Here is a 115,343-nt window from a genome sequence, read left to right on the forward strand (position 1 = left end):
GTGCCCGCCGGTACCGCGTAGCCACGTCGTCACGCGTCGCCGACGCACCAGGGAGCCACCCGGGTCCGGCGCCGCAGACCACATGAGACTTTCGTCGGCCCCCGCACGGGCGGCCGACGAGCGACACAGCAGCTCCCGTGCGGCGCCCGCGCCCCGGAGGGCGGCGCCGCGATCCAAGCGGCATGCCGCACCCGATCCGGCGCGGCGCCCGGGAGCATGACGGGAGCACTGCCCGAATGCCCGACCAGACTGACAACGACGCCCAGAACACCCCCGAGACCGCCGTCGACGCCCCCGCGGCGCCGCGCCGCCGCCGCGCCGCCTCCCGCCCGGCGGGACCGCCCGCCGGCGCCGAAGACGCGAACGGCGGTACGGACGAGGCCGCCGCCGAGCCCGCGCCGGCCAGGCGCCGCACCCGCAAGACCGCTGCCGCGCAGCCCGCGGCGGCCGAGACCGACGCCGCCGGCGACGCTTCGTCCGCCGGGTCCGGTGAGTCCGCCGATGCCGACGCGCCGGCCAAGCCGCGCCGCCGGGCGACCCGCAAGGCCGCCGCGCCGGCCGCCGAGGCCGCGCCCGCCGCGGACACCGCTGACCAGCCCGCCGCGCCCGTGGAGGAGGAGGCAGCGCCCGCGCGCACCCGCCGCCGCGCCACGCGCAAGGCCGCGTCCGCCGAGGCCCCGGCCACGGAAGAGGCCGCGCCTGCCGCGGAGGAAGCCGCGCCCACGCGCCGCCGGGCGACCCGCAAGACCGCAGCCGCCGAGGCCCCCGCCGCCGAGGAGGCCGCGCCTGCTGGGGAGGATGCCGCCCCGGCCCGTACGCGCCGCCGGGCGACGCGTAAGGTCGCGAGCCCTGCCGCTGCGGAGGCCACCGAGGCCACCGAAGCGCCGGAGGCCGTGGTGACGCCGGCCACGGAGGCCCAGGCGCCTGCCGCCGAGGCCGCGCCCGAGTCCGCGCCCGCCGCGGAGGACGCCGTCCCGGCTCGTACCCGTCGCCGGGCGACGCGTAAGGTCGCGAGCCCCGCCGAGGCCCCCGCCCCGGAAGCCGCGCCCGCCGCCGAGGCCCCGGTCGCGGAAGCTCAGGCGCCTGCCGCCGAGGCCGCGCCCGCCGCGGAGGACGCCGCCCCGGCCCGTACCCGTCGCCGCGCGACGCGCAAGGTCGCGAGCCCCGCCGAGGCCCCCGCCCCGGAAGCCGCGCCCGCCGCCGAAGCGCCCGCCGCCGAGGCCCCGCCCGCCGCGCAGCAGCAGCCGCAAGCGCCGGACCAGCAGCCGCAAGCCCAAGCACAAGCGCCCGAGCGCGAGCAGCCCCGCCGCTCCCGTAAGAAGTCCGCCCCCGCCGTCCCCACCTTCTCCGCCGGCGAAGGCTCCCGGCGGCTGAAGCCCGGCGCGCTCGCCCCCCGCGAGGAGGACGGCGCCGCGCCCCACGCGTACACCGGCAAGGTGCTGCGGGACGGCGACGGCTGGGCCGTCGAGGTCGATGAGGCGTACGAGATCCGCGGCTACGGCGACACGCCCGAGACGGCCACCGCCCAGGCGCTGGCCGCGCTCGCCGACGCCTTCGGCATCCCCGTGGAGCAGCTGACGCTCGCCGTGCGCACCGAGGACGAGGCGCCCGCGCCCGCCTCCCGTGGCCGCCGCCGGGTCGTGCAGCCGCCGACCGCGGTCTTCCAGCCCCCCGTCTTCGTCGCCGGCGCCACGCCCGCCGCACCCGCCGTGCCCGCGGACGGCGCCGAGACCGAGCCGGCCGAGCCCGAGCCGGACGAGTACGAGGGCGGCGGCTCGCGCCGCCGCCGGCGCCGCCGTGGCGGAGCCCCCGCGGAGGCCGCGCCCGAGGCCGTGGCGGCCGTCGAGTCGGCCGAGGCCGAGGCCGACACCGACGCGGAGCCCGAGGACGCCGAGGCCGAGGACGGCGACGAGGGCCGCTCGACCTCCCGGCGCCGCCGCCGCGGTGGCCGCCGCCGGCGTCGCGGTGAGGCCGCCGAGCACGCCGAGGACACCGACGACACCTCCGAGGAGGAGGACGAGGAGCACGACGCCGAGGAGCCCGAGGGCGACGAGGCCGAGGACGACCAGGCGCACGGCGTCGGCACCGGCGGGAGCAGCAGCAGCCGGCGCAGGCGCCGCCGGCGCCGTCGCGGCGGTGACGCGGGCGGGGACGAGGCGCACGCCGACTCCGACGACCCGGAGCGCACCGTCGTCAAGGTGCGCGAGCCGCGCCCGCAGGAGCCGGCCGGCACCGGCGCCGACCAGGTGCAGTCCATCAAGGGCTCGACCCGCCTTGAGGCGAAGAAGCAGCGCCGCCGCGAGGGCCGCGAGCAGGGCCGCCGCCGGGTGCCGATCATCACCGAGGCGGAGTTCCTGGCCCGCCGCGAGGCCGTCGAGCGCGTCATGGTGGTGCGGCAGAACGGCGAGCGCACCCAGATCGGCGTGCTGGAGGACAACGTCCTCGTCGAGCACTACGTCAACAAGGAGCAGGCGACCTCGTACGTCGGCAACGTCTACCTGGGCAAGGTGCAGAACGTCCTGCCGTCCATGGAGGCCGCGTTCGTCGACATCGGCAAGGGCCGCAACGCCGTGCTCTACGCCGGTGAGGTCAACTTCGAGGCGCTGGGCCTGTCCGGCGGCCCGCGCCGCATCGAGTCGGCGCTGAAGTCCGGCCAGCCGGTGCTGGTGCAGGTCACCAAGGACCCGATCGGCCACAAGGGCGCCCGCCTGACCAGCCAGGTCAGCCTGCCCGGCCGCTACCTGGTCTACGTGCCCGAGGGCTCGATGACCGGCATCAGCCGCAAGCTGCCCGACACCGAGCGGGCCCGGCTGAAGTCCATCCTGAAGAAGATCGTCCCCGAGGACGCGGGCGTCATCGTGCGCACCGCCGCCGAGGGCGCGAGCGAGGACGAGCTGCGCCGCGACGTCGAGCGGCTCCAGTCGCAGTGGGACGACATCCAGCGCAAGGCCAAGCAGGGCGGCGGCTCCAGCGCCCCGACGCTGCTCTACGGCGAGCCGGACATGACCGTCCGGGTGGTCCGCGACATCTTCAACGAGGACTTCTCGAAGGTCGTCGTCAGCGGCGACGAGGCGTGGAGCACCATCCACGACTACGTCACGCACGTCGCGCCCGACCTCGCCGACCGGCTCAGCCGGTGGACGTCGGAGGTGGACGTCTTCGCCGCCAACCGCATCGACGAGCAGCTGCTCAAGGCGCTCGACCGCAAGGTGTGGCTGCCCTCGGGCGGGTCGCTGGTGATCGACAAGACCGAGGCGATGGTCGTCATCGACGTCAACACGGGCAAGTTCACCGGGCAGGGCGGCAACCTGGAGGAGACCGTCACCCGCAACAACCTGGAGGCGGCCGAGGAGATCGTCCGCCAGCTGCGGCTGCGCGACCTCGGCGGCATCGTCGTCATCGACTTCATCGACATGGTCCTGGAGTCCAACCGGGACCTGGTCATGCGGCGGCTGCTGGAGTGCCTGGGCCGGGACCGCACCAAGCACCAGGTGGCCGAGGTCACCTCGCTGGGCCTGGTGCAGATGACCCGCAAGCGGGTCGGGCAGGGGCTGCTGGAGTCCTTCTCCGAGACGTGCGTGCACTGCAACGGGCGCGGCGTCATCGTCCACATGGACCAGGCGACGACCACCGGCGGTGGCGGCGGCAAGCGCAAGCGCCGCGGCGGCCGGGCCGGCGCGGACGTCCACGAGCACGACCACGAGCACGAGCCCGTGGCGGCCGAGGCGGAGACCGCGGTGCTCGACGAGGCCGAGGCGCTGCCGGAGCTGGAGCCGATCGAGGTCGGCGAGTCCGACCTGGTGCCGGCCGTCGGCGACCCGGAGGAGGAGTGGTTCGGCAGCGCCGCGGAGGCCGAGGCCGCAGCGCAGCCCCGTGGCCGCGCCCGCCGCCGCGGCTCGCGCAAGGCGACCGCCCCCGCGGGCGCCCCGGCCGCGGCCGAGCCTGAGCCGGCCGTGGTGGTCGTCCCGGTCAGCGAGCCGGACGTCGAGCCGCCGGCCGCGCTGCCCGAGCCCGAGGTCTCGACCGAGCCTCCGGTACGCAGCCGGCGCCGTGCGACGCGTAAGGCGACGGCCCCGGCGGGCGCTCCCGCGGCGGCCGAGGAGGCCGCGGTCGTCGTCGTGGCGTCCGAGCCCGCCGCCCCGGTGGCCGCGCTGCCCGAGCCCGAGGTCTCCACCGAGCCTCCGGTACGCAGCCGGCGCCGTGCGACGCGTAAGGCGACGGCCCCGGCGGGCGCCCCCGCGGCGGCCGAGGAGGCGGCGGTCGTGGTCGTCCCGGCGACGGCGCACGAGCCGGCCGCGCAGGGCGAGCCCGCCGCGGAGGGCGAGCCGGAGCCGAAGAAGCGGGCGGCCCGCAAGGCCCCGGCGAAGAAGGCGGCGAAGAAGACCGCCGCCAAGAAGACGGCCAAGAAGGCGGCGACCAAGACCGCCGCGAAGACCGCCGCGAAGAAGACGGCCAAGAAGACCGCCGCCCCGGCGGAGTGAGCCCGGCCCGGGCGGGCGCCACCCCCACCGCGGGGCGGCGCCCGCCCGGCGCGCAGGCGATTTGACCGGCGCGAACGCCCTCCGTAGAGTTGAGCTTCGGCGTTTCGCGCCCTCTCCTGAGCACATCCCTCCCGGCCCGACTGGGAGAGGCCTCCCGTAAGCAGCGTGGGACGGCTGGCATCAGGGGTTCCGTATCGAGCAGGCAGAGAGTGAGTTCAGCGTGTACGCGATCGTGCGTAGCGGTGGCCGCCAGCACAAGGTGGCCATCGGCGACATCGTCGAGGTCGACAAGATTCCCACGGGCAAGGTCGGCGACGCCGTCGAGCTCTCCACCCTGCTCGTGGTCGACGGCGAGGCCGTCACCAGCGACCCGTGGGTGCTGGCCGGGATCAAGGTGCAGGCCGAGATCGTCGACCACCACAAGGGCCAGAAGATCGACATTCTGCGCTACAAGAACAAGACCGGTTACCGCCGGCGCCAGGGTCACCGCCAGCAGTACACGGCGCTGAAGATCACTGGCATCCCCGCTGCGGCTGCGAAGTAAGGGACTGAGGAGAGATGGCACACAAGAAGGGCGCATCGTCCACTCGGAACGGTCGCGACTCCAACGCTCAGCGGCTCGGCGTCAAGCGCTTCGGCGGCCAGGTCGTCAACGCCGGTGAGATCATCGTCCGCCAGCGCGGCACGCACTTCCACCCCGGCTCGGGCGTGGGCATCGGCAAGGACGACACGCTGTTCGCGCTGTCGGCCGGTGCGGTCGAGTTCGGCACGAAGCGAGGCCGCCGCGTCGTGAACATCGTTCCGGCTGCCTGAACGGCTGCCTGGGCTTTTCCGAGGGCGGACCTTGCTTCCCGCAGGTTGCGGGAAGCGGGGCCGCCCTCGGTGTGTTTGTGTGTACGTCACCCGGTGTTTTCAGGAGGAAATGCGATGACCACCTTCGTGGACCGCGTCGAGCTGCATGTCGCCGCGGGTAACGGGGGCCATGGCTGCGCCTCCGTGCACCGTGAGAAGTTCAAGCCGCTCGGCGGCCCGGACGGCGGGAACGGCGGGCGCGGCGGCGATGTGGTCCTGGTCGTCGACCAGGACGTCACGACGCTGCTGGAGTACCACCACAGCCCGCACCGCAAGGCCACCAACGGCAAGCCCGGCGAGGGCGGCAACCGCGCCGGCAAGGACGGCACCGACCTGGTGCTGCCGGTGCCGGACGGCACGGTGGTGCTGGACAAGCAGGGCAACGTGCTGGCCGACCTGGTCGGCCAGGGCACGTCCTTCGTCGCCGGCCAGGGGGGCCGCGGCGGCCTCGGCAACGCCGCGCTCGCCTCCGCCCGCCGCAAGGCGCCCGGCTTCGCGCTGCTGGGCGAGCCGGGGACGGCGCGCGATGTGGTGCTGGAGCTCAAGACCGTCGCGGACGTGGCGCTCGTGGGGTACCCGAGCGCGGGGAAGTCCTCGCTGATCTCGGTGCTGTCGGCGGCCAAGCCGAAGATCGCGGACTACCCCTTCACCACGCTGGTGCCCAACCTCGGCGTGGTCACCGCGGGCGAGACCGTCTACACCATCGCGGACGTGCCGGGCCTCATCCCGGGCGCGAGCGAGGGCCGCGGGCTCGGCCTTGAGTTCCTGCGGCACGTCGAGCGCTGCTCGGTGCTCGTGCACGTGCTGGACACCGCGACGCTGGAGTCCGACCGCGACCCGGCCACCGACCTCGACGTCATCGAGGCGGAGCTGCGCGCGTACGGGGCGGGGCTCGCCGACCGGCCGCGCATCGTGGCGCTCAACAAGGTCGACGTGCCCGACGGCCGCGAGCTCGCCGCGATGGTCCGCCCCGACCTGGAGGCCCGCGGCTACCGGGTCTTCGAGGTGTCCGCCGTCGCGCACGAGGGCCTGCGCGAGTTGTCGTTCGCGCTGGCCGGGATCGTCGCCGAGACCCGCGCGGCCCGCCCGGTCCAGGAGTCCACCCGGGTCGTCATCCGCCCGCAGGCCGTCGACGACTCCGGCTTCACCGTCACCGTCGAGGACGACCTCTACCGCGTCCGCGGCGAGAAGCCCGAACGGTGGGTCCGCCAGACCGACTTCGCCAACGACGAGGCCGTCGGCTACCTCGCCGACCGCCTCAACCGCCTCGGCGTCGAGGACGCCCTCCGCGACGCCGGCGCCAAGCCCGGCGACGGCGTCGCCATCGGCCCCGACGACGACGCGGTCGTCTTCGACTGGGAACCCACCATCGCCGCCGGCGCCGAAATGCTCGGCCGCCGCGGCGAAGACCACCGTTTCGACGCCCCCCGCCCGGCAGCCTCCCGCCGCCGCGACCGCCAGGCGGCCCACGACGAGTCGGAGTCGGAGTACCGCGACTTCGACCCCTTCGCGTAGGTCCCCTTCGCGTAGGGGGGTGTGGTGGGTCCCGGACGGAGTCCGGGCAGCCGGCCGAAGCTGCGAAGCATGCGAGGTCGGCCGTGGGAAGGTTCTGCCCACCGCTTCGACGCCCCCCGCCCGGCAGCCTCCCGCCGCCGCGACCGCCAAGCGGCCCACGACGAGTCGGAGTCTGAGTACCGCGACTTCGACCCCTTCGCGTAGGGAACGCGCGGCCCCCTCGCGCAAGGCTCCCCGTAAGGCGTCAGTACGCCGTGGCCGGCGGGGTGTCCTTGGTCAGGATGCGGCGGGAGAGGATGTACGTGAAGGGGATCGCGGCGGCTGCGGCCACCAGGGGGGCGATCTTGTCGTTCATGCCGACCCATTCGACGAAGACGTACACGCCGATGCTGGTCACGACGTAGTTCGTCACGTTCGTCAGCGGGAAGAGGAAGAACTTCTTCCACGTCGGCCGCGTGCGGTAGGTGAAGTACGTGTTCAGGAAGAACGAGCCGATCATGCTGAGCACGAACGCCACCGAATACGCCGCGAAGTACGGCATCAGCGGATGCAGCGCCAGGTAGAAGCCGTAGAACGTCGCGGTGTTGACGCCGCCGACCAGGGCGAAGCGGCCTATCTGGAGCAGCTGCGGGGAAAGCCGTGGCACCGTCGCGCTCATCCGATCTCCAGGCGGCCCGACTGCCCGGGCTGCTCCATCCGCTCCGTCCGCTCCAACCGCTCCAACCGCCCGCCCCGGTGCGCGCCGTCCGCCCGCTCGTCGAACGGCGCCCCCGCCTGGTCCCCGACCCGGAACGCCCGCGGCGCGTTGGTCTCCTTCACCAGGAAGTGCGGGCGGCGCTTGGTCTCGTAGTAGATACGGCCAATGTACTCGCCTATCAGCCCCAGCATGATCATCTGCAGACCGCCGAGCCCGACGATCGCCACGACCAGCGTGACGTAACCGGGCGCGGTCACGCCCTGGATGATCGCCTGCACGGTGATCACCGCCGCGTACACCACCGCGAGCCCGGCGAGCCCCAGCCCGGTGTAGATCGCCATCCGCAGCGGCCGGTTGTTGAACGAGATCAGCCCGTCCATGCCGTAGTTGACCAGCGACCCGAAGCGCCACTTCGTCTCGCCCGCCTCCCGCGCCGCGTTGCGGTAGTCGAAGGTGACGGTGTCGAAGCCGATCCACGAGAACAGCCCCTTGGAGAAGCGGTTGTACTCCGGCATTGACAGCAGCGCGTCCACCGCGGGCCGCGACAGCAGCCGGAAGTCCCCGACGCCGTCGGTCAGCTCGACGTCCACCCATGAGTTGATCATCCGGTAGTACAGCCGGCTCAGCGCCGTCCGCATCTTCTTGTCACCCTCGCGCGTCCGCCGCGCGATGACCTGGTCGTGCCCCAGGTGGTACAGCTCCAGCATCCGCCCGATGAGCTCCGGCGGGTGCTGGAGGTCCGCGTCCATGAGCACGACCGCGTCCCCGGTGGCCTCCCGCAGGCCCGCCAGCATGCCCGCCTCCTTGCCGAAGTTCCGGCTGAAGGAGACATAGCGGGTGCTGCCCGGATTGTTCTTCGCCAGCCCGCGCAGCCGGTCGAGGGTCGCGTCCTTGCTGCCGTCGTCGACGTAGCACAGCTCGTAGTCGACGTCCAACGTGTCCAGCGTCTCGCGGATCCGCTGGTCGAAGAGCTCGATCACGGCCTCTTCGTTGTAGCAGGGAACAACGATCGACAGTCGCATGGAGATCACTTTCAGTGCCGCATATGAGTGGGGGAGAAGTGGCGGCACCCTCCCCCGCACGCTTTTTCGCCAGCCTAGGCGGCCATTTCCCGGGCTTCGACGTTTAGCGGGCGTCGGGCAAGAGTGTTCAGTGCGGAGTCCTGCTCGGTACAGTGGGCGTTCACCCACATGACAGCTTACTCAACCGCCCCAGGTACAGAAGTGAGGAACGCCCGATGGCACGCGTCAGCGTCGTCGTGATCTCTTACAATGACGCCGGCCACGTGGTCACCGCGGTGAAATCCGCGCTCGCCCAGGGCGAGGAGATCGGCGAGGTGATCGTCGTCGACGACGCCTCCACGGACGGCACCGCACAGGCCCTCGCCGCCTTCGAGGACGACCCGCGCGTACGCGTGCTGCGCCGGACCACCAACAGCGGCGGCTGCGGCACCCCGCGCAACGACGGCATCGCCGCCGCGTCCTTCCCCTACCTGCTCTTCCTCGACAGCGACGACGTCCTGCCGCCCGGCGCCGCCGTCGCGCTGCTGGCCGCCGCCGACGAGCACGGCTGCGACGTCGTCGCCGGCCGCGCCGTCCGCCGCGAGCTGCCGGGGGGCCGTGAGACGGTCTGGGCGCCCGAGATCTACGACACCTCCGCCGGCGCGAAGCTCCCCGGCGCGCTCATCCGCGGCATATCCGAGCACCCGGAGATCCTCAAGGACACCCTCTCGGTCAACAAGCTCTACCGGACCGCCTTCCTGCACGACCGCTCCCTGCTCTTCCCGGACGGCGCCTTCCACTACGAGGACTTCGTCTTCACCGCCCGCCTCTACGCCGCCCGCCCGCGCATCGCCTACATCGACGCGCCGGTCTACGTGTGGAACGTACGGCGGAACGCGGCCACCCCGTCCATCTCCCTGCGCCGCGCCGACATCGGCAACTGGCGCCGGCGCATCGCCGCGCACCGCGAGACCGTGGACACCTTCCGCGGCGCCTCGGCGACCGATCTGGCCCTCGCCGCGCAGGCGAAGTTCCTCGACTACGACCTGCCCATGTACGTCCGCGAGCTGCCGCAGCGCTCACCGGGCTATGTGGAGGACTGGTGGCGCGCGACCCGCGACTACGTCGCCGGCTTCCCCCGCGAGGCGGTGCAGCTCGCCGCCGTGCCGTCCCGCTGGATCGCCCGCGGCCTGACCGCACCCGGCGCCGAACGGCCCGAGCCCGGCGTCGCGGGGCTGGGCCGGCTGGTCGAGCTCGCCGCCCGCCCGCCCCGGCTCGTACCGCCGTACGGCAGCACCCCGCCGCCGGAGCTGGCCGACCTGGAGCCGCGGGAGCTGCCGGCCGTGGTGGACGCCCGGGTCCGCACCGGCAGCACCACCCGGCTCGCGCTGCGCGTGCACGACCTGTACGGGCGGCTGGGCGCGCTGCACCCGGTGGCGCTGCGGGTGGAGCTGGTCGAGCGGGACGACCCCGGCAACCCGCTCACCGCCGACACCCCCGTGGTGCGCGACGGCGACGGCTGGACGGCCGCGGTACGGCTGCCCGCCGCGCCCCTCGGCCGCGCCGGGCGGCTGGCGGTCTGGCACCTCCGCGCCGAGATCTGCTACGCCGGCACCCCGCAGCGCACCCCGGTGGAGGTGCGGGCCGCCGACGGGCAGACCGCGGGCCGCGGCGTCGTGGTGCGCCGCACCGGGCAGGTGCTGCTGGTGCAGACGCACATCACCGGCGGCCGGGCGCTCATCCTGCGGGTTGCCGACGGCATGGCGGGCGCCCGCCGGGTCCTCGGCGCCCGGCTGCGCCGCCTGCGGCTCGCCCGCTGACCGGCCGGCGCCCCGGCCGTACCCCCGCCGCAACGCGAACGGTGGGGTGCCGCTGCGGCCAGCGGCACCCCACCGTTCAGCCGTACGTCGTGCCGTCAGGCCGTCGAGGACGCCAGCGGCTTGTTGTCCTGCCCCGGCAGCTCCGGCGCCGGCTGCGGGGCTGGCACCGGCCGCGGCCGGGTCGTGTCCGGGCCCATCGTCAGCCGGGTCCGCACGGTGAGCAGCGGCAGGAAGAAGAAGCCGATGAACATCGGCGCCACCATGTAGCGGAACAGCGGCGCGGGGTTCGCGGCGAGCACGCACAGCTGGAGGCCGACGGTGAAGGCCGCCATCGCCCACAGCCCGCGCTGCCGGCGCTTGCGCACCATCAGCAGCACGATCGCGTAGCTCGCGTAGCACCAGACGGCGCCGCGGTAGAACAGCCAGTCCAGCTGGCTGACCTTGGAGGCCTTGAAGGCGAGCAGCGCGGCGGTGTGCAGCTTCGCCGACACCGGGCGCATCTTCAGCACCGGCAGGTACTTGCTGTGCTTGATGTCCTGGTTCCAGTCCGCCCACCCGAACAGGTTCTTCGGGGTGACCGGGTCGGAGATCAGGGTGTAGCCGTCCTGGCTCGCCGGACCCGGCCAGATCGCCCAGGCGATGTGCGAGCGGCACAGCCGGGTGCTGATCAGGATGTTCGGGGTGCGCTTGGCGACCTCGGCCCAGATGTCGAGCAGCTGGCTGTTGAGCCGGGCCGCCTCCGGGCGGTTCATCGGCTTGGCCATCGTCGGGTCGGCGGCGTAGCAGGTGGCCGCGGCGCCGCCCCAGTGGCTGAGCGGGGCGACCTTCTTCATGATCGCCAGGTCGTGCCGGGAGAAGGTCTGCGGCGCCTTGCCGTAAGCCACGGCGATGTCCGCGTACTGCATCGCGTAGACCTGGTCCTTGGTCGGCGTCTGGATGCCGACGGCCGGGTAGACCACCGTCTGCAGCAGCGCCGAGATGACCACCGGCACGATGGTCGCGGCGAGGATCCACCGGCGTACCTTCGGCAGCGTGAAGAGCAGCACGGGCACCGCGAAGATCATCACCAGCAGGCCGTTGGTGCGGAAGACGCCCATGGCCAGGCAGCCCAGGAACAGCAGCCCCATCTCCCGGTAGAAGGCCCGGTCCCGCGCCTGCGAACGGCCGCGCAGCCGGCGGGCGACCAGCCGGCCGGTGGCGGCGAAGGCCAGCAGCGCGCCGATGGTGTACGGCACGTCCTTCCACACGAAGACCACGAAGCTGCCGGTGGACGGCAGCAGCACCACCGCGGCGGCGGCCGGCAGGCTCCAGCGCGCCCGCACCCCGAAGTCCCGCAGCATCACGCACGTGTAGGCGATCGTCGCGGACATCGCGATCGTCTGCAGCAGCGTCAGCGCCCACAGGTCGCCCGTGGTGTTCAGCGACAGCCACACCATCGAGTCGTAGACCACCGAGTGGTTCGACATCCAGTGGTCGCTGGTCACATGCCACACGTACGCGATCGAGTCGTAGCTCATGGCGCCCGGGTAGAACGCCGCCCACCACAGCAGCAGCACCACCTGGGGGATCACGAACGCCGCCAGCGGCAGCCGCCGGTGCGGCGGGATCTTCTCGATCATGGCGCGCGCCTGGGAGGCAAGGGGAAGTTTCAACGGGACTCCGCGGAGGAAGGTTGGGACGGCGCGGCCGAGGCGAGCTGGACCATACGGTCGATGACCCGGTCGGCGGCGTGCCCGTCGTCGAGGTCGCAGAAGAGGTCCTGGAACGCCCGGTAGGCGTCCGCGTACCGGTCCGCTGTGCCGTCGATGTCGCGGAGGGCGGTGACCAGGTCTTCTGAGGTGTGGATCAGCGGTCCCGGTGCCTTCTCCTCGAAGTCGAAGTAGAAGCCGCGGAGCCGATCCCGGTAGTGGTCGAGGTCATAGGTGAAGAACAGCATCGGGCGGCCGGTGTTCGCGAAGTCGAACATCAGCGACGAGTAGTCCGTGATCAGGATGTCCGAGATCAGGAACAGCTCGCCGATCTCGGGGTAGTCGGAGACGTCGAAGACGAACCCGTCGCCGGCCCCCGGGACCGAGTCCACGATGTTGGCGTGCTTGCGGACCAGCAGGACATGGTCGTCGCCGAGCCGGCGGCGGGCGTCCTCCAGGTCGATCCGCAGGTCGAACTTGTAGTGGCCCGCCTGGTAGAACTGGTCGTCGCGCCAGGTCGGCGCGTAGAGCACGACCCGCTTGCCCTCCGGCAGCCCGATCCGGTCGCGCACCGCGCGGGCCCGCTCCTCCTGGCCGGCGGCGCGCAGCAGGTCGTTGCGCGGGTAGCCGGACTCCAGGATCTCACCGTCGAAGGCGAAGGCCCGCTTCATGATGGGCGTGCTGAAGCGGTTGGGGGAGACCAGGAAGCTCCAGTGCGGGGTCTCCTGCGCGACCTTCGCCAGGTACTGCCGGTCGGCGAACTGCACGCTGTCGATGTCGTGCGCGATCCGCTTGAGCGGGGTGCCGTGCCAGGTCTGCACGATGACCTGGCCCTCGCGGCGCTCGATCCAGTGCGGCAGGTGCGAGTTCCACACGATGTAGCGGCTCTCACCGAGCGCGGCGTACCACTCCTTGCTCCAGCAGCGCAGCGCGGTCGCGCCGTCGGGCACGCTCGCCTGCCCGTCCTGCACCACCCACAGGTGCTCCAGGTCGCTGCCCCGGCGGACCAGCTCCTCGTAGACCGCGCGCGGCGAGTCGGAGAACTGCCGGCCGTTGAAGCTGGCGTACATCACCTGGTCCTTCAGCGGCGCGGTCCGCGCGCCGCCGTAGACCTCGGTGCGCAGCTGCCGCTGCCGGTAGCGGCCGGCCTCGTCCTCGCGCAGGTCGGGGGCGGAGCGTACGTACAGCCGGTCGAAGAAGCGGCTGCCGACGGTGTACTCGCGGCCGTGGGCCTCCAGGCCGAACGGCAGGGCGGGCAGCGCCGCGGCGGTCAGCCGCACCGGGTAGCTGTCGCGGGTGTCCTCCTCGCGCAGGAAGGCATACCAGTGGCCGGTGCGCAGCGGGCGCTTGCCGCTGAGCGTGCTGTGCGGCACGGGCCGGAACTCCGCGCGGAAGCGGTCGCCGGTGACGGTGACGGGGTAGACGTGCTCCTCGGCCTGCCGGCTGTGCCGCAGCACCAGGTGCAGCGGGCGCTCGGGCACGGCCGGCAGGGTGCCCTCCACCAGCAGCATGCCCGGGCCCGTCGAGGTCACCGCGTCGGCCAGCGCCTGGGCGGGCTGGGTCCGCAGCACCAGGGCGCCGGTGGGCCCACCGGTGACGTAGACCGCGCGCGCGCCCCACCCGGGCTCGCCCGCGCGGATCGGGAACTGCTCGGCGGGCGTCTGCTCGCCGCCCCGCACGGCGACCGGGATGGCCGCCCTGCCCGGGGCCACCAGGTTCAGCAGCCAGGTCTCGGTGCGGTCGGGGTTGCCCGAGTCGCGGCCGGGCACGTCCAGCGACGCGGTCTCCACGGCCGCCTCGAAGGTCCGGCTGCCGTCGCCCTGGGTGTGCGTGGTGACCGGGACCTCGAAGGTGACGCCGTTCGAGCCCTGCGTGGCGCGCAGCGTGAGGCTGTCGTCCACGTCGCGGCTGAGCGTGCCGGTGATCCGCAGCCGCCCGCCGGACACCTCGTGGCCGGTGTACGTCGCCCGTACCTTCTCCACCTTGATGTACAGGTGCTCGTCGGCGACGTACGGCACCACGCGCACGTCCGGCGCGACCCAGAACGGCGCCGGGCTCTCGGCGCTCTCCGACAGGCCGGCCTTGACCCGGCTGCGGCGGACGACGCCCTGCTGCCCGCCCGCGATGGTCAGCTGCCAGGTGCCCTCCTTCCACGCGCCGCGCTGCTTGAGCTTGTCCGGCGCCAGGGTGAAGCGGAAACCGGACCAGTCGTAGGAGTGCAGGGACTGCCAGGACGCGACGGTGGCCTCGGGCTCGCGGGTGCGGTGCATCCACAGCACCACGCTGCGCCGGCTGCCCTTCTCCCGCAGCAGCGCCCTGCGCAGCGACATCGCGCCCCGGCCGGCCTCCAGGTTGCGGACGTACGCGTAGCCGTCGACGTGCAGCTTGCCCTGCTCCCAGCGCACGGCCGTGGCGCGGGCCCGCATGGCCAGCTCGGGGCCGAGCCGCAGCACCTCGCGCGGCACCGCCAGGCCGGGCCGGTCGCGCAGCTGCGGGTAGTCGGCGTAGTGCCGCAGGCCGCTGCGGGCCACCGGGATCGCCTTGCCGAACTCCCGCTCGAACTGCACGAGTTCGATCACGTCGTCGAGCAGGCCCTGGCTGATGAAGAAGCACTTGAGCCGCACCGGCACCGGCACCTTGGCGAGCACCGCGGGATCGACCCGGTCGAGGAAGTCGCGGCTGCCGTCCAGGAACGCCCGGCGGAACTCCTCGCCGGCCTCGCTCAGCACGTTCCAGAACAGCGGCAGCTCGTCGGTGATCGCGGTCTCGTCGTACCACCGCTTGTAGCCGCGGTATTCCGCGCCCGGCTGCGCGGCCAGGAAGCGGCTGACCGAGTCGAAGGACGTGATGCGGTCCCGTACGTTCCTGGGATCGGTGCGGTTCTGGGTGATCGACGGGGCGCCCGCGGTGCGCTGGCGCCACTGGTAGATCGGCTCGGCGAGCACGTCCACGGCGGTCGCCCGGAAATGCGCCGGAATCGTGACGGGCGCGTCCTCGTAGAGAATGCCCTCGGGGAAGGCGAATGCGTGCCGGTCCCAGAACGAGCGGCGGAATACTTTGTTCCACGCCGTGCGGTCATAGAGCAGATCGCGGTCCCGGGAGATGTGGGTGCGTTCCCGCGGCTTGTTCAGGCGCTTGGCGTGCAGGGCAGAAGGCGAGGTCTCGCCGGCCACCAGGATGTCCACGTTGCCGGAGACGAAGTCGGATCCGGTCTTGTCCAGACTCGCTATGCAGCGCTGGTACGCGTCCGGTACGACGACGTCGTCGCTGTCGACGAACGCCAGGAACTCCGTGCCCGCGGCGATGTGCCGTACACCGGTGTTACGGGCGGCGCCGAGGCCGGCGTTGGGCTGCTCCACCACCCGGATCCGGGTGTCCCGGGCGGCCCACTTGCGCGCGATCTCCAGGCTGCCGTCGGTGGAACCGTCGTCCACGACGACGGCCTCCCAGTCTCTGAACGTCTGGTCGGCCAGCGACTGCAGGCATTCGTCGAGGAACAACTCCACGTTGTAGACAGGGACTACCACCGAAAGACGTGGAGTCATCAGTGCGTTGCCTTTCTTTGCATATGCCAGGGGCGGGCACATTTCACGGCCTGGGCGGCACCGGGCGATCCGCCCATGGTATGACCGGGGGCACGGCGCTTTCGCCGAGGAAGATCCTGCGCACCACCCGCTCCGCCGCGCGGCCGTCGTCGAACTCGCAGAAACGCGCCCGGAAACGCGCCCGCTCCCGGGTGTGCTCCTCGGTGTCCCATGCACCGGACCCGAACAGCGCGACCAGTTCGTCCTCGGTGCTCACCACGGGACCGGGCGGCAGGGTGTGGATGTCGAAATACGTCCCCCTTGTCGTCCGGTACATCTCCCAGTCATTGGCATAGACGACGATCGGCCGGTCGAGGTTCGCATAGTCGAACATCGCAGACGAGTAATCCGTCAGCAGGCAGTCCGCCGCCAGGTACAGCTCCTCCACCGACGGGTGGCCGCTGACGTCGACCAGCCGGGCCTTGGCGTCGGCGCCGGCCGGCGGCCGGCCCGGGTCGGTGTAGTAGTAGTGCCCGCGGACCAGCACCACATGCCCGTCCGGCAGCCGCTCGACGAACCGCTCCAGATCCACCGGGAAGTGCAGCTCGCCCAGGTAGTCGCGGTGCGTCGGCATGTAGAGGATCACCGTGGTGCCGTCGGGCAGGTCCAGCGCCCGCCGGGCCGCCGTCACCGCCGCGGCGTCCGCCGTGACCAGCACGTCGTTGCGCGGGTAGCCGTACTCCAGCGGTTCGTACGACGAGGGGTAGCTGCGGTCCCAGATCCGGGTGCTGTAGCTGTTCGCGCTGAGGCTGTAGTCCCAGCGGTCGACCCGCCGTATCAGGTCGGTGAGGTCCATCGCACCCAGCGCGGTGGGGAATTCGGCCAGGTCCACGCCCATCCGCTTGAGCGGGGTGCCGTGGTGGGTCTGCAGGTGCACCTGGCCCGGCCGCTTGACGACGCCGTTGGGGAAGTTCACGTTGTTGACGAAGAACTTCGCGCGGGCGACGGTCTTCCAGTAGGCGAACGAACCGGGGTGCACCCGGCCCGTGCCGCGCGGCAGTTGCACGCGCACCTGGTTCTTCAGCACCCACACCGTGCGCAGGCGCGGCGCCAGCTCCAGCAGCTTGCGGTGGACGGCCGCCGGGTTGCAGGTGTAGCCGCTGTTCCAGTAGGCCGCAAAGACCGCCAGGTCGTCCTGCAGCGGCAGCATGCGCTGTATTCGGTAGTACGTCCGCAGCACCGCCGTGCGCAGCGGGCGCTTGAGCGGCGCCGCGCGCTTCTTCGCCCGCCGCACCAGCCGGCGCGCCCCGGCCTTGGCCCGGCGGCCCCCGGTGGCCGGCGCGGCTGCGGGCGCCGGGGCGTGGCCGGCGGGCAGGTGCGCCGCGAGCGAGGCGGCGGTACGGGTGCGGAACTCCGCCACCGCGTCGGCCGGCAGCCGGCCCGGCGAACGCTCCACCGTGCGGTAGTGGTTGGCCATCAGGTCGTACAGCCGGGGCCGCCAGCGGTCGAACCGCGGGTGGGCGTCGACGAAGGCGAAGACCCGCTCGTACTGGTCGACCACGTCGAAGTGCTTGCGGCTGGAGCTGTGCAGGATGCTGCCCTGCCGCCGCTGCCGGTAGTGCACGCACACCCGGTCCAGCAGCGCGATGCTCTCGGCCGCGACCAGCACCGGGTACGTCCAGGGGGTGTCCTCGTAGTAGCCCGGCGGGAACTCCAGGTCCCAGCGGCCGACGAAGTCCCGGCGGTACGCCTTGTTCCACGCCACCTGGAGCAGGTCGAGCAGCTGCGGGTGCTCGTCGAGGGTGACCACGGGCTTGTCCGCGGACGTCAGGACGTCCGCGCGCTTGTTGCGGACGGTACGGCCGTCCCACGTGGTGCGCGCGTAGTCGAAGACCAGCAGCTCCGGGTCGCCGGTCTCGGCCAGCCGCCGGTCGATCGCGGCGAGCGCGCCGGGCAGCACGGTGTCGTCGCTGTCCACGAACAGCAGATACGTGCCCGAGGCCTTGGCCATGCCGGCGTTCCTGGCCCGGCCGAGGCCGACGTTCTGCGCCAGCCGCAGCGAGACCACCCGCGGATCGGCCGCCGCGTACTCGTCCATGATGTCGCCGCAGGCGTCCGGTGAGCAGTCGTCCACCGCGATGATCTCGAAGTCCCCGAAGGACTGGTCGAGCAGCGAGTCCAGGCAGTCCCGCAGGTACGCCTCGACCCCGTAGGCGGGGACGACGATGCTGAAGCGGGGCGAGCTGGGTAGAGAGGGCATTGACCGTGTTCCCTAGGTTCTTTGCGTCCGCTTCGCCGCACTCCCGCCACGGCAGCGTGTGCGGGCGGTGACATGGGTCGGAACGGCGAGCGAACGAACGGTTATCTTACACGGCGCCGCAAAGCGACAGCCATGCAGGCCACCACCACCACGGACCCGGCCGCGTACGCGATCTCGACCCTGCTGCGCAGGGCCATCGGGCTGAACGTGACGCCGATCAGCACGGCCGTGCCGATGGCCCAGGACACCAGCTGCCGACGGGCGCCGCCGCTGGTGAGCAGGGCCTGGCCGAGCACCATCGCGATCATGTACGCCGTGGTGCCGAAGGCCAGCCACCCGAAGTCCGCGGCGGTCAGGATGTCGGGCGCGCCGAACAGGGCCGGCAGCAGCATCGGGCCCAGGATCACGGCGCCCAGCCCGCCGGTCGCCCCCAGCGAGCCGGTGATCAGCACCGCCCGCAGCAGCAGCCGCGTGTAGCCGCGCCGGTCGCCCTCGGCCGCGGCCGTCGCCAGCCCGCGCAGCAGCGACACCTGGAAGGCGCCGAACACGAACAGCGGCACCCTGGCCAGCACCAGGGCGGCCAGCAGCGCGGTGACCAGTTCGGTGTCGTCGGTGGAGATCACCTTGGTGCTGATGACCGCGATGTTGACCAGCAGCTGCGCCAGCAGCGTGGAGGCCACCAGCATGCCCAGCTTCTGGCTCATCTCCCGCCACGGCGCGGCGGTGCCGGGCAGTGCCGCCTTCAGGGCCGGGCCGACGGTGGCGGCCACCGAGATCAGCGGCGCCACCGTGAGGATCAGCGCGAAGGCGAAGACCGAGTGGACCCCGCTGAGCGCCAGGGCCAGGGAGAACACGATCCGCAGCAGGCCGTCGAGACCCAGCTGCGTGCCGTAGGTCTTGAACAGGCCGAGCCCCGCCAGCACCCCCCGGGTCACATGCGCGCACGACAGCGCCGCGAAGGCGCCCGCGAGGCAGAACACCAGCGAGATGTCGCCGTCGAAGAGCAGGTCGGCGATCGGCCGGGCGAGTACGGCGAGCGGGATCACGGTGACGCACAGCAGGGAGCCGGACAGCATCGCCCCGCGCCGCATCGCCGGCCGCACCCCGTCGCCGGCCACCTTGCGGGCCGCGACGACCCGGGTGATCTCCTGCTCGACCGGGAAGAACAGCCCCAGGCCGATCGAGAAGACGACCGTCCACAGCACCGAGAAGGCGGCGGTGGCGTCGGAGTCCGCGGACATGGCGTGGTTGGCCGCCGACAGGTGCACATAGCTGGCCAGCCCGAGCACCGCGGTGCCGCCGCCGACCAGCGCGGTCCCCTGGGGCAGCGCGGTCGCGACGCGCTGGGTGATCCGGGGCTTGAGGGTGGTCGTCATCGGGCGGCCCGCGGTGCGGACAGGGCGGCGCTGAGGCCGGGTATCGCCGCGGACAGCTCCGTATGCCAGTCCGGCATGGGCCCCAGGCCCGCCGCCGCCCAGCGGTCGTGGCCGAGCACGCTGTACGACGGGCGCCGGGCCGGCCGTACGAACTTCTCGGACGTCGTCGGGCGCACCCGCTCCGGGTCCAGGCCGTGCAGCGCGAACGCGGCGCGGGCCAGGCCGTACCAGGTCGTCCGGCCGGAGGCGGTGCCGTGGTAGACGCCGGCGGGTGCGTGCCCGGCCAGCGCCGCTGCGCCCAGCTGCGTCAGCCGCAGGGCCAGCGAGCGGGTCCAGGTCGGCTGCCCGAGCTGGTCGTCGACGACGTCGAGGGTCTCGCGCTGCCCGGCCAGGGTCAGCATGGTGCTGACGAAGTTGCGGCCGTGGGCGCCGTAGAGCCAGGCGGTGCGGACGACGTAGCCGCGCTCCGGCAGCAGTTCGAGGACCGCCCGCTCGCCGGCCAGCTTGCTGCGGCCGTAGGCGTTGACCGGGGCGGTCGGGGCGTCCTCGGCGTAGGGCGCGGTGGCGTCGCCGGGGAAGACGTAGTCGGTGGACACCTGGAGCAGCGGCACGCCGTGCCGGGCGCAGGCCAGGGCGAGGCAGCGCGCGCCCTCGCCGTTCACCCGGGTGGCGGCGGCCTCGTCGGCCTCGGCGCCGTCGACGTCGGTCCAGGCCGCGGCGTTGACCACGATGTCGTGGCCGGCCACCGCCGCGTCCACCGCCGCCGGGTCCGTCACGTCGAGGTCGGCACGGGCCGCCGCGGTCGGCTCGGCGCCGGGGGCGTCGGCGAGCACGGCGATCAGGTCCCGGCCGAGCATGCCGCCCGCACCGGTGACGAGCCAGCGTGTCATGCGTGCAGTTCCGCCTTCTCCTTGAGGGGCTCCCACCACTGGCGGTTGTCCCGGTACCACGCGACGGTGTCGGCAAGGCCCTCGTCGAAACCGGTGAGGGGCTCGTACCCGAGCTCCTCGCGGATCTTGTCGATGCTCAGCGAGTAGCGCAGGTCGTGGCCCTTGCGGTCCGTGACGTGCTCCACCCGGTCCCAGCCCGCGCCGCAGGCGGCCAGCAGGCGCTCGGTCAGCTCACGGTTGGTCATCTCGGTGCCGCCGCCGATGTTGTACACCTCGCCGGCCCGGCCGCGGTGCAGTACCAGGTCGATGCCGCGGCAGTGGTCGGAGACGTGCAGCCAGTCCCGTACGTTGCCGCCGTCGCCGTACAGTGGCACCTTGCGGCCGTCCAGCAGGTTGGTGACGAACAGCGGGATCATCTTCTCGGGGAAGTGGTAGCGCCCGTAGTTGTTCGAGCACCGGGTGACCGTCACGTCCATGCCGTGGGTGCGGTGGTAGGCCAGCACCATCAGGTCGGAGGCGGCCTTGGAGGCGGAGTAGGGCGAGTTGGGGGCCAGCGGCCACTCCTCGGTCCAGCTGCCCTCGGTGATCGAGCCGTAGACCTCGTCGGTCGACACATGCGCGAACCGGCCGACCTTGTGCCGCAGCGCCGCGTCCAGCAGCACCTGGGTGCCCAGCACGTTGGTGGTCACGAACGGCGAGGCGTCGCTGATGGAGCGGTCGACGTGCGACTCGGCCGCGAAGTGCACCACCGCGTCGTGCCCGGGCATCACCTCGTCGACCGCGGCGGCGTCCCTGATGTCGGCCTGGACGAAGGTGTACCCCTCGTGGTCCGCGACGGGCGCCAGGTTGGCGCGATTGCCCGAGTACGTGAGGTTGTCCAGCACGGTGACCCGGGTACCGGGGCCGGACGGCAGCTCACCGAGGAGCGCGGCCCGTACGAACTGGGAGCCGATGAATCCGGCGCCGCCGGTGACGAGAATTCTCATGGGAGCAGCATCTTAAGTCATGGTTACACCGCGGTGGCGATGCGGTGCCGGGCGGGCGACCGGTCACGACTATCATGACCGCCATGCGTGGAATCCTGCTCGCCGGCGGCACCGGGTCGCGACTGTGGCCGATCACCAAGGCTGTCTCGAAGCAGCTCATGCCCGTCTTCGACAAGCCGATGGTGTACTACCCGCTGTCGACCCTGATCATGGCGGGTATAAGGGACATTCTCGTCATCACCACCCCGGACGACCGCGCCCAGTTCGAACGGCTGCTCGGTGACGGCTCGCGGCTGGGGCTGCGGATCGAGTTCGCGGCGCAGGAGAAGCCGGCCGGGATCGCGGAGGCGTTCATCATCGGCGCCGACTTCATCGGCGACGACCCGGTGGCGCTGATCCTGGGGGACAACATCTTCCACGGCACGGGCCTGGGCACCCAGCTGCGCGCCTACCGCGAGCCGGCCGGCGGGGTCGTCTTCGCCCACGCCGTCGCCAACCCCTCCGACTACGGCGTGGTCGCCTTCGACGAGAACGGCACGGCGCTGTCCATCGAGGAGAAGCCGGAGAAGCCGCGCTCGCGCTACGCCGTGCCGGGCCTGTACTTCTACGACCGCGAGGTGGTGGAGATAGCCCGCCGGCTCACCCCGAGCGCCCGCGGCGAGCTGGAGATCTCGCACATCAACCAGGAGTACCTGGAGCGCGGCCGGCTCAAGGTCTCGGTCCTTGACCGCGGCACCGTCTGGCTCGACACCGGCACCTTCCACTCGCTGGTCCAGGCCTCGGAGTACGTCCGGGTGGTCGAGGAGCGGCAGGGCTACAAGATCGGCTGCGTGGAGGAGGCGGCCTGGCGCGCCGGGCTGCTGGACGACGGCCAGCTGCGGGCACTGGCCGAGCCGCTGTGCAAGAGCGGCTACGGCGACTACCTGCTGGAGATTCTGGAGCACCCCCGGCACTGACCCCCGGCACCGGCCCCGGCGCCGACCGCGGCGGTCAGCGGCCGGCGGCGGCCCGGAGCTGCCGCTGGAAGTCCTCGCACGCCTCGAACGACGGCAGCAGCCCGCGGTCGGCCGCCTCGCGCAGGCCGGGCGCGTCACGGTCCTTGTCGGACAGCAGCGGTTCCACGTCGGACGGCCACGCGATACCGAGATCCGGGTCGAGCGGGTTGATGCCGTGCTCACGGGCGGGCGCGTAGCCCTCGGAGCACAGATAGACCACCGTGGCGTCGTCGGTGAGCGCCATGAAGGCGTGGCCCAGGCCCTCGGAGAGGAAGACCGCGCTGTGGTCGCGGTCGTCGAGCCGGACCCCCTCCCACTGCCCGAACGTGGGCGAGCCGGTCCTGATGTCCACGATCACGTCCAGGACCGCGCCGCGTACGCAGGCGACGTACTTGGCCTGGCTCGGCGGCACATCGGCGTAGTGCACGCCGCGCAGGGTGCCGCGGGCCGAGACCGAGCAGTTGGCCTGGGCGAGCGAGAGCGTCCGGCCGGTGGCGGCGGTGACGTCGGCCGCGCGGAACCACTCGTGGAAGCTGCCGCGACTGTCCGGGAACACCTTCGGCTCGTAGACCCAGGCGCCCGGGATGCCCAGCTGCCTCATGCGTCACTTCCTTCTGTCCGGGCGGTCCGGCTGCCGCCGCGGTGATCCTACTGGGGCGACCGGGTCCGTCCGTTCCGGGTGGTCGCGCGGCGGTACCCTTTTGTACATCCGCAGTACACGCATGCATCGGCTTCGGGGGGGAACCGCCTCTTCCGGGAGTCCGGCCGTCATCGGAGCTTCACCCGCCGGGGTGGTATGTGTCACTCGGATGCAACTCGCAGGCGGGTGGGCCCGTCAGAAAGAGTGACCGATCGCGTGGACACCGCAGAGCAGAACAGCCGGGGGCACAAGTGACAGACCGAACGAGGAGAGGCAGCGCGCTATGACGGCAATCGCTTCTGCGCGGTCCGGGATATCCCACCTTTACGACGACGTGTGGCTGATCACCCCCGTGTACAACGAGGCACAGGTGATAGGCGAGGTCGTCACCGAGGCGCTGCAGACCTTCCCGAACATCGTGTGCGTCGACGACGGCAGCCGGGACGAGTCCGCGCAGCGGATCGAGGGCACCGGCGCCCACCTGCTGCGGCACCCGGTCAACCTCGGTCAGGGCGCGGCGCTCCAGACGGGCTTCGAGTACGCCCTCGCCCAGCCCGGCGGCCAGTACTTCGTCACCTTCGACGCCGACGGCCAGCACCGCGTCGAGGACGTCGAGTCCATGCTCAAGATCGCCCGCGAGAGCGGCGCGGACGTCGTGCTCGGCTCCCGGTTCCTCACCCGCGGCGAGGACATCCCGTGGCAGAAGCGGGTGGTCCTGCGGACCGCCGCGGCCGTCAGCCCCACCGCCCGCAAGCTCGGCCTGTCCGACGCCCACAACGGACTGCGGCTGTTCAACCGCGCGGCGGCCTCCCGGCTGGACATCACCATGAACGGCATGGCGCACGCCTCGGAGATCACCGGGTTCCTCGCGCGCTCCGGGCTGCGGGTCGTCGAGGCCCCGGTCGCCGTCCGCTACACCGAATACTCCCGCGCCAAGGGCCAGTCCCTCATCAACGGCGTGAACATACTCTTCGACCTGTCACTGAACCGCAGGAGCAGCTGACCCATGCTCATCCAAACGCTGCTCATAGCGGCCGTCGTGCTGATGTTCGTCATCTTCGCGACCCGCTGGAACACCGCCGGTGTCCGGGCCTGGAAGCGGCTGGCCTTCCTCGCCTTCTGCGTCGTCAACGCCTACGCCGTCCTGCGGCCCGGCGACACCACCCGCGTGGCCCACTTCCTCGGCGTCGGCCGCGGCACCGACCTGGTGCTGTACTTCCTCGTCGTGGGCGTGACCGGGCTGGCGCTCAACACCTACCTGCGGTTCCGGTCGCTGGAGCAGCGGCTGACCGAGCTGGCCCGCGACACCGCCCTGCGCACCGCACACCGCCCGGAGGCCGACGCGCCCGCCGCCGCGGACCGCACGCCCGCGCTCGTCCCCTCCGAAGGGAACCCCACCGGTGACCACCGTTGACATCATGCTGCCCTACTACGGGGATCCGGAGCTGATGCGCGCCGCCGTACGCAGTGTGCAGGCGCAGACGGACCCGCAGTGGCGGCTGACGGTGGTCGACGACGGCCGGGAGCCGGGTGTGCCGGAGTGGTTCGCGGCGCTCGACGACCCCCGGGTGCGCTACTTCCGCAACCCCGAGAACCTCGGCATCACCGGCAACTTCCGGCGCTGCGTGGACATGGTCGAGCACGACCTCGCGGTGATGATGGGCTGCGACGACATCATGTGGCCGAACTACGTGGCCACCATGCGCGCCGCCGTGGCCGCGATGCCCGGCGCCGCCATGTACCAGCCCGGAGTGCGGGTCATCGACGGTGACGGCGCCCCGGTGCGGACCCTCGTCGACGCGGCGAAGAAGTGGATCGGCCCGCCCGCCCGTACCGAACGCGCCCGGCTGTCCGGCGAGGAACTGGCCGTGAGCCTGCTGCGCGGCAACTGGCTGTACTTCCCGGCGATGTGCTGGCGCTCGGCCGACCTGAAGGCGGTGAGCTTCCGCGAGGACCTGACGGTGGTGCAGGACCTGGCGCTGGTCATGGAGTTGCTGCTGCGCGGGGAGACCCTGGTCACCGACCCGGAGATCTGCTTCGACTACCGCCGGCACGCGATGAGCGAGTCGTCGGTGCAGGCCTTCTCCGGCAGCAGGTTCGCGGAGATCCGCCGCTACCTCTACGGTGTCGCCGACGACCTGGACGCCGCGGGCTGGCACCGCGCCGCCACCGTGGCCCGGCGCCATGTGTCCACCCGGGTGCACGCCCTGACGATGGTGCCGCGGGCGCTGCGGCACCGTGAGCTGGGCGTCGCCCGCAACCTCACGTCGCACGCCTTCGCCTCGCGCCCGGCCGGCCGGCCGGCGGAAGAGGCCGCGGCCGAACCGGCGCCGTCGTCACCGACGTCGTCCTGACCCGCGGCCGGCCGGCCGCGCGGGGCCGTCAGTCCTGCAGCTCCTTGGCGACGAACTCCCGCAGCCAGCCGCGGAACTCCGGCCCCAGGTCGTCGCGTTCGCAGGCCAGCCGGACGATCGCGCGCAGGTAGTCGGCGCGGTCGCCGGTGTCGTAGCGGCGCCCGGTGAACACCACCCCGTGCACCGGGCCGCCCTCGTCGTCCCGCTCCGCCAGCACCCGCAGCGCGTCGGTGAGCTGGATCTCGCCGCCGCGCCCCGGCCGGGTCTCGCGCAGCACACCGAAGACCGCGGGGTCGAGGACGTACCGGCCGATCACCGCGTACGACGACGGCGCCTGCCCGGTCTCGGGCTTCTCCACCAGCCCGGTCACCCGCACCACGTCCGGCTCGCCCACCGGTGCCACCGCGGCTGCGCCGTAGAGGTGGATCAGCGCGGGATCGACCTCCATCAGCGCCACGACGCTGCCGCCGCGCTGCTGCTGCACCTCGATCATCCTGGCCAGCAGCGGGTCGCGGGCGTCTATCAGGTCGTCGCCCAGCAGCACCGCGAACGGCGCGTCGCCCACGTGCGGCTCGGCGCACAGCACGGCGTGGCCGAGGCCCTGCGGCGTCCCCTGGCGCACGTAGTGGACGGTGGCCAGGTCGCTGGACTCGCGCACCCGGGCCAGCCGGGCCGCGTCGCCCTTGCGCGACAGCGCCTCCTCCAGTTCGTAGTTGCGGTCGAAGTGGTCCTCCAACGGCCGCTTGTTGCGCCCGGTGATCATCAGCACGTCCGACAGGCCGGACGTCACCGCCTCCTCGACCACGTACTGGATCGCCGGCTTGTCGACGACCGGCAGCATCTCCTTGGGCGTGGCCTTTGTCGCGGGCAGGAACCTCGTCCCCAGCCCGGCCGCGGGGATGACTGCCTTGGTGACCGGACGGCGACGGGGCGACATGTACAGACCTCACAGGAATTGCGGACGGACGGGCGGGCGGATCCCGCCGAGGCAAGGACGCTATCGCGGGCCGTCACGGGCGCGCGAATCCTGCCGTCATCGTCGCGCATCCGGGAGTTCACCGTGTGTTCGGCCGGTGTGCCCGCTCGGTAGGATCGCCGCATGACCTGGATGATTACCGGCGGGGCGGGGTACATCGGTTCCCATGTCGTCAGGGCGATGACCGCGGGCGGGCTGCCCGTCGTCGTGGTCGACGACCTGAGCACGGGTGAGGCGGACCGGCTGCCGGCCGACGTCCCGCTGGTGCGGGGCAGCACCCTGGACGGGCCGCTGCTGGAGCGGGTGCTGCGCGAGCACGACGTCGAGGGCGTCGTGCACATCGCGGCCAAGAAGCAGGTGGGCGAGTCCGTCGAGCGCCCCCTGTGGTACTACGCGCAGAACGTCGAGGGCCTGCGCACCGTCCTGGAGGCGTCCGCCGCGTGCGGTGTGCGGTCCTTCGTCTTCTCCTCCTCCGCGGCCGTCTACGGCATGCCGGACGTGGACCTGGTCACCGAGACCACGCCGTGCGAGCCGATCAACCCCTACGGCGAGACCAAGCTCGCCGGCGAGTGGCTGGTCTCCGCGGTCGGCCGGGCCCACGGCATGGCCACCGCGTCGCTGCGCTACTTCAACGTCGCGGGCGCGGCGGCCCCCGAGCTGTCCGACCCGGGCGTCTTCAACATCGTGCCGATGGTCTTCGACCGGCTCACCCGGGGGCTCGCCCCGCTGATCTTCGGCGCCGACTACCCGACGCCCGACGGCACCTGCATCCGCGACTACGTGCACGTCGCGGACATCGCCTCCGCGCACGTCGCCGCCGCCCGCCGGCTCGCCGACGACCGGCAGGCCGACCTGGTGCTCAACATCGGGCGCGGCGAGGGCGTCTCGGTGGCCGAGATGGTGACCATGCTCCAGCAGGTTTCGGGTCACACTGGGATCGCCCCCGAGGTGGTCGCACGCCGCCCCGGCGACCCGGCCAGGGTCATCGCGTCCGCCGAGCTGATCGACAAGGAACTGGGCTGGTCCGCCGCCTACGACGTACGCGAGATGGTCACCTCGGCGTGGGCGGGCTGGCAGCTGCGGCACCCGGGCTAGGGCAGGCGCCGCGGAAGGCGACACGAGGGACGGACGGCGCACGTGACGACGGCGGCACGGCAGGACGTGGTGCAGGCCCGCAGAGTCGTGGTCAAGGTGGGCTCCTCCTCGCTGACCACGGCCACCGGCGGCCTGGACGCCGACCGGGTGGACGCGCTGGTCGACGTGCTGGTCAAGGCGCGCGAGGACCGGGAGATCGTGCTGGTCTCCTCCGGCGCCATCGCCGCCGGGCTCGCGCCGCTCGGACTGCCGCGCCGGCCCCGCGACCTGGCCCGCCAGCAGGCCGCCGCCAGCGTCGGCCAGGGCCTGCTCGTCGCCCGCTACACCGCCTCCTTCGCCCGCTACGGCATCCGCGTCGGGCAGGTGCTGCTGACCTCCGACGACGTGAGCCGCCGGGCCCACTACCGCAACGCCTACCGCACCCTGGACCAGCTGCTCGCGATGGGCGCGCTGCCGATCGTCAACGAGAACGACACCGTCGCCACCGACGAGATCCGCTTCGGCGACAACGACCGGCTCGCCGCGCTCGTCGCCCACCTGGTGCGGGCCGACCTGCTCGTGCTGCTCTCCGACGTCGACGGCCTCTACGACGGCGACCCGCGCACCCCCGGCACCTCGCTCATCGCCGAGGTCCGCGGCCCCGCGGACCTCGACGGCGTGTCCATCGGCAGCGCCGGCAAGTCCGGTGTCGGCACCGGCGGCATGGTCACCAAGGTGGAGGCCGCCGCCATCGCCACCGGCGCCGGGGTGCCCGTCGTCCTCACCTCCGCCGTGCACGCCGCCGACGCGCTCGCCGGCCGCCCCACCGGCACGCACTTCCACCGCACCGGCAAGCGCTCCGCCGACCGGCTGCTGTGGCTCGCCCACGCCTCCGCGCCGCGCGGCGCGCTGCGGCTGGACGCCGGCGCGGTCCGCGCGGTCACCCAGCGGCACAGCTCGCTGCTGCCCGCCGGGCTCACCGGCGTGGAGGGCGACTTCGCCGCCGGCGACCCGGTCGACCTGGTCGACGAGGCGGGCCGGGCGGTCGCCCGCGGCCTGGTCAACTACGACGCCCGCGAGCTGCCCCGGCTGCTCGGCCGCTCCACCCGCGAGCTCGCCGCGGAACTCGGGCCCGCGTACGAGCGGGAGGTCGTGCACCGCGATGACCTGGTACTGCTGCGGGGACGGGGGCTCACCGGCTGAGCCGGCCGCGGATCTCGTCCGGGGCTTCTTGCGGAAAACGCCCCCGCCGCCTGCCGGAGCCTGGTCAACTTTGATGAGGATGCGATGCGCAGGTACGTCCCCTGCCGCGGACGGCGGGGCGGGACGCAACCCACAGGGAGGCCGCCGGTGAAACGAGGGCGCCCAGGGCCATTGACCAGGACTTCTACGGAGCGTGCGCTGGTCAGCGTCGACCGCGCCGCACCGGACGGCACGGTGGTGCCGCACCAGGCGCGGCCCCAGGACCGGCCCGCCGCCCGGCTGTGGCACGTCACGCTCAGCGTCGCGGGCCCGCGGACCCCGCTGGCGGAACTGCGCCGCGGGCTCGAACAGCTCGCCAACGACCACCCTTTCCTGCTGACCAGCCGCTACGCCGAGGACCACGCGGAGATCCGCTACTGGGAGGAGGCCCGCGACGTCCACGACGCCGCGGCGATGGCCCTCCGCCTCTGGGGCGAGCACCGCTCCTCCGCGCAACTTCCTCCCTGGGAAACGGTCGGCCTCGAAGTCATCGACCGCCCCACCTACCACCAACGCCTAGCCGCCGGCGCAGCCCCTTCCCCACCCATCCCAGCGGGCGTCCACCCCTTCTGACCCCCCTGCCGGGGCTCGCGGCTGCGCCGCAGGGTGCTTTTCCGGGCGCGCCCGGCCGGGGGCTGCGTCTGCGCCGGGCGGTGACACCCAGGGGCGCGGGGAACTGCGCGCTCAGCCAGTCACCGGCCGGTGGTCCGGATCGGACCGAACAGCCCCTTTGGGACGGTGGCGACGTGCACGCCGGTTCCTGGCTGGTCGCGCAGTTCCCCGCGCCCCTGGTGGTTGGCGTCCGGCGCAAACGCAACGCCAAACCGCGCGCCCACGCGGCGCCAGCCGCGCAGCAAACACAGCCCCGCGCCCCTGAAAAGCACCCCGCGGCGCGGATCGCGCCCATGCGGCGGCAGCCGCAGGTCAAACACAGCCCCGCGCCCCTGGGGGGCGCCGCGCGGCGCAGCCGCGAGCTCGTGGGGCGGGGTCGGTAGAGTGAGGGTATGGGAAATGGGACCTCCGCCGTGGTGGACGCGGCTCAGCGCGCGAGGGTCGCGGCAGCGGACCTCGCACCGCTGGCCCGGGCAACAAAAGACGCGGCGTTGCACGCCATCGCCGCCGCCCTGGAAAACCGCACCGCCGAGCTCGTCTCGGCGAACGCCGACGACGTCGCGCGGGCGGCCGACGCCGGCACGAGCCCGGCGATCGTCGACCGCCTCACCCTCACCGCGGAGCGCATCGCCGCGATCGCCGCCGACGTGCGCCACGTCGCCGGGCTCCCCGACCCCGTGGGAGAGGTGTTGCGCGGGTCCACCCTGCCGAACGGCCTGGATCTGCGCCAGGTCCGGGTCCCCCTCGGCGTCGTCGGCATCATCTACGAGGCCCGGCCGAACGTCACCGTGGACGCCGCCGCCCTGTGCCTGAAGTCCGGCAACGCCGTCCTGCTGCGCGGCTCCTCCTCCGCGTACTCCTCCAACACCGCCCTGGTCGCCGTGCTGCGTGACGCGATCGCCGCCGCGGGCCTGCCCGCCGACGCCGTGCAGCTCGTCCCGGGCGAGTCCCGCGACTCCGTCACCGAGCTGATGCGCGCCCGCGGCCTGGTGGACGTGCTGATCCCGCGCGGCGGCGCCTCCCTGATCCGTACCGTCGTCGAGGGCTCCACCGTGCCCGTGATCGAGACCGGCACCGGCAACTGCCACGTGTACGTGGACGCCGCCGCCGACATCGACATGGCCGTGGACATCCTGGTCAATTCCAAGGCCCAGCGCCCGAGCGTGTGCAACGCCGCCGAGACGCTGCTGGTGCACCGCGACATCGCCGCCCGCTTCCTGCCGCGCGCCCTGGACGCGCTCGCCGACGCCGGCGTCACGGTGCACGGCGACCCCGCCGTGCTGGCCGCCGCCGAGGCGTCCGGCACCAAGGCCGCCGTCATCGCGGCGACCGACGAGGACTGGGCGACGGAGTATCTGTCGTACGACCTCGCCGCCGCCGTGGTGGACTCGCTGGACGCCGCGGTCGCCCACATCCGCCGCTGGTCCTCCGGGCACACCGAGGCGATCGTGACGTCCTCGCAGCCCGCCGCCCGCCGCTTCACCCAGCTGGTCGACGCGGCGGCGGTGATGGTGAACGCCTCGACGCGCTTCACCGACGGCGGCCAGTTCGGCTTCGGCGCCGAGATCGGCATCTCCACCCAGAAGCTGCACGCCCGCGGCCCCATGGGACTGCCGGAGCTGACGTCCACCAAGTTCGTCGTCACCGGCGACGGCCACACCCGCTGACCTGCGACGGGCGCCCGCAGGCCGGGCGCTGGGCCATCCGGGTGCACAGCCGGCACACAGGCGACCGGGATTCCCCTGCCCAAAGGGCCAACTTCCGCATTACTCTGGACAGATGCCGGACGATGACGAATTCGCCTCCGTAGTCCTCGACGAAGAATTCGTACGGTCTGCCCTGTTCCACGAGCCCACGGCCCGGGAACGGATGCTCGCCGTCGCCGAAGGTCCCGCGCTGCCGCCCGGCTGGCCCGGACGGCGCAGAAACGCGCGCGCCGACATCCCCGAGACCGTCGACGCCGCGGACTTCCCCGCGCTCGACCCCCTCTACGCCGCCGGCCATCCGTACCGCGGCAGCAGCACCCGCTGGCACCGGCCGGTGGCCTGGGCGCTCGCCGTGGTGATGGGGATCGGCGTGGTCGCCCTGACCTTCGCCGCCGTCTACCGCGGCGCGGGCGCGGGTGCCCGGCAGCCCGCGGACCCGCCGCCGTCCAGCGGCAGCCAGCTCGGCCGGCAGACCCTGCCGCCGGTCGCCAGCACCCCTGTGCCCTGATCTCATGTCAACTCGGCCGGTACGGGGGCGTTTATTCCCGCCTCGGCGGACTTAACCTTGTGGTATGAGCGGGCCTGGAGACCCTCCTGAGGGCACGCCCGAGGGCGCCTCAGGAGGCGGTGAGGACGAATTCCGATCCGTCGTCTTCGACGAATCGTTTGTGAGGGCTGCCCGGATCCAGGAGTTCTCCGCCCGTGAGCGGCAGGACGACGCGGCCCGCCCGGTCCGGGTCCGGCACGCGCTGCCCGGCGGCCTCGCCCGGCAGGCCGCGGCGCTGATCCTGCTGATCGTGCTGGCCTTCGGCTTCGCCATCTACATGGGCGTACGCCACCCCTACACCGCCCACGACGGCGGCAGCGGCGAACCGCTGCGCGTCTCCGTCGTCCCGCTGGTGCCCACCGGGACCGTACGGGCGGTCTCCCCGGCCGACCCCTTCGCCGGCACCCAGGCCGCCGGCTTCGGCCGCGGCGTCGACGGCCTTGCCCTCCCCGCGGACGTGCACGGCGTCGGCGGCTACACCGCCGACGAGGTGATGGCCGGCTACGAGACCGCCCAGCAGTTCCTCGGCGACACTGGCTTGAGGAAGCAGACCGTCACCGGCGGCGACATCCGGCTCGTCCAGGACCTGCTCGAACCGCGCCAGGCCGACCTCTTCGCGGACAGCCTGAGCGCCCCGGCCGCCGACGGCGTGCACGAGGTCACCGGCTGGCTGGTGCGCTTCGACACCGACCGCCGCTCGGGGGTGAGCCTGGTCGGCGACGACATCCGCGTCCAGGGCAGCTTCGCCGCCGCCGAGTCCGCCGGCGGCCTGCTGCAGATCGTCGCCGACCACACCTACGTCTACGCCGTCCGCGCCGCCGCCGATCCGGACGGGCCGGTCTCGCTGTTCACCGTGCGGCGCAGGCTGACCTTCCACTACGACCACGACCAGCTGCGCCAGGGCCACGTCGAGGTCGTCCAGGCCGACGTGACGGCGGGCCCGCTGGCCTGCGGCGCGCAGGTGCAGAGCTCTTTCCTGCCGATACTGGCCGGCCGGAGCGCGCCCGGCGGGGTCAGCCCCGCCGACCCCTACGACCACGACCGCCCACCCGGCGCCGTGTGCGCCCCGCTCGCCGACCCCGCTACGGCTGCGGCGCCTCAGGCCGGTCCTCGTCCTGATCCGACGTCGACTCCGGGTCTTGCGTCCCCGGCGGTCGCTCCGCGGTGGCCTGAGCCGAGCCGGAGCCTGTGAAGCGGTCCCTGAGCCGCCCGCCGACGTCGCCCGCCCCGTTGGTGATGTCCCGTATCAGGCCCATCAGCGGGTCCTTGCTGCGCTTCATCGACTCCGAGTAGTGGTTCGCGGTGTCGCGGAAGGCGTCCGAGACCGACGCGTCCTTGTCGGCGGTGCGCTTGGGGTAGTGGCCGTCCATCAGCCGCTGGAAGTCCCGCGAGGCCGCCCAGCGGCGCAGCTCGGCGGCCCGCACGGTGGTGAAGGGGTGGCTGCGCGGCAGCACGTTGAGGATCTTCAGGACCGAGTCGCGCAGGTCGCCGGCCGCCTCGTACTCGTCGGCCTGCTTCAGGAACGCGTCCACGTTCATCTCGTGCAGGTGGTTGCCGCCGGCGATCTTCATCAGCCCGCGCATCGACGCCTGCACGTCCTGGCCCACCAGCAGCCCCGCCCGGTCGGCCGACAGCTCCGACTTGCGGAACCACTCGCGCAGCGCGGTGATGATGGCCAGCACCGCCAGATTCCCCAGCGGGATCCACGCCACGCGCAGCGCCAGGTTGGTCAGGAACAGCAGTATCGTGCGGTAGACGGAGTGCCCGGACAGCGCGTGGCCCACCTCGTGGCCGATGACCGCCCGCATCTCCTCCTCGTCCAGCAGCTCGACCAGGCCGGTGGTCACCACGATGATCGGCGCGTCCATGCCGATGCACATCGCGTTGGGCTGCGGGTCCATCGTCACGTACATCGACGGGACCTTCTCCAGGTCCAGGATGTAGCAGGCGTCCCGCAGCATCGCGTTGAGGTGCGCGAACTGCTCGTCGCTGACCCGCACGGAGTCCGACAGGAACAGCAGCCGCAGGCTGCGCTCGGGCAGCAGCCCGCTCAGCGACTTGAAGACGGTGTCGAACCCGCTGAGCTTGCGCAGCGCCACCAGCGCCGACCGGTCGGCGGGGTGCTCGTAGGCCCGTGACGAGATGTCAGGGAACCGCCTGCGGGTGCGGCCCGGCAGCTTCTCGGTGCTGACGCGGTCGTCCCGCGGATCGTGCGACTCGGACATACTGGCCCAACCCCCTGGTAGCCCACCGGTACATAAAGCTGGACGCGCGGAGCCTGCGCGAAGTTCCCACGGGCACGCCCGTACCATGTGCCCAGAGTCTTGCCGCCCGTCCCCGACTTCGCAAAGGGTCCCGCTGATATGTCGCCCGTCGCAGCCTCCACCCTGACCACCCTCGCCGAGGACCACGGCGGGAACCACCCGAGCCTGAGCCCGTACCTGACCGGCTTCGGCGCGCTCGGTGCCCTGCTGATCCTGCTGTGGCTGGTCACCCGCTTCAACCGGGACTGACCCGCGCCATGTCCGATGCCAAACGCCGTATCGGTGTGATGGGCGGCACCTTCGACCCCATCCACCACGGGCACCTGGTGGCCGCGAGCGAGGTGGCGAGCCTTTTCCACCTCGACGAGGTCGTCTTCGTGCCCACCGGGCAGCCGTGGCAGAAGAGCGAGCGCCATGTGTCGCCGGCCGAGGACCGGTATCTGATGACGGTGATCGCCACCGCCTCCAACCCGACGTTCTCGGTCAGCCGCAGCGACATCGACCGCGGCGGCACCACGTACACCATCGACACCCTGCGTGACCTGCGGGCCGAGCACCCGGACGCGGACCTTTTCTTCATCACCGGCGCCGACGCCCTGGCGCAGATCTTCTCCTGGCGGCATGCCGAGGAGCTGTTCTCGCTCGCACATTTCATCGGGGTCACACGTCCAGGGCATACGCTGTCGGACCCGGGCTTCCCCGAGGGCGGAGTCTCGCTCGTGGAGGTCCCGGCTCTGGCGATCTCCTCGACGGACTGCCGGGCGAGGGTGGCCAAGGGCGACCCGGTCTGGTACTTGGTTCCGGACGGTGTGGTGCGCTACATCGACAAGCGGCGGCTGTACCGGGACGCTACCGGGTAGCACGCGCCGCGAGACACAGCAGGTGAAGGGGTTCCTCGTGAACGACGCAAACCCCCGCTGGCAATATGCCGAGGGCGGACCCGACGACGAGAGGGACCCTCACCGGCAGGACCCCTACTACCAGCAGCAGCCCTACGGTTACGACGAGTACGGCCGCCCCCGGCAGCAGCCCCCCCAGGTCCCGCAGCAGCAGGCGTACCAGGACCCGTACCAGACCTACGGCGGCCAGCAGCAGGGCTGGGTCCCGCAGCAGCCCCAGCAGCCGTACTACGAGCAGCCGCCGCAGCCGCAGCCCCGGCAACCGCAGGGCTACCCGCCGGGCGGCTACCCCGCCGGTTACGGCCAGGGCTACGACACCGGTCAGCAGCCCGCGTACGACACCGGCCAGCAGCCCGTCTACGACACCGGGCAGCACGCCGTCTACGACACGGGCCGGCAGCAGATCTACGAGACGGGCCAGCAGCCCGTCTACGACACGGGCCAGCACCAGGTCTACGAGACCGGCCAGCAACCGGTCTACGACACCGGTCAGCAGCCCGTGTACGACACCGGGCAGCACGCGGTGTACGAGACCGGGCAGATGCCCGCCCAAGGCGGCGCCCCCGAGCCCGCCGGGGACGGGGCCGGGCGGCAGGGGGGCGGCGGGCCCGGCGGCCGGGGCGGCTACCAGACGGAGATGTTCGCCTTCGTCGACGAGGAGTCCGAGCAGAGCGAGGAGGTGATCGACTGGCTGAAGTTCTCCGAGTCGCGCACCGAACGCCGCGAGGAGGCCCGGCGGCGCGGGCGCAACCGAAAGGTGGGCGTGGTCGTCGTGCTGGTCCTCGCCCTGATCGGCAGCGCCGGCTACCTGTGGCAGGCGGGCAAGCTGCCGGGCCTGCACAAGGACAAGGCCGCGCAGGCCGCGGCCGGCGGCCCGCAGAAGCGCGACGCGATCGTCGTGCACATGCTCCCCGTGGACGGCGGCCCCAGCGACACCGCCGTACTCGTCGACAACAGCACCAAGGGCCGCGGCACCACCGTCCTGCTGCCCAACACGCTGTCGCTGACCGGCGACGACGGCACCGCCGTCACCCTCGACAAGTCCGTCGACGACGGCATAGGCCCGACCCGCGACGCCCTCAACACCCTGCTCGGCGCCGACATCAAGGGCAGCTGGCGACTGGACACGCCCTACCTGGAGCTGCTGGTCGACGCCCTCGGCGACATCTACGTCGACACCGACGCCACCGTGAAGGGCACCGGCAAGGACAGCGGACGCACCCTCGTCCAGCAGGGCAAGAAGCAGGAGCTGACCGGCCAGGCAGCCGTCGCCTACGCCACCTACCGCGCCGCCGGCGAACCGCAGACCAAGCAGCTCGCCCGCTTCGGGCAGGTCCTCCAGGCGGTGCTGGAGAAGATGCCGAGCGACGCGGACGGCGCCACCAAGACCGTGCAGTCGCTCGGCCAGATCCTCGACCCGTCGCTCACCGACGCCCAGCTCGGCGCGTCGCTGGCGCAGCTGGCCGACCTCGCCAAGACCGGCGCGTACGACACCTCGATGCTGGACGTGCAGAAGGACGGCACGCTCAGCGCGCAGTCGACCGACACCGTCAAGAACCTGCTCGGCGGCACCGTCAAGCAGTCCGAGGGCACCACGCAGGCGCGGGTGCTGATCAGCGACGCCAGCGGCGGCAAGGACTCCGCCCAGCTCGCGCAGGCCGCGATCGTCAACGGCGGCACGTACACCTATGTCGCCGGCCCCAAGGCGAGCGCGACCAAGGGCACCTCGCAGGTCCTCTACGCCGACCCGGCGCGGCTGGAAGCGGCCAAGGACGTCGCCGCGACCCTCGGGCTGCCGCCGACCGCGGTCGCCAAGGGCACCGTCCCCGCGAACGCGGACATCGCCGTCACTCTCGGCAAGGACTACAAGCCGCAGTCGGACTGAACGGGACACCGGTGATCGACAAACGGTCGGGGGCTGTCGGAGGGTCGTGAGACCCTGGAAGCAGTTCAGCCCCCGACCGAAAGCCGTATCCGTGACCGCGACCGACCGCTCCATCGAGCTCACCCGCGCCGCCGCCCAGGCCGCCGCCGACAAGCTCGCGCACGACATCATCGCCTACGACGTCAGCGACGTGCTGTCGATCACCGACACCTTCCTGGTGGCCTCGGCGCCCAACGACCGGCAGGTCCGGGCGATCGTCGACGCGATCGAGGAGAAGCTGCTCAAGGAGCTCGACGTCAAGCCGGTCCGCCGGGAGGGCGAGCGGGAGGGCCGCTGGGTGCTGCTCGACTACGTCGACATCGTGGTGCATGTCCAGCACGCGGAGGAGCGGGTCTTCTACGCGCTGGAGCGGCTGTGGAAGGACTGCCCCGAGGTGCCGCTGCCCGAGGACGCGGTCGCGACCCGCGGCAAGGGCCGCGAGCAGGCGGCGGCCGAGGAGGCCGCGCGGGAGAACGGAGCGCAGAGCTGAGTGCGGACGGCAGCGGCCGGGGCCGCAGGATCGTGCTGTGGCGGCACGGCCAGACCGAGTGGAACCTGGAGCGCCGCTTCCAGGGCAACACCGACATCGGCCTGACCGGGACCGGTGTGGCCCAGGCCCGCCGGGCCGCCCGGCTGCTCGCCGCCCTCCGGCCCGACGCGATCATCTCCTCGGACCTGCGCCGGGCCGCCGCGACCGCCGCGGAGCTGTCGGCGCTCACCGGCCTGCCTGTCACGCACCACAAGGCCCTCCAGGAGACGTACGCCGGCCACTGGCAGGGCCTGACGCACGACGAGATCCTGGCGGCGTACGGCGAGCAGTATGCGGCGTGGAAGCGTGGCGAGCCGGTGCGCCGGGGCGGCGGCGAGCTGGAGACCGAGGTCGCCGACCGGGCCGCCCCGGTCGTGCTGGCCGCGGCGGACGACCTCGCGGACGGCGGGGTGCTCGTCGTGGTCAGCCACGGCGGCACGATCCGCACCACCATCGGCCGCCTGCTGGGCCTGGAGCCCACGACGTGGGAGTCGCTGGGCGGGCTGTCCAACTGCTGCTGGTCCGTCCTCGGCGAGGGCGCCCGCGGCTGGCGCCTGACCGAGCACAACGCGGGGACTCTGCCCGAGCCGGTCCTGGGCGACGACACGTAGCGCCGCCGCGGGCCGGGCGGGGGTGTGGGCGCGGCTATGGGGCCGTGGGCTGGGCCGGGGGCTGGGCCGGGGGCGCGATTTCGTTTCCGGTCCACCGAGCGGCTATGCTTCTCACGTCGTCAGGGCGCACCTGGCGCACGGGGCTGTAGCTCAGTTGGTAGAGCGCTTGCATGGCATGCAAGAGGTCCGGGGTTCAATTCCCCGTAGCTCCACGCGTGAGAGAGCGAGGCATGTCCGCGGAAGACGCGGACGGGTCTCGCTCTTTGCTTTTCCGCGAGGCGTCGCCCCCCTCGCGGTCGGCGAGGATGACGGACAGCTTGCGGCCGTGCTCGGAGCAGCCCACCACCGGGTCGGTGAAGCTCCGCAGCGTCTCGATACGGCGCCGGTCCTCCTCGCTCACCGGCGTGTAGACGACGTAGCGGTGCTCGGCCATCCCGTCGATGCTCAGCGACATCGACGACAGCGTCACCACGCCCACCGCCTGGTGCTGGAAGGTCTTGATCCGCTTGCCGGGCGCGGCCACGTCACCGCTCGCCCACAGCTGCGCGAAGGTCGCGCTGGACTCGACCATCAGTTGGATGAAGGACTCCCACGCCGGCTCGCCCACATGCCGCCCGTAGCTCCTGCGCACCTGCGCGACCATCCACGGCAGCTCGTCCGCGCTGTTGACGAAGGTCTGGCAGCACGCGGGCACGGTGAAGAGCTTGTAGAGCACATTGCGCTCCCAGCGCTCCACGATCGACGTCATCGGCCACATCGCGCGGTACGTCGCGTTGGTGGCGCGTACGTCGTAGCGGGCGTTGTAGATCGCGGCGGGCAGCGGATCCAGGGCGTCCAGGATGCCTTGCGTCTCCTCGCCCACGGTGTCGGTGTCGGCCTCCGGCTCGCGCACGAAGGGGATGCCGGCCAGCCGGTACAGATGCTCGCGCTCGGTGGCGTCCAGCAGCAGCACCCGCGCCACCGCGTCCAGCACCTGCACGCTGGCGTTGATCGGCCGCCCCTGCTCCAGCCAGGTGTACCAGGTCACCCCGACACCGGCGAGCTGCGCGACCTCCTCGCGGCGCAGCCCCGGCGTGCGGCGGCGCAGGCCCGGCGGCATGCCGACGTCCTCGGGCGTCACCCTGGCCCGGCGGCTGCGCAGGAAGGCGGCCAGCTCGGTGCGCCGCGCGGCGCCCGTGCGCCCGGCGGCGGGCCGGCCGGCGTCCGGGTCGGCGGCGGGGGTACGGGGCACTGCCGGTGACTGGGGCATACCGTCATCGTCCCCGGCGCGGGCGGCGCCTGCCAGGTGCTGGCAGTACCAGGATCACGGGGCTCTCGTTACCGGTACCGCGGCGGCGTGAGGGTCGGCGTATGACACATCCCGCACCGAACGGCGCGCCCGCGACCGGCGCCGTACGCACCGCCCCCGGCAGCACCGCGCACAGCTCCACGACGAACCCGGCCCGTACCGCCACGAGCGACGGGGCGGGGCAGGCGGGCCGGGCCGGGCCGCCGCCCGGGCTGCTGCTCGGCACCATCCTGATGGGCCAGTTCATGGCCCTCCTCGACGTCTTCATCGTCAACGTCGCCGCGCCCACCATGCGCGCCGACCTGCACGCCTCGGGCGCGCAGCTGCAACTGGTCATCGCCGGCTACAGCATCAGCTACTCCGTGCTGCTGATCACCGGCGCCCGGCTCGGCGGCCTGCTCGGCAACCGGCGGCTCTTCCTCGCCGGGCTCGCGCTGTTCACCGCCGCCTCGCTCGCGTGCGGCCTGGCGCAGAACACCGGGGAGCTGATCGGCTTCCGCTTCGTGCAGGGCGCCGGCTCCGCGCTGATGATCCCGCAGGTGCTGACCCTCATCCAGCTCAACTTCCGCGGCGAGGCCAGGACCCGGGCGATGAGCGTGTACGCGGCGGTGCTGTCCTCGGGCGCCGCGCTCGGCCAGACCCTCGGCGGGGTGCTGGTCAGCGCCGACCTGTTCGGCACCGGCTGGCGGCCGGTGTTCCTGGTCAACGTGCCGATCGGGGTGGCGATGCTGATCGTCGCGCCGCGCATCCTCCCGGCCGACGCCCCGCGCGACCGCGGCTCCCAGCGCGGCCTGGACCTGCCCGGCCTGGTCGTGCTGGCCGCCGCCGTGACGCTGTTCACCGTGCCGCTGGTGCTGGGGCAGGAGGAGGGCTGGCCGGTGTGGTGCTGGGTGTGCCTGGGCCTGAGCGCGCTGCTGTTCGCGGGGTTCGCGGTGCTGGAGTCGCGGCTCGCCCGGCGCGGCGGTGCGCCGCTGGTGTCGGTACGGGTGCTGCGGGCGCCGGGCACGCTGCGGGCGGCGCTGGTCATCACGGCGACGATGGGCTCCAACGCGGGCTTCCTGTTCGCCGTCGCCCTGCACCTGCAGTCCGGGCTCGGCTTCAGCGCGCTGCGCACCGGCCTGACCTTCGCGGTGGCCGCGGTCACCTTCGGCGGCATCGGCCTGAACTGGAGCCGGCTGCCGCTGACGTGGCGGCCGTGGCTGGCCGGCGCGGGCCTCGTCGTCGCCGCGGTGTCGTTCGCGGGCCTGGGCCTGGCGCTGCACGGCGGCGGGGACGGCGGGGCGGCGCTCTACGTGTGCCTGGCGACGCTGGGCCTGGGCCTCGGGCTGGGCTTCAGCCCCACCCTGACCCTCGCGCTGTCCACGATCGCCCCGCAGGACGCGCCGGACGCGAGCGGCCTGCTGGCCACCGTCACGCAGCTGGCCCAGCTCGTCGGCGTCGCGACCATCGGCACGCTCTACCTCAACCGGCTGACCGGCGCCGGCGCGCACGCCTCGGCGCGCGCGTACGGCGTGACGTCCGTGGCGATGACCGCGGTGTGCGTGGCGGGCGCCGCGGTGGCCCTCACCCGGCCCCGCCGCCGTACCGCCCGTACCGCGGGCTGACCGGCCGTCCGCGCCGGGCGCGTCCCACGGGGGAGCGCCCGGCGCGGCGTACGCGTGCGGTGCCCGGCGGCCGGTCACGGGGGCCGGGCCGGGCGGGCTCAGGCGCCGAGCGGCGGGTAGTCGGTGTAGCCGCGGTCGCCGCCGCCGTAGTACGTCGCCCGGTCCGCGTCGTTGAAGGGGCCGCCCGCGCGCAGCCGCGCCGGCAGGTCCGGGTTGGCCAGGAAGAGCGTGCCGTACGCGACCATGTCGGCGGTGCCGTCCTCGACCAGGGCCAGCTCGCCGGGGCCCGCGTGGCCGCCGCCCGCCGAGCGCGGGTTGAGGATCAGCACACCGGGGAAGCGCTTGCGCAGCTCCAGCGTCAGGGTCCGCTCGCAGCTCTCGACCAGGTGCAGGTAGCCGGGGCCGATCGGCTCCAGCGCCCGCAGCAGCGCGGTGTAGGCCGGCTCCGGGTCGGGCTCGTCGATGTCGCCGAGCCGGTTGCCCGGCGAGATGCGCAGGCCCGTGCGCTCCGGCCCGATCGCGTCGGCGACCGCCCGGACCAGCTCCGCGGCGAACCGCGCCCGCCGCTCGGGGGTGCCGCCCCAGGCGTCGGTGCGGACGTTGGAGTTGGGCGCGAGGAACTGGTGGGCGAGATAGCCGTTGGCGGCGTGCACCTCGACCCCGTCGAAGCCGGCGGCGACCGCGTTGCGCGCGGCGGCGGCGTGCTCGTCCAGGACCCGCGCGATGCCGTCCTCGTCCAGCTCGGCCGGCTCCTCGAACTCCTGCGGGCCCGCGGCGGTGTAGATGGTGCCCTGGGGCGTGACGGCCGACGCGCTCACCGTGCGCAGTCCCTCGGGCAGCAGCGAGCGGTGGCCGATCCGCCCGGTGTGCATGAGCTGGGCGACGATCCGCCCGCCGGCCTCGTGCACCGCGTCGGTCACCCGCCGCCATCCGGCGACCTGCTCGGCGCTGTGCAGCCCCGGCGTGTCCGGATACCCCTGGCCGCCCACCGACGGCTGCGTGCCCTCGGTGACGATCAGCCCGGCGGAGGCGCGCTGCGCGTAATACGCCGCGGTGCTCGCGGTCGGGCTGAGCCCCGGGCCGTACGCCCGGCTGCGGGTCATCGGGGCCATCACGATCCGGTTGGGCAGCCGCCTGCCGCCCAGGTCGATCGGGTCGAAAGCAGTGGTCACAGCGCTCCCTCACCCCTGGAGTCCTCATCGGCCGCACCACCGTAACCCGCGGACCACCGTCCAATTGTTGACACTTCATGAACATCCCCGCGGCCCCGCGGGTGCCTGCGGCGCGGAAACGGATTTGCTCCCGCCGCCCACCCACCGTGTAAAGTAACCCCAGGTCGCCGGGGCAGCCCGGCCGGCCGCGAGGGGCTGTAGCTCAGTTGGTAGAGCGCTTGCATGGCATGCAAGAGGTCCGGGGTTCAATTCCCCGTAGCTCCACGGGCGAGAGGGCGAGATGTGTCCGCAGAAAGCGCGGACACATCTCGCCCTCTCCTTTTTGCCCGGCTGCGCCTCGCCTGAGCAGGGCTCCGCCACCCGCACCCCCCCGCGCGGCGGGCGCGGGTCGGGGGATTGTCGTACCGCCGGGCGTGGGACCGGGGCGGGTGGGGTGCGTGCTTCGCGGGGCGGGGCGTAGTAGGTCTAGGGGTCGTTACCGAAACGGAACCGGAGGGCCCCTGTGCGTACGGCCGAGGAACAGGGACTACGGCGGTTTCCCGCCAGGCAACCGGACGGACGGCCCGTCAGCTCGCTGGGTGACCTGGCATGACGGCTGGTCAGCGCCCCGCGGACAACGGCTTGATACGAACTCGATCTGACGGCACAGGGTCAGGTCCGGTTCCCGCAGGGACGTTTCCTTGACCTGCTCTTGGCGAAATCGTGGCCCTGGCATGAACTGATCAGCGACAGAGTGGCGCTTTGCGGTGCGGCGTGTACGCATAGCGGCGACACCGCAGAGTGCGACCAAACGCGACAACGCGACAACTCGCTTCGCATGGGGGTTACATGAGATTTGAGCGCAAAAGAACGCGTGTGGGACTGGTGGCCGCCGCCGCGCTGCCGCTGGTCGCCAGCGCGCTCGCGCTTTCGACCCAGTCCGCGTCGGCCGACCAGGCCTCGGGACGTCAACTCCTGACCGGCACCAAGCCGCAGTGGGCCACCGCCCAGGCGGACAAGGGTGCCACGGCCGACTCCGCCAAGGTGACCGTCCGGGTCTACCTCGCGGGCAAGGACGCCAAGGGCCTCGCCGCCTACGCGAAGTCCGTGTCGGACCCGAACTCCGCCGACTACGGCCACTACCTGACGGCGGCGCAGGCGCAGAAGGCCTACGGCGCGACCAAGGAGCAGGTGGCCGCGGTCACCGCGTGGCTGAAGTCGGCCGGCCTGAAGGTCACCGGCAGCAACCAGCACTACCTCACCGTCACCGGTGACGTGGCCGCCGCCGAGAAGGCGTTCGGCACCCAGCTGCACAACTACACCAAGTCGGGCCACGTCTACCGCGCGCCCACCGGCACCGCCTCCGCGCCCGCGTCCCTCAAGGGCGCGGTGCTCACCGTCACGGGCCTGGACACCGCTCCGAAGAAGTCCACCCACGACGACGAGCTGCCGCCCCCCGGCGAGGTCTTCAAGAACGCCGGGCCGTTCTCCACGTACTACGGCTCCAAGACCGCCTCGAAGTACCCGAGCGCGTACGGCAGCAAGGCGCCCTACGCGATCCAGGGCTACACCGGCGACCAGCTGCGGGCCGCGTACGGCGCCGGCAAGTACACCGGCAAGGGCGTCACTGTCGCGATCACCGACGCGTACGCCTCGCCGTACATCGCCCAGGACGCGGCGCGCTACGCCAAGGACACCGGCGGCCAGAAGTACAAGAAGGGCCAGCTCAGCCAGGTGCTGCCGAGCGACTACAACAGCACCGAGGACTGCGACGCCGGCGGCTGGTACGGCGAGGAGACGCTCGACGTCGAGGCCGTGCACGCGGTCGCGCCGGACGCCGACATCGTCTACGTCGGCGGTGCCTCCTGCTTCGACGACGACCTGCTCGACGCGCTCAACAAGGTCGTCGACAACCACCTCGCCGACATCGTCTCCAACTCCTGGGGCGACGTCGAGGCCAACGAGACGCCCGACATCGCGGCGGCCTACGACCAGGTCTTCCAGCAGGGCGCGGTCGAGGGCATCGGCTTCTACTTCTCCTCCGGCGACTCGGGCGACAACGTCGCCTCGACCGGTGTGAAGCAGGCCGACACCCCCGGCAACTCCCCGTGGGCCACCTCCGTGGGCGGCACCTCGCTCGCGGTCGGCAAGAACGACAAGTACCTGTTCGAGACCGGCTGGGGCACCCTGCGCGCCCCGCTGTCGGCCGACGGCAAGAGCTGGACCGGCTTCCCCGGCCCGTACACCTCGGGCGCCGGCGGCGGCACCAGCAAGCTCTACGACCAGCCGTACTACCAGCGCGGCGTGGTCCCGGACTCGCTGGCCCTCGCCAACGGCGGCGGCGTCAAGCAGCGCGTCGAGCCCGACATCTCCGCGGTCGCCGACCCGAACACCGGCTTCCTGGTCGGGCAGACCCAGTCGTACCCCGACGGGTCGCTGAAGTACAGCACGTACCGCATCGGCGGCACGTCGCTGGCCGCCCCGGTCATCGCCGGCGTCCAGGCGCTCGCCGAGCAGGCGCGGCACGGCATCGCCATCGGCTTCGCCAACCCGCTGATCTACTCCAAGTACGGCACGCCGGTCTACCACGACGTGACCGACCACCCGCTCGGCCAGGGCCAGGGCCTCGCGGTGGTCCGGGTGGACTACGCGAACTCGCTGGACGACTCCGACGGCACGATCGTGTCGCTGCGGACGCTCGGCGCCGACGCGTCGCTGCACGCCACGGTCGGCTACGACGACGTCACCGGCGTGGGCACGCCCGCGAAGGGGTACGTCACCTCGTCGCTGCCGCCCAAGCACAAGAAGTAGCCGCAAGAAGTAACAGCGGCACACCGTACGGCCCCGCACCTTCGCGAAGGTGCGGGGCCGTACCACGTCCGCCGCCCGCCGCCCGGCGGCCGTACCACGTACCGGGCACGTACCACGGCCGGTGGCCGCTGCGGTAATCTGATGCCATGCGACGAGCCGTGCGCCTCCTGCTTAGCGAGCCGCGCTGACCACGAACCACGTCAGTGCGGCACCCCTCCTGCGCGAGGGGCTTTTTTGTTTGCCCCGCGAGCACGCACCCGAGGCAGCAGATGGCCGTAGCAGCCGTCATGACATCGATGGAGTACCGAAACGATGAGCGAGACCACCCCGGCCGCCGAGACGGCTGCGCCGCACCGCTACACCGCCCAGCTGGCCGCCGAGATCGAGGGCCGCTGGCAGGACTTCTGGGACACCCACGGCACCTTCGCCGCGCCCAACCCCAGCGGTGACCTGGACGCCGACCCGGACCTGGCCGCACGGCCCAAGAAGTTCATCATGGACATGTTCCCGTACCCCTCGGGCGCGGGACTGCACGTCGGCCACCCGCTGGGCTACATCGCCACCGACGTCTACGCCCGCTACCAGCGCATGACCGGCCACAACGTCCTGCACACCCTGGGCTTCGACGCCTTCGGCCTGCCCGCCGAGCAGTACGCCGTCCAGACCGGCACCCACCCGCGGGTGTCCACCGAGGCCAACATCGTCACCATGCGCGCCCAGCTGCGCCGGCTGGGCCTGGGCCACGACAAGCGCCGCTCCTTCGCGACCATCGACCCCGACTACTACCGCTGGACGCAGTGGATCTTCCTGCAGATCTACGACTCCTGGTACGACAAGGCCGCCGACCGCGCCCGCCCCATCGCCGACCTGGTCGCCCAGTTCGCCGACGGCACCCGCGCCACCCCCGACGGCCGCCCCTGGGCCGAGCTGACCCCCGCCGAGCAGTCCGACGTGCTGGGCACCCACCGGCTGGCCTACGCCGCCGAGTCGCCGGTCAACTGGTGCCCGGGCCTGGGCACGGTGCTGGCCAACGAGGAGGTCACTGCCGAGGGCCGCTCCGAGCGCGGCAACTACCCGGTCTTCAAGGCCAACCTGCGCCAGTGGATGATGCGCATCACCGCCTACGCCGACCGGCTGCTGGCCGACCTGGACGCGCTGGACTGGCCCGAGGCGATCAAGCTGCAGCAGCGCAACTGGATCGGCCGCAGCGAGGGCGCCCGGGTCGACTTCCCCGTCCACACCGTCGACGGCGCCCCCGGCGAGCACGCCGTCACCGTCTTCACCACCCGCCAGGACACCCTGTTCGGCGCCACGTACATGGTGCTGGCGCCCGAGCACGACCTGGTCGACGCCATCGTCCCGGCCGGCTGGCCGGCCGGCATCCCGGAGGTGTGGACCGGCGGCCACGCCACGCCCGCCGCGGCCGTCGCCGCCTACCGCAAGCAGGCCGCCTCGAAGTCCGACGTCGAGCGGCAGGCCGAGGCCAAGGACAAGACCGGCGTCTTCACCGGCGCGTACGCCGTCAACCCGGTCACCGGCGAGCCCGTCCCCGTCTTCATCGCCGACTACGTCCTGATGGGCTACGGCACCGGCGCGATCATGGCCGTCCCCGCGCACGACAGCCGCGACTTCGCCTTCGCCCGCGCCTTCGAGCTGCCCATGCGCTGCGTCGTGCGGCCCACCGACGGCCGCGGCGAGGACCCCGCCACCTGGGACGACGCCTTCGCCTCCTACGACGCGGAGATCGTCAACTCCGCCAACGACACCGTCTCGCTGAACGGCCTGGGCGTCACCGAGGCCAAGACCGCGATCACCGCCTGGCTGACCGAGCGCGACATCGGCCACGGCACCGTCAACTACCGTCTGCGCGACTGGCTGTTCAGCCGCCAGCGGTACTGGGGCGAGCCCTTCCCGATCGTCTACGACGAGGACGGCGTCCCGCACGCCCTGCCCGATTCGATGCTGCCCGTCGAACTGCCCGAGGTCGACGACTACAGCCCGCGCACCTTCGACCCCGACGACGCCGACACCTCCCCGGAGACCCCGCTGTCGCGCAACGCGGACTGGGTCACCGTCGAGCTGGACCTGGGCGACGGCCCGCGCACGTACCGCCGCGAGACCAACACCATGCCCAACTGGGCCGGCTCCTGCTGGTACGAGCTGCGCTACCTGGACCCGTTCAACAGCCAGGCCCTGGTCGACCCGGCCGTCGAGTCGTACTGGATGGGCCCGCGCGAGGGGCAGCCGGCCGGCGGCGTGGACCTGTACGTCGGCGGCGCCGAGCACGCCGTCCTGCACCTGCTGTACGCCCGCTTCTGGCACAAGGTGCTGTACGACCTGGGCCACATCTCGTCCTTCGAGCCGTTCCACAAGCTGTACAACCAGGGCATGATCCAGGCGTACGTCTACCGCGACGCGCGCGGCATCGCCGTCCCCGCGGCCGAGGTCACCGAGGACGGCGCGGGCACGTACCACTACCAGGGCGAGAAGGTCAGCCGGCTGCTGGGCAAGATGGGCAAGTCGCTGAAGAACGCCGTCACGCCGGACGAGATCTGCGCGGAGTACGGCGCCGACACGCTGCGGCTGTACGAGATGGCGATGGGCCCGCTGGACGTCTCCCGGCCGTGGGACACCCGTGCGGTCGTCGGGCAGTACCGGCTGCTGCAGCGGCTGTGGCGCAACGTCGTCGACGAGACGACCGGCGAGGTCACCGTCTCCGACGCCGAGCCCGACGAGCAGACGCTGCGCGCCCTGCACAAGGCCATCGACGGCGTCCGCGGCGACCTGGCCGACCTGCGCTTCAACACCGCGATCGCCAAGATCACCGAGCTGAACAACCACCTGACCAAGTCCGGCGCCCCGGTGCCGCGGGCCGTGGCCGAGCAGCTGGTGCTGCTGATCGCGCCGCTGGCCCCGCACATCGCCGAGGAGCTGTGGTCCCGGCTGGGCCACCCGACGTCCGTGGCCCACGCCGACTTCCCCGTCGCCGACCCGGAGCTGGCGCAGGACCCGGCGGTGACGTGCGTCGTCCAGGTCAAGGGCAAGGTCAAGGCCCGCCTGGAGGTCCCGCCGGCCATCGCCGACGCCGACCTGGAGGCACTGGCCCTGGCCGACCCCGCCGTCGTCACGGCGCTGGGCGGGGCGGCGGTGCGCAAGGTGATCGTGCGGGCGCCGAAGCTGGTCAACATCGTGGTGTGAGCGGGCGGCCCCCTAGGGGCAGGTCCGGGGCAGGTCCGGGGGTCCATCGGGTCCCGCGGGCCTGCCCCTTGCCGTTACGGTGGAGGTGGCAGCGCACGTACCCGGCCGTACGACCGGGTGGACCGTCCGGAGTGGGAGCCGCCCGTGGAGACCGTCGGCATCATCGTGCTCCTGCTCGTCCTGGCCTTCCTGACGCTGGCCGGCGTCGTGGCGGTACGGACCGTGCGCGCGGTCAAGCGCGGGGTGGTGCGCGGCACCACGCAGGCCCGCAGGGCCGTCGAGGACGCCCAGCTCAAGGCCCGCCGCTACACCACGCCCGGCGTCGGCGGCGAGGTCGCCCAACTGCGCCTGGACCTGCGCGCGGCCATCGACAGCACCTTCGCCGCCCTCGAAGCCCGCCGCGCCGACGACCCCTCCCTCGCCGAGGCCGGCGCCCTCCTCGCCCGCCTCAACGACCACGCCCGCGCCCTCGACGGCGACCTCAAGCTCCTCGAACGCGAGCCCGACAAATCCCACGTCGCCGCCCGCCTCCCCGACCTCACCACCCGCGTCCGCCACATCACCCACTCCGCGGACTCCCTCCGCTGGGCGGCCCAGGACCGCGCCCACCACTGCGCGACGGACGACCTGGCGTCCCTGACCGACCAGATCGCCATCGAGTCCGCCGCCCTGCGCCACTGGACGCCGACGGACCCACCGAAGCTGTCGGCTCCGGGGGAGTAGGGGCTGGCGGCGCGGGGGCGGGGCGCGGGCGCGCGGCCGGTGCCTCCGCGCGGCGGGCGGGCTCGTGCCTGGGCGCCTGGGAGGGGTGCCGGCGGGTGCCCGGACCCTGGAAGTGGCGCCCGGCGGGTTCGTGCCCGGCCCCGGGGAGGGGCACCGCGTTTGTGTCCGGGCCCCTGGGCGCGGGGCCGGCGGTTTGTGCGCGGGCCGGAGGAGGGGTGCCGCGTCTGGGTCCGGGCGAAGGGTCCGGCGCGAAGGGTCCGGGCGAACCCGGCGCGGAGCGCCTCGTACGGGCCAAGCTGTCGCCTGCCGCCCACACCCCGGTAACCTCCCGACATGCCCCCGCACGTCGCCATCGTCACGGACTCCACGGCCTACCTCGGTCGTGAGGCCCTGATCCGCCACAAGATCACCGTCGTTCCCCTCACGGTGGTGATCGGCGACGAGGCTCTGGAAGAAGGCACCGAGATCTCCGCCCCCGCGGTCGCCCGAGCGCTCCAGCGCCGCCGCCCGGTGACCACCTCCCGCCCGGCCCCGCCCGAATTCTCCGCCGCCTACGAGGCGGCAGCCGCGTCCGGGGCGTCCGCGATCGTCTCCCTCCACCTGTCCGCCGACTTCTCCGGCACGTACGACGCCGCGCTCATCGCGGCGAAGGACGCGTCCGTCCCGGTGCGGGTCGTGGACACCGGCATGGTCGCGATGGCCCTCGGCTTCACCGTGCTCGCGGCAGCGCAGACCGCCGAGGCCGGCGGTACGGCCGACGAGGTGGTCGTCGCGGCGGAGAAGCGCGCGGCGGACACCTCCGCGTACTTCTACGTCGACACGCTCGACTATCTGCGCCGCGGCGGCCGTATCGGTGCCGCCCAGGCCCTCTTCGGCTCCGCCCTCGCCGTCAAGCCCCTCCTCCGCCTCGCCGACGGCCGCATCGAGCTCCTGGAGAAGGTACGCACTGCCTCGAAGGCGATCACCCGCCTGGAGGAGGTCGTCGTCGAACGCGCCGGCACTCGCGCGGTGGACCTGGCGGTCCACCACCTCGCCGCGGCGGACCGCGCGACCACCCTCGCGGACCGCCTCCGCGACCGCGTCCCGGGCCTCACGGACCTCGTCGTGAGCGAGGTCGGCGCGGTCATCGGTGCCCACGCGGGCCCAGGCCTGCTCGGCGTCGTGCTCTCCCCCCACTGACCTCCTCCGACCCACCGCGCCGCCCGGCCTACCGCGCCGCCCGGCCCGCCTGCCGCCCGCCGCGCTGCCCCGACCTGCTGCCTGGCCTGGTGCGCTGCCCGGCCCTCCGCCTGGCCCGGCTTGCTCTTGGCGTGCCTGGCTGGCCCGCCGCCCGGGGTGGCGCCGGCGCGCTGCATGGCCTGGCGCCCGAAGTGGCTCCCGCCCGTTGCCTGGCCTGGCCCGATGCCAGTCCTGCGCCTGGTCTGGCCGGCTGCCCGGCCCGTCTGGCGGCCCATCGCCAGGGATGGCGCCTGGCCCACCTTTCGCGTGCCGCCCGGCATGGCCGACCGCTTGGCCCGCCGGTGAGGTCCCGACGCCGGTTTGGGGACCCGGCCCGAGGGTTGCCAGCGTCCGGAGGCAGGTCCGCCAGGGTCGGCGCCCCGGCGCCGCACGCGGTGATTCCCCCTGGTCAGGACCACCTGAGCGAAAGTTATCCACAGGTTGCGGACCAAGATCATCGCGGTGGACGCCGCGCGGTCCACGATGATCGGTATGAACGCATCGACGCCTTCCGAGCCCAGGTTCCCCCGCCCTCGTGCCGCACTGACCCGCGAGCGCGCGGCTGCCCTCTTCCCGCACCTCACCTTCACCCCCCTGCACGAAAAGCCCCGCCCACCGGCCCCACCCCCGGACGCACCACATACCCCTGCCCCGGCGCCCCCGGTCCCTTGCGCCCTCCCGGATGCATCACATGCCCCTGCCCCGCCCCCGGCGCCCCCTGCCCTCTCGGGCGCACCGCATGCCCCCGTGCCGCCCCCGGCGTCCCCCTTCCTCCGCGTCCTCCATGGCGGCCTCGCGGTCTCCGCCCCGCCCGAGCGGAAGCCCGGCCCCTCCCGCAGCTCGACCTCCTGGCCACCGCACCACCCCTCCCTCCGCGCCCGGACCACACCCCCACCACGCCGCCCCGCGGTGTTCCCATGCCCGGACCAGCCCGTACCCCCGACCCCCGAACCGCCGCACGAGCGCCCGTCCCCACCATCGCCAACCCTCACGGTCGCCCGGCTGCCTGAGGCCCCGTCGCAGGTGATGCAGCCGAGCACGGTTGCCCCGCCGCCCGCACCACCGCCGGTGCGGTTGCCCGGCCCCGCGGCCGGTGCGCAGGCGACGCCGTCGCACGGCCTCGCGAACGTCCCCGAGTTGGCGCCGTACCTGGGGTCACCTCGTCGGCTGGCGGTGTTCCCGTGCCCGGACGAGCAGGTGCGTTCGGCGCCTGAGCCGGTACGGGAGGGTCCGGGGTCGCCGTTGCCGTTGTTGGGTGTGAGGTCCGAACCGCGGGTGATGGCGCCGAGCGCGGATGCCTCGCAGCCCGTGCCACCGCCGGCGGTGTTGCCCGGCCCTGCGGCCGGGGCGCAGGAGTTGCCGCCGCGCGGGCTCGCGGTCGCCCCTGAGCCCGTGTCGCCTCCGAGGTCACCTCGTCGGCCGGCGGTGTTCCCGTGCCCGGACGAGCAGGTGCGTTCGGGGCCGGGACCGGTACGGGAGGGTGGTCCGGAGACGCCGCTGCCGGGTGTGACGTCCGAACCGCGGGTGATGGCGACGGGCGCGGTTGTCTCGCCGCCCGTGCCACCGCCGGCGGTGTTGCCCGGTTCGCAGACCACTCCGCCGGACGGGCTCGCGGTTGTCGCCGGGGCCGCGCCGTCCCTGAGGCCACCGCGCCGGCCCGGGGTGTTCCCGCTGCCGGAGGGGTCGGTTGCCGTGCCGGTCGAAACGCCGGGCCGTTCCGCCGCGGAGGCGGCGCCGAGCTCACCGGGCGGTTCCGCTGGCTTCGCCAGGCCCGCGGCTCACGCGCAGGCTGCGCTGGCCGGTTCCGCCGCGCTGACCTCCGAGGCTGCACTGCCCGGCCTCGGCACCTATCCGGCGCGGGAATTGCTGACGTCGGCGGTCGACTCCGTGCCGGTGCGGGCCCTCAACCCATCCGGTGGCCCCAAGCGTTATCCGCCCTCCGCGGCGGAGTCCGCCGATTCGGCCTCCGCGGGGGCAGGCGACCTCGCCGTTCAACCCGCCGCCGTGGGGCGGCTGGCCGCAGCGCGCACGTGGCTGATGCTGCGATGCGGGCTGGAGCTGCGGACCGTCGTGGCGCTCACCGTCGTGCTCGTGGCGGCAACCGGTCTCGCCGTACGGCATTACGTCGCGGGCCGGCCGCACACCGTCGCCGTCCCCGCAGCCCTCCCGAGCCTCGCCCCGGCCCACTCCTCCGCCCCGCGGCCCAGCCTGACCATCGACATCGCCGGCAAGGTGGCCCACCCGGGCCTACGCAAGCTTCCGCCCGGCTCCCGCGTCGCCGACGCCTTGGCCGCCGCCGGCGGATCCCTCCCGGGCGCCGACACGACCTCCCTCAACCTCGCCCGACCCCTCACGGACGGCGAGCAACTCCTGGTGGGCCAGCCACCGCCCGCCGACACCGCCACCTCCGGCTCCGCCGGAATCGGCACCGGCACCGGCACCGGCGCGGGCGCCACACCCCTGAGCCTCAACTCCGCGACGGCGCCCCAACTGGACGCCCTCCCCGGAGTGGGCCCCGTGCTGGCCCAGCACATCATCGACTACCGGACCGAACACGGCGGCTTCACGACCCTTCAGCAACTGCGCCAAGTGCCCGGCATCGGCGACCGCAAATTCTCCAGCCTCAAGTCCTTGGTCCACCTATGAGCAGGTTCACGTCCACCCCTAAGGGGTCGCAGGAGGCGGGTGCGCGCGGCAACTCGGTGCGTGGCGGTGCCGCCTCGCGCTTGGACGCGTCGAACCCAGAGCCCCAAGCCCCTGGTCCACCCATGAGCAGGTCCACGTCCGCCTCCGAGGGGTCGCAGGCCGCGGCACGCGCCGGGGCCACCTTGCACCTGGGTGCGTCGAGCGCAGAGCCCCAAGTCCCTGGTCCACCTACGACCGGGGCCAGGCCCACCCCTGAGGGGCCGCAAAGCGTGGCGGACGCAAGCGGCAACCCGGCGCTTGCCGGGGCCACCTCGCGCCCGGGCGTATCGGACCCGCGGCCTCAAGCACCCGGCCCACCCGCGACCACGCCCATGGCCCAAGCGGCGGGCCCGGGCCGCAACCCCGTGCACGCCAAGGCCGCGTCCCGGCTGGGCGCGTCGAACCCTCGCCAGGACGGTCCGCCCGACCTGCGGCTCGTGCCGCCGGCCCTTGCCGCCTGGGCCGCGGCAGCCCTGACGCCCGCCGTCGGGGCGACGGTTCTGCTCCTGGCCACCGCAGCGGCAGCCGCGGCCCTCACCGCCACGTTCGCCCTCACCCGCACCCGAAGGAGGAAGCCCAAGCCCATTCACGCCGGCCCAGCGCCCGGCCCCGCGTCCAGCCCCGCCACCGCCCCCGCGACCGGCCTCGCGGTGACCGCCGCGGCCACCCTCCTGACGGTCGCGGCAGCCACCCTCGCCGCCGCGCTCGCGGACGCCGACCGCCACCGCGGCCCCATCCCACGCCTCGCCGCCCACCGGGCCACCGTCGAGCTCGACCTGCGGATCACCTCGGACCCCACCCTCACCCGCTCCAGAGCCCCCGCCCCGGCGTGGAAGGCATCCACGGAAGCCGCCCGCGCCGAGCCCGCCGAGCCCGCCGCCCCCGCCGGCAACGACGCAGCCCCCGGCATGGTCATCGTGCCCGCGGAAGCCCTCCAGCTCGGCAAGGAAAAGATCCGCACGCCCGTGCTCGTCCTCGCCGACGCCGACCTCCCCACCTGGCAGCACCTGCTGCCCTCAACCACCCTGCGCCTCACCGCCCGCCTGGCGCCGGCCGACCGCCCGGGGGACTCCGTCGCCGCGGTGCTGCGCCCCACGGGGGCGCCCCGCGTCATCGGGCCACCCTCCACGGCCCAGCGCGTCGCCGCCCGCTTCCGCAGCGGCCTGCGGACGGCGAGCGCCGGGCTCCCGCCGGACGCCCGCGGGCTGCTGCCCGGACTGGTGACCGGCGACACCGCCGGCCTTGAGTCCGACCTCAAGGACGCCTTCCGGGCCACGGACCTCGCGCACCTCACCTCAGTAAGTGGCGCGAACCTCACCATCGTGCTGCTCCTGCTCATCGGCCCGCCGGCCGAGGCGATCAGGGCCGAGCGCCGCGGACTGGCCGGGGCGCTGGGCATCCCGCTGCGGATCACCGCGGTGCTGGGGGCCGCGCTGACGGGCGCGTTCGTGTTGGTGTGCCGGCCGGGCCCGAGCGTGGTGCGGGCCGCCGCCTGCGGGCTGATCACGCTGCTGGCGATCGCGACCGGCCGCCGCCGCTCGCTGCTGCCCGCCCTCGCCGGCGCGGTGCTGCTCCTGGTGCTCTACGACCCACCCGTCGCCCGTTCCTACGGCTTCGCGCTCTCCGTCCTGGCCACCGGCTCCCTGCTGACGCTCGCCCCGCGCTGGAGCGCGGCCCTGCGCGCCCGCCGGGTGCCGGCGCGGCTCGCGGAGGCGCTGGCCGCGGCGGGGGCGGCGCAGGCGGCGTGCGGGCCGCTGATCGTGGTGCTGTCGGCGCGGCTCAGCCTGGTCGGCGTGCCCTGCAACCTGCTGGCGGAGCCCGCGGTCGCGCCGGCGACGGTGCTCGGCTTCTGCGCCCTCGCGGTCGCGCCCCTCACGCCCGCCGCCGCGGCAGCGCTCGCATGGGCGGCGGGCTGGCCGACGCGGTGGATCGTGACGGTGGCCCGGCATGGCGCGGCCCTGCCCTGGGCGGAGATCGGCTGGCCCGCGGGCTGGGCGGGCGCGGCCCTGCTCACGACGCTGACGGTGGCCCTCGCGGCGGGCGGCGCCCGGGCGCTGGGCGTGCTCGTGGTCCGGCCCTGGGCGGTGTGCGCGGCGGCGCTGCTCCTGCTGCTGGCGCTGGTGCGTCCGCTGCCGCTGCCGCTGCCCGGCGGGGTGACGGCCCGCTGGCCGCCGGCGCAGTGGCGGTTCGCGATGTGCGACGTCGGGCAGGGCGACGCGCTCGCGCTTTCCGCGGGGCCGGGCAGCGCGGTGGTGGTGGACACCGGCCCGGATCCGGAGCTGGCCGACCGCTGCCTGCGGCGGCTGCGGGTCACAGCGATCCCGCTGCTGGTCCTCACCCACTTCCACGCCGACCATGCGGACGGGCTGCCGGGCGTGCTGCACGGCCGCCGGGTGGGCGCGATCGAGACGACGGTGCTGGACGAGCCCGCGGGGGAGGCCGCGCGGGTACGCCGGGAGGCCGCGGCGGCGGGCGTGCCGCTGCTGCGGGCGAGCGTGGGGGAGGAGCGCACGGTGGGCCCGCTGAGCTGGCGCGTGCTGTGGCCGCCACCGACGGCCGACGCCCTCCCGGACGACGACCCGAACGACGCGAGCGTGGCCATGCTGGTCCGCACCGGCTCCCTGACCCTCCTGCTCGCGGGCGACCTGGGACCCGCAGCCCAGGAGGAGATCCTGGCGGCGGACCCGGGCCTCCCGCGGGTCGACGTGCTGAAGGTCGCCCACCATGGCAGCGCCTACCAGTCCCCGGCGTTCCTGGCCCGCCTCCACCCCCGGCTGGCCCTGGTCTCCGTGGGCCTCCACAACTCCTACGGCCACCCGTCCCCGCGCACCCTGACCGCCCTGCGCGCCCTGGGCGCGACCGTCCTGCGCACCGACACGTCCGGTTCCCTCGCCCTCACCACCACCGCCCCCACCCCCCCCGCCGGCCCACCCACCCTCCACACCTCCCTGACCGGCCCGCAATGACCCGCCCCCGCCGCGACCCACTTGGAGGTCCCATGCCCGACCCCACCACCGAGCCGACCACGCCGTGTGCCGGTATCGCGTCCGGCAGGGCGGGGGCTGGCGGATGGCTCATGAGCATCTGAGCGGGTGATCCGCTGCGGCCCGAGCTATCTAAAGAAAGCTTGCTAAAGAATCCTTTAGATAGCTACCGTGATGCGCATGGAGCAGAAGCGGCCCTTCCCGGACCAGGTGCATCTCAGTGACCCGCGGGCGTTGCGGGCGTATGCGCATCCGACGCGGATGGCGTTGGTCGGGCTGCTGCGGGTGGAGGGGCCGTTCACGGCGACGCGGGCGGCGGAGCTGACGGGGGAGTCCGTCGCCAGTTGCTCGTACCATCTGCGGATACTCGCCAAGTACGGGCTCGTGGCGGAGGCGGAGCCCGGGGCGGGTGGGCGGGAGAAGCCGTGGCGGGCGACGGCGGCGTACACGGACTGGCCGAACTACTCGGAGGACCCGGCGGTCGCCTCGGCTGCGGAGGCGCTGAGCGTCGCGGTCGCGGAGAACCAGTTCCACCGGATGATGCGGGCGCTGGAGCGGCGGCACACGCTGCCGCCGCAGTGGCAGCGGGCCGAGCGGCACTCGGACGCGATCCTCTACCTCACCCCGGAGGAGCTCGTCGCGATCGGGGAGCGGATCGACGCGGTGATCGCCGAGTACGCCGACCGCGGCCTCGACCCGACCCTCCGCCCCCAGGGCGCCCGCCGGGTCGCGTACCTCCAGGTCGCCTACGTCGCCCCCGAACAAGGCCCGGGCCAGCACCCCGCACCGGCCCCGGAAGCAGCCCCCGAACCGGCCCCCGAACCAACCCCCGCGCCGGAGGCCGGGTCGGCGGAGGGGGAGCGGTGAGCGGGGGAACCCTCGCGCGGGGGCTGAGCGCGCGGGCGCCGGTGCTGCTGCGGGAGCAGGGGTTCCGGCGGTATTGGGCCGGGCAGACGGTCTCCCTCTTCGGGGACGAGGTCACGTACCTCGCCGTACCGCTCGCCGCCGTGCTGGTCCTGCACGTGAGCGCCGCCGGCATGGGCTGGCTGCGGTTCGCCGGTCTGCTGCCGGCCCTGCTGTTCTCGCTGCCCGCCGGCGCCTGGGCGGACCGGCGCGGGCGGCGGCGGCAGACGATGATCGCCGCCGACCTCGCCCGGGCCGCCCTGATGGCGTCGCTGCCGCTGGGCTACGCGCTCGGCGTGCTGACGTTCGCGCAGCTGTGCGCGGTCGCCTTCGCGGTCGGCACGCTCGCCGTCGCGTTCGACGTCTGCAACGCCACGCTGCTGGTGTCGCTGCTGACGCGTGAGCAGTACGTCGCCGGCAACTCGCTGACCAGCGGCAGCCGGGCCTTCGCGTTCCTGGCCGGGCCGAGCGCCGGCGGGCTGCTGGTCCAGCTGCTCGCCGCACCGCTCGCGCTGCTCGCCGACGCCGCCTCGTACCTCTTCTCCGCCTGGCAGCTCGCCCGGATAGCGCCGGCCGAACCGCCCCCCGCCGAGCGCGGCGGCGGCCGGCTCACCGAGGGGCTGCGCTTCATCGGCGGCTCCCCGCTGCTGCGCTCGATGCTCGCCTGCGTCGCGACGATCAACCTCTTCAACTTCGGCTTCAGCACCCTGCTCGTCCTCTACGCGGTCGACGGGCTCGGCCTCCGCCCCGGGACGCTGGGCCTGGTCGTGGGCGCCGGCGCGGTCGGCAGCCTGCTCGGGGCGGTGGTGAGCGCCCGGATCGTGCGGGCGATCGGCATCGGGCCGGCCTTCACGCTCGGCGCGGTCGCCTTCCCCGCCCCGCTGGTGCTCGTCCCGCTGGCCGGCGGGCCGACCCCGCTCGTGCTGCTCGCCTTCTTCGCCGCCGAGTTCGGCTCCGGGCTCGGGGTGATGCTGCTGGACATCTCCGCCGGCTCGCTCCAGGCCGCGGTCATCCCCAACGCCCTGCGCTCCCGCGTCAGCGGCGCCTTCCGTACCGTCAACTACGGCGTCCGGCCGCTCGGCGCGCTCGCCGGCGGCTTCCTCGGCTCCGCGATCGGGCTGCGGCCCGCCCTGTGGCTGGTGACCGTCGCCGCGGTGCTCGGGGCGCTGTGGCTGGTGCCCTCCCCGCTGCCGCGGCTGCGCCACCTGCCCGGCCCCGCGGACGCCGCCACGGCCGGGAAGGCCCCCGCAGCCGGCTGACGGACGCCACCGCCCGCCGCACCCCGCCCCAGGTCAGAGCCGGTGCGATGGCATAATCCGGCCATGGAACCCGGCACGATACGCGGCACGTCCGCGCCCGCGCACTGGCGGCTGCGCGCGGTCACGACGGACGACATCGAGGTGATCGCCGAGCTGCGTGCCGCGGTCATGCGCCCGGACCTCGAACGCCTCGGCCGCTACGACGACCGCCGGGTACGGCAGCGGTTCCGGGACTCCTACTCCGCCCGCCACACCTCCGTGATCATGGTCGGCGGCGACCTCGCCGGCTGCGTCACGCTCCGCCCCGCGGCCGGCCTCCAGTGGCTGGAGCACTTCTACCTCGCCCCGCAGCACCAGGGCCGCGGCCTCGGCTCCGCCGTCCTCGGCACGCTGCTCGCATGGACCGACGCGCAGGGCCTCACCGTCGGCCTGAAGGTCGTCCAGGGCAGCCCGGCCCGCCGGCTCTACGAGCGGTACGGCTTCACCGTGCGCTCCGAGGACCCGATCGACGTCCTCATGACGCGCCCGCCGGCCGTTCCCGCCACCTGACACCGCCGATTATCCGGAATACCGGCGAAACTTTCAGCGCCGACTTCCGGTCATCCGGGCCTCGAACACCCGCACAGATCGCCCAATTCGGCACCGTCCTCCCCTCGATGGGCCGTGGCCAGGCAGAACACTCTGCCACGCCACCCTCCCGCAGTCGAAGCTTTCGCTAACTTCGCCGAAAGTGTTGACAGTTGACGGGGCCGGATCAACACTGTTCGCCGTTACCCGGGTCATACCGCGCGAGCCGCCGGGCGGGCCCCCGGGGTCACTCCCCACCAGCGACCAGCCCTGCCATGGGGTCATGTCGCGCTGCCCGCACACCCGCGGGCAGACCCCCACTCAGGAGGACTCACCCGTGAACCGACCTCCCGCCCCCACCCCGGCGGCCCGGCGCAGCCGGCTGCGGCTGCTGTTCAGCGGGCTCTGCGCCACCGTCCTGGTCGGCGTGGCCGCGCTGGTCATGCCGGGCACCGCGAGCGCCGACACGACCGTCAACTCCAACAGCACCGGTACCAACAACGGGTACTTCTACTCGTTCTGGAGCCAGAACAGCGGCCAGGCGTCGATGACGCTGGGCTCGGGCGGCCAGTACAGCACCACGTGGAACAACGTGACCAACTTCGTGGCCGGCAAGGGCTGGAACCCGGGCACGACCTCGCCCGTCACGTACTCCGGCTCGTGGAACTGCAACGGCAACTGCTACCTGAGCCTGTACGGCTGGACCACCAACCCGCTGATCGAGTACTACATCGTCGAGAACTACGGCAACTACAACCCCAGCTCCGGCGCCACCCGGCTGGGCTCGGTCAGCAGCGACGGCAGCACGTACGACCTGTACCGCACGCAGCGCGTCAACCAGCCCTCGATCGAGGGAACGGCGACCTTCTACCAGTACTGGGCCGTCCGCCAGGCCAAGCGCACCGGCGGCACCATCACCGTGTCCAACATCTTCAACGCCTGGTCGCAGGCCGGCCTGAACCTCGGCACCCCGAACTACGAGATCCTCGCCACCGAGGGCTACGGCTCCTCCGGCAGCTCCAACATCACCGTCGGCTCCGGCGGCGGCGGTGGCAGCACCGGCGGCACCACCGGGGGCACGAACGGCGGGACCACGGGCGGCACGAACGGCGGCACCACCGGCGGCGGCAGCACCGGCGGCTCCGGCGGCGGCAGCTGCACCGCCAACGTCAGCGCCGCGGAGAACTGGTCCGACCGCTACAACCTCAACGTCTCGGTCAGCGGCTCCAGCAACTGGACCGTGACGGCCAACGTGCCCAGCCCCGAGAAGGTCATGGCGACCTGGAACATCACCGCCAGCTACCCCAACGCGCAGACCCTGACCGCCAAGCCCAACGGCAACGGCAACAACTGGGGCCTGACGATCCAGAAGAACGGCTCCACCACCTGGCCGACCTTCTCCTGCAAGGTCGGCTGACCCAGGTCCGGCTGACGTACGACCGGCCGGCGCGGCCCCGGCCGACGCAGGGCCGGTGACGCACCACCCCCTCACCCGACGGCGGTCCGCCGCCCCGCAAGAGGAGATCCCCCCATGTCCAGGAATCCCCGTACGGTCCGTACGCTCGTCGCCGGCCTCGCCGTCGCCGGGCTGGCGGTCACCGGCGTCGTGACCTCCACCGTCAACCCGACACCGTCGCAGGCGGCCACCTGCAACGGCTATGTCGGCCTCACCTTCGACGACGGCCCCTCGAACGACCACACGCAGGCCGTGCTCAACGCGCTCAAGCAGAACGGCCTGCGTGCCACGATGTTCAACGAGGGCCAGTACGCGGCGGCGTACCCGTCCCAGGTGGCGGCGGAGATCGCCGCCGGCATGTGGGTGGGCAACCACAGCTACACCCACCCGCATCTGGTCCAGGAGAGCCAGGCGCAGATCGACTCCGAGGTCGGCCGCACCCAGCAGGCGATCGCCGCGGCCGGCGGCGGTACGCCGAAGCTCTTCCGGCCCCCGTACGGGGAGACCAACTCCACGCTCCAGGCGGTCGAGGCGAAGTACGGCCTCACCCAGGTCATCTGGGACGTGGACTCGCAGGACTGGAACGGCGCGAGCGTCGACGCGATCGTGGCGGCCAACGCCCGGCTCACCAACGGCCAGGTCATCCTCATGCACGAGTGGCCCGCCAACACCCTCCAGGCGATCCCGCGGATCGCCCAGGGCCTGGCGAGCCGCGGCCTGTGCGCCGGCATGATCTCGCCGCAGACCGGCCGGGCGGTCGCCCCCACCGGGGGCGGCACCAGCGGCGGTACGTCGGCCGGTGGCACGAACGGCGGTACGTCCGGCGGTACGGGCGGCGGCTGCACGGCGACGCTGTCCGCGGGCACGGCCTGGTCGGACCGCTACAACCTCAACGTGGCGGTCAGCGGCTCCAGCAACTGGACCGTGACGATGAACGTGCCCGCGCCCGAGAAGATCATGTCCACCTGGAACATCACCGCGAGCTACCCCAACGCCCAGACGCTCGTCGCCAAGCCCAACGGCAACGGCAACAACTGGGGCGTGACCGTGCAGAAGAACGGCTCCACCACCTGGCCCACGGTCTCCTGCTCCGCCGGCTGACCGTCAGGTCCCCCCACCCGCGGGGCCCCGCGCGCACGACCCGGCGCCGGGCCCCGCGGTCATTCCACCCAGCCGTCGTACGGCACGACCAGCGAGTCCAGCGCGCCCCGGTCGATCCGGCAGTGCGGGTCCTCGACCACCACCAGCCACTGCGCGTCCTCGGCGTCGTCCTCACCCGCGAGCGCGTCCCGGACCAGCTGCGGCTCCGCGGCCAGCGCGAAGCGCCCGGGCAGCTCGGCGGCGACCTCCTCGGCGCTGTCGCGGTCCGGGAGCACGAGGATGTGGCGTACTGCTGCGGTCATCCGCCCATTGTGCCGCCCCCGCAAGCCCCGCACCCGCCGCCCCGTACCGGCCCGCCCCCCGCAAGCCCCCGCAAGCCCCGCGCCCGCGATGTCCGAGCGGCGTGCGATGCTGGTCCGCGATGGCCAGGAAGACCGCATCCGACGACGTGCTCGCCCCCCTCACCCTCGCCGTGGGCCAGGAGGACCTGCTGCTCGACCGCGCCGTGCGCGAGGTCGTGGCGGCGGCCCGCGCCGCCGACGCCGACACCGACGTACGGGACCTGCCGCCCGAGGCGCTGCAGCCCGGCACACTTGCCGAGCTGACCAGCCCCTCCCTCTTCGCCGAGCGCAAGGTCGTCGTCGTCCGCAACGCGCAGGACCTGTCGGCCGACACCGTCAAAGAGGTCAAGGCGTATCTGACCGCGCCGGCCGAGGAGATCACGCTCGTGCTGCTGCACGCCGGCGGCGCCAAGGGCAAGGCGCTGCTGGACGCGGCCCGCAAGGCCGGCGCGCGCGAGGTGGCGTGCCCGAAGATGACCAAGCCGGCCGACCGGCTGGCCTTCGTACGCGGTGAGTTCCGCACGCTCGGCCGGTCCGCGACGCCCGAGGCGGCGCAGGCCCTCGTCGACGCGCTGGGCGGTGACCTGCGCGAGCTCGCCAGCGCGTGCGCCCAGCTCGTCGCCGACACCGAGGGCACGGTGGACGTGAACGTCGTCGGGCGGTACTACACCGGCCGCGCCGAGGCCACCGGCTTCGAGGTCGCCGACCTCGCGGTGACCGGACGGGCGGCCGAGGCGCTGGAGCGGCTGCGCTGGGCGCTCGCGGTGGGGCAGCCCGCCCCGGGCATCACCTTCGCGCTGGCCTCGGGCGTCCGGGCGATCGGCAAGCTCGCCTCCGCCCCGCGCGGCGCCAACCCCGGCCAGCTCGCCCGGGACCTCGGCATGCCGCCGTGGAAGATCGACCGGGTGCGGCAGCAGATGCGCGGCTGGAGCGCCGACGGCGTCTCGGCCGCGCTCCAGGCGGTCGCCGAGGCCGACGCGGCCGTCAAGGGCGGCGGCGCGGACCCGGCGTACGCGCTGGAGAAGGCCGTCGTCACCATCGCCCGCGCCTCCCGCTCCCGCGGCTGAGGCAGCCGCCGGCACCCGGCGCGGTCAGCGGGGCCACTCCAGCCGCGGCCCGCGGCTACTTCAGCTTCGGCAGCGTCGCCTTCGTGGCCGCCTCGACCCACCCGGTGGCCTTGTCCAGCGACGGGAAGTTGTCCTCGCTCTCGGCCGTGGAGGCATAGCCGTTCCAGGTCAGGGAGTACGTCATCCAGCCGTCCCGCACCGCGAGCGTCACCTCGCGGCTGCCGCCCGTCGCGCTCGTCGTGCTGTCCTGCGTGATCAGATACGCCTCGTCGCCGTAGCCGTCCATCGGCGTGACGTCGTACTTCTCCGTCGGCTCCGTCCCGCGGTCCGCGAAGCTCTTCCACTGGTCGGCGAACTCCGGCCCGGGGTCGCTCCTGCGGTGCAGGTCGGCCTGCACGGACACATAGGCGTAGGAGTAGCCCGAGGAGGACGAGTCGTCGTCATCGTCCTTGTCCAGGCTCTCGCTGCAGTACATCTGCGCCAGCGAGGCCCGGTCGCTCAGATACGAGGTCGGGTGCTCGTCGGGCTTGGGGTACTCGTCCTTGAAGGCGCTCAGGTCCGCGGTGTCGCACAGCTTCTTGTGCACGGTGTAGCCGCGCAGGTCGGCCTTGGCGGAGTCCTTGCCGAACAGCACGACCCCGCCGCCCCACAGCGCCGAGGCCACGGCCGCGCCGACCGCCGCCCACAGCACCGCCCTGCCCACCGCACCGGTCCCGGTCCCGCCCGGCGTCCCGCCCGGCTGCGCGGGTATCTGCTGCACCCCGTAGTAGCCGGGCTGCTGCGGCGGGCCGTATCCCGGGGCGCTCTGGGCGTACGGGTTGTACTGCGGCGGGACGGCTCCGCCCGGCTGCTGGGGGTTCTGGTACGGCGAGGGGCCCGGCTGCCCAGGCGGAGGGGGCGTCGACATACAGTGAGGATATCGACACCCTCGGACACCCGGGGCCGGGCCCGTGAATCGCAGGATGTGTGCGCCGCGTGCACGTGGCGAACGTACGTGTACGGCGCCGGGTCGTGGCGGTGCGGGTCCGGGCGGTAGAGGGGCCGCTGGTTCCGGTTGTCCGCGGTGCGTGGGACCCGAGGGTGATCAGCCCTGGAAGGAGCCGGCAGGAGCTGGCAAGCGCCGGCCGGAGGGGTCAGCCCTGGAGCGAGGCGACCGACTGCGCGATGGCCGACTTCTTGTTGGCGGCCTGGTTCTTGTGGATGACGCCCTTGCTGGCGGCCTTGTCGAGCTTCTTGGCGGCGAGCCTCGCGGCGGCCTGGGCCTTCTCGCTGTCACCGGCCGCGACGGCCTCGCGGGTGCGGCGGATGGCCGTCTTGAGCTCGGACTTGACCGCCTTGTTGCGCTGGCGCGCCTTCTCGTTGGTCTTGTTGCGCTTGATCTGGGACTTGATGTTCGCCACGAAAGAGCCTTCTCAGGTTCGTCATTCACACATACCGAAAGGTCGGCGCCCCGGGCCCGGCGGTGGGCGACCACAAGGGGCCGACCGGCGGGGACGCGAGACGCAGCGGCCCAGATTACCAGCAGCGCGGGCCCGCTCCCAAACCGTCCCCGGGCCGCCGCTCATGGGACTATGGAGTCTGCGTATCGACCCGACCGCGACCCGACCGTGATCCACCCGCGGTCCTCCCTGTGACCCGACCCGCGATCAGACCAGAAAATGGACCCTGCGTGCCCGCGACCCCTTCTTCCGTGCCGGCCCACGTGCCGGAGCCGAGCCGTACCGACCCGGCGCTGATCCGCAACTTCTGCATCATCGCGCACATCGACCACGGCAAGTCGACGCTCGCCGACCGGATGCTCCAGCTGACCGGGGTCGTCGACGCGCGGCAGATGCGTGCCCAGTACCTCGACCGGATGGACATCGAGCGCGAGCGCGGCATCACGATCAAGTCGCAGGCCGTCCGGCTGCCCTGGCAGCCCACCGACGGCGCCTCGGGCACCCACATCCTCAACATGATCGACACCCCGGGCCATGTCGACTTCACCTACGAGGTGTCCCGGTCGCTGGCCGCCTGCGAGGGCACGATCCTGCTGGTGGACGCCGCCCAGGGCATCGAGGCGCAGACGCTGGCGAATCTGTACCTGGCGATGGAGAACGACCTGGCCATCATCCCGGTGCTCAACAAGATCGACCTGCCGGCCGCGCAGCCGGAGAAGTTCGCCGAGGAGCTGGCCAACCTGGTCGGCTGCGACCCGGACGACGTGCTGCGGGTCTCGGCGAAGACCGGTGTCGGGGTGGACGCGCTGCTGGACCGGGTGGTGCGGGACGTGCCCGCGCCGGTCGGCGTCGCCGACGCGCCCGCCCGCGCGATGATCTTCGACTCGGTCTACGACTCCTACCGCGGTGTGGTCACCTACGTCCGGGTGATCGACGGCCAGCTCAACCGGCGCGAGCGGATCCGGATGATGTCCACCGGCGCCACCCACGAGCTGCTGGAGATCGGCACCAACTCGCCCGAGATGCTGCCCGCCGACGGGCTCGGCGTCGGCGAGGTGGGTTATCTGATCACCGGCGTGAAGGACGTCCGGCAGTCCAAGGTCGGTGACACGATCACCAGCCAGAACGCCGGCGCCACCGAGGCGCTGGGCGGCTACAAGGACCCCAAGCCGATGGTGTTCTCCGGGCTGTACCCGCTGGACGGCTCGGACTACCCGGAGCTGCGCGAGGCGCTGGACAAGCTCCAGCTCAACGACGCGGCGCTGGTCTACGAGCCCGAGACGTCCGCGGCCCTCGGCTTCGGCTTCCGGGTCGGCTTCCTCGGCCTGCTGCACCTGGACGTGATCCGCGAGCGGCTGGAGCGCGAGTTCGGCCTCGACCTGATCGCGACCGCGCCCAACGTGGTCTACCGGGTGGTGATGGAGGACGGCACCGAGCATGTCGTCACCAACCCGAGTGAATTCCCCGAGGGCAAGATCGCCGAGGTCCACGAGCCGGTCGTACGCGCCACCGTGCTCGCCCCGACCGAGTTCATCGGCGCGATCATGGAGCTGTGCCAGAACCGGCGCGGCACCCTGCTGGGCATGGACTACCTGTCCGAGGACCGGGTCGAGATCCGCTACACCCTCCCGCTCGCCGAGATCGTCTTCGACTTCTTCGACAACCTCAAGTCCAAGACCCGCGGCTACGCCTCGCTGGACTACGAGCCCACCGGCGAGCAGTCCGCCGACCTGGTCAAGGTCGACATCCTGCTGCACGGCGACAAGGTCGACGCGTTCTCCGCGATCACCCACAAGGAGAAGGCGTACGCCTACGGGGTGCGGCTGGTGGCGAAGCTGCGCGAGCTGATCCCGCGGCAGAACTTCGAGGTGCCGATCCAGGCCGCCATCGGCGCCCGGGTGATCGCCCGCGAAACGGTGCGCGCCATCCGCAAGGACGTCCTCGCCAAGTGCTACGGCGGCGACATCTCCCGCAAGCGCAAGCTGCTGGAGAAGCAGAAGGAGGGCAAGAAGCGGATGAAGATGGTCGGCAGCGTGGAGGTCCCGCAGGAGGCGTTCATCGCGGTGCTGTCCACCGACTCCGACGGCGACTCCAAGGCGAAGAAGTAGACGTCCACGGCGAAGACGTAATCATGGAGTGACCGAGCGGAACGGCAGGGACGCGGCGGCAGCCGCCGCGAGGGGGCCGACGGCCCGATGCGCTGGGCTTTCCCCCTTACGCACCGGGCGTCGGCCCTCTACTCTGATCCGACCGGATAGGTTACTGGTGAGTTAAGAAAGCCCGCGCGTGCCCGGAGGTTGCGGTGACCGACACACAGACGTTGCTTGAGACCAGGCCGCCCTCCGTGGCGACCCTCTTCCTGGAGCGGGTCGCGGCAACCCCCGACGCCGAGGCGTACCGCTACCCCGTACCGCCGCAGAGCGGCGAGGGACCTGACGGCTGGAAGTCGCTCACCTGGGCGGACGCCGCCCGCCGGGTGCACGCGATCGCGGCCGGCCTGATTGACCTGGGCGTACGCCCCGAGGAGCGGGTCGCGATCGCCGCGAACACCTCGGTGGAGTGGATCCTGGCCGACCTCGGTGTGCTGTGCGCGGGCGCGGCGACCACGACCGTCTACCCCAGCACCAACGCCGAGGAGACCGCCTTCATCCTCGCCGACTCCGGCAGCCGGGTGCTGATCGCCGAGAACGCCGCGCAGCTGGACAAGGCGCTGGAGCGGCGGGCCGAGCTGCCCGAGCTCGCGCATGTCGTCGTCATCGACGCCGAGGACGCCCTCGACGAGTCCGGCGACGGCTGGATCCTGTCGCTCACCGAGCTGGAGAAGCGCGGCGACGCCTATCTGGCGCAGCACCCGGCCGCCGTCACCGACGCGGTCGCCGCGCTCACCAAGGACCAGCTCGCCACCCTGATCTACACCTCCGGCACCACCGGCAAGCCCAAGGGCGTACGCCTCCCGCATGACTGCTGGTCGTACATGGCGCGTGCGATCCAGGCCATCGACCTGCTCGAACCCGAGGACGTGCAGTACCTGTGGCTGCCGCTCGCGCACGTCTTCGGCAAGGTGCTGACCGCCGGGCAGATCGCGGTCGGGCACATCACCGCGGTCGACGGCCGGGTCGACAAGATCATCGAGAACCTGCCGGTCGTGCAGCCCACCTACATGGCGGCCGTGCCGCGGATCTTCGAGAAGGTCTACAACGGCGTCGCGGCGAAGGCCCGTGCGGGCGGCGCGGCGAAATACCGGATCTTCCAGTGGGCCGCGGACGTCGCCCGCGAATACGCCAAGGCCACCCAGAACAGCATGCGGCTCACCGGCGTGCCCTCCGCGCCGCTGGGCCTGCGCGCCCAGCACGCGCTCGCCGACAAGCTCGTCTACGGCAAGCTCCGTGAGGCGTTCGGCGGCCGGCTGCGCGCGTGCGTGTCCGGCTCGGCCGCGCTCGCCCCGGAGATCGGCTACTTCTTCGCCGGCGCCGGCATCCACATCCTGGAGGGCTACGGCCTCACCGAGTCCAGCGCCGCGAGCTTCGTCAACCCCGGCGAGAACTACCGCACCGGCACGGTCGGCAAGGCGCTGCCCGGCCTGGAGGTGCGCATCGCCGAGGAGGACGGCGAGGTGCTGCTGCGCGGGCCCGGCATCATGCAGGGCTACCACGGGCTGCCGGACAAGACCGCGGAGGTGCTGGAGCCGGACGGGTGGTTCCACACCGGTGACATCGGCGAGCTGTCGCCGGACGGCTTCCTGAAGATCACCGACCGCAAGAAGGACCTCATCAAGTCCTCCAACGGCAAGTACATCGCGCCGGCCGAGGTCGAGGGCCGCTTCAAGGCGGTGTGCCCGTTCGTGAGCAATGTGCTCGTCCTCGGCGGCGGGCGCAGCTTCTGCACGGCGCTGATCGCGCTCGACGAGCCGTCGATCCTGGACTGGGCCGCCGAGCACGGCCTGGCCGGCCGGCCGTACGGGGAGGTCGTCGCGAGCGAGGAGGTCCGTGTGCTGATGGACGGCTTCGTGGCGCGGCTCAACGAGGGGCTCCAGCGCTGGGAGCAGATCCGGCGGTTCCGCGTCCTTCCGCGCGACCTCGACGTCGAGCACGGCGACCTCACCCCGAGCCTGAAGCTCAAGCGGCCCGTCGTGGAGCGCGAGTTCGCTCCGCTCATCGACCAGATGTACGCGGGTTCGCGCGAGGCGTGAGTCCGCTCCCGCCTCGCGCGGGGCGGGTGATGATACGGGGGCGGGCGGTCTCCCGGAGCGGTTTGCGGGCAGGACGCCCGGACGGGGGCGTACGGCTGCGTCCGCGCCAGTGGGGCGTGGCAGGGTGAGGGCCGGTTGCCGTGCGCTGAGGAGCCGCCCGTGGGGCTGTTGCAGGGATGCCGTGAGGACGCGGTGTCCGAGGTCGTGGCGCGGACGAGTCTGTCCGGGGATCAGAAGGCGGCCGGTGCCGCCCGGCGGTTCCTGCGGGACGCGCTCGCCCGGTGGGAGGCGGCCGGGCTGCCCGCCGGCGTCCGCTTCGGCGACCGGCTGCTGGACGACGGCACGCTGCTGGTGAGCGAGCTGGTCACGAACGCCGTCGTGCACGCCGGCACCGACGTGGAGCTGGAGTGCCGGCTTGAGGCGTTACCGGCCCCGCCCGGCGTGGTGATCGAGGTCGGCGACCGGCACCCCGCGCGGGTGCTGCGGGACGACACGCAGGAGCCGGCGGACACCCGCGAGGGCGGCCGGGGCCTGCACCTGGTGGCGGCACTCTCCGACGCCTGGGGCATCAGCTACCGGCGCGACCGCAAGACCGTCTGGTGCCGCCTCGACCTCGCCCCCGCCGAGGACCCGGCCGACGCCCGGGACGGCGCCGCGGCACCGCCCGCCGACCTGCTCGCCCCCGTCCCGCCGCCCGCCCCGCCGCGCGGCGACCAGGACTGGACGGGCGGCGCCGCCCTGACCTTCCTCGCCGGCACCTCCGACCTGCTCGCCGGCCGCCTCGACGAGCCCGGCGTCGCCGCGCTGGCCACGCAGCTCCTCGTCCCGCGGATCGCCGACTGGTGCGCGCTGTGGACGTACGCACGCGGCTCCGCCCCCCGCCTCGCCGCCGTCTGGCACGCCGAGGAGCAACACCTCGACGCCTTGCGCTCCGCGCTGACCCCCTGCCCCCCACCCCCCGCCCCGACCCCCATCGCCCGCCCCTGGCCGTACCCGGACGCCACAGCCGCGCTTTCCCGCCCCCGGACCCCGGGCGCGGGTGACCGCGACGAGGGGGGTGGGCGTGGATCGGACCGCCCGGAGGGTCCGGCGGCGGGCTCAGCAGGGGGCTCAGACGCGGACCCGGGCCGCGACGAGGGGGGTGGGCGTGGATCGGACCGCCCGGAGGGCCTGGCGGCGGACCCGGTCGCGGCTCAGGGCGCGGACCCGCGCGGGGACTTAGCCGTGGACCCGGACCGGGTCTCGGACCAGGCCCCGGAATCGGGCGTGGGCCCGAGCGTGGACCTGGACCGGGTTGCGGGCCCGCGCGTGGGCGAGGCCGCGGAGCCGGACTCGGACCAGGGCGCAAACCCGGGCGTGGACCCGGGAGCGGGCGTGGGTTCGGGCGCGGACCAGGCCCCGGACTCGGGCGTGGGCTCGGGTGGGGGCGCGGGCCAGGCCCCGGGCCGGGGCGTGGGTTCGGGAGCTGGGTCGGGCGCTGCTCTTGGGCGATTCATCGGTGGTGGGGCTTTCGCCGTGCCGCTTGTCGTCGGGGGGAGGTGTCTGGGGACGCTGCTGGTGGGGCGGGTCGCGGGGCCGGTGATGGGGGACGGGCTCACCGGGCTCGTGGAGGACTTCGCCCGGCGGGTCGCGCTCGCGCTCGGCACGGCCCGGCAGTACGCGCGGCAGGCGGCGCTCGCCGCCGTCCTGCACCGCGGCCTGGTGCCGGCCGCCGCCGGCGCCGTCCCCGGCATCGACCACGCCGTCGTCCGGGAGCCGCCGGCCGGCGGACGGGTGGGCGGCGACTCCTGCGGCCTCCTCTACGACCTCTTCCCGGCCGGCGACGGCCGCTGGTGCTTCGCCCTCGGCGGCGTGTACGGCGACGGTCCCGAGGGCGCCCCGCTTGCCGGCCTCGTCCGCCCGGTGCTGCGGCTGCTGGCCCGCGAGGGCCTCGGCGTCCCCGGCGTCCTGGGCCGACTCGACGAGGCCCTCGCCGCCGAGACGCCCACCCCGGATTCCGGCCGGGCCCCCGGCCTCGCCCTGCTCTACGGCGAGATCACCCCGTACGTCCCCGGGCGCGGCGCCCGCTGCACCCTCGCCTCGGCCGGCCACCCCGCGCCGCTGCTGCTCAGCGGCACGTCCGGCCTGGTCACCGCGGCGGCCACGGCGCAACCACCGCTCGGGACGGCGGACCCGGCGCGCTACGCCGGCGAGTCCTTCGACCTCCGCCCGGGCGACACCCTGCTGTGCGCCACCGGGGGCGCCGCCAGCCGGCACCGGCCCGACGATGACGGCGGCGGCGACGGCGGCCTCGCGGCGCTCCTGCGCGGCTGTACGGGCCTGCCCGCGGCGGACATCGCCCGGCGCGTCCTGCACGCCGCCCCCGCCCCCGCCAACGCCCCCGCGCAAGCGCCGCCCGGCGGCGACCTCGCCGTCCTGGTCCTGCGGGCCCGCTGAGGGGCCCTGAGCACCGGCGGGCGTGCCGGATACTGGGGGGATGCCCTCCGTACTGCCCGACGGCGAACCCGTGCCCCAGGACGGCGCCCTGCCGGCGCAGGCGCTGGCCGGCGGCGCGGACCGGCCGCTCGGCTTCTACCTGCACGTGCCCTACTGCGCCACCCGCTGCGGCTACTGCGACTTCAACACCTACACCGCGAGCGAACTGCGCGGCTCCGGCGGCGCCCTCGCCTCCCGGGAGAATTACGCCGACGTCCTCATCGACGAGGTCCGCCTCGCCCGCAAGGTCCTCGGCGACGACCCGCGGCAGGTCGCGACGGTCTTCGTCGGCGGCGGCACCCCGACGCTGCTGCCCGCCGCCGACCTCGTCCGCATGCTCGGCGCGATCCGCGACGACTTCGGCCTCGCGCCCGGCGCCGAGATCACCACCGAGGCGAACCCGGAGTCCGTGGACCCGGCGTATCTGGCGGAGCTGCGCGAGGGCGGCTTCACCCGGATGTCCTTCGGCATGCAGTCCGCCCGGCAGCACGTCCTGAAGGTCCTGGACCGCACCCACACCCCCGGCCGCCCCGAGGCGTGCGTCGCCGAGGCCCGCGCCGCCGGCTTCGACCACGTCAACCTCGACCTGATCTACGGCACGCCCGGCGAGTCCGACGACGACTGGCGCGCCTCCCTGGACGCCGCGATCACCGCCGGGCCCGACCACGTCTCGGCGTACGCGCTGATCGTCGAGGAGGGTACGCGGCTGGCCCGGCAGATACGCCGCGGCGAGGTGCCCATGACCGACGACGACGAGCACGCCGACCGCTACCTCATCGCCGACGAGCGGCTGGCCGCCGCCGGCTACTCCTGGTACGAGGTCTCCAACTGGGCCACCACCGAGGCTGCCCGCTGCCGGCACAACGAGCTGTACTGGACCGGCGCCGACTGGTGGGGCGCCGGGCCCGGCGCGCACAGCCACGTCGGGGGAGTGCGCTGGTGGAACGCCAAGCACCCCGGCGCGTACGCCCAGGCGCTTGCCGAGTCCCGCACGCCCGGGGTGGGCCGCGAGGTGCTGACGGCCGAGGACCGCAGGGTCGAGCGGATCCTGCTGGAGCTGCGGCTGGCCGCGGGCTGCCCGCTGGACCTGCTCACGCCGGCCGGCGCCGCAGCCGCCGCCCGCGCGGTCGGCGCCGGCCTGCTGGAGCCCGGCCCGCACGCCGCCGGGCGCGCGGTGCTGACGCTGCGCGGCCGGCTGCTGGCCGACGCGGTCGTCCGGGACCTCACGGACTGAGCGGGCGCCGCGCACCCGGCCCCGTACGCCCTACGCCTCCGGGACGGTCACGAAGTCGATCAGGTGCTCCACCGCGCCCAGCAGCTCGGGCCGCAGGTCCTTGTAGGAGTGCACCGACGCCAGGATCCGCTGCCATGCCTCGCCGGTGGTCATGTCCCAGCCGAGCGCCCGGCACACTCCGGTCTTCCAGTCCTGCCCGCGCGGCACCCGCGGCCAGTCCGCGATACCGACCGAGGACGGCTTGACCGCCTCCCACACGTCGACGAACGGGTGGCCGACGACCAGCACGTCCGCGCCGGTCACCGACGCGGCGATCCGGGACTCCTTCGAGCCCGGCACCAGGTGGTCGACCAGCACGCCGAGCCGGGCGTCCGGCGCCGGGCCGAACGCCTCGACCACGGCGGGCAGGTCGTCGACGCCCTCCAGGAACTCCACGGCCACCCCCTCGACCCGCAGGTCGTGCCCCCACACCCGCTCGACCAGCTCCGCGTCGTGCGCGCCCTCGACGTAGATCCGCCCGGCCCGCGCGACCCGCGCCTTCGCGCCCCGCACGGCGATCGACCCGGACGCCGACAGCAGCGGCCCGCGCGGCGCGGGCGCGGCCTGCGGGCGTACGAGGGTGACCGGGCGGCCGTCGAGCAGGAAGCCGGCCGGCGTCATCGGGAAGACCCGGTGCTTGCCGAACCGGTCCTCCAGCGTGACCGTCAGCCCTTCCGCGGTCTTCTCGCAGCGCACCACCGCCCCGCAGAAGCCGGTCCCGGCCTCCTCCACCACGAGGTCCGCCTCCGCGGCCACCTCGGGCACGGCGGCCGGTTTCTTCCACGGAGGCGTGAGATCGCCGTCGTACGTCCTGCTGCGCATGCCGCCGATCGTAGCCAGCCCCCGCGCCCGCCCGGCGGCGAACCGCCCGCCCGCATCGCCCGGGACCGTCGCCCGGCCCGCCAGCCCCGCCCGTATCCGCACGGCCCGCGGGCGCCGCTGCCCGCCCCGCGGGCGCCGCAGAGGGGCTCGCGCTCAGTCGCCCGTCGCGAACCGCTCCGCCAGCGCGTCCCGCTGGGCCCGCAGGAAGCGCGCGTCCACCACGGAGCCGTGCCCCGGCACATAGCGGCCGGTCTCGCCGCCCAGCGCCAGCAGCGCGTCCAGCGTGGCCGGCCAGTCGTCGCGCACCGCGTCCTCGCCGGCCTGCGGCTCGCCGGACTCCTCGACCAGGTCGCCGCAGAAGACCACCGTGGGGTCGCTCGCGGTCGCGCCCGGCACCACCACGACCAGGTCGTGCCCGGTGTGCCCGGCGCCCGGGTGCACCAGGCGCACCTCGCGCTCGCCGAGGTCCAGGGCCGTCTCCTCGGTCACCTCGCGCGTGGGGAGCACCAACGCGCCGGCCGCCGCCGCGGCCTCCTCCCGGTCCGTCTCCAGCAGGATCGCGGTCTTGCGCAGCCCGTCCCGCTCGGCGCGCAGCCGCTCACCGAGCCCGGCGTGCCCGAAGACCTCCGCGCCGGGGAAGGCGGCCGTACCGAAGACGTGGTCGAAGTGCCCGTGCGTGAGCACGACATGCGTGACCGCCCGCCCGGTGAGCGCCTCGACCTGCTCGCGCAGCTCCGCGCCCTCGCGCAGCGTCGACCCGGTGTCGACCAGCAGCACGCCGTCCGCGCCGACCACCAGGCCGATGGTCACATTGAGATAGGGCATCCTGCGCCGGGCGACCCCGGGAGCCAGCTGCTCCCAGACGGAACCGCCCGTACCCGGATCCTCCGCGCTCTCCACAGATTCCACGGGGGTGACGGTATCGCCGCCGCGGGCCCGCCCGCCGCCACCTCACCGCACCGGTGCGCCGCGCACCCTTGCCGAGCCCTTGGCGCCTCGCCTTACACTTGCTCAGGGGAAACTGGCACTCGAAACCGCGGAGTGCCAGGCAGCGAACGACACGGCTGGAGGTGCGCGATGCTGAGCGAACGCAGACTCGAGGTCCTGCGCGCCATCGTCCAGGACTACGTCGGCACCGAGGAGCCGGTCGGTTCCAAGGCGCTCACCGAGCGCCACCACCTGGGCGTCTCCCCGGCCACCGTACGCAACGACATGGCGGTGCTGGAGGACGAGGGCTACATCGCCCAGCCGCACACCAGCGCCGGCCGTATCCCCACCGACAAGGGGTATCGGCTGTTCGTCGACAAGATGGCCGGCGTCAAGCCGCTGTCGGCCGCCGAGCGGCGGGCGATCCAGAACTTCCTCGAAGGCGCCGTCGACCTCGACGACGTCGTGGCCAGGACCGTACGGCTGCTGGCGCAGCTCACCCGGCAGGTCGCCGTCGTGCAGTACCCGTCGCTGACCCGCTCCTCGGTGCGGCACGTCGAACTGCTCTCGCTCGCGCCCGCCCGGCTGATGCTGGTGCTCATCACCGACACCGGCCGCGTCGAGCAGCGGCTCATCGACTGCCCGGCGCCCGTCACCGAGACGGTGCTCGCCGACCTGCGCGCCCGGCTCAACGCCCGGGTCGTCGGCCGGCGCTTCGCCGACGTGCCGCCGCTGGTCCAGGACCTGCCGGAGAGCTTCGAGGCCGACGACCGCCCCGCGGTCGCCGCGGTGCTCTCCACCCTGCTGGAAACCCTCGTCGAACGCCCCGAGGAGCGCATCATGCTGGGCGGCGCGGCGAACCTCACCCGGTTCAACCACGACTTCCCGCTCACGATCAGACCCGTGCTGGAAGCGCTGGAGGAGCAGATGGTGCTCCTGAAGCTGCTCGGCGAGGCCACCGACTCCGCGATGACCGTGCGGATCGGGCATGAGAATTTTCACGAGGGCCTCAATTCCACCTCGGTGGTGGCCGTCGGTTACGGTTCCGGCGACGAGGCAGTCGCCAAACTCGGCGTGGTCGGACCGACCCGCATGGACTACCCCGGAACGATGGGAGCGGTACGCGCAGTGGCACGTTACGTCGGACAGATCCTGGCGGAGTCGTAAGTGGCCACGGACTACTACGCCGTGCTCGGCGTACGCCGCGACGCAGGGCCGGACGAGATCAAGAAGGCCTTCCGCCGGCTCGCCCGTGAGCTGCACCCTGACGTCAACCCCGACCCGAAGACGCAGGAGCGGTTCAAGGAGATCAACGCCGCGTACGAGGTGCTCTCCGACCCGCAGAAGAAGCAGGTCTACGACCTCGGGGGCGATCCGCTGTCCGCGGCCGGCGGTGGCGCGGGGGGCGGCTTCGGCGGCGGCTTCGGGAACTTCAGCGACATCATGGACGCCTTCTTCGGGCAGTCCTCGCAGCGCGGACCGCGCTCGCGCACCCGGCGCGGGCAGGACGCGATGATCCGGCTGGAGATCGACCTGGAGGAGGCGGCGTTCGGCACGACCAAGGACATCCAGGTCGACACCGCGGTCACCTGCGGGACCTGCAACGGGGAGGGGGCCGCGCCCGGCACCTCCGCGCAGACCTGCGACATGTGCCGCGGGCGCGGTGAGGTCTCGCAGGTCACCCGGTCCTTCCTCGGCCAGGTCATGACGTCGCGGCCGTGCCCGCAGTGCCAGGGCTTCGGCACGGTCGTGCCCACGCCCTGCCCGGAGTGCGCCGGCGACGGCCGGGTCCGCTCGCGCCGCACGCTCACCGTCAAGATCCCGGCGGGCGTCGACAACGGCACGCGCATCCAGCTCGCCGGCGAGGGCGAGGTGGGCCCCGGCGGGGGCCCGGCCGGCGACCTCTACGTCGAGATCCGGGAGACCCCGCACCCGGTGTTCCAGCGCCGCGGCGACGACCTGCACTGCACGGTCACCATCCCGATGACCGCGGCGGCGCTCGGCACGAAGTGCCCGCTGGAGACGCTGGACGGCCTGGAGGAGATCGACATCCGCCCCGGCACGCAGTCGGGCCAGTCCATCCCCCTCCACCAGCGCGGCATCACCCACCTGCGCGGCGGAGGCCGCGGCGACCTCGTCGTCCACGTCGAGGTCCTGACCCCCACGAAGCTCGACCCCGACCAGGAGGACCTCCTCCGCCGCCTCGCCAAAGCCCGCGGCGAAGAACGCCCTACGGGCCAGTTCGCCCCGGGCCAACAGGGCCTCTTCTCCCGCCTGAAGGACGCTTTTAACGGCCGCTGAGCGCGCCCACTCTCCCCGCCGGCACGTTGCGGCTGCGCCGCGGGGTGCTTTTTCGGGGGCGCGGGGCTGTGTTTGCTGTGCGGCTGGCGCCGCGTGGGCGCGACCGGCGGGGGTCTGCGTCTGCGCCGGACGCCGGCAAACCAGGGGCGCGGGGAACTGCGCTCCCCCAGAGCTTCGCCTGGGAGGTACCCCCAGCCATATGCGGCCCGCAGGTCGTCACCGACCCAAAGGGGCTGTTCGGTTCGGTCCGGACCACCGGCCGGTGGGTGGCTGAGCGCGCAGTTCCTCGCGCCCCTGGTGGTTGGCGTCCGGCGCTGGGTGAGCCCAGCCCGGCGGGGGCTGCGGCTTGCGCCGCGGGGCAGCACACCAGGGGCGCGGGGAACTGCGCGACCAGCCAGGAACCGGCGTGCACGTCGCCACCGTCCCAAAGGGGCTGTTCGGTTCGGTCCGGACCACCGGCCGGTGGCCGGTTGCGCGCGCAGTTCCTCGCGCCCCTGGGGGGTGCCGTCCGGCGGGAGCCGTAACCCCGGGGTTCGGGGGCGCATAGGGTAGGCGTTATGTCAGGCGCGAGTTTGCCGAGCTATTCGGCGTATCCGGTCGTGCAGGCGCCCATGGCGGGCGGCGGGTCCAATCCGCGGTTGGTGACGGCCGTGGGGGCGGCGGGGGGCTTCGGGTTCCTGGCGGCGGGGTACAAGACGCCGGAGGCGATGTACGAGGAGATCCGGCAGACCAGGGACCAGAGCAACAAGCCCTTCGGGGTGAACCTGTTCATGCCGCAGCCGCAGGCCACGGACCCCTCCGCCGTGGCGGTGTACGCCGAGCAGCTCGCCGGCGAAGCCGCCTGGTACGGGACCGCCCTCGGCGACCCGGACGCCGGCACGGACGACGCGTACGAAGCGAAGGTCGCGATCCTCCTGGAGGACCCCGTCCCGATGGTGAGCTTCACCTTCGGCGTCCCCACCCCCAAGGTCCTGGAGGCCTTCCGCAAGGCGGGCACGTACACCGTCGTGACGGCCACCACCGCCGCCGAGGCCCTGGCCGCCGAGTGGGCCGGCGCGGACGCCGTGTGCGTGCAGGGCATGGAGGCCGGCGGCCACCAGGGCACGCACCGCGACGACCCGCTCCTGGACGGCGCCGGCAGCGGCCTGCTCGCCCTGCTCCCGCAGGTCCGCGAGGCCGTGCGCCTGCCCCTGATCGCCGCCGGCGGGCTGATGCGCGGCGGCCAGGTCGCCGCCGTCCTCGCGGCGGGCGCCAGCGCCGCCCAGCTCGGCACCGCCTTCCTGCCGTGCCCGGAGTCCGCCGCGCACCCCCTGCACAAGCAGGCCCTGACCGACCCGGTCTACACCCGCACCGAGTTGACAAGAGCGTTCTCCGGCCGCCCCGCCCGTACCCTGGTCAACCGCTTCGTCCGCGAGCACGGCCGCTACGCCCCGCCCGGCTACCCGCAGATCCACCACCTGACCGCCCCCCTGCGCAAGGCCGCGGCCGACGGCGGCGACCCGCAGGCGATGTCGCTGTGGGCCGGGCAGGGGCACCGGCTGGCCCGCGAGGCGTCCGCCGGGCGCCTGGTGGAGCTGCTGGTCGAGGAGATGCAGGCGGCCCGGGAGGCGGTGGCGTGACCGCCCCGGTCTTCCTGGTCAAGCCCCAAGCCCTCGACGGCGAGCCGAAGCAGCTCACCCTCGACGGCCCCGAGGGCCGGCACGCGGTGTCGGTCCGCCGGCTGCAACCCGGCGAGGAGGTCGTCCTCACCGACGGCGCCGGCCGCGGCGCGTACGGCGTCGTCACCGCGGCCCGCGGCAAGGACGAGCTGGACGTCGAGGTGCGCGAGCTGCGCGCCGAGCCGGAGCCGGCCCCGCGGATCACCGTCGTGCAGGCCCTGCCGAAGGGCGACCGCGGCGAGCTGGCCGTCGAGACGATGACGGAGGCCGGCGTGGACGCGGTCGTCCCGTGGGCGGCGAGCCGCTGCGTGACGCAGTGGCGTGCCGAGCGCGGCGCGAAGTCGCTGGCCAAGTGGCGGGCGACGGCCCGCGAGGCCGCCAAGCAGGCCCGCCGGCTGCGCTTCCCCGACGTCGCCGGGCAGCTGACGACCCGCCAGGTCGCCGAGCTCCTCGCCGCCGCCGACTTCGCGGGCGTCCTGCACGAGGAGAGCGCCGCCCCGCTCGCGACCGCCCCGCTCCCCGCCGCCGGCTCCGTCGTCCTGGTGGTCGGCCCCGAAGGCGGCGTCGCCCCCGACGAGTTGGCCGCCTTCGCCGCGGCCGGCGCACCCGCGTACCGGCTCGGCCCCACCGTCCTGCGCACCTCCACCGCGGGCGTCGCCGCGGCCTCCCTGCTGCTGGCCCGCACCGGCCGCTGGTCCTGAACGACCCGCGCCGGAAGACGCCCCTTACCTCACCCCTACGGGTCCCCGTAAGGGTGCGAATCGGTCGTGTGGGGGATGGACCGGACGCACCGTGGGCAGGACCGTGGGTGTATGCAAAAGGCCAGGAAAATGTGGGTGGTTGCGGCACTGGCGGCCGGCGCCGCGGTGTCCGTCGCGGCGTGCGACCCGGACGACGGGCTCGGCAGCAGCGCGGTGTCGGTGACGACGGACCAGCTGGCCACGCACGCCCTCAAGCACGACGGCGTGCAGGTCCAGTGGCTCTCGTGCAGCGCGCAGACGAAGAGGACCAGCGCGTCCGTGGACTGCGTCGGCCGTACCGACGAGCAGCAGAAGATCTCCGTCAAGGGCGAGGTGACCAAGCAGATGGACGACCTGTGCGTGCGCGGCCGGCTCACGGCCACCGTCGGCTCCCGGCAGGTCTTCGCCGTCCAGGGCCTCGGGAACTGCGAGAACCGGACTGCTGCGCGGAGTTGATCGAAGTTAGGGTGTCCTGGTGACGCACCCGACACAGCAGCAGCCCGCGGCGGACCCCCGGCGGGAGCAGGCGCAGCCCTCGTACCTGCGGCACCCCCATCCGTACGGGGACGTGATCGCCTTCACCGCCGAGGACGACGTGTGGGTCGCCCCGCTGGACGGCGGCCGGGCCTGGCGGGTCAGCGCCGACAACATGCCGGTCGGGCGGCCCCGGATCGCCCCGGACGGCGCGAGCGTGGCGTGGACGTCCACCCGGGACGGCGCCCCCGAGGTGCATGTCGCCCCGCTGGCGGGCGGCCCGTCGCGCCGGCTCACGTACTGGGGCGACGCGCGTACCGCCGTGCGCACCTGGACGCCGCAGGGCGTGCCGGTCGCGACCTCCGGGCACGGCCAGGCGTCCGCCCGCCGCACCTGGGCGCGTACCGTCCCGCTGGACGGCGGCCCGGGCGAGCTGCTGCCGTACGGCCCGGCCGGCGACCTGGCGTACGGTCCCGGCGGCGCGGTGCTGCTGCTGTCGGTGACGATGGGCCGCGAGGCCGCGTACTGGAAGCGCTACCGCGGCGGCACGACCGGCAAGCTGTGGCTGGACGCGGACGGCAGCGGCGAGTTCACCCGGCTGCACGCGGACCTGGCCGGCAACATCGAGTGCCCGCTGTGGGTGGGCGGCCGGATCGCGTTCCTGTCCGACCACGAGGGCGTCGGCGCCCTCTACTCCAGCCTCCCGGACGGCACCGACCTGCGCCGGCACAGCGCCCCCGAGGGCTTCTACGCCCGCCAGGCCGGTACGGACGGCACCCGCGTCGCCTGGACGTCCGGCGGCCGGCTGCACCTCCTGGACGACCTGGACGGCGCCGAGCCGCGCCCCCTCGACATCGCCCTCGGCGGCCAGCGCGCCGACCTCCAGCCGCACCCCGTGCGGGCCGCCCACCACCTCGGCGACGCCCGCCCCGACCACACCGGCCGCGGCAGCGCGGTCGAGGTGCGCGGCACCACGCACTGGATCACCCACCGCGGCGGCCCCGCCCGCACGCTCGCCGCCGAGCCGGGGGTGCGCACCCGGCTGCCGCGGGTCTTCGCGCCCGGCGGCGCGGACGGCGAGCAGCACGTGGTGTGGGTCACCGACGCGGACGGCGAGGACGCCCTGGAGCTCGCCCCGGCCCTCGGCCTGGCGCCCGGCGCCGCCCCGCGGCGGCTCGCGGCCGGCCGGCTGGGCCGGGTGCTGGAGATGGAGGTCTCCCCGGACGGCCACCGGGTCGCCGTCGCCTCGCACGACGGGCGGGTGCTGCTGGTCGAGACGCAGACCGGCGAGGTCCGCGAGGTCGCCGTGAGCGACGCCGGCGACGCCACCGGGCTCACCTTCTCGCCGGACTCCGCGTGGCTGGCCTGGTCCGCGCCCGGGCCCGGCGACCTGCGGCAGCTCAAGCTCGCCGCGACCGCGGACCTCACCGTCGTGGACGCGACGCCCTTGCGCTTCAACGACTACGCGCCCGCCTTCACCGCCGACGGCCGCCATCTGGCGTTCCTGTCCGAGCGGGCCTTCGACCCGGTCTACGACGCCCACGTCTTCGACCTGGCCTTCACCAACGCCTGCCGCCCGTACCTGATCACGCTCGCCGCGACGACCCCCTCGCCGTTCGGCCCGCAGCGGCACGGCCGCCCGTACGAGGACGACGCCGAGCACGAGGGCGGCGCCGAGGACGACAAGACCCGCGACAAGAGCGGGGACGGCGACGGCAAGAGCGAGGGCCCGCGGGTGCCGGCGACCGCCGTGGACACCGTGGGGCTGGCCGACCGCATCGTGCCCTTCCCCGTCGAGGCCGGCCGCTACTCGGACCTGCGGGCCGCCAAGGGCGGGGTGCTGTGGCTGCGCCACCCGCTGGTCGGCGCCCTCGGCTCCGCGCTCGCCACACCCGAGGCGCAGCCGCCGGGCACGACGCTGGAGCGCTACGACCTGGTGCAGCTGCGGCTGGAGGAACTCGCCGACGAGGCCGACGACTTCGCCGTCAGCGGCGACGGCGCGAAGGTGCTGCTGCGGGTGGACGGGCGGCTGCGGGTCGTGCCGGCCGACAGCAAGGCCGACTCCGACGACGACTCCGGCAGCGCCGTCACCGTGGACCTGTCCCGTGTCCGCGTCACCGTGCGGCCCGCCGACGAGTGGCGGCAGATGTTCGCCGAGACCCACCGGCTGGCCCGCGACAACTTCTGGCGCGCCGACATGGGCGGCCTGGACTGGGACGGCGTCGCGGAGCGCTACCGCCCGCTGCTGGACCGGGTCGCGACCCACGACGACCTCGTGGACCTGCTGTGGGAGCTGCACGGCGAGCTCGGCACCTCGCACGCCTACGTCTCGCCGCCCGGCGGCTACCGCGACCCGCTGCACCGCCAGGGCCTGCTCGGCGCGGACCTGTCCCGTACCGAAGACGGCCGCTGGCGGGTGGAGCGGGTGCTGCCCGGCGAGTCCTCCGACCCGCACGCCCGCTCCCCGCTGTCCGCGCCGGGCGTGGCGGTACGCGCCGGCGACGTGCTGCTCGCGGTGGACGGCCGCCCGGTGGACCCGGTGGCCGGACCGGGCCCGCTGCTGGTCGGCACCGCGGGCCTGCCCGTGGAGCTGACGGTGACCGCCGGGTCGGGCGGTCCGGTACGGCATGTGGTGGCCGTCCCGATCGACGACGAGGAGCCGCTGCGCTACCACGACTGGGTCGCCGGCCGGCGCGCGCACGTCCACCGGGCGTCGGGCGGGCGGCTGGGCTATCTGCACGTGCCGGACATGGTCGGCAGCGGCTGGGCCCAGCTGCACCGGGACCTGCGCGTCGAGGTCGCCCGCGAGGGCCTGGTGGTGGACCTGCGGGAGAACCGCGGCGGCCACACGTCGCAGCTGGTCGTGGAGAAGCTGGCCCGGCGGATCGTCGGCTGGGACCTGCCGCGCGGCCGGCACCCCGTCAGCTACCCGCAGGACGCCCCGCGCGGCCCGGTGGTGGCCGTCGCCAACGAGTTCTCCGGCTCCGACGGCGACGTCGTCAACGCGGCGATCCGCGCGCTGGGCATCGGCCCGGTCGTCGGCGTCCGCACCTGGGGCGGCGTCATCGGCATCGACAACCGCTACCAGCTCGTCGACGGCACGGGCGTGACCCAGCCCAAATACGCCTTCTGGCTGGAGGGCCACGGCTGGGACGTCGAGAACCACGGCGTGGACCCGGACATCGAGGTCGTCCACACCCCGCAGCACTGGGCGGCGGGCGAGGACCCCCAACTCGACACGGCGATCGCCCTGGCCCTGCGCGCCCTGGAATCCACCCCGGCCAAGACCCCGCCGCCCCTGCCCCCGCTGTAGCCCGCCCGGCCGCTGCCCCGGCGCCGCGCCGCCCGGGGCCGGGAGCCGGGGGCCGGTACGATGCCGGAGCCCGTAGACACCCCTGGAGAAGGGAGCCCCGCGCATGGCGGGAGAGCCGCAGGACGACTGCCTGTTCTGCAAGATCGTCGCCGGGGACATCCCCGCGACGATCGTCCGTGAGACGCCCACCACGCTCGCCTTCCGGGACATCAACCCGCAGGCGCCCACCCATGTCCTGGTCATCCCGCGGGTGCACTACCCGGACGCCGCCTCGCTCGCGGCCGGCGACCCGGACGCGGTCGCGGACGTGCTGCGGGAGGCCGGCGAGGTCGCCGCGCAGGAGAAGGTGGACGGCACCGGCTACCGCGTCGTCTTCAACACCGGCCCCGGCGCCGGGCAGACCGTCTTCCACGCGCACGCGCATGTGCTCGGCGGGCGCGACCTCCAGCGCCTGGTCTGAGCCGGGGCGCCGGAAAGCCGCCCGTGTCCGCCCGCGAGCTCGTCGTCCTCGGCACCGCCAGCCAGGTGCCGACCCGGCAGCGCAACCACAACGGCTACGTGCTGCGCTGGGACGGCGAGGGCATCCTGTTCGACCCCGGCGAGGGCAGCCAGCGGCAGATGCTGCACGCCGGGGTCGCCGCGCACGACCTGACCCGGATCTGCGTCACCCACTTCCACGGCGACCACAGCCTGGGCCTGGCCGGCGTCATCCAGCGGATCAACCTCGACCGGGTGCCGCACGAGATCACCGCCCACTACCCGGCGAGCGGGCAGCCGTACTTCGAGCGGCTGCGCCACGCCACCTCCTACCGCGAGACGGCGCGGCTGCGCGAGGAGCCCGTCCGCGGCGACGGCGTCATCGCCGCGACCCCCGCCTTCACGCTGGAGGCCCGCCGCCTCTCGCACCCGGTGGATTCCTACGGCTACCGCCTCGTCGAGCCCGACGGCCGCCGCATGCTGCGCGCCCGGCTCGCCGAACTCGGCGTCACCGGGCCGGACATCGGCCGCCTGCAACGCGAGGGCTCGCTGCGCGGGATCACCCTCGACGAGGTGAGCGCGCCGCGCCGCGGCCAGCGCTTCGCCTTCGTCATGGACACCCGCATGTGCCCGGCCGTCCCCGAACTCGCCGCCGGCTGCGACCTGCTGGTGATCGAGTCCACCTTCCAGGACCAGGACGCCGCGCTCGCCGAGGAGTACGGGCACCTCACCGCGGGCCAGGCCGCGGCCGTCGCGCGCGACGCGGGCGTACGCCACCTGGTGCTCACGCACTTCTCGCAGCGCTACCCCGAGCCGGACGGCTTCGCCGAGCAGGCCCGCGCGGCCGGCTTCACCGGCGAGCTGACCGTCGCCGCCGACCTCACCCGGGTACCGGTGCCGCGCCGCGCCTGAGGCGGCGGCACGGCACCAGCGGGCCCGGGGCCCGTACTACGGCAGGAAGTACATCGGGTTGGGCAGCTTGAACGACTTGTCCGCGTGCCCGCCGGACAGGTCGCTGTACTGGTCGCCGAAGTTGCCGATGATGTCGTAGCCCAGCGACTCGATGTGCGCCCTGGTCCCGGACTTGTACTCGATCGTCGTGCAGGTCGCCCCGCACGCCAGGTACGCCGGCGGGTTCGCGGTGTTCTTCAGGTACAAGTGGGCGGTGTCCGGCGCCGACTTGTAGCCGACCGCGGTCAGGTTCCGTACGGTGTCGGCGCGTTGCGCCTCGGGCCGGCCGGTGATCCAGAAGACCGTGACGCCCTGGCTCGCGGCCCAGTTGGTCAGCGAGTCCATGCCGAAGACCGGCGGCATGTCCTTGGTGTCGAGATACGCCTGGTTGCTGGCCGGGGTGTAGTTGAAGCCCACCTCCAGCTCGTAGTTGTACGTCAGCACGCTGGTGTCGTCGACGTCGAGGACGATCGCCGGCTTCTTGCCGTGCCTGGCGTGCTTCAGGCCGTGCGCCAGGTCCTTCTTCGCCTTGGCCTCGATACCGGCCAGCTGGCGCGCGTAGGAGCTGTCCGCGGAGGCGTAGTGCTCGCCGCCCACGACCGTGTCGCCGTAGTAGGCCTTGATGTCGTTGACGACGTCGGTGAGGTTCGGGATCTCCTTGTCGCTGCGCGGCACGGAGTTGTCCGCGGTGGCGGCTCCGACGCCGTAGAACGTGGCGCCCAGGGTGGCCGCGGCGGCGGCGAGCGCCAGCGAACGGCGGGACGGACGGGCGAGGGGCATGGCGGTGCTCCTTCAACGCTGGTTGGTGCGGCGAAAGTTAGACCCCTCCGTCGACCCTGGTCAAGGAAGGTCTACGCGCGTACCGTCACATCGCAGGTCATCCGCTGTTTCCGCGGTGTTTCCCCGGCCGTTGCGCGGGAGTCGGCGTCCCGTCAGGAAGACGCCGCGTCGAGGACACGGGCCGCCGCCGCGGGGGAGTCCACCAGCGGGTGCAGCGCCAGCGCCCGCAGCGCCGCCGTGCGCGAGCCCGTCGCCGCGGCCTCGATCGCCGCCCGCTCCACCGCCTTGACCGCCAGCATCAGCCCCGCCTGGTGCTCGTCCGGCGCCGCCACCGGCAGCGGCCGGGCCCCGAACGCGCCGACCTCGCACGGCACTTCGACGACCGCCCCGGCGTCCAGGAACGGCAGCGCGCCGCCCGAGGGCACGTTGAGGATCAGCGTCGTGCGCTCGTCGCGCGCGATCGCCCGCATCAGCGCGAGCGCGACCCGGTCGTAGCCGCCGCCGTCCAGGTCGTGCGGGTCGCGCCGCCAACCGCCGCTCGCCGCCCGGCTCTCGGCGCCGTACGTCTCCTCGCGCTCGCGCCGGGCCGTCAGCCACAGCTCGTACGCGCGGCCCGGCTCGCGGTCGGCCGCCGCGAAGAACGCGCCCTGCTGGCGGTCCAGGAACTCCCCGCGGGTCGCGTCCGCCGCCCGCACCGCCGCCAGCGTCTCGCGGCGGAAGTAGTAGTAGTGCAGGTATTCGTTGGGCAGCGACCCGAGCGCGGCCAGGAAGTCCGGGCCGAAGAGCCGGCCCTCCTCGAAGCCGCCGAGCGCCGCCGGGTCGGCCAGCAGGCCCGGCAGCAGGTCGCGGCCGGCCGCCGTCATCCGGCGCAGCCAGCCCAGGTGGTTCAGGCCCACGTAGTCGTAGCCGAAGTCCGGCGCGTCCGGGTCGGCGCCGGCCGCCCGCGCCGCCCGCCGCACCAGGCCCACCGGCGAGTCGCAGATGCCGATGACCCGCTCGCCCAGCACCCGGGACATCGCCTCGGTCACCATGCCCGCCGGGTTGGTGAAATTGATCACCCACGCGGCCGGCGCCAGCGCCCGTACCCGCTCGGCGATCCGCACCGCCACCGGCAGCGTCCGCAGCCCGTAGAGCACCCCGCCCGCGCCCACCGTCTCCTGCCCCAGCACGCCCTCGGCCAGCGGCAGCCGCTCGTCGCGCACCCGGCCGGCCGTCCCGCCGACCCGGATCGCGGAGAAGACGAAGTCCGCCCCGCCCACGGCCTCGTCGAGGCTCCCCGCGATCCGTACCGCCGGGCCGGCCGCGCCGGAGCCCGCCAGCACCGCCGCGACGACCCGCAGCCGCAGCGGGTCCTCGTCGTACAGCACGACCTCGTCGATGAGCCGGTCGCCGGCCAGCGCGCGGTGGACCAGCGGCACCCGGAAGCCGCCGCCGCCGAGAATCGTGAGCTTCACCCGTACTCCGTTCCGCGGATGCCCGCAGGTGTCAGTGCGGTCGTGCACAGTGTGTTCCATGGACGACCAGCCCGTTCTCGATCCGCTCGGCGCGGTGCGCGCCGCGGGGGACCCGGCGACCGATGTCTACCTCACCGGCACCGTCTTCCTCGACATCATCTTCACCGGCCTGGACAGCGCCCCCGTGCGCGGCACCGAGTCGTGGGCCCGCGGCATGGGCTCCAGCCCCGGCGGCGTCGCCAACATGGCGACCGCGCTGGCCCGGCTCGGCCTGCACACCACGCTCGCCGCCGCCTTCGGCGACGACATGTACGGCGACTACTGCTGGGAGTGCCTGTCGCAGGGCGAGGGCATCGATCTGGGCCCCTCCCGCCGCATCCCCGGCTGGCACTCCCCGGTCACGGTGTCGATGGCCTACGAGGGCGAGCGCACCATGGTCAGCCACGGCCACCGCGCCCCGCCGCCCGAGCAGGAGCCGGTGCCGGCCTGCCCGCCGCCGGCCAGGGCCGCCGTCGCCTCGCTCGGCCAGCGCGACCGGGCCTCGGACGAGGAGCCCGCGCCCGACCCGGACCGCGAGTGGGTCGCCCGGGCCGCCGCGCACGGCACGAAGGTCTTCGCGGACGTCGGCTGGGACGACACCGGCCGCTGGGACCCCGCCGACCTGGCGGAGCTGTGCCACTGCGCGGCCTTCCTGCCCAACGCCGAGGAGGCCATGCGCTACACCCGCACGACCTCGCCGCGCGCCGCCGCCCACGCGCTCGCCGAGTTGGTGCCGCTCGCGGTGGTGACGCTGGGCGCCGAGGGCGCGGTCGCGGTGGACGCCGGCAGCGGTGAGACGGCGGAGGTGCCCGCGCTGATCGTGGACGCACTCGATCCGACCGGCGCGGGGGACGTCTTCGTGGCCGGCTTCGTCACCGGCTCGCTGGCCGGCTGGCCGCTGCCGGACCGGCTGGCCTTCGGGTCGCTGTGCGCGGCCCTGTCGGTGCAGGAGTTCGGCGGCTCGCTGTCCGCGCCGGGCTGGCCCGAGGTCGCCGCGTGGTGGACCCGCGCCAAGGCCGACCCGGCGACGCCCGCCGAGGCGCTGCGCCGCTACGCCTTCCTCGACGCCCTCATCCCGCCCGCGCCCCGCCGCTGGCCGCTGCCCCGGGCGGTGCCCACGATCGGCTTCCGCCCGGCGTGAGACAACGGCAAATCCCCTCGGCGGCCGGCGGCCCACGTCGTACGCTTGGTATCCAAGGCCCCCAGCGGGTTCCCCGATCAGCAGAAAGCGGGATGAGCAGGCCCTAGCGCCGGCCCATGACTCAGACACCGACCAAGCAGCAGCCGCAGCCGCAGCCGGCGCGCGCCCACTTCGTCGTTCCGGCCAAGCACCCGATGGTGACCGTCCTGGGGTCCGGTGACGCTCTCCTGCGGGTGATCGAGAAGGCGTTCCCCGCCGTGGACATCCATGTGCGGGGCAACGAGATCAGCGCGGTCGGCGACCCCGCGGACGTCGCCCTCGTGCAGCGGCTCTTCGACGAGATGATGCTGGTGCTGCGCACCGGCCAGCCCATGACCGAGGACGCCGTCGAGCGCTCCATCGCCATGCTGCGGGCGGGCGGCGAGGCCGCCGGCGAGGACGCCGAGACCCCGGCCCAGGTGCTCACCCAGAACATCCTCTCCAGCCGCGGCCGGACGATCCGCCCCAAGACGCTCAACCAGAAGCGCTACGTGGACGCGATCGACAAGCACACCATCGTCTTCGGCATCGGCCCGGCCGGTACCGGCAAGACGTATCTGGCGATGGCCAAGGCGGTGCAGGCCCTGCAGTCCAAGCAGGTCACCCGCATCATCCTGACCCGCCCCGCGGTCGAGGCCGGCGAGCGGCTGGGCTTCCTGCCCGGCACCCTCTACGAGAAGATCGACCCCTACCTGCGCCCGCTCTACGACGCCCTGCACGACATGCTGGACCCGGACTCGATCCCCCGCCTGATGGCGGCCGGCACGATCGAGGTCGCCCCGCTGGCCTATATGCGCGGCCGTACGCTGAACGACGCCTTCATCATCCTGGACGAGGCGCAGAACACCAGCGCCGAGCAGATGAAGATGTTCCTGACCCGGCTCGGCTTCGACTCCAAGATCGTCATCACCGGTGACGTGACGCAGGTCGACCTGCCCGGCGGCACCAAGAGCGGCCTGCGCCAGGTGCAGGACATCCTCGCCGATGTCGACGACGTCCACTTCTCCCGGCTGACCAGCACCGACGTGGTGCGGCACAAGCTCGTCGGGCGGATCGTGGACGCCTACGAGCGGTACGACAACGCGATCGCCGAGGCGGAGAACGCCGGCGGTGCGAACGCCGGCGGCAACCGAGCCCCCCGGCCGAAGAGAAAGTAACCGAACACCACCATCATGGCGATCGACGTCAACAACGAGTCCGGCTGGGAATGCGACGAGCAGGCGGTTCTCGACGCCGCCCGGTACGCGCTCCAGCGGATGCGCATCCACCCGCTGTCGGAACTGTCCGTGATCCTCGTCGACGCCGACGCGATGGAGCAGCTGCACGTGCAGTGGATGGACCTGCCAGGCCCCACCGATGTCATGTCCTTCCCGATGGACGAGCTGCGGCCCGGCAAGGAGGACGAGGAGCCCGCGCAGGGGCTGCTCGGCGACATCGTGCTGTGCCCGGAGGTCGCCAGGAAGCAGGGCGAGGAGGCGCCGACCGGGCACAGCATGGACGAGGAACTCCAGCTGCTGACCGTGCACGGCGTCCTCCACCTGCTCGGCTACGACCACGAGGAGCCGGAGGACAAGGCCGAGATGTTCGGCCTGCAGAAGGCGATCCTGGACGGCTGGCGGGCCGAGCGCGGGGTGGCGGGCCCCTCGCCCGCGCCCACCACCCACTGACGGCGGCGCGCGCACCCCGACCCATGAACGCACTGACCATCGGCCCGGTGACCGACTCGTGATCGTCTTCGCCGTCCTGCTCGTCCTGGTCGCCTGGCTCGCCGCGTGCGCCGAGACCGCGCTCGCCAGGATCTCCCGCTTCCGCGCCGAGGACGCCGTACGCCAGGGCCGCCGCGGCGCGGCGAACCTGCTCGCGGTGGCCTCCGACCCGACCCGCTACCTCAATGTCGCCCTGCTGGTGCGGGTCGGCTGCGAGACCGCCGCGGCCGTGCTCATCACGGTGGTGTGCGACCGCACCTTCGCCAGTACGTGGCAGGTGCTGGCCGTCGCCATCGGCGTGATGGTGCTGGTGTCGTACGTGGCCGTCGGCGTCTCGCCGCGCACCATCGGCCGCCAGCACCCGCTCACCACCGCGACGGCCGCCTCGTACGTGCTGCTGCCGCTGGCCAGGGTCATGGGCCCGGTGCCGGGGCTGCTGATCCTGCTCGGCAACGCGCTGACGCCCGGCAAGGGCTTCCGCCGCGGCCCGTTCGCGAGCGAGGCGGAGCTGCGGGCGATGGTGGACCTGGCCGAGTCGCAGTCGCTCATCGAGGACGACGAGCGGCGCATGGTGCACTCGGTCTTCGAGCTGGGCGACACCATCGTGCGCGAGGTGATGGTGCCGCGCCCGGAGCTGGTGATGATCGAGCGCTTCAAGACCATCCGGCAGGCCACCACGCTGGCGCTGCGCAGCGGCTTCTCGCGCATCCCGGTGACCGGCGAGAGCGAGGACGACGTCGTCGGCTTCGTCTACCTCAAGGACCTGGCCCGGCGCACCCACATCAACCGCGACGCCGAGAGCGAGCCGGTCACCAGCGTGCTGCGGCCGGCGGCCTTCGTGCCGGACACCAAGAACGCCGGCGATCTGCTGCGCGAGATGCAGCGCGACCGCAACCACGTCGCGGTGGTCGTCGACGAGTACGGCGGCACGGCCGGCATCGTCACGATCGAGGACATCCTGGAGGAGATCGTCGGCGAGATCACCGACGAGTACGACCAGGAGACCCCGCCGGTGGAGGAGCTGGGCGGGGGCCGCCACCGGGTCACCTCGCGGCTGGACATCGGCGACCTCGGGGAGCTCTACGGGGTGCTGCTGGACGACGACGACGTCGAGACGGTCGGCGGGCTGCTGGCCAAGTCGCTCGGCCGGGTGCCGATCCCGGGCGCGACGGCGGTGGTGCCGCTGCCGGAGGACGGCTCGGGGGAGCGGCACACGGTCGCGCTGCGGCTGACCGCGGAGACGCAGGCCGGGCGGCGCAACCGGATCGGGACGGTGCTGGTGGAGCCGCTGGGCCCGGCGGACGTGGCACCGGAGGAGCTGCCTGAGGTATGAGCGGTGCTTCTGGTCGGCAGCAGAAGCATTCCTTGGACTTCTCATGGTGTCGCGGGCCAGGCTGGAAGGGAGAAGCCGGTACGACCCCGGACCCCACCCGAAAGCCGAGGGAGCCCGACCATGCCTGAGACCCGTGCCCGCGCCCACCACCCGGAGGACCTGGCCCGCCTGCTGGTGGCCCGGGTCAACGCCCGCGATCTGGACGGCATCCTGGAGCTCTTCGAGCCGGACGCCGTCGTCGCCTACCCCGTCGACCGCCCCTCGCAGGGCACGGCCGCGCTGCGCGAGCTGTACGCGAAGCTGCTGGCCGCAGAGCCGGTCTTCGAGGTCGAGGACCCGCTGCCCACGCTGATCAGCGGCGACCTGGCGCTCACCTCGACCGCCCCGAAGGACGGCACCGGGGGCAGGGTCCAGGTGGCCCGCCGGCAGCCGGACGGCACCTGGCTGCGGGTCATCGACCGCCCGGAGTCGTAGCCGGCGGAGCGCGTGCCGTCAGGGCCCGACGGCGCCCAGCATGCCCAGCAGGTTGGCGCTGGCCTCGTGGATGGAGCCGGCGAGACCGGTGTCGGCCAGATAGAAGCCCAGGGCGCCGCACGCGAGGGCGTGGCTCGCCTTGAACGCGGCCTTGCGGGTGAGGAAGACCGTGGCGGCGGCGAGCGCGAGGACCAGGGGCATGTGCAGAAGCATGCGGATCACCTCACAACGAGCGCTTGCCCTGCCAGGCTAGAGGGCGGTCGCGCCCCGCGCATGTGCGGTCACGCAGCGCAATCCACAGGGGAAAGGCCGGGGGGTCGGCGCGAAGCCCTAAGATCGCGCGTATGACCGATCAGCAGCCGGCCGCCGACCTGCCGGACCCCGAGGACCGCAAGCTCGTCACCCTCGCCCGTTCCGCCCGGGCGCGCAACGGCGTGCCGGAAGGCGCCGCGGTGCGCGACGAGACGGGCAGGACGTATGTCGCCGGCACCGTCGCGCTGGAGTCGCTGCGGCTGAGCGCGCTGCAGACCGCCGTCGCGATGGCCGTGGCCAGCGGCGCGAAGTCGCTGGAGGCCGCCGTGGTGGTCGCCGACACCGAGGCCGCCGCGGCGGCCGACCGCGCCGCGGTGCGCGATCTCGGCGGCCCCGCGGTCCCGGTCATACTCGCCGGCCCCGACGGCACGGTCCGCGCCACCGTCACCGCGGGCTGACACCGCGGGGACCCTCCGCAGCCCGCGGGGTCACAGCGCGTCGCGGGCCTGCCCGGTCCGCGGGGTCACAGCGCGTCGGGGCCGTACTCGCCGGTCCTGACGCGTACGGCGGTCTCGACCGGCACGGCCCACACCTTGCCGTCGCCGATCTTGCCGGTGCGCGCCGCCGCGACGACCGCGGCGATCACCGCGTCGGTGTCCGCGTCCTCCACCAGCACCTCGATCCGCGCCTTCGGGACGAGGTCGACACGGTATTCGGCGCCGCGGTAGACCTCGGTGTGGCCGCGCTGCCTGCCGTAGCCGCTGGCCTCGGTGACGGTCATGCCCTGCACCCCCATCTCCTGCAGGGCCGTCTTCACGTCGTCCAGCTTGTACGGCTTGATCACGGCGGTGACCAGCTTCATCCCAGGGGGCTCCTGTCGTGGAGGCCATGTGCGGCGGCGTGCACGGACGCGCCATGCGACATGCCGTGCGTGAGTACGCCGTGATCGTAGGCCGTCTCGGCGTGCACGGTGAGGTCCAGGCCGGTCCTTTCGTGCTCCTCGCTCGCCCGGAAGCCCATGAGCGTGTCGATCACCTTGCCGAGCGCGTACGTCACCGCGAAGGCGTACGCCCCGACCGCCGCGATCGCCACCAGCTGCCGGCCCAGCTGGGTGAGGCCGCCGCCGTAGAACAGGCCCTCGGGGCCGCCGGTCATCGACTCGGTGGCCAGCAGGCCGATGAGCGCGGTGCCGACGATGCCGCCGACGAGGTGGACGCCGACCACGTCGAGGGAGTCGTCCACGCCCCAGCGGAATTTCCAGCTCACCGCGTACGAGCACAGCACGCCCGCCGCGAGGCCCACGACGGCCGCGCCGGGCACGTCCACGCTGCCGCAGGAAGGGGTGATCGCCACCAGGCCGGCGACCGAGCCGGACGCGGCGCCCAGCGTCGTGGCGTGCCCGTCCCGGCGCTTCTCGACCACCAGCCAGCCCAGCAGGCCCGCGCAGCCCGCGGTCTGCGTGTTGAGGAAGGCCGCGCCCGCCATGCCGTTCGCGCCCAGCGCCGAGCCGGCGTTGAAGCCGAACCAGCCGAACCACAGCAGCCCCGCGCCCAGCAGCACCAGCGGCAGGTTGTGCGGTCGCATCGAGTCCTTGCGGAAGCCCAGCCGCGGCCCCAGCACCATCGCCATCGCCAGCCCCGAGGCGCCCGAGCACACCTCGACGACGGTGCCGCCCGCGTAGTCCAGCGCGTGCAGCTTCGCGACGATCCAACCGCCGTCGGCGAAGACCCAGTGCGCTACGGGCACGTATACGGCCAGTGTCCACACGGGGACGAAGACCACCCACGCGCCGAAGCGCGCCCGGTCGGCGACCGCGCCGCTGATGAGGGCGGCGGTGATCACCGCGAAGGTCATCTGGAAGGTCGCGAAGAGCAGCGTCGGCACATGGCCGTGCATCGCGGTCGGGCCGATGCCGTGCATCCCGGCGTTCTCCAGGCCGCCGATCAGCCCGAGCCCGCCGGCGTCGGAGCCGAAGGCGAGGCTGTAGCCGGCCAGCAGCCACACCATCGTGACCAGCGCGATCGACACGAAGCTCATCATGAGCATGTTGAGCACGCTCTTGCTGCGGACCATCCCGCCGTAGAAGAGCGCCAGGCCCGGCGTCATCAGCAGCACCATCGCCGTCGCGGCCAGCAGCCACGCGGTGTCGGCGGCGTTCACGGCGCTCTGGCCGGCGGACAGCAGCAGCACGAGGGGTCCCCTTCCACGGGCGGTATACGGAAGCGTCATGGCACAGCGTTTCCGGACGTGGGCAGCGGTGTTTCCGCCGTGTTTCGTGTTGCGTGGGCATTACGCCATCCTCACGACGCCAACCTCACGACGCCCCGCCGCGCGCCTCCGGGCCTTCCGCCGTGCGGCTCCGCGCTGCCGGGCCCGCCCGGCGGCGTCCGCGGCCACCCCGGCCATCGGGGAGAATGAAGCCATGAGCGCTCGCAACCCCGCCGCAGGCCCCGCCCACAGGTCCGGCTTCGCCTGCTTCGTGGGCCGCCCCAACGCCGGCAAGTCCACCCTCACGAACGCTCTGGTCGGCCAGAAGGTGGCGATCACCTCCAACCGCCCGCAGACCACCCGGCACACCGTGCGCGGCATCGTCCACCGCCCCGACGCCCAGCTCGTCCTGGTCGACACCCCCGGCCTGCACAAGCCCCGCACCCTGCTCGGCGAGCGGCTCAACGACGTCGTGCGCACCACCTGGGCCGAGGTCGACGTCATCGGCTTCTGCCTGCCCGCCGACCAGAAGCTCGGCCCCGGCGACACCTTCATCGCCCGCGAGCTCGCCGGGATCCGCAAGACCCCCAAGGTCGCGGTGGTCACCAAGACCGACCTGGTCGACCCCAAGGCGCTCGCCGCCCAGCTGATGGCCGTCGACCGGCTCGGCCGCGAGCTGGGCCTGGAGTGGGCCGAGATCGTGCCGGTCTCCGCGGTCTCCGGCGACCAGGTGGGCCTGCTCGCCGACCTGCTGATCCCGCTGCTGCCCGAGGGCCCGGCCCTCTACCCGGAGGGCGACCTCACCGACGAGCCCGAGCAGATCATGGTCGCCGAGCTGATCCGGGAGGCCGCGCTGGAGGGCGTGCGCGACGAGCTGCCGCACTCCATCGCCGTCGTCGTGGAGGAGATGCTGCCGCGCGCCGACCGGCCCGCCGACAAGCCGCTGCTCGACATCCACGCCAACCTCTACATCGAGCGCCCCTCCCAGAAGGGCATCGTCATCGGCCCCAAGGGCGCCCGGCTCCGGGACGTCGGCACGAAGTCCCGGCAGCAGATCGAGGCGCTGCTGGGCACACCGGTCTTCCTCGACCTGCACGTCAAGGTCGCCAAGGACTGGCAGCGCGACCCCAAGCAGCTCAGGAAGCTCGGCTTCTGAGCGGCTTGCCCGCTCACCCCGCTTACCCCGCTCACCCCGCCCGGTGCCGGTCGCGGCGCGCGGGCGGCGGGGGATAGGGGCTCGCGCCCTTGAGCGTGCGGTGGATCGGCGCGGTCTCGGTCCCGCGCACCCCGGGCAGCGCCGCGACCGGCCCGGTCAGGTAGCGGTAGAGCGCCGGGGCGTCCCGGCACAGCAGCGAGGCGTAGAGGTTCGCCGTCCCCGTCGTGGCCGCGGCGAACGCCACCTCGGCGTGCCCGGCCAGCGCGCTGCCCGCCTCCGCCAGCCGGGCCGGCTCCACCTCCAGCCACAGCGCCGCCCGCAGGTCCCGGGCGAGCGCGCCGGCACCGAAGTCGAGGTCGTAGTAGAGGGCGCCGGCCGCCCGCAGCTCGGCCATCCGGCGCCGCACGGTCGAGGCCGACCAGCCGGTGGCGGCGGCCAGCTCCGCTGCGGGGGTGCGGCCGTCCCGCGCGAGGGCGTCCAGCAGCCGCCGGTCCCCGGCGTCCAGCGGCACCGGCTCGCCCCCGGTGGGCACCACGGCCGGGCGCAGCGCCGCGGCCTGCCCGGCGTCCAGCGGGCCGCCCCGGGTGTAGGGGCTCAGGTCCTGCCCGAAGAAGACGTGCAGCAGCGTGTGCGCGGTGACCTGCACCACCCGCGGGGTGTGCGGCAGCTTCTGCAGCAGCAGCGCGTCGGAGTCCGCCGCCGGGTCGGAGGCGTGCGACAGGCAGAAGATCTCGGTGCCGCCCGACAGCAGGCTCACCCACCGGGTGTCGGTGCGCCGGGCCAGCGCCTCGCCGATCTGCGGCGCCGCGTCCGGCGTGCACCGCACCCGTACGAACCACGGCGTCAGCCCGGTGCGCAAGGGGTCGGTCAGGCCCAGCACGCGCAGGCCCGCGGTCTCCCGCAGCCGGGCGTAGCGGCGGGCGACGGTCTGGTCCGAGACGCCCAGCACCTCGCCGATCCGCCGGAAGGACGCCCGGCCGTCGATCTGCAGCGCCTGCACGACCAGCTGGTCCAGCGGGTCGAGAACGTGCAGGGGATCCCAGGTCGCGTCGGATTCCATCCCGGCAGCGTAGTCCGTGTCGGATTCCGCCGTCGGGCCGTCTGCGGCTGAGGATTCCGTGCGCGGCACCGCACGCTGGGACGGTCAACGAAAGGCACGACGCCCGCCAGGACCGCCCGCTGGGCCCGCCCGGCGGTGTCTGCACCGGTCCCACGCACGTCACACGGAGTACGGAGCCCCGTCCCATGCGCAAATGGCTGCCCCTCGTCGCGATATGCCTGGGCGCCTTCATCCTGCTGGTCGACGTCACGATCGTGAACGTCGCCCTGCCCAGGATGGCGTCCGACCTCGACGCCCCCTTCTCCTCCCTGCAATGGGTGGTGGACATCTACGCCCTCGCGCTCGCCGCGCTGCTGATGGTGGCCGGCTCGCTGGGGGACCTGTTCGGCCACCGCCGGCTGTACGCGGCCGGCCTCGTCCTGTTCGCCGCGGCCTCGCTCGGCGCGGCCCTGTCACCGAACGCCGCCGCCTTGATCACCGCCCGCGGTGTGCAGGGCTTCGGCGGCGCCGCGATGTTCGCGACGTCCGCCGCGCTGGTCGCCATGACCTACCAGGGCCGCGACCGCGGCATCGCCTTCGGCGTGTGGGGCGCGGTCAACGGCGCCGCCGCCGCGGCCGGGCCGATCCTGGGCGGGCTGCTCACGCAGGGCTTCGGCTGGCAGGCGATCTTCCTGGTCAACCTGCCGATCGCCGCCGTCGCCGTGGTGATCGCCCTGCGGTCGCTGCCCGTCCAGCAGCGGCGCGGCGCCGCCCGGCTCGACCTGCCGGGCGCCGCGGCCTTCACGCTGGCCACCGCCGCCGTCACGTACGCCCTGATCCGCGGCGGTGACAACGGGTGGACGGACGGGCTGACGCTGGCCGCCTTCGTGGTCAGCGCGCTCGCCGTGGCCGGCTTCGTGCTGGTCGAGGCCCGGTCGGCCCATCCGATGATCGAGCTGGGCCTGCTGCGCCGCCCGAGCTTCAGCGGGCTGCTCGTCGGGGCCCTGCTCTACCAGGCCGCCGCCTTCAGCGGGCTCGTCTACTTCTCCCTGTGGCTGCAGAACGTGCTGGGGCTCAGCCCCATCCGCGGCGGCCTGGCGCTGATGCCGATGGCCGGCACCGCCTTCGTGGTGGCTGCGGTCGCCGGGCGGATGATGCACCGCTACCCGGCGCGGGTGCCGATCGGCGTCGGGCTGTTCGTCATCGGCCTCGGCTGCGCCCTGCTCGCGCTGACCGTGCACGCCTCCTCCGGCCAGTCCTCGGTCTACGCCGGGATGACGGTGATCGGCGCGGGCGTCGGCCTGGTCACCCCGGTGCTGGCCGCGGCGGCGGTGGACGCGGTGCCGCCGCAGAAGGCCGGCATGGCGGGCGGCGCGATGAACACCGCGCGCCAACTGGGCATGACGCTGGGTGTCGCCCTCTTCGGCGCGGTCTTCACCGCCCGGCTGCGGCACGTCACCGGCCACGGCGGCAGCCCGCACGCCGGGTACGCCTCGGGCCTGGACCGGATCTCCGTGTACGCGGCGGTGGCCGGTGTCGTGGGCGCCCTGCTGGTGTGGGCACTGGTCCGGCCCTCCCGGGAGGCCGCCCCGGAACCCGCCGACGCTTCAGGCGCTTTTTCCGCCTCTGTCCCCATTTCCGAGTGACCGGCGTCACATAAAACCCTCACATTCAGCGCCCCCGCTTTCACTCCCGGTGAATGCGGGGGCGCCCCTTTGTGAGGTCATCGATAGGGCGTGGGTCACATACTAAGCAGCTTAGTGAATTCGCCCGCCGTATTGCACGGGCCACCGGAAGCGCTATTCGGAGCTACGAAAAAGGGCCGTAGTGGGGGTCATTGACCCGGGGTTCCGCCGCCTCTAACAATTCAGGGGTCCCGCTACGGAAGAGGTAATTTCCCCATGCAGCTCCCCACGATCCCGAAGAAGCTCCCGACGTTCGCGAAGTTCAACCAGATGTCGAAGAAGCACAAGATCTCCGCGGCCGGCGCGCTTGCCGCAGCAGCGGTCGTGCTGACCGTCACCGGGCTGGAAGCGACCGCCGGAGCCGGTTCGGCGACCGCGGCGGGCGACCCGACCGGGTTCTCCGTCTCCACCGGTACGCACGCCAAGGAACTGGGCGCGCAGACCGGTATGGCGTCGCAGAAGGCGATTCACCAGGCCGCGCAGCCGAAGACCGAGCTGGCCCCCCAGCACGCGTCCGGCGCGAAGACCGACCTGGCCGCGCAGGCGAAGAAGGCCGCGGACGCCGCGGCCAAGAAGAAGGCCGCCACCGAGGCTGCCGACCACGCGAAGGCCGCTGCCGCCGCGAACCGCTCGACCCACCGCGCTCCGGTGGCCAAGAAGGCCGCTCCGGCGCCGAAGACGGCGCACACCGCGCCCAAGGCCGCCGTGAAGCACTACTCGAACAACCTGGACGGCTGGATCCGCCAGTCGCTCGACATCATGCACAAGAAGGGGATCCCCGGCACGTACGAGGGAATCCACCGCAACATCATCCGCGAGTCCAGCGGTAACCCGAAGGCGATCAACCTGTGGGACATCAACGCCCGCAACGGCATTCCCTCCAAGGGTCTGCTCCAGGTGATCGACCCGACGTTCAACCGCTTCCACGTGGCCGGCACGTCGCACAACATCTACGACCCGGTCGCGAACATCACCGCCGCGTGCAACTACGCGGCCGACCGGTACGGCTCGATGGACAACGTGAACTCCGCGTACTGATCCGTCACCGCATCGAAGGGCGGCGGGGCCATCTCGGCCCCGCCGCCCTTCGGCGTACCGTGAACCCTCCCGCCCGGCAGGCGGGCGGACGAGCGCGGGGAGAGACGATGAGCAGGGCCGACAGCCATGACGTGATCCGGGTGCACGGGGCGCGCGTGCACAACCTCAAGGACGTGGACGTCGAGATCCCCAAGCGGCGGCTGACCGTCTTCACCGGGGTGTCCGGCTCCGGCAAGAGCTCGCTGGTCTTCGACACCGTCGCCGCCGAGTCGCAGCGGCTGATCAACGAGACGTACAGCGCCTTCGTCCAGGGCTTCATGCCGGCCCTGTCCCGCCCCGACGTGGACGTGCTCGACGGCCTCACCACCGTCATCACCGTCGACCAGCGGCGCATGGGCGCCGACCCGCGCTCCACCGTCGGCACCGCCACCGACGCCAGCGCCATACTGCGCATCCTCTTCAGCCGGCTCGGCACCCCGCACATCGGCCCGCCCGGCGCGTACGCCTTCAACGTCCCCTCCGTCCGCGCGGCCGGCGCGATCACCGTCGACCGCGGCACCCGCAAGGCCGTCAAGGCCACCTTCGAGCGCACCGGCGGCATGTGCCCGCGCTGCGAGGGCCGCGGCACCGTCTCCGACATCGACCTCACGCAGCTCTACGACGACAGCAAGTCGCTCGCCGAGGGCGCCTTCACCATCCCCGGCTGGAAGTCGGACAGCTTCTGGACCGTCCGGGTCTACGCCGAGTCCGGCCTGCTGGACCCGCACAAGCCGATCCGCGACTTCAGCGAGCAGGAGATGCGGGACTTCCTCCACCGGGAGCCCACGAAGGTCAAGGTCGAGGGCGTGAACCTCACCTACGAGGGCCTGATCCCCAAGATCCAGAAGTCCATGCTCTCCAAGGACAAGGAGTCGCTCCAGCCGCACATCCGGGCCTTCGTCGAGCGCGCGGTGACCTTCACCACCTGCCCCGCATGCGACGGCACCCGGCTCACCGAGGGCGCGCGGTCGTCGAAGATCGCCGGGATCAGCATCGCCGACGCGTGCGCCATGCAGATCAGCGACCTGGCCGCATGGGTACGCGGCCTCGACGAGCCCTCCGTCGCCCCGCTGCTGGCCGCGCTGTCGGTCACGCTGGACTCCTTCACCGAGATCGGCCTCGGCTACCTCGCCCTGGACCGCCCGACCGGCACGCTGTCCGGCGGCGAGTCGCAGCGGGTGAAGATGGTCCGCCAGCTCGGCTCGGCCCTCACCGACGTCACCTACGTCTTCGACGAGCCCACGGTCGGGCTGCACCCGCACGACATCCGGCGGATGAACGACCTGCTGCTGCGGCTGCGCGACAAGGGCAACACGGTGCTGGTCGTCGAGCACAAGCCGGAGACCATCGCGATCGCCGACCACGTCGTGGACCTCGGCCCCGGCGCGGGCTCCGCGGGCGGCACGGTGTGCTTCGAGGGCACGGTCGAAGGCCTGCGCGCGAGCGGTACGACCACGGGCCGGCACCTCGACGACCGGGCGGCACTGAAGCCGGACGTCCGCAAGCCGACCGGCTTCCTCCCGGTGCGCGGGGCCGATGCCAACAACCTCAAGAACCTGGACGTCGACATCCCGCTCGGCGTGCTGTGCGTGGTGACCGGCGTCGCGGGCTCCGGCAAGAGCTCACTCGTGCACGGCTCGCTGCTGAAGAGCCCGGTCGCGGCGGAGGCCGGCGTCGTGGTGGTCGACCAGAGCCCCATCCGCGGCTCGCGCCGCAGCAACCCGGCGACGTACACCGGCCTGCTCGACCCGATCCGCAAGGCGTTCGCCAAGGCCAACGGCGTCAAGCCGGCCCTCTTCTCCGCGAACTCCGAGGGCGCCTGCCCGGGCTGCAACGGCGCCGGCGTCGTCTACACCGACCTGGCGATGATGGCCGGCGTGGCCAGTACGTGCGAGGAGTGCGACGGCAGGCGCTTCTCCGCGGACGTGCTCGGCTACACCCTCGGCGGCCGGGACATCAGCGAGGTGCTGGCGATGTCCGTCACGCAGGCGGCGTCCTTCTTCGCCGAGGGTGACGCCCGCACGCCCGCCGCCCACACCGTCCTGACCCGGCTGCTCGACGTCGGCCTCGGCTACCTCACCATCGGCCAGCCCCTCACGACGCTGTCCGGCGGCGAGCGCCAGCGCCTGAAGCTCGCGACGCACATGGGCGACAAGGGCGGCGTCTACGTCCTGGACGAGCCCACGACCGGCCTCCACCTCGCCGACGTCGCCCACCTGCTCACCCTCCTCGACCGTCTGGTCGACGCGGGCAAGTCCGTCATCGTCGTCGAGCACCACCAGGCGGTGATGGCCCACGCCGACTGGATCCTCGACCTCGGCCCCGGCGCCGGCCACGCCGGCGGCACCCTGATCTTCGAGGGCACCCCTGCGGACCTCGCCACCACCCGCGCCACCCTGACCGGCGAGCACCTGGCGGAATACGTGGGGGCGTGACGGGGCCCGTGGCCGGCGTGCTTGCCTGCCACGAGCTCCGGGCGGGGCTGCCACGCCGTAGGGGTCAGACGGAGTGCTCGGCCGCGTAGGTGAGGAAGGCGGACCACTCCGTGGGGGTGAAGTCGAGGCGGGGGCCCTCGGGGTCCTTGGAGTCCCGGACGTGGACGGTGCCCGGGCAGGCCGCGACCTCGACGCACTCGGGGCCCTCGTTGCTGCTGTAGCTCGACTTGCGCCAGGTGACGGCGACCTCGACGCAGGCGGCACCTTCGTTGCTGCTGTAGCTGCTCTTGAACCAGTGCAGCTCGGTGGCGCTGCCGGCAGAGGGCTCGGTGGTCATGTCTCTCCCAGGACTTTCTCGATGAACGCCAACGACTCCCGCGGCGTGAGAGCCTGCGCTCGGATAATCCCATACTGGGCCTCCAGCGTCCTGACCTCGTCGCGGTTGGTGATCACCCGGCTGAAGCCCAGCACTTCGACGCGGCCGACCGTCGGGCCGTTCTTGGGATTGAGCAGTAGGAACTCCCCGCCCATTCCTGCGTGGTCCTCGCGGTCGGTCGGCATCACCTGGATCTCGACGTTGCGCAACCGGCCCAGCTCCAGCAGTCGTTCGAGCTGCCCCCTCATCACGGCCCTACCGCCGAGGGGACGCCGCAAGGTCACCTCCTCTTGCACGAAGCTCAGGATCGGCGCCGGCCAGCGGGTGAAGATCTCCTGCCGCGCCATGCGTGCGGCCACGTACCGTTCGACGGTCTCCTCGTTCAGCAGCGGGCGGCGCATCTGGTAGAGCGCTCGGGCGTAGTCCTCGGTCTGGAGCAGGCCCTGGATGTTGTGGTCGCAGTACGCGCCCAGGGTGACGGCGCTGGCCTCCAGCTTTGCCAGATCACGCACCTTGCGCGGAAAGCGCGTTCGCTCCACGTCGTCCTTGAACGCCTTGAGCAGCCCGTTCGCGCCCAGCACTTCGTCCGCGTTGTCCAGGAACTCCGGCTTCGGTGCACGACGTCCCCGCTCCACCGAGGAGACCAGCTCGTCGCCGTAGCCGATGCGCTGACCCAGCTCGGGTTGCGTCAGTTTCGCCTGTTCGCGCCAGAGTTTGACCTGCCGACCCACCATCTTGAGGAAGTCGCCCGAGTCCTCCTCCCAGTCCCTGCTGTCGTCCATGTCGCCACCCGTCTGCTCGGGCACCGCTGTCATCTGGCCCACCTCCGCTTTTCGTGTGCGCTCCGTACGCAGCCGGACGCACGGGATCACGCGTCGGACGGCCTGAATCCGTCCGGCGCTGCGTACTTCTCAGCGTAGGTACGCTCGGCCACGCTCTGTCACGTGAATAGCGAAATCTCCACCCAGATCTCCACCCCGGACCCCGAACTCGTGCTCCGTCTGTCCGCCACCAGGTGCGGGGCGCGGCTCGCGCGGCATCACGCCGTGCGGCAACTGCACGCCTGGGGGGTGCACCACGGCAGCGGCGTTTCGGACACCGCTGCCACCGTTGTCGCCGAGCTGGCGGCGAACGCCGTCACCCATGGGCGCGTGCCCGGGCGGGACTTCGAGCTGCGGCTCGTGCTCGGGGCGGACGTCGTACGGATCGAGGTGAGCGACACCCGCAGCGAGCGCAGGCTTCCGGCGCGGGAGGACGTCATCGCGCCCGGGGACGACGCCGAGTCCGGGCGCGGGCTGCTGCTCGTCGAGATGCTGGCGCGGGCCTGGGGGGTCGCGCCGAGGTCGCCCGGCAAGACGGTGTGGGCGGACATCGCGCTCGCCGCCGACACCGCTTCCGCCGAGGGCCGCTGAGCCGGTCGCCCGGCCCGGATCGCTGCCTGCCCGTACGCCCTGCTCTTTCGCGACGGGCCCGGGGCCTGGGACGATCCGGGGATGGTGACGCTTCGGCAGACGGTCGTGCTGGAACCCTTGCCGCGGGAGTGGGTGGGGGCGGCGGTGGGGGCCGTCATGGAGGCGGTCGAGGAGCTGCGGGAGGAGCGCGGCGGGCTGTTCGCCGGGCGCGAGCGGGTCCAGGGCGTGCGGGTCGCCGCGGGGCGGCACATCGGGGCCGGGGCGCGGTATCTGGCCGAGGACGTGGACGCCGAGGGCGTCAAGGTGCTGCACCGGGTGGACGTCAAGGCGTGGGACCGCGCGTCCGGGGTCCGGCTGCGCTACGACGGCAAGGCGCCGGGGCTGCGCGTACACGGTGAAGGGGAGCTGCGGGGCGTCGACGACCCGGCGGTGGTGCGGCTCTCCGCGGACTTCCGCGGGTCCGGCTCCTGGGCGCGCTACCGGCGCGGCCGGGCGAAGGGCGCGCTGGACCTGCGGGCATGGTGGGCCGCCGAGCCGGGCGCCGGCGCGCCGCTGACGGCCGAGCTGCGGCATCCGCTGGCCAAGGCGGCGCTGCGGGTGGCGATGACCGAGACCAAGCGCGGCGAGTGGAAGACCGTGGTCGTCGTCAGCGCCCGGGGGCGCGGCCTGGCCCGGCTGCCGGCGGCGCTGGCCGCGGTGCTGGGCGGCATCCCGCTGCGCCGGGCCTTCCGGCGGGCGGTGAAGGACTTCGCGGAGGAGTGGAACGCGGGCGTGCCGGGCGCCGTCGCGATGACGCCCGGCACGATCAAGGCGGAGTTCCTGCACGGCCTCACCGCCGCCCCGGCGGCCCCGGCGAAGCCGCCGAGCACCGAGTAGCCCCCGAGCCCGAGCCCCCGCCGGGCGGCGGCCATGCGCCCCCGGCCCGGCGGCAGCAGCGCGCCGGGTCAGCCGGTGATGCTGGGCCGGCCCGTCTCCAGGTGGCCGGTGAACCGCTGCGACCAGGACGCATCCGCGTCGGCCGTCACCGTCACGTCGTACCAGCCCTCGCTGAGCCGTACCGCGTCCACCGTCCACGTCTCGTGGCCGTGCGGCGCCACCCGGATGTGGCGCGGGGCGCCGGAGACGTAGTGGTTGTGGCGGACGGTGAAGGTCACCGGCTTCCGGCCGGTGTTGCGCAGCGTCAGGCGCAGCTCCGGGTGGCCCGACGTCCTGCCCTCGTAGTAGGCGGCCTCGACCGTGAGGTCCTTGCCCGCGGCGGCGGTGTCGCCGGTGAAGCGGCGCAGGAAGCGGTTCGGGCCGGTCACCGTCAGGTCGTACGCGGTCGGGCTCGCGCCGGTGCCGACCGGGCCCGTGCCGTGCGCCGTGGACTTCGCGCCCACCGTGTACTGGCCCGGGAAGGCGGCCGGGTACTGCGCGAGCGACGGGACGGCCGCCACGGCGTTGTCGTAGACCGTGAAGTGCGCGGCCTTCGTCGCGAACGGCGCCTCGTTGGCGAAGGACAGCCGCACCGAACCCGCCCCGAAACCGGTCAGGTTGGCGTTGGGCTGGTAGGGCAGCGGGCGGGCCGGCTTGGTGCCCTTCTCCTGCACGGGCATCGTGTTGTCGCCCGGCAGCGGGGTGTAGCGGGTCTCCGGGACCAGGTCGCCGGTCTCCGGCAGGTGCGGCAGCCCGTAGACCGGCGAGGCGAAGTCGAAGGCGCCGGTGAGGTCGCCGCACACCTTGCGGCGCCATGCGCTGATGTTGGGGGAGACGGCCGGCGTGCCCAGCGCCGTCGTCCACTTCTCCACGAACTGGATCACGGACGTGTGGTCGGACACCTCCGAGGTCACCCAACCGCCGCGCGTCCAGGGCGAGATGAGGATGAGCGGCACCCGGAAGCCGAGGCCGACCGGCAGCGGCTGCGTCACGCCGTACTCGGCCATCGTGCCCGCGACGAACTCGTCGGCCTCGCCCGGCGCCGGCACCGGCGGCGCCACATGGTCGAACTGGCCGTCGTTCTCGTCGTAGTTGACGATCACCAGCGTGGAGTTGAAGACCTCGGGGTCGGCGTCGAGCGCCTCCAGCACGCCGCGCAGGAAGTACGCGCCGTTGCTCGGGGCGGTCACCGGGTGCTCGGAGAAGAACTGGTTGTTGACGATCCAACTGACCTGCGGCAGCGAGCCGTTCAGCACGTCCGCGCGGATCGCGGCGTTGATGTTGTCGGCGTTGCCCGCAAGTCCCGTGGCCGGCTCGGGGACGTTCTTGACACCGTTGTCGTAGAAGGGGTTGCCCGGTTCGGCGGTGCCGCCCTGCGTGGGGTCGAGCTTGGCGAAGGTGTCGAAGTATTCGACGCCGTTGTCGCCGTAGTCGTCCGCGCACTGGTAGACGCGCCAGCTCACGCCCGCCTTCTGCAGCGTCTCGGCGTAGGACTCCCAGGGCAGGAACCTGCCGCGCTCGTCGCCACCGTCGTTGGCGGTGAACGTGCCGTGCTTCTTGTCGGCGTTGACCGTGCCGCCCCAGAGGTAGGTGCGGTTGGGGCCGGTCGCGCTGAGCACCGAGCAGTGGTAGGCGTCGCCGACGGTGTAGGCGTCGGCGAGGGCGTAGTGGAAGGGCAGGTCCTTGCGGTCGAGGTAGCCCAGCGTCGTGGGGCCGCCCTTGGCGTAGTACCAGCCGTTCATCAGGCCGCCGTACCAGGCGCCGTGCTGGTCGGCCCAACCGTGGCTCGTGCCGCCGTAGTTGGCCGCGCCCAGCTCCGCGCTCGGCGGGGTGGCGCCGCTCCAGGACTTCGCGCCGCTCAGCCGCCACGGGAACTGCGTCTCCGCGCCCACCACCGGCGTCTTGGGCTGCTCCCACACCGACTTGCCGCCGGGCAGCTGGATCGTGGCCCGGTCGCCGAAGCCGCGTACGCCCCTCATGGCGCCGAAGTAGTGGTCGAAGCTGCGGTTCTCCTGCATGATCACCACGACGTGCTTGATGTCGCGGAGGTCGCCGTGCCGGTGGCCGCCGTGGCCGTGCTCGGGCTCGTGGCCGTGCTCCGGGGCGGCGTCGGCGACACCGGGCGCGGCGGCGCCCACGGCAGCCGCGCCGGTGACGGTGGCGGCGGCGCCCAGGAATTTCCTGCGGGACAGTGCGGACATTTTCGGTTCCTTCAGGTCGGGGGCAAGCCCAGACACTGATCCCGCATTGCTGCCGCCAGGCATCCGCGGACCGACGCGAGGGTGGCCGGAAGTCCAAGATCCGGTCCCCTCGCGTACGGCCCCCTCGCGCACGGCCCCGTCACCTACGGGCTCGTGACGAACCCGCCGCTACGCCCCTTCGCCCAGCACCTCCATGACCAGCTCGCGCTGCGCCGGCGTCAGCACCGGGTCGGCGAACTGGATCGTGCGGCCGTCCACGTCCACGGTGTACGCGTAGCCGTCCGGGTGCGGGACGGGGACGGTCGGCGCGGCCCCCAGGGCGGCCTCGGCCAGCGCGTGGAGGTGCTCCGCGTCCGGCCGGGTCGCGGTGTCCAGGACGGCGTGCCGGGACAGGCCCGCGAAGCCGCCGGAGCGGGTCACCTCGATACGCATGGGGTCTGCTCACACCTCCTGCGGCTGGCCCGGCTGCTGCCGGGGCAGGCCCGTGGCCTTCGTGGGCGTCACGCCGACCTCCTGCCAGGCGGCCTGGACCGCGCGGCTCTGGTCGCCCTCACCGTAGCGGGCCACGGCCGCCGCGACGGTGGCCGCGGCGAAGTCGGCGAACTGGGCGTGCGACGACAGGTGCCCGCCGGTCAGCGTGTCGTACCACACCTGCCCCGCCTGCTCCCAGGCATGCCCGCCGAGCTTCGTCGCCAGCAGGTAGAACGCGTGGTTGGGGATGCCGGAGTTGAGGTGCACCCCGCCGTTGTCCGCCGAGGTGTGCACGTAGTGCGCCATCGTCGCCGGCTGCGGGTCCTTGCCGAGCTTGGGGTCGTCGTACGCGGTGCCGGGCGCCTTCATCGAGCGCAGCGCCACGCCGTGCACGCCCGGGGCGAGCAGGCCGGCGCCGATGAGCCAGTCGGCCTGGTCGGCGGTCTGGCCGGCGGCGTACTGCTTGATGAGGCTGCCGAAGACGTCGGACACCGACTCGTTGAGCGCGCCGGACTGGCCCTGGTAGTCGAGGTTGGCGCTGTACTGCGTGACGCCGTGCGTCAACTCGTGGCCGATCACGTCCACCGGGAGGGTGAAGTCCAGGAAGATCTTCCCGTCGCCGTCCCCGAAGACCATCTGCTCGCCGTTCCAGAAGGCGTTGTTGTAGTCCTTCAGGTAGTGCACGGAGGCCGTCAGCGGCAGGCCCCGGCCGTCGATGGAGTGGCGCTTGTACGCCTTCAGATACGTCTCGAAGGTCGCGCCGAGCCCGTCGTACGCCCGGTTGACGCTCGCGTCGGACGACGGGTCGGCGCCCTCGGCGCGGACCTTGCGGCCCGGGAGGGTGTCCTGGTGGCCGGAGTCGTAGATGGTGCGCTGGGGCTTGTCGGAGTCGGAGTCGGAGTCGGCGCCGGCGCCGGCCGCCGTGGCGGCGGCGGCTCCGTGCAGGCCCAGCAGGGCGTTGTGCTGGCGGCGGGTGCGCTCGCGGGCGTCGTGCTCCAGGGTGCGGCGGGCGCCGCCGGCCAGGTCCGGGTTCTCGTGCCTGGCGAGTTGGTCGAGGATGTGCGGCGGGATGATCGTGCAGAAGACGGGCGTAACGGTGTCCATGTACGCAATGTGGCACTGCCTGCACGCTCTGTCACTACCTCGGGATCGAAATTGACGAGAACGAGGGAAGTGTCGGGATTCCGGTGGACACGCCGCCGCGTCTTGCATGCTGAGAGGATCCGCATACCGGCTGCGTCAAACCGCCCCGCTCGGGTTAAGGTCGTTTCCGTCATGATTTTTGGGCTGCTTCTCCTTAGCTGCCGCGGCGAGGGCCTGTAGTCGTAGGCCGACCCCCTCCCCGCGGTGTTCGGCGTTGCCCAGCCGTCGGCCGTTCCCCGAACGGACCCCCGAGGAGTCAAGCCCCCATGAGCAGTACGCAGCGTGTCGGCAAGCCCACGCCCATCACCGCCGCCACCGTCACCCAGCGGCCCAGCGGAATGCCGATCCACAAGTACGGCCGCTACGAGCAGGTCGACCTGGCCGACCGCACCTGGCCCGACGCCCGCATCACCAAGGCGCCGCGCTGGCTGTCCACCGACCTGCGCGACGGCAACCAGGCGCTGATCGACCCCATGTCGCCGGCCCGCAAGCGGGAGATGTTCGACCTGCTGGTCCGCATGGGCTACAAGGAGATCGAGGTCGGCTTCCCCGCCTCCGGCCAGACCGACTTCGACTTCGTGCGCTCCATCATCGAGCAGGGCGCCATCCCCGAGGACGTGACGATCTCCGTCCTGACGCAGGCCCGCGAGGAGCTGATCGAGCGCACCGTCGAGGCGCTGCGCGGCGCCCCGCGCGCCACCGTGCACCTGTACAACGCCACCGCCCCGGTCTTCCGCCGCGTCGTCTTCCGCGGCACCCGCGAGCAGGTCAGGCAGATCGCCGTGGACGGCACCCGGCTGGTCATGGAGTACGCCGACAAGCTGCTGACCGACGAGACCGTCTTCGGCTACCAGTACAGCCCGGAGATCTTCACCGACACCGAGCTGGACTTCGCCCTGGAGGTCTGCGAGGGCGTCATGGACGTCTGGCAGCCCGAGCAGGGCCGCGAGATCATCCTCAACCTGCCGGCCACCGTCGAGCGCTCCACGCCCTCCACGCACGCCGACCGCTTCGAGTGGATGTCGCGCAACCTGTCGCGCCGCGCGTACGTATGCCTGTCCGTGCACCCGCACAACGACCGCGGCACCGCCGTCGCCGCCGCCGAACTGGCCCTGATGGCCGGCGCCGACCGCATCGAGGGCTGCCTGTTCGGCCAGGGCGAGCGCACCGGCAACGTCGACCTGGTCACGCTGGGGATGAACCTGTTCAGCCAGGGCGTCGACCCGCAGATCGACTTCTCTCAGATCGACGAGATCCGCCGCACCGCCGAATACTGCAACCAGATGGAGGTCCACCCGCGCCACCCCTACGCGGGCGACCTGGTCTACACCTCCTTCTCCGGCTCCCACCAGGACGCCATCAAGAAGGGCTTCGAAGCGATGGAGGCCACCGCCACCGCCGCCGGCAAGACCGTGGACGACATCACCTGGGAGGTGCCGTACCTGCCGATCGACCCCAAGGACGTCGGCCGCTCCTACGAGGCCGTCATCCGGGTCAACTCGCAGTCCGGCAAGGGCGGTGTGGCGTACGTCCTGAAGAACGGCCACAAGCTGGACCTGCCGCGCCGGATGCAGATCGAGTTCTCCAGGATCATCCAGGCCAAGACCGACGCCGAGGGCGGCGAGGTCACCCCCGAGCAGATCTGGTCGGTCTTCCGCGACGAGTACCTGCCCACCGACGACAACGCCTGGGGCCGGATCGCCCTGCGCTCGGCGCAGGCGTCCACCTCCAGCGACGGCACCGACGCCCTCACCGTCGAGGCCGTCGTGGACGGCGTCGACACCGTGCTGAGCGGCAGCGGCAACGGCCCGATCTCCGCCTTCTTCGACGCGCTGGCCAAGATCGACGTGGACGCCCGGCTGCTGGACTACTCCGAGCACACCATGAGCGAGGGCGCCTCCGCACAGGCCGCCTCCTACATCGAATGCGCCATCGGCGGCCGGGTCCTGTGGGGCATCGGCATCGACGCCAACACCACGCGCGCCGCCCTGCAGGCGGTCGTCTCGGCCGTCAACCGCGCCCACCGCTGATCACCCCGCCGGGTCCTTTCCGGCGGCGAAACAGCGGCAAAAACCCCGCGCGTACGGGGGCAATGACGAATTGCCCCCGTACGCGGTACTGACTGCACCCGACAACTGTGGCTAACATCACGGCGTACGGCACCGTCGCCGGAGCGTCAACGCGCACGTACTTCGGGCCGATGCGTGGACGTACCGGAACGAGGGACGGGCCGGAGGGTGCAGCGTGAAGAAGCTGGGACTGTGGATCTGGGGTGTGCGCACGTCCTGGCACACCGAGGACGACGGTGAGTTCTTCTGCCCCGACTGCGGCGGTGACCGCAGCTACCACCGCAGAACCGGCGTCCGGCGGCTGACGGTGATCGGCGTGCCGCTGGTCAGCCGCGGCAGCGCCGGCTCCGTCATAGAGTGCTCCGCCTGCCACCGGCATTACAGCGCCGAGGCGCTGCTGCGCCCCACCACCACCCGCTTCTCCGCGATGCTGCGCGAAGCCGTGCACACCATCGCGCTCGCGGTCCTCACCGCAGGCGGCTCCACCGGGCGGCCCGCCCGCGAGGCCGCCGTCGGCGCGGTCCGCGCGGCCGGCTTCAGCGACTGCACCGAGGACCAGCTGCTCGGCCTGCTCGCCGCGATCGTCGCCGACGAAGGCCGCTACGCCGCCTCGCAGGAGCTCGGCCACCACTCCTTCGCCGAACCCGTCGACGCGTGCGGCAGCTGGCTGTCCATCGAGCTGCACGAGGCGCTGGAGCCGCTCGCCGACCACCTCGCCCAGCTCGGCCGCGAGCGGGTGCTGCTCCAGGGCGCCCACATCGCGCTCGCCGACGGGCCCTACCTGCCCGCCGAGCGCGAGGTGCTGGAGGCCGTGGGCCGCTGCCTGTCGCTGCCCATCGACGACATCGACCGGCTGCTGGCCGCCGCGGCTGCCACCACGGGCTGACGCCGGCCGGTCCGTGATCATCCCCGGGGATAATCCGCCGGGAGTAGCGGCGGGCCCCGGCAGTCGCGGGGAGTAACCGGCAGATCGCTCCTGAGCCCGACGAAACGCGCGCCCCGCGACGGGACGCTGGTGAGGACAGCCAGCGAACCCCCGAGGGGAGCACCCGATGAGGGCCGACCGCACCGCCGCACCCGCCGAGAGCCCGCACCCGGTGACCCGCAGCGCCGCCTCCGGGCCACCGGGCGGGCCGGCGCGCCCGCGCAGCCCCCGGCGCGGGCTGCCGTGGGCGGTGATCGGCCTGTGGGTCGTGGTCCTCGCCGTCTCCGCGCTCTTCGCCGGCAAGCTCGGCGGCGTCAAGCACGACGAGGCCGTCGACTACCTGCCCGCGAGCGCGCAGTCCACGCAGGTCGCCAAGATCCAGCAGGAGATGTCCGGCGGCAGCGCCACCGACCTCGTCCTCGTCTACGACCGCGCCGCCGGCCTGACCGCCGCCGACCGCGCCACCGCCGACCGGCAGACCGCCGACCTCGCCCGCGCGTTCCCGCTCACCGGCGCCCCGCCCGCCCCCGTCACCTCGAAGGACGGCCGGACGCTGATGGTGCCGGTCTCCGTCGCCGAGAGCGCCGGCAAACCCGAGGACGTCGTCAAGGACGTACGCGACCGGCTCGCCGCGGGCCGCCCCGCGGGCCTGGCGGTCGACGTCGGCGGGCCCGGCGCCGCGCAGGCCGACGCCAAGGAGGTCTTCGCCAGCATCGACGGCACGCTGCTCGTCACCACCGCCGGGATCGTCGCGCTGCTGCTCATCCTCACCTACCGCAGCCCCTTCCTGTGGCTCGTGCCGCTCGCCGTCGTCGGCGTCGCCGCCGGCACGTCCATGGCCCTCGTCTACGGCATGGTCGAGGCGTTCGGCCTCACCGTCTCCGACATGAGCTCGTCCGTCATGACCGTGCTCATCTTCGGCGCCGGCACGGACTACGCCCTGCTGCTGATCTCCCGCTACCGCGAGGAGCTGCGCCGCGTCCCGGAGCCGTACGAGGCGATGCGCGCGGCCCTGCGCGGCGTCGGCCCGGCGGTGCTCACCTCGGCGGCCACCGTCGTCGCCGGGCTGCTGTGCCTGCTCGCCGCGGACCTCAACAGCAGCCGCGGCCTCGGGCCGGTCGGCGCGGTCGGCATCCTCTGCTCGCTGGCCGCCATGACGACGCTGCTGCCCGCCGTGCTCGTCCTGCTCGGCCGCCGCGTCTTCTGGCCGCTCATCCCCGCGTACGGCACCCCGTCGCGCGCCGGGCGCGGCGTCTACCGCCGGATCGGCACGTTCGTGGTGCGCCGCCCGGCCGCCGTGCTGGCCGCCTCCGCGGTCGCCGTGGGCGCACTGGCCCTCGGCGTCGGCAACCTGCCCGGCGCGCTGCACCAGGACGACACGTTCACCAGCGCCCCGGAGTCCGTGGACGCCGACCACATCCTGCACCGGGCCTTCCCCGAGCGCAGCACGCAGGCGATCACGGTGGTGGTGCCCGCCGCGGCGGCGGACACGGCGAAGGCGGCGGTCGCCGGCACGACGGGCGTGGCGAACGCGGTCGCCGGGCGCACCGGCGGCGGCTGGACGGAAATCTCCGCGTATGCCGCTGCCGCGCCCGACACCGCGGGGGAGAAGGCGACGATCGAGCGGCTGCGGGTCGTCGCCGCCGCCGAGCACGGCCTGGTCGGCGGGGCCGCCGCGCAGGCCCTCGACACGGCCGACACGTCCGCGCGGGACCGCGCGCTGGTCATCCCGCTGGTGCTCGCCGCGGTCTTCCTGCTGCTGGCGGCACTGCTGCGCAGCGTGGTCGCTCCGCTGCTGCTCACGGTGGCGATGGTCGCCGTGTGGGGCGCCGCACTCGGCCTCGGCGGCCTGCTCTTCGGCCCCGTCCTCGGCTTCCACGGCATCGACCCGGGCCTGCCCCTGCTGAGCTTCGTCTTCCTCGTGGCGCTGGGCGTCGACTACGGCATCTTCCTGATGCACCGCATGCGCGAGGAGGCCCGCTCCGGGGCGAGCCCCTCCGGGGCGGCCGTCGCGGCGCTGGAATCCACCGGCGGCGTCATCGCCTCCGCGGGCATAGTCCTCGCGGCGACCTTCCTGGTCCTGGCGTCCCTCCCCCTGGTGATGATGGTCGAAATGGGCCTGGTTATCGCCCTGGGCGTCCTCCTCGACACATTCGTGGTCCGCCCCTTCCTCGTCCCCGCCGCCACGACCCTCCTGGGCCCCCGAATCTGGCTCCCCTCCCACACAGGAGCTCCCCCCACGCCGCGCCGCGCCTACGCCGCAGGGTAACCACCAAGGGCGCGGCTGCGTTTGCGTCGGACGCCGGCAAACCAGGGGCGCGGGGAACTGCGCGACCAGCCATATGCGGCCCGCAGGTCGCCACCGACCCAAAGGGGCTGTTCGGTCCGATCCGGACCACCGGCCGGTGGCCGGTTGCTGGGGGTACCCCCTCTGGGGGAGCAGTTCCCCGCGCCCCTGGGGTGGTGGCCGTCAGGCGCAAACGCAGCGCCCGGCAGGGTGGGCAACATCCGGCGCAGGGAGAAGCTCTAGGCGGAAGATAGGGGGCGTGATGAGTAGCGTCGCGTTGGGCGGCACGCCGGCCGGGCCGGCGGAGCGGGTGGCAACCCGCGATATCGCGTTCGCCGCGATCGTGTTCGCGGCGCAAGCCGCCCTCGCCCTCGGGCTGCCGGAAGCCGCACGCAGCCACCGCCCCGACACCGCCGGATGGCTCATGCTCGCGGCCAGCGCCGCCGTGCTCGCATGGCGGCGCACCGCCCCCATGTGGTGCCTGCTCAGCATGGTCCTGGTCGTCGCGCCCTACCACTACATGGAGAACATCCAGGAAGCCCCGCTCCCGTCCAGCATGATCGCCCTGTACTCCCTCGCGGTCGCGGGCCCGCCGGCCCGCACCTTCCTCGCCGTCCCCACCGTCGTCGGAACGATGGCCGCGGTCATGGCGGCGATGGGCAAGCCCACCGCGGGCAGCCAGATGCTCCAGGGAGCGGGCTGGATAGTCGCGGTCGCGGTCGCCGGCGAGGTCGTGCGGATGCACCGCAACTACATCGCCGCGATCATGGAGCGCGCGGAGCGCGCCGAGCGGACCCGGGAGGAGGAGGCGGCCCGCCGGGTCGCGGAGGAGCGGCTGCGGATCGCCCGCGACCTGCACGACCTGCTCGCGCACAGCATCACCCTGATCGGCGTGCAGACCTCCGTCGCCGCGCACATCCTCGTCGCCGACCCCGAGCGGCTGGACCGCACCGCGGTGGCCGGCGCGCTGGACGCCATCGCCGACACCTGCCGGGAGGCCCGCGCGGAGCTGCGCACGACGCTGAAGGTGCTGCGGGCCGACAGCGACGGGCCGCTGCCCGACCTCGCCGGTATCCCGGCGCTGGCCAGGGCCGCGGAGGCGGCGGGCGCGAAGGTGGCGCTGCATGTCGACGCGGGCGCCGAGACCGTGCCGCCCGCGGTGGGCGCGGCGGCGTACCGGATCGTGCAGGAGTCGCTGACCAACGCCGTGCGCCACTGCGGCGCGCCCTCGCCGCGGATACGTGTCGCGGTCGAGCGGCGGGGCGCGAGCCTGCGGGTGAGCGTGGAGGACGACGGGCCCGGCCCGGTGCGCGGCCCGGACGGCGACCGCCCGGAGGGCTTCGGCATCGTCGGCATGCGGGAGCGCGCCAGGACCGTCGGCGGCAGCCTCACCGCCGGGCCGCGCGACGACGGAGAGCCCGGCTTCCGGGTCGCCGCGGTCCTCCCGTGCGCCCCCGACCTCACCGACCGCGCGGACCGGGACCGCGGCGAGGCCCCGCAGCCGCACGGCGCCGCGCTCCGTACCGACCAGCCCCAGGGAGGCCCCGCATGACGACGCCCGAACCGATCCGGGTGCTGCTCGCCGACGACCAGACGCTGGTGCGCGCGGCGTTCGCGATGCTCATCGAGTCGGCCCGCGACATGGAGGTCGTCGGGCAGGCCGGCACCGGCGTGGAGGCGGTGGAGCGGGCCCGCAGCGCCCGCGCGGACGTCATCGTCATGGACATCCGGATGCCGGAGATGGACGGCATCGAGGCCACCCGCAGGATCGCCGCCGACGACGACCTCGCCGGGGTGCGCATCCTCGTGCTGACCACCTACGACGACGACGAGAACCTCGTGGCGGCGCTGCGCGCGGGCGCGTCCGGCTTCATGGTCAAGGACACCAGGCCGGCCGAGCTGCTGGACGCGATCCGTACCGTCGCCTCGGGGGACGCGCTGCTGTCGCCCGGGCCCACCGCGCGGCTGATCTCCCGGGTGCTGCGGCTGCCCGACCGTCCGCAGGTGAGCGCGCCCGCGGCCGGCGGCGAGCGGCTCGCCGGGCTGTCGGACCGGGAGCGCGAGGTGCTGACCCTGGTGGCCCGCGGCCTGAACAACGCCGAGGCCGGCGAGGCGCTGGGCCTCAGCCCGCTGACCGCGAAGACGCATGTGAGCCGGATCATGGGCAAGCTCGGCGCCCGCGACCGGGCCCAACTGGTCATCGCCGCCTACGAGTCCGGCCTGGTCGCCCCCGGCGCCGAGCACTGAGCCCCCGGGCGGGCCCGCACCCCGCCGGCGTAGGCGAGAATGGGCCGTATGAGTCTGTTCCGCGACGACGGCATCGTGCTGCGCACCCAGAAGCTCGGTGAGGCGGACCGGATCATCTCCCTGCTGACCCGGCGGCACGGCAGGGTGCGCGCGGTCGCCCGCGGGGTACGCCGTACGAAGTCGAAGTTCGGCGCCCGGCTGGAGCCGTTCAGCCATGTGGACGTGCAGTTCTTCGCGCGCGGCGGCGAGCTGGTCGGCCGCGGGCTGCCGCTGTGCACGCAGAGCGAGACCATCGCCCCCTACGGCGGCGCCATCGTCGCCGACTACGAGCGCTACACGGCCGGCACCGCGATGCTGGAGACCGCCGAGCGCTTCACCGACCACGAGGGCGAGCCCGCGGTGCAGCAGTATCTGCTGCTGGTCGGCGCGCTGCGCACCCTCGCCGCCGGCGACCACGACCCGCGGCTGGTCCTGGACGCCTTCCTGCTGCGCTCGCTCGCCGTCAACGGCTACGCCCCCAGCTTCGACGACTGCGCCAAGTGCGGCATGGCCGGCCCCAACCGCTTCTTCGCGGTCGGCGCGGGCGGCGTGGTGTGCGGCGACTGCCGGGTGCCGGGAAGCGTCGTACCCTCACGGGAGTCACTGGAACTGCTCGGCGCGCTGCTCGGCGGCGACTGGGCGACCGCCGACGCCAGCGAGCCGCGGCACTGCCGGGAGGGCAGCGGGCTGGTCGCGGCCTACCTCCAGTGGCATCTGGAGCGCGGCCTGCGCTCCCTGCGGTTCGTCGAGAACCAGAAATAGCCCGGCAAGCAGCAGCACACCACGCACAGCAGACGTAAGCAGAGCCCAGCAGACACGTAGAGCAGAAGCAGCGCAGACGTAGGAGAGAGTACGACCATGGCACGTCGCGGCATCCTGGCCCGTAACCGGACCTCCTACCGCACCCCCGACCCGCACCCCTCCGGCGCCCGCCCGCCGAAGATCCCCGGGGAGCTGGTCCCCAAGCACGTCGCGATCGTCATGGACGGCAACGGCCGCTGGGCCAAGGACCGCGGCCTGCCGCGCACCGAGGGGCACAAGGTCGGCGAGGGCGTCGTCCTGGACGTGCTCAAGGGCTGCCTGGAGATCGGCGTGAAGAACCTGTCCCTCTACGCCTTCTCCACCGAGAACTGGAAGCGCTCACCGGACGAGGTCCGCTTCCTGATGAACTTCAACCGCGACGTCATCCGCCGCCGCCGCGACGAGATGGACGAGCTGGGCATCCGCATCCGCTGGGCCGGCCGGATGCCGAAGATGTGGAAGTCGGTCGTGCAGGAGCTCCAGGTCGCCCAGGAGCAGACCGTCGGCAACGACGCGATGACACTGTATTTCTGCCTCAACTACGGCGGCCGGGCCGAGATCGCCGACGCCGCGCAGGCCCTCGCCCGCGATGTGGCGGCCGGCCGGCTGGACCCGTCGAAGGTCAACGAGAAGACCTTCGCGAAATACCTCTACTACCCCGACATGCCGGACGTGGACCTCTTCCTGCGCCCGAGCGGCGAGATGCGCACGTCGAACTACCTGATCTGGCAGAGCAGCTACGCCGAGATGGTCTTCCAGGACGTGCTCTGGCCCGACTTCG

At 73.2% G+C, this 115,343-nt stretch carries 94 protein-coding genes and 2 tRNA genes (2 of these 96 only partly in view); 67 read left to right on the forward strand and 29 right to left on the reverse strand.

All coding sequences use genetic code 11. The features are described 5' to 3' along the window. The 5 genes from HCN08_RS01360 to obgE all read left to right on the forward strand — a co-directional run. Positions 1 to 21 carry the final stretch of a TIGR03936 family radical SAM-associated protein gene (locus HCN08_RS01360; RefSeq protein ID WP_167980928.1) on the forward strand. It extends 774 nt beyond the left edge of the window, so only the last 21 of its 795 coding nucleotides appear in the window; its start codon lies off the left edge, out of view; the stop codon is at positions 19 to 21. 215 nt (positions 22 to 236) lie between these two features. Beyond that, a complete protein-coding gene (locus HCN08_RS01365; protein WP_167980929.1) occupies positions 237 to 4,481 on the forward strand; it encodes an Rne/Rng family ribonuclease in 4,245 nt (1,414 codons plus the stop codon). A 220-nt stretch (positions 4,482 to 4,701) separates the two neighbouring features. Beyond that, positions 4,702 to 5,025 carry a 50S ribosomal protein L21 gene (rplU, locus tag HCN08_RS01370; protein ID WP_167980930.1) on the forward strand — a complete coding sequence of 108 codons (324 nt, stop codon included), beginning with the start codon at positions 4,702 to 4,704 and terminating at the stop codon, positions 5,023 to 5,025. A gap of 14 nt (positions 5,026 to 5,039) precedes the next feature. Then, the gene (rpmA, locus tag HCN08_RS01375) at positions 5,040 to 5,294 is read left to right on the forward strand and encodes a 50S ribosomal protein L27 (protein WP_031514533.1); all 255 of its coding nucleotides are present in this window, start codon (positions 5,040 to 5,042) and stop codon (positions 5,292 to 5,294) included. 114 nt (positions 5,295 to 5,408) lie between these two features. After that, positions 5,409 to 6,848 carry a GTPase ObgE gene (gene obgE, locus HCN08_RS01380; RefSeq protein ID WP_167980931.1) on the forward strand — a complete coding sequence of 480 codons (1,440 nt, stop codon included), beginning with the start codon at positions 5,409 to 5,411 and terminating at the stop codon, positions 6,846 to 6,848. 244 nt (positions 6,849 to 7,092) lie between these two features. Here the strand turns inward: obgE and HCN08_RS01385 are convergent, their stop codons facing one another. Then, positions 7,093 to 7,506 (reverse strand): GtrA family protein, encoded by a 414-nt coding sequence (locus HCN08_RS01385; RefSeq protein WP_206318182.1) that lies wholly within the window; start codon positions 7,504 to 7,506, stop codon positions 7,093 to 7,095. Next, on the reverse strand, positions 7,503 to 8,567 hold the full coding sequence (locus tag HCN08_RS01390; RefSeq protein WP_167980932.1) for a glycosyltransferase family 2 protein: 1,065 nt from the start codon (positions 8,565 to 8,567) through the stop codon (positions 7,503 to 7,505). Before HCN08_RS01390 ends, HCN08_RS01385 begins: the two co-directional genes overlap by 4 nt. A gap of 215 nt (positions 8,568 to 8,782) precedes the next feature. On the opposite strand from HCN08_RS01390, the gene HCN08_RS01395 reads away from it, so the two are divergent. Next, positions 8,783 to 10,366 (forward strand): glycosyltransferase family 2 protein, encoded by a 1,584-nt coding sequence (locus HCN08_RS01395; RefSeq protein ID WP_167980933.1) that lies wholly within the window; start codon positions 8,783 to 8,785, stop codon positions 10,364 to 10,366. Positions 10,367 to 10,461: 95 nt separating this feature from the next. Here the strand turns inward: HCN08_RS01395 and HCN08_RS01400 are convergent, their stop codons facing one another. The 6 genes from HCN08_RS01400 to rfbB all read right to left on the reverse strand — a co-directional run bounded on the left by HCN08_RS01400 (position 10,462) and on the right by rfbB (position 21,090). Beyond that, complete coding sequence (locus HCN08_RS01400) at positions 10,462 to 11,985, reverse strand: hypothetical protein (RefSeq protein ID WP_167980934.1); 1,524 nt, start codon at positions 11,983 to 11,985, stop codon at positions 10,462 to 10,464. A gap of 29 nt (positions 11,986 to 12,014) precedes the next feature. Continuing rightward, entirely contained in the window at positions 12,015 to 15,599 is a 3,585-nt protein-coding gene (locus HCN08_RS01405) for a bifunctional glycosyltransferase/CDP-glycerol:glycerophosphate glycerophosphotransferase (RefSeq protein ID WP_167980935.1), read from the reverse strand. Positions 15,600 to 15,642: 43 nt separating this feature from the next. Continuing rightward, positions 15,643 to 17,838 carry a bifunctional glycosyltransferase/CDP-glycerol:glycerophosphate glycerophosphotransferase gene (locus HCN08_RS01410; protein ID WP_167980936.1) on the reverse strand — a complete coding sequence of 732 codons (2,196 nt, stop codon included), beginning with the start codon at positions 17,836 to 17,838 and terminating at the stop codon, positions 15,643 to 15,645. Positions 17,839 to 17,939: 101 nt separating this feature from the next. Then, positions 17,940 to 19,214: a lipopolysaccharide biosynthesis protein gene (locus HCN08_RS01415; protein ID WP_167980937.1), complete on the reverse strand. Its 1,275-nt coding sequence runs from the start codon at positions 19,212 to 19,214 to the stop codon at positions 17,940 to 17,942. Then, positions 19,211 to 20,104, reverse strand: coding sequence for a dTDP-4-dehydrorhamnose reductase (gene rfbD / locus HCN08_RS01420; RefSeq protein ID WP_167980938.1), 894 nt, complete (start codon positions 20,102 to 20,104; stop codon positions 19,211 to 19,213). Before rfbD ends, HCN08_RS01415 begins: the two co-directional genes overlap by 4 nt. Next, on the reverse strand, positions 20,101 to 21,090 hold the full coding sequence (rfbB, locus tag HCN08_RS01425) for a dTDP-glucose 4,6-dehydratase (RefSeq protein ID WP_167980939.1): 990 nt from the start codon (positions 21,088 to 21,090) through the stop codon (positions 20,101 to 20,103). Before rfbB ends, rfbD begins: the two co-directional genes overlap by 4 nt. 83 nt (positions 21,091 to 21,173) lie before the next feature. Here rfbB and rfbA point away from each other — a divergent pair, with 83 nt between their 5' ends. Continuing rightward, positions 21,174 to 22,046: a glucose-1-phosphate thymidylyltransferase RfbA gene (gene rfbA, locus HCN08_RS01430; RefSeq protein WP_167980940.1), complete on the forward strand. Its 873-nt coding sequence runs from the start codon at positions 21,174 to 21,176 to the stop codon at positions 22,044 to 22,046. Positions 22,047 to 22,080: 34 nt separating this feature from the next. On the opposite strand, the gene rfbC is transcribed toward rfbA, so the two are convergent. Continuing rightward, complete coding sequence (rfbC, locus tag HCN08_RS01435) at positions 22,081 to 22,686, reverse strand: dTDP-4-dehydrorhamnose 3,5-epimerase (protein ID WP_167980941.1); 606 nt, start codon at positions 22,684 to 22,686, stop codon at positions 22,081 to 22,083. Between the two features lie 322 nt (positions 22,687 to 23,008). Here rfbC and HCN08_RS01440 point away from each other — a divergent pair, with 322 nt between their 5' ends. Genes HCN08_RS01440 through HCN08_RS01450 form a run of 3 tightly spaced genes read left to right on the forward strand, consistent with a single transcriptional unit; the run spans position 23,009 to position 25,079 of the window. After that, on the forward strand, positions 23,009 to 23,728 hold the full coding sequence (locus HCN08_RS01440) for a glycosyltransferase family 2 protein (protein WP_167980942.1): 720 nt from the start codon (positions 23,009 to 23,011) through the stop codon (positions 23,726 to 23,728). 3 nt (positions 23,729 to 23,731) lie between these two features. After that, positions 23,732 to 24,139, forward strand: a complete 408-nt coding sequence (locus HCN08_RS01445) for a DUF2304 domain-containing protein (RefSeq protein ID WP_167980943.1) — start codon at positions 23,732 to 23,734, stop codon at positions 24,137 to 24,139. Further along, entirely contained in the window at positions 24,126 to 25,079 is a 954-nt protein-coding gene (locus HCN08_RS01450) for a glycosyltransferase family 2 protein (protein ID WP_322974167.1), read from the forward strand. The genes HCN08_RS01445 and HCN08_RS01450 overlap by 14 nt, the downstream gene beginning before the upstream one ends. A gap of 28 nt (positions 25,080 to 25,107) precedes the next feature. On the opposite strand, the gene galU is transcribed toward HCN08_RS01450, so the two are convergent. Then, complete coding sequence (gene galU, locus HCN08_RS01455; RefSeq protein WP_167980944.1) at positions 25,108 to 26,016, reverse strand: UTP--glucose-1-phosphate uridylyltransferase GalU; 909 nt, start codon at positions 26,014 to 26,016, stop codon at positions 25,108 to 25,110. 162 nt (positions 26,017 to 26,178) lie between these two features. Between galU and galE the strand changes: the two genes are divergently transcribed. From galE to HCN08_RS01485, 6 genes are all read left to right on the forward strand, one after another. Further along, complete coding sequence (gene galE, locus HCN08_RS01460) at positions 26,179 to 27,150, forward strand: UDP-glucose 4-epimerase GalE (RefSeq protein WP_167980945.1); 972 nt, start codon at positions 26,179 to 26,181, stop codon at positions 27,148 to 27,150. A gap of 66 nt (positions 27,151 to 27,216) precedes the next feature. After that, complete coding sequence (gene proB / locus HCN08_RS01465) at positions 27,217 to 28,332, forward strand: glutamate 5-kinase (RefSeq protein ID WP_167981230.1); 1,116 nt, start codon at positions 27,217 to 27,219, stop codon at positions 28,330 to 28,332. 147 nt (positions 28,333 to 28,479) lie between these two features. After that, entirely contained in the window at positions 28,480 to 28,944 is a 465-nt protein-coding gene (locus HCN08_RS01470) for a hypothetical protein (protein WP_167980946.1), read from the forward strand. Between the two features lie 431 nt (positions 28,945 to 29,375). Then, positions 29,376 to 30,650: a glutamate-5-semialdehyde dehydrogenase gene (locus HCN08_RS01475; protein ID WP_167980947.1), complete on the forward strand. Its 1,275-nt coding sequence runs from the start codon at positions 29,376 to 29,378 to the stop codon at positions 30,648 to 30,650. Positions 30,651 to 30,762: 112 nt separating this feature from the next. After that, the gene (locus HCN08_RS01480; RefSeq protein WP_167980948.1) at positions 30,763 to 31,197 is read left to right on the forward strand and encodes an SCO2583/SCO2584 N-terminal domain-containing protein; all 435 of its coding nucleotides are present in this window, start codon (positions 30,763 to 30,765) and stop codon (positions 31,195 to 31,197) included. Between the two features lie 64 nt (positions 31,198 to 31,261). Beyond that, positions 31,262 to 32,428: an SCO2583 family membrane protein gene (locus HCN08_RS01485; protein WP_167980949.1), complete on the forward strand. Its 1,167-nt coding sequence runs from the start codon at positions 31,262 to 31,264 to the stop codon at positions 32,426 to 32,428. On the opposite strand, the gene HCN08_RS01490 is transcribed toward HCN08_RS01485, so the two are convergent. After that, entirely contained in the window at positions 32,319 to 33,461 is a 1,143-nt protein-coding gene (locus HCN08_RS01490) for a M48 family metallopeptidase (RefSeq protein ID WP_167980950.1), read from the reverse strand. The two genes, HCN08_RS01485 and HCN08_RS01490, sit on opposite strands and share 110 nt — an antisense overlap. A 138-nt stretch (positions 33,462 to 33,599) precedes the next feature. Between HCN08_RS01490 and HCN08_RS01495 the strand changes: the two genes are divergently transcribed. The 6 genes from HCN08_RS01495 to HCN08_RS01520 all read left to right on the forward strand — a co-directional run bounded on the left by HCN08_RS01495 (position 33,600) and on the right by HCN08_RS01520 (position 37,675). Continuing rightward, positions 33,600 to 33,749: a hypothetical protein gene (locus HCN08_RS01495; RefSeq protein ID WP_167980951.1), complete on the forward strand. Its 150-nt coding sequence runs from the start codon at positions 33,600 to 33,602 to the stop codon at positions 33,747 to 33,749. Between the two features lie 8 nt (positions 33,750 to 33,757). After that, positions 33,758 to 34,360 (forward strand): nicotinate-nucleotide adenylyltransferase, encoded by a 603-nt coding sequence (nadD, locus tag HCN08_RS01500; RefSeq protein ID WP_167980952.1) that lies wholly within the window; start codon positions 33,758 to 33,760, stop codon positions 34,358 to 34,360. 37 nt (positions 34,361 to 34,397) lie between these two features. Continuing rightward, a complete protein-coding gene (locus HCN08_RS01505) occupies positions 34,398 to 36,284 on the forward strand; it encodes an LCP family protein (protein ID WP_167980953.1) in 1,887 nt (628 codons plus the stop codon). A gap of 91 nt (positions 36,285 to 36,375) precedes the next feature. Next, positions 36,376 to 36,813 (forward strand): ribosome silencing factor, encoded by a 438-nt coding sequence (gene rsfS, locus HCN08_RS01510; protein ID WP_167980954.1) that lies wholly within the window; start codon positions 36,376 to 36,378, stop codon positions 36,811 to 36,813. Then, positions 36,810 to 37,463 (forward strand): histidine phosphatase family protein, encoded by a 654-nt coding sequence (locus tag HCN08_RS01515; RefSeq protein ID WP_240969705.1) that lies wholly within the window; start codon positions 36,810 to 36,812, stop codon positions 37,461 to 37,463. Before rsfS ends, HCN08_RS01515 begins: the two co-directional genes overlap by 4 nt. A 139-nt stretch (positions 37,464 to 37,602) precedes the next feature. After that, positions 37,603 to 37,675 (forward strand) — tRNA-Ala (locus HCN08_RS01520). Here the strand turns inward: HCN08_RS01520 and HCN08_RS01525 are convergent. Then, positions 37,657 to 38,712 carry a helix-turn-helix transcriptional regulator gene (locus tag HCN08_RS01525; RefSeq protein WP_167980956.1) on the reverse strand — a complete coding sequence of 352 codons (1,056 nt, stop codon included), beginning with the start codon at positions 38,710 to 38,712 and terminating at the stop codon, positions 37,657 to 37,659. The two genes, HCN08_RS01520 and HCN08_RS01525, sit on opposite strands and share 19 nt — an antisense overlap. A gap of 101 nt (positions 38,713 to 38,813) precedes the next feature. Between HCN08_RS01525 and HCN08_RS01530 the strand changes: the two genes are divergently transcribed. Further along, positions 38,814 to 40,355 (forward strand): MFS transporter, encoded by a 1,542-nt coding sequence (locus HCN08_RS01530; protein ID WP_206318184.1) that lies wholly within the window; start codon positions 38,814 to 38,816, stop codon positions 40,353 to 40,355. A gap of 98 nt (positions 40,356 to 40,453) precedes the next feature. On the opposite strand, the gene HCN08_RS01535 is transcribed toward HCN08_RS01530, so the two are convergent. Beyond that, entirely contained in the window at positions 40,454 to 41,527 is a 1,074-nt protein-coding gene (locus tag HCN08_RS01535) for an alkene reductase (RefSeq protein ID WP_167980957.1), read from the reverse strand. 191 nt (positions 41,528 to 41,718) lie between these two features. Between HCN08_RS01535 and HCN08_RS01540 the strand changes: the two genes are divergently transcribed. The 12 genes from HCN08_RS01540 (at position 41,719) to HCN08_RS01595 (ending at position 60,411) form a co-directional block, all read left to right on the forward strand. Then, positions 41,719 to 41,791, forward strand: a tRNA-Ala gene (locus HCN08_RS01540). A 564-nt stretch (positions 41,792 to 42,355) separates the two neighbouring features. Beyond that, positions 42,356 to 44,317, forward strand: coding sequence for a S53 family peptidase (locus tag HCN08_RS01545; RefSeq protein ID WP_167980958.1), 1,962 nt, complete (start codon positions 42,356 to 42,358; stop codon positions 44,315 to 44,317). 312 nt (positions 44,318 to 44,629) lie between these two features. Next, a complete protein-coding gene (leuS, locus tag HCN08_RS01550) occupies positions 44,630 to 47,515 on the forward strand; it encodes a leucine--tRNA ligase (protein WP_167980959.1) in 2,886 nt (961 codons plus the stop codon). Positions 47,516 to 47,659: 144 nt separating this feature from the next. Beyond that, positions 47,660 to 48,238 carry a hypothetical protein gene (locus HCN08_RS01555; RefSeq protein WP_167980960.1) on the forward strand — a complete coding sequence of 193 codons (579 nt, stop codon included), beginning with the start codon at positions 47,660 to 47,662 and terminating at the stop codon, positions 48,236 to 48,238. Between the two features lie 333 nt (positions 48,239 to 48,571). Next, the gene (locus HCN08_RS01560) at positions 48,572 to 49,417 is read left to right on the forward strand and encodes a DegV family protein (protein WP_167980961.1); all 846 of its coding nucleotides are present in this window, start codon (positions 48,572 to 48,574) and stop codon (positions 49,415 to 49,417) included. Positions 49,418 to 51,148: 1,731 nt separating this feature from the next. After that, complete coding sequence (locus HCN08_RS01565; RefSeq protein WP_322974168.1) at positions 51,149 to 52,102, forward strand: ComEA family DNA-binding protein; 954 nt, start codon at positions 51,149 to 51,151, stop codon at positions 52,100 to 52,102. 371 nt (positions 52,103 to 52,473) lie between these two features. Next, complete coding sequence (locus HCN08_RS01570; RefSeq protein ID WP_167980962.1) at positions 52,474 to 55,107, forward strand: ComEC/Rec2 family competence protein; 2,634 nt, start codon at positions 52,474 to 52,476, stop codon at positions 55,105 to 55,107. 198 nt (positions 55,108 to 55,305) lie between these two features. After that, a complete protein-coding gene (locus HCN08_RS01575) occupies positions 55,306 to 55,992 on the forward strand; it encodes a winged helix-turn-helix domain-containing protein (RefSeq protein WP_240969658.1) in 687 nt (228 codons plus the stop codon). Continuing rightward, a complete protein-coding gene (locus HCN08_RS01580) occupies positions 55,989 to 57,287 on the forward strand; it encodes an MFS transporter (protein ID WP_167980964.1) in 1,299 nt (432 codons plus the stop codon). Before HCN08_RS01575 ends, HCN08_RS01580 begins: the two co-directional genes overlap by 4 nt. Before the next feature lie 63 nt (positions 57,288 to 57,350). Further along, on the forward strand, positions 57,351 to 57,836 hold the full coding sequence (locus HCN08_RS01585) for a GNAT family N-acetyltransferase (protein WP_167980965.1): 486 nt from the start codon (positions 57,351 to 57,353) through the stop codon (positions 57,834 to 57,836). Positions 57,837 to 58,191: 355 nt separating this feature from the next. Then, complete coding sequence (locus tag HCN08_RS01590) at positions 58,192 to 59,271, forward strand: glycoside hydrolase family 11 protein (RefSeq protein WP_407648644.1); 1,080 nt, start codon at positions 58,192 to 58,194, stop codon at positions 59,269 to 59,271. Between the two features lie 114 nt (positions 59,272 to 59,385). Then, positions 59,386 to 60,411 (forward strand): polysaccharide deacetylase family protein, encoded by a 1,026-nt coding sequence (locus HCN08_RS01595; protein ID WP_167980967.1) that lies wholly within the window; start codon positions 59,386 to 59,388, stop codon positions 60,409 to 60,411. 59 nt (positions 60,412 to 60,470) lie between these two features. On the opposite strand, the gene HCN08_RS01600 is transcribed toward HCN08_RS01595, so the two are convergent. Then, on the reverse strand, positions 60,471 to 60,713 hold the full coding sequence (locus HCN08_RS01600) for a hypothetical protein (protein WP_167980968.1): 243 nt from the start codon (positions 60,711 to 60,713) through the stop codon (positions 60,471 to 60,473). A gap of 119 nt (positions 60,714 to 60,832) precedes the next feature. On the opposite strand from HCN08_RS01600, the gene holA reads away from it, so the two are divergent. After that, positions 60,833 to 61,819, forward strand: coding sequence for a DNA polymerase III subunit delta (gene holA / locus HCN08_RS01605; protein ID WP_167980969.1), 987 nt, complete (start codon positions 60,833 to 60,835; stop codon positions 61,817 to 61,819). A 55-nt stretch (positions 61,820 to 61,874) separates the two neighbouring features. Here holA and HCN08_RS01610 read toward each other — a convergent pair whose 3' ends face one another. Both HCN08_RS01610 and rpsT read right to left on the reverse strand, forming a co-directional pair. Continuing rightward, the gene (locus HCN08_RS01610) at positions 61,875 to 62,726 is read right to left on the reverse strand and encodes a hypothetical protein (RefSeq protein ID WP_206318185.1); all 852 of its coding nucleotides are present in this window, start codon (positions 62,724 to 62,726) and stop codon (positions 61,875 to 61,877) included. Positions 62,727 to 62,952: 226 nt separating this feature from the next. Further along, complete coding sequence (gene rpsT / locus HCN08_RS34960; protein WP_167980970.1) at positions 62,953 to 63,219, reverse strand: 30S ribosomal protein S20; 267 nt, start codon at positions 63,217 to 63,219, stop codon at positions 62,953 to 62,955. A gap of 269 nt (positions 63,220 to 63,488) precedes the next feature. On the opposite strand from rpsT, the gene lepA reads away from it, so the two are divergent. The 4 genes from lepA to hemW all read left to right on the forward strand — a co-directional run bounded on the left by lepA (position 63,489) and on the right by hemW (position 71,156). Then, on the forward strand, positions 63,489 to 65,366 hold the full coding sequence (lepA, locus tag HCN08_RS01620; protein ID WP_167980971.1) for a translation elongation factor 4: 1,878 nt from the start codon (positions 63,489 to 63,491) through the stop codon (positions 65,364 to 65,366). 194 nt (positions 65,367 to 65,560) lie between these two features. Continuing rightward, positions 65,561 to 67,447, forward strand: a complete 1,887-nt coding sequence (locus tag HCN08_RS01625; protein WP_167980972.1) for an AMP-dependent synthetase/ligase — start codon at positions 65,561 to 65,563, stop codon at positions 67,445 to 67,447. A gap of 159 nt (positions 67,448 to 67,606) precedes the next feature. Further along, entirely contained in the window at positions 67,607 to 69,883 is a 2,277-nt protein-coding gene (locus tag HCN08_RS01630) for a SpoIIE family protein phosphatase (RefSeq protein ID WP_167980973.1), read from the forward strand. A gap of 40 nt (positions 69,884 to 69,923) precedes the next feature. Then, entirely contained in the window at positions 69,924 to 71,156 is a 1,233-nt protein-coding gene (hemW, locus tag HCN08_RS01635; RefSeq protein ID WP_167980974.1) for a radical SAM family heme chaperone HemW, read from the forward strand. A gap of 30 nt (positions 71,157 to 71,186) precedes the next feature. Here the strand turns inward: hemW and HCN08_RS01640 are convergent, their stop codons facing one another. Together HCN08_RS01640 and HCN08_RS01645 are read right to left on the reverse strand one after the other, a co-directional pair. Then, positions 71,187 to 72,017 (reverse strand): DUF3097 domain-containing protein, encoded by an 831-nt coding sequence (locus tag HCN08_RS01640; protein WP_167980975.1) that lies wholly within the window; start codon positions 72,015 to 72,017, stop codon positions 71,187 to 71,189. Positions 72,018 to 72,170: 153 nt separating this feature from the next. Then, the gene (locus tag HCN08_RS01645) at positions 72,171 to 72,842 is read right to left on the reverse strand and encodes an MBL fold metallo-hydrolase (protein ID WP_167981234.1); all 672 of its coding nucleotides are present in this window, start codon (positions 72,840 to 72,842) and stop codon (positions 72,171 to 72,173) included. Between the two features lie 252 nt (positions 72,843 to 73,094). On the opposite strand from HCN08_RS01645, the gene hrcA reads away from it, so the two are divergent. The 8 genes from hrcA to HCN08_RS01685 all read left to right on the forward strand — a co-directional run bounded on the left by hrcA (position 73,095) and on the right by HCN08_RS01685 (position 82,819). Further along, entirely contained in the window at positions 73,095 to 74,111 is a 1,017-nt protein-coding gene (gene hrcA / locus HCN08_RS01650) for a heat-inducible transcriptional repressor HrcA (RefSeq protein ID WP_167980976.1), read from the forward strand. After that, positions 74,112 to 75,245: a molecular chaperone DnaJ gene (dnaJ, locus tag HCN08_RS01655; RefSeq protein WP_167980977.1), complete on the forward strand. Its 1,134-nt coding sequence runs from the start codon at positions 74,112 to 74,114 to the stop codon at positions 75,243 to 75,245. A 557-nt stretch (positions 75,246 to 75,802) separates the two neighbouring features. Next, positions 75,803 to 76,864 (forward strand): nitronate monooxygenase, encoded by a 1,062-nt coding sequence (locus tag HCN08_RS34965; RefSeq protein WP_167980978.1) that lies wholly within the window; start codon positions 75,803 to 75,805, stop codon positions 76,862 to 76,864. Next, positions 76,861 to 77,604: a 16S rRNA (uracil(1498)-N(3))-methyltransferase gene (locus HCN08_RS34970; protein ID WP_167980979.1), complete on the forward strand. Its 744-nt coding sequence runs from the start codon at positions 76,861 to 76,863 to the stop codon at positions 77,602 to 77,604. The genes HCN08_RS34965 and HCN08_RS34970 overlap by 4 nt, the downstream gene beginning before the upstream one ends. A 135-nt stretch (positions 77,605 to 77,739) precedes the next feature. Further along, entirely contained in the window at positions 77,740 to 78,099 is a 360-nt protein-coding gene (locus HCN08_RS01670; protein WP_167980980.1) for a hypothetical protein, read from the forward strand. A gap of 19 nt (positions 78,100 to 78,118) precedes the next feature. Next, positions 78,119 to 81,430, forward strand: a complete 3,312-nt coding sequence (locus HCN08_RS01675) for a S41 family peptidase (RefSeq protein ID WP_322974169.1) — start codon at positions 78,119 to 78,121, stop codon at positions 81,428 to 81,430. A 103-nt stretch (positions 81,431 to 81,533) separates the two neighbouring features. Continuing rightward, the gene (locus HCN08_RS01680; RefSeq protein ID WP_167980981.1) at positions 81,534 to 81,890 is read left to right on the forward strand and encodes a histidine triad nucleotide-binding protein; all 357 of its coding nucleotides are present in this window, start codon (positions 81,534 to 81,536) and stop codon (positions 81,888 to 81,890) included. Between the two features lie 23 nt (positions 81,891 to 81,913). Next, positions 81,914 to 82,819, forward strand: coding sequence for a ribonuclease Z (locus HCN08_RS01685; protein ID WP_167980982.1), 906 nt, complete (start codon positions 81,914 to 81,916; stop codon positions 82,817 to 82,819). Positions 82,820 to 82,855: 36 nt separating this feature from the next. Here HCN08_RS01685 and HCN08_RS01690 read toward each other — a convergent pair whose 3' ends face one another. Both HCN08_RS01690 and HCN08_RS01695 read right to left on the reverse strand, forming a co-directional pair. Further along, positions 82,856 to 83,638 carry an HAD family acid phosphatase gene (locus HCN08_RS01690; RefSeq protein ID WP_167980983.1) on the reverse strand — a complete coding sequence of 261 codons (783 nt, stop codon included), beginning with the start codon at positions 83,636 to 83,638 and terminating at the stop codon, positions 82,856 to 82,858. A 152-nt stretch (positions 83,639 to 83,790) separates the two neighbouring features. Beyond that, positions 83,791 to 85,092 (reverse strand): family 4 glycosyl hydrolase, encoded by a 1,302-nt coding sequence (locus HCN08_RS01695; protein ID WP_322974170.1) that lies wholly within the window; start codon positions 85,090 to 85,092, stop codon positions 83,791 to 83,793. Between the two features lie 58 nt (positions 85,093 to 85,150). On the opposite strand from HCN08_RS01695, the gene HCN08_RS01700 reads away from it, so the two are divergent. From HCN08_RS01700 to HCN08_RS01720, 5 genes are all read left to right on the forward strand, one after another. Continuing rightward, positions 85,151 to 86,272 (forward strand): carbohydrate kinase family protein, encoded by a 1,122-nt coding sequence (locus HCN08_RS01700; protein WP_167980985.1) that lies wholly within the window; start codon positions 85,151 to 85,153, stop codon positions 86,270 to 86,272. Positions 86,273 to 86,388: 116 nt separating this feature from the next. After that, positions 86,389 to 87,468 (forward strand): PhoH family protein, encoded by a 1,080-nt coding sequence (locus HCN08_RS01705; protein ID WP_167980986.1) that lies wholly within the window; start codon positions 86,389 to 86,391, stop codon positions 87,466 to 87,468. 15 nt (positions 87,469 to 87,483) lie between these two features. After that, complete coding sequence (ybeY, locus tag HCN08_RS01710; RefSeq protein ID WP_167980987.1) at positions 87,484 to 87,978, forward strand: rRNA maturation RNase YbeY; 495 nt, start codon at positions 87,484 to 87,486, stop codon at positions 87,976 to 87,978. A gap of 58 nt (positions 87,979 to 88,036) precedes the next feature. Next, the gene (locus HCN08_RS01715) at positions 88,037 to 89,350 is read left to right on the forward strand and encodes a hemolysin family protein (RefSeq protein ID WP_167980988.1); all 1,314 of its coding nucleotides are present in this window, start codon (positions 88,037 to 88,039) and stop codon (positions 89,348 to 89,350) included. A gap of 120 nt (positions 89,351 to 89,470) precedes the next feature. Then, positions 89,471 to 89,824, forward strand: a complete 354-nt coding sequence (locus HCN08_RS01720; protein ID WP_167980989.1) for a YybH family protein — start codon at positions 89,471 to 89,473, stop codon at positions 89,822 to 89,824. An 18-nt stretch (positions 89,825 to 89,842) separates the two neighbouring features. Here the strand turns inward: HCN08_RS01720 and HCN08_RS01725 are convergent, their stop codons facing one another. Then, positions 89,843 to 90,037, reverse strand: coding sequence for a hypothetical protein (locus tag HCN08_RS01725; protein WP_167980990.1), 195 nt, complete (start codon positions 90,035 to 90,037; stop codon positions 89,843 to 89,845). A gap of 131 nt (positions 90,038 to 90,168) precedes the next feature. Between HCN08_RS01725 and HCN08_RS01730 the strand changes: the two genes are divergently transcribed. Next, positions 90,169 to 90,534 carry a cytidine deaminase gene (locus HCN08_RS01730; RefSeq protein ID WP_167980991.1) on the forward strand — a complete coding sequence of 122 codons (366 nt, stop codon included), beginning with the start codon at positions 90,169 to 90,171 and terminating at the stop codon, positions 90,532 to 90,534. A gap of 65 nt (positions 90,535 to 90,599) precedes the next feature. Here HCN08_RS01730 and HCN08_RS01735 read toward each other — a convergent pair whose 3' ends face one another. Beyond that, entirely contained in the window at positions 90,600 to 90,938 is a 339-nt protein-coding gene (locus HCN08_RS01735; RefSeq protein ID WP_167980992.1) for a P-II family nitrogen regulator, read from the reverse strand. Beyond that, complete coding sequence (locus HCN08_RS01740; RefSeq protein ID WP_322974171.1) at positions 90,935 to 92,266, reverse strand: ammonium transporter; 1,332 nt, start codon at positions 92,264 to 92,266, stop codon at positions 90,935 to 90,937. Before HCN08_RS01740 ends, HCN08_RS01735 begins: the two co-directional genes overlap by 4 nt. Before the next feature lie 232 nt (positions 92,267 to 92,498). On the opposite strand from HCN08_RS01740, the gene era reads away from it, so the two are divergent. Further along, on the forward strand, positions 92,499 to 93,440 hold the full coding sequence (gene era / locus HCN08_RS01745) for a GTPase Era (protein WP_167980994.1): 942 nt from the start codon (positions 92,499 to 92,501) through the stop codon (positions 93,438 to 93,440). Between the two features lie 31 nt (positions 93,441 to 93,471). On the opposite strand, the gene HCN08_RS01750 is transcribed toward era, so the two are convergent. Beyond that, positions 93,472 to 94,500, reverse strand: a complete 1,029-nt coding sequence (locus HCN08_RS01750; protein WP_167980995.1) for an Lrp/AsnC family transcriptional regulator — start codon at positions 94,498 to 94,500, stop codon at positions 93,472 to 93,474. 185 nt (positions 94,501 to 94,685) lie between these two features. On the opposite strand from HCN08_RS01750, the gene HCN08_RS01755 reads away from it, so the two are divergent. The 3 genes from HCN08_RS01755 (at position 94,686) to HCN08_RS01765 (ending at position 99,676) form a co-directional block, all read left to right on the forward strand. Then, complete coding sequence (locus HCN08_RS01755; RefSeq protein ID WP_167980996.1) at positions 94,686 to 96,125, forward strand: MFS transporter; 1,440 nt, start codon at positions 94,686 to 94,688, stop codon at positions 96,123 to 96,125. Between the two features lie 255 nt (positions 96,126 to 96,380). Beyond that, a complete protein-coding gene (locus HCN08_RS01760) occupies positions 96,381 to 97,202 on the forward strand; it encodes a transglycosylase SLT domain-containing protein (RefSeq protein ID WP_167980997.1) in 822 nt (273 codons plus the stop codon). Positions 97,203 to 97,309: 107 nt separating this feature from the next. Further along, the gene (locus tag HCN08_RS01765; RefSeq protein ID WP_167980998.1) at positions 97,310 to 99,676 is read left to right on the forward strand and encodes an ATP-binding cassette domain-containing protein; all 2,367 of its coding nucleotides are present in this window, start codon (positions 97,310 to 97,312) and stop codon (positions 99,674 to 99,676) included. Between the two features lie 64 nt (positions 99,677 to 99,740). Here the strand turns inward: HCN08_RS01765 and HCN08_RS01770 are convergent, their stop codons facing one another. Further along, on the reverse strand, positions 99,741 to 100,013 hold the full coding sequence (locus HCN08_RS01770; RefSeq protein ID WP_167980999.1) for a DUF397 domain-containing protein: 273 nt from the start codon (positions 100,011 to 100,013) through the stop codon (positions 99,741 to 99,743). Then, positions 100,010 to 100,867, reverse strand: coding sequence for a helix-turn-helix domain-containing protein (locus tag HCN08_RS01775; protein WP_407648645.1), 858 nt, complete (start codon positions 100,865 to 100,867; stop codon positions 100,010 to 100,012). Before HCN08_RS01775 ends, HCN08_RS01770 begins: the two co-directional genes overlap by 4 nt. A 129-nt stretch (positions 100,868 to 100,996) precedes the next feature. On the opposite strand from HCN08_RS01775, the gene HCN08_RS01780 reads away from it, so the two are divergent. Further along, complete coding sequence (locus tag HCN08_RS01780; RefSeq protein ID WP_322974172.1) at positions 100,997 to 101,464, forward strand: ATP-binding protein; 468 nt, start codon at positions 100,997 to 100,999, stop codon at positions 101,462 to 101,464. 81 nt (positions 101,465 to 101,545) lie between these two features. Then, positions 101,546 to 102,340 (forward strand): hypothetical protein, encoded by a 795-nt coding sequence (locus HCN08_RS01785; protein WP_167981000.1) that lies wholly within the window; start codon positions 101,546 to 101,548, stop codon positions 102,338 to 102,340. A gap of 68 nt (positions 102,341 to 102,408) precedes the next feature. Here HCN08_RS01785 and HCN08_RS01790 read toward each other — a convergent pair whose 3' ends face one another. The 3 genes from HCN08_RS01790 to HCN08_RS01800 form a co-directional block, all read right to left on the reverse strand. Continuing rightward, a complete protein-coding gene (locus HCN08_RS01790) occupies positions 102,409 to 104,580 on the reverse strand; it encodes a phosphocholine-specific phospholipase C (protein WP_167981001.1) in 2,172 nt (723 codons plus the stop codon). Positions 104,581 to 104,748: 168 nt separating this feature from the next. Continuing rightward, positions 104,749 to 105,012, reverse strand: a complete 264-nt coding sequence (locus HCN08_RS01795) for a protealysin inhibitor emfourin (RefSeq protein WP_167981002.1) — start codon at positions 105,010 to 105,012, stop codon at positions 104,749 to 104,751. A 9-nt stretch (positions 105,013 to 105,021) separates the two neighbouring features. Next, on the reverse strand, positions 105,022 to 106,155 hold the full coding sequence (locus tag HCN08_RS01800) for a M4 family metallopeptidase (RefSeq protein ID WP_167981003.1): 1,134 nt from the start codon (positions 106,153 to 106,155) through the stop codon (positions 105,022 to 105,024). A 305-nt stretch (positions 106,156 to 106,460) separates the two neighbouring features. On the opposite strand from HCN08_RS01800, the gene leuA reads away from it, so the two are divergent. The 7 genes from leuA to HCN08_RS01835 all read left to right on the forward strand — a co-directional run. Beyond that, positions 106,461 to 108,224, forward strand: coding sequence for a 2-isopropylmalate synthase (gene leuA / locus HCN08_RS01805; RefSeq protein WP_167981004.1), 1,764 nt, complete (start codon positions 106,461 to 106,463; stop codon positions 108,222 to 108,224). Between the two features lie 214 nt (positions 108,225 to 108,438). After that, positions 108,439 to 109,149, forward strand: a complete 711-nt coding sequence (locus HCN08_RS01810; protein WP_322974173.1) for a TerB family tellurite resistance protein — start codon at positions 108,439 to 108,441, stop codon at positions 109,147 to 109,149. 166 nt (positions 109,150 to 109,315) lie between these two features. Beyond that, positions 109,316 to 111,457 (forward strand): MMPL family transporter, encoded by a 2,142-nt coding sequence (locus HCN08_RS01815; RefSeq protein ID WP_167981005.1) that lies wholly within the window; start codon positions 109,316 to 109,318, stop codon positions 111,455 to 111,457. Between the two features lie 280 nt (positions 111,458 to 111,737). Then, on the forward strand, positions 111,738 to 113,027 hold the full coding sequence (locus tag HCN08_RS01820) for a sensor histidine kinase (protein WP_167981006.1): 1,290 nt from the start codon (positions 111,738 to 111,740) through the stop codon (positions 113,025 to 113,027). Then, entirely contained in the window at positions 113,024 to 113,722 is a 699-nt protein-coding gene (locus HCN08_RS01825; protein WP_167981007.1) for a response regulator, read from the forward strand. Before HCN08_RS01820 ends, HCN08_RS01825 begins: the two co-directional genes overlap by 4 nt. Positions 113,723 to 113,770: 48 nt before the next feature. After that, positions 113,771 to 114,523, forward strand: coding sequence for a DNA repair protein RecO (recO, locus tag HCN08_RS01830; RefSeq protein ID WP_167981008.1), 753 nt, complete (start codon positions 113,771 to 113,773; stop codon positions 114,521 to 114,523). A gap of 96 nt (positions 114,524 to 114,619) precedes the next feature. Further along, positions 114,620 to 115,343, forward strand: the 5' portion of a protein-coding gene (locus tag HCN08_RS01835) for an isoprenyl transferase (protein ID WP_167981009.1). Its footprint extends 92 nt past the window's final position; 724 of the gene's 816 nt are visible here — the first part of the coding sequence; it begins with the start codon at positions 114,620 to 114,622; its stop codon lies beyond the right edge, outside the window.

The organism is Actinacidiphila epipremni, from assembly GCF_012034175.1.
In the GTDB taxonomy this organism is placed as follows: domain Bacteria; phylum Actinomycetota; class Actinomycetes; order Streptomycetales; family Streptomycetaceae; genus Actinacidiphila; species Actinacidiphila epipremni.

Bases quoted from the DNA above. Each gene is read 5' to 3' on its own strand.
- HCN08_RS01365 (WP_167980929.1), top strand. From the start codon at position 237: ATGCCCGACCAGACTGACAACGACGCCCAGAACACCCCCGAGACCGCC.
- rpmA (WP_031514533.1), top strand. From the start codon at position 5,040: ATGGCACACAAGAAGGGCGCATCGTCCACTCGGAACGGTCGCGACTCC.
- obgE (WP_167980931.1), top strand. From the start codon at position 5,409: ATGACCACCTTCGTGGACCGCGTCGAGCTGCATGTCGCCGCGGGTAAC.
- HCN08_RS01385 (WP_206318182.1), bottom strand. From the start codon at position 7,506: ATGAGCGCGACGGTGCCACGGCTTTCCCCGCAGCTGCTCCAGATAGGC.
- HCN08_RS01390 (WP_167980932.1), bottom strand. From the start codon at position 8,567: ATGCGACTGTCGATCGTTGTTCCCTGCTACAACGAAGAGGCCGTGATC.
- HCN08_RS01395 (WP_167980933.1), top strand. From the start codon at position 8,783: ATGGCACGCGTCAGCGTCGTCGTGATCTCTTACAATGACGCCGGCCAC.
- HCN08_RS01400 (WP_167980934.1), bottom strand. From the start codon at position 11,985: ATGATCGAGAAGATCCCGCCGCACCGGCGGCTGCCGCTGGCGGCGTTC.
- HCN08_RS01405 (WP_167980935.1), bottom strand. From the start codon at position 15,599: ATGACTCCACGTCTTTCGGTGGTAGTCCCTGTCTACAACGTGGAGTTG.
- HCN08_RS01410 (WP_167980936.1), bottom strand. From the start codon at position 17,838: ATGCCCTCTCTACCCAGCTCGCCCCGCTTCAGCATCGTCGTCCCCGCC.
- HCN08_RS01415 (WP_167980937.1), bottom strand. From the start codon at position 19,214: ATGACGACCACCCTCAAGCCCCGGATCACCCAGCGCGTCGCGACCGCG.
- rfbD (WP_167980938.1), bottom strand. From the start codon at position 20,104: ATGACACGCTGGCTCGTCACCGGTGCGGGCGGCATGCTCGGCCGGGAC.
- rfbB (WP_167980939.1), bottom strand. From the start codon at position 21,090: ATGAGAATTCTCGTCACCGGCGGCGCCGGATTCATCGGCTCCCAGTTC.
- rfbA (WP_167980940.1), top strand. From the start codon at position 21,174: ATGCGTGGAATCCTGCTCGCCGGCGGCACCGGGTCGCGACTGTGGCCG.
- rfbC (WP_167980941.1), bottom strand. From the start codon at position 22,686: ATGAGGCAGCTGGGCATCCCGGGCGCCTGGGTCTACGAGCCGAAGGTG.
- HCN08_RS01440 (WP_167980942.1), top strand. From the start codon at position 23,009: ATGACGGCAATCGCTTCTGCGCGGTCCGGGATATCCCACCTTTACGAC.
- HCN08_RS01445 (WP_167980943.1), top strand. From the start codon at position 23,732: ATGCTCATCCAAACGCTGCTCATAGCGGCCGTCGTGCTGATGTTCGTC.
- galU (WP_167980944.1), bottom strand. From the start codon at position 26,016: ATGTCGCCCCGTCGCCGTCCGGTCACCAAGGCAGTCATCCCCGCGGCC.
- galE (WP_167980945.1), top strand. From the start codon at position 26,179: ATGACCTGGATGATTACCGGCGGGGCGGGGTACATCGGTTCCCATGTC.
- HCN08_RS01475 (WP_167980947.1), top strand. From the start codon at position 29,376: ATGGGAAATGGGACCTCCGCCGTGGTGGACGCGGCTCAGCGCGCGAGG.
- HCN08_RS01480 (WP_167980948.1), top strand. From the start codon at position 30,763: ATGCCGGACGATGACGAATTCGCCTCCGTAGTCCTCGACGAAGAATTC.
- HCN08_RS01485 (WP_167980949.1), top strand. From the start codon at position 31,262: ATGAGCGGGCCTGGAGACCCTCCTGAGGGCACGCCCGAGGGCGCCTCA.
- HCN08_RS01490 (WP_167980950.1), bottom strand. From the start codon at position 33,461: ATGTCCGAGTCGCACGATCCGCGGGACGACCGCGTCAGCACCGAGAAG.
- HCN08_RS01495 (WP_167980951.1), top strand. From the start codon at position 33,600: ATGTCGCCCGTCGCAGCCTCCACCCTGACCACCCTCGCCGAGGACCAC.
- nadD (WP_167980952.1), top strand. From the start codon at position 33,758: ATGTCCGATGCCAAACGCCGTATCGGTGTGATGGGCGGCACCTTCGAC.
- HCN08_RS01525 (WP_167980956.1), bottom strand. From the start codon at position 38,712: ATGCCCCAGTCACCGGCAGTGCCCCGTACCCCCGCCGCCGACCCGGAC.
- HCN08_RS01530 (WP_206318184.1), top strand. From the start codon at position 38,814: ATGACACATCCCGCACCGAACGGCGCGCCCGCGACCGGCGCCGTACGC.
- HCN08_RS01545 (WP_167980958.1), top strand. From the start codon at position 42,356: ATGAGATTTGAGCGCAAAAGAACGCGTGTGGGACTGGTGGCCGCCGCC.
- leuS (WP_167980959.1), top strand. From the start codon at position 44,630: ATGAGCGAGACCACCCCGGCCGCCGAGACGGCTGCGCCGCACCGCTAC.
- HCN08_RS01560 (WP_167980961.1), top strand. From the start codon at position 48,572: ATGCCCCCGCACGTCGCCATCGTCACGGACTCCACGGCCTACCTCGGT.
- HCN08_RS01570 (WP_167980962.1), top strand. From the start codon at position 52,474: ATGGCCCAAGCGGCGGGCCCGGGCCGCAACCCCGTGCACGCCAAGGCC.
- HCN08_RS01575 (WP_240969658.1), top strand. From the start codon at position 55,306: ATGGAGCAGAAGCGGCCCTTCCCGGACCAGGTGCATCTCAGTGACCCG.
- HCN08_RS01585 (WP_167980965.1), top strand. From the start codon at position 57,351: ATGGAACCCGGCACGATACGCGGCACGTCCGCGCCCGCGCACTGGCGG.
- HCN08_RS01595 (WP_167980967.1), top strand. From the start codon at position 59,386: ATGTCCAGGAATCCCCGTACGGTCCGTACGCTCGTCGCCGGCCTCGCC.
- HCN08_RS01600 (WP_167980968.1), bottom strand. From the start codon at position 60,713: ATGACCGCAGCAGTACGCCACATCCTCGTGCTCCCGGACCGCGACAGC.
- holA (WP_167980969.1), top strand. From the start codon at position 60,833: ATGGCCAGGAAGACCGCATCCGACGACGTGCTCGCCCCCCTCACCCTC.
- HCN08_RS01610 (WP_206318185.1), bottom strand. From the start codon at position 62,726: ATGTCGACGCCCCCTCCGCCTGGGCAGCCGGGCCCCTCGCCGTACCAG.
- hemW (WP_167980974.1), top strand. From the start codon at position 69,924: ATGCCCTCCGTACTGCCCGACGGCGAACCCGTGCCCCAGGACGGCGCC.
- HCN08_RS01640 (WP_167980975.1), bottom strand. From the start codon at position 72,017: ATGCGCAGCAGGACGTACGACGGCGATCTCACGCCTCCGTGGAAGAAA.
- HCN08_RS01645 (WP_167981234.1), bottom strand. From the start codon at position 72,842: ATGCCCTATCTCAATGTGACCATCGGCCTGGTGGTCGGCGCGGACGGC.
- hrcA (WP_167980976.1), top strand. From the start codon at position 73,095: ATGCTGAGCGAACGCAGACTCGAGGTCCTGCGCGCCATCGTCCAGGAC.
- HCN08_RS34965 (WP_167980978.1), top strand. From the start codon at position 75,803: ATGTCAGGCGCGAGTTTGCCGAGCTATTCGGCGTATCCGGTCGTGCAG.
- HCN08_RS01680 (WP_167980981.1), top strand. From the start codon at position 81,534: ATGGCGGGAGAGCCGCAGGACGACTGCCTGTTCTGCAAGATCGTCGCC.
- HCN08_RS01690 (WP_167980983.1), bottom strand. From the start codon at position 83,638: ATGCCCCTCGCCCGTCCGTCCCGCCGTTCGCTGGCGCTCGCCGCCGCC.
- HCN08_RS01700 (WP_167980985.1), top strand. From the start codon at position 85,151: ATGGACGACCAGCCCGTTCTCGATCCGCTCGGCGCGGTGCGCGCCGCG.
- HCN08_RS01705 (WP_167980986.1), top strand. From the start codon at position 86,389: ATGACTCAGACACCGACCAAGCAGCAGCCGCAGCCGCAGCCGGCGCGC.
- ybeY (WP_167980987.1), top strand. From the start codon at position 87,484: ATGGCGATCGACGTCAACAACGAGTCCGGCTGGGAATGCGACGAGCAG.
- HCN08_RS01720 (WP_167980989.1), top strand. From the start codon at position 89,471: ATGCCTGAGACCCGTGCCCGCGCCCACCACCCGGAGGACCTGGCCCGC.
- HCN08_RS01725 (WP_167980990.1), bottom strand. From the start codon at position 90,037: ATGCTTCTGCACATGCCCCTGGTCCTCGCGCTCGCCGCCGCCACGGTC.
- HCN08_RS01730 (WP_167980991.1), top strand. From the start codon at position 90,169: ATGACCGATCAGCAGCCGGCCGCCGACCTGCCGGACCCCGAGGACCGC.
- HCN08_RS01735 (WP_167980992.1), bottom strand. From the start codon at position 90,938: ATGAAGCTGGTCACCGCCGTGATCAAGCCGTACAAGCTGGACGACGTG.
- era (WP_167980994.1), top strand. From the start codon at position 92,499: ATGAGCGCTCGCAACCCCGCCGCAGGCCCCGCCCACAGGTCCGGCTTC.
- HCN08_RS01750 (WP_167980995.1), bottom strand. From the start codon at position 94,500: ATGGAATCCGACGCGACCTGGGATCCCCTGCACGTTCTCGACCCGCTG.
- HCN08_RS01755 (WP_167980996.1), top strand. From the start codon at position 94,686: ATGCGCAAATGGCTGCCCCTCGTCGCGATATGCCTGGGCGCCTTCATC.
- HCN08_RS01760 (WP_167980997.1), top strand. From the start codon at position 96,381: ATGCAGCTCCCCACGATCCCGAAGAAGCTCCCGACGTTCGCGAAGTTC.
- HCN08_RS01765 (WP_167980998.1), top strand. From the start codon at position 97,310: ATGAGCAGGGCCGACAGCCATGACGTGATCCGGGTGCACGGGGCGCGC.
- HCN08_RS01770 (WP_167980999.1), bottom strand. From the start codon at position 100,013: ATGACCACCGAGCCCTCTGCCGGCAGCGCCACCGAGCTGCACTGGTTC.
- HCN08_RS01775 (WP_407648645.1), bottom strand. From the start codon at position 100,867: ATGACAGCGGTGCCCGAGCAGACGGGTGGCGACATGGACGACAGCAGG.
- HCN08_RS01785 (WP_167981000.1), top strand. From the start codon at position 101,546: ATGGTGACGCTTCGGCAGACGGTCGTGCTGGAACCCTTGCCGCGGGAG.
- HCN08_RS01790 (WP_167981001.1), bottom strand. From the start codon at position 104,580: ATGTCCGCACTGTCCCGCAGGAAATTCCTGGGCGCCGCCGCCACCGTC.
- HCN08_RS01795 (WP_167981002.1), bottom strand. From the start codon at position 105,012: ATGCGTATCGAGGTGACCCGCTCCGGCGGCTTCGCGGGCCTGTCCCGG.
- HCN08_RS01800 (WP_167981003.1), bottom strand. From the start codon at position 106,155: ATGGACACCGTTACGCCCGTCTTCTGCACGATCATCCCGCCGCACATC.
- leuA (WP_167981004.1), top strand. From the start codon at position 106,461: ATGAGCAGTACGCAGCGTGTCGGCAAGCCCACGCCCATCACCGCCGCC.
- HCN08_RS01815 (WP_167981005.1), top strand. From the start codon at position 109,316: ATGAGGGCCGACCGCACCGCCGCACCCGCCGAGAGCCCGCACCCGGTG.
- HCN08_RS01820 (WP_167981006.1), top strand. From the start codon at position 111,738: ATGAGTAGCGTCGCGTTGGGCGGCACGCCGGCCGGGCCGGCGGAGCGG.
- HCN08_RS01825 (WP_167981007.1), top strand. From the start codon at position 113,024: ATGACGACGCCCGAACCGATCCGGGTGCTGCTCGCCGACGACCAGACG.
- recO (WP_167981008.1), top strand. From the start codon at position 113,771: ATGAGTCTGTTCCGCGACGACGGCATCGTGCTGCGCACCCAGAAGCTC.